Raw genomic sequence first — 115343 nt, 5'->3', positions numbered from 1 at the left:
GCTCGTCGCGGGGCTCCCGGACGAAGGCCGGAGCGCCCTCGTAGGTGGGGAAGTACCGCCCGGCCGGCCCGGGGAGGACCCGCCGGAGCGGTGCGGAGCGGGCGACGGCCTCCGCGGCTGCCGCGGCTGCGGCGACGTGCGGGGCCACGAGCATCTCGGACCACATCTTGGAGACGCGCGGGGTGTGACGAGGCAGGGAATCCCCCCGGATTCGAAGGACGGGAAGGCCCGGCCACACGGCCCGGCGGGGCGACGGCCCGAGGGGGCGGAGGTCGCCCGGTGGCGGGTGGCGGGGCGAAGACGCCCGCGCCGCCGAGATCGGAAGTGGCGGCGGCGTCACTTGGTTTCGGAAGAAGTAGCCGCAGCCGAGCGCATCGGAGGCGCGGTCGCGACGCCACCCTACAAAACCGCCGGGGGCCGCACCATTGAATTACGGCGCGGCCCCACGACGTCCTCCGGCCCTAGCTCCGGTTCGCGGCAGCCGCGACCACCGTCGGGATCAGCCGGGCGTTCTCGGCGGCGCCGGGGCCCCCGCCGAAGGCGAAGCGGCGGCGGGTGTAGCTGTACGCGAGGCCGGTCGCCGGGTCGGCGAAGGCCTGCGAGCCGGGGGCGCCGCTGTGCCCGACGGCGCCCGGGCCGAGGGCCGGGTAGCGGGCGGCCATCGCGACGAAGCCGAGGCCGAAGGTGTTCTCCTCGCCGGTCACCATGTCCTTGCCGGAGGAGTGGATCCGGGCGACCTCGGCCAGGGTGTCCGGCTTCAGGAGCGGGGCGCGCCCGTCGAGCTCGCCGGCGATCGTCGCGTACATCCGGGAGAGGCCGCGCGCGGAGCCGACGCCGCCGCCGGAGAGCGGGGACCGCTCCCGCACCGTACGGGAGTTGGCGTAGCCGACGATGTCGAACGGCGGGTCCGCGTGGAAGTTGAACGCGATGCCCATGAGGCTGTCCGGCGCGATCGGGTTCTCCGCGAGGAGGGCCTGCTCGGCGGGCGTGGGCAGCATCGGCAGGGCCGTACGGAAGCGGGGTTCGAGTTCCTCGGGCAGGCCCAGGTAGTAGTCGAGGGCGTACGGGGCGCGGACCCGCTCCTCGTACAGTTCCTGGACCGTCCGACCGGTGGCCCGCAGGACGACCTCTCCGACGAGGGCGCCGATGACGAGGGCGTGGTAGCCGTGGGCGGTACCGGGCTCCCAGAAGGGCCGCTGGCCGGCGAGACGGGCGGCGGTCACCCGGTCGTCGGCCAGCTCGTCGAGGGTGAGGCCGGCGTCGGCGCCGATCACGCCGGACCGGTGGGCGAGCAGCTGGCGCAGGGTCAGCCGCCCCTTGCCCTCGGCGGCGAACTCGGGCCACCAGGAGGCCACTTCGCGGTCCAGGTCGAGCGCCCCGTCCTGGACGAGGAGGGCGACGACGAGGGCCATGGCGCCCTTGGAGGAGGAGTAGAGGCCGAGGAGCGAGTCCCCGTCGACCCCGTCACCGCCCCAGAGGTCGACGACGAGCCGGCCGCGGTGATGGACGGCGAGCTGGGCGCCGCCGTCACGCGCCTCGTTCGCCACGACGGTGGCGAACTCCTCCCGTACGGACTCGAATCCGGGCTCCACCGTGCCGTGGACGTCGGTCATGACTGCTCTCCCCCTGCTTGTCGCTGTCGCGCGCGGCTGTCGCCGTCACGAACGGTCGTCGATGTCGTGCTCGACTGCCGCTTTCACACTCGTACGGAAGAACGATCAAGGGTGCGATTCCCTTCCCGCGCGGCCGGGTTCGCTTCGGTTCCGGCCCTGGACGAGGTCGCGAAGAGGAGTCCGGCGGTGAGCAGGACCACGGCGCCGGTGGCGGCGTGGATGCCGAGCGCGGCGGCGTACGAGCCGCCGTGGCCGAGGACGGCGAACGCGTCGACGAAGGGGACGATCGCGAGGAGCAGCATCACCCAGGCGAGCGGGCGGCGCATGCCGAGCGCGAGGAGGGTGAAGATGATCGTGCCGTTGGCGAGGTCGCGGCCGGCCTTGACCGTGAAGTATCCGGCGGCGTCACCCTGGGGCCAGGCGGGGATGCCGTAGCCGACGGCCGCCGTCTCGGGAATGAAGAAGAAGTTGAAGGCGAACCAGAGGCAGGCCAGGCCGAGCAGGACGGACAGGACGGTGGCGAGGCGGTGTGTCTTCACGGTTCCCCCGGAACATTGATCTAGCGTTGCTAGGACTGATAGTTACGCTAGACCTTTCATCGCTCTCTTGTCTAGCGGCGCTAGCAGGCAGGTCGGTGCCGACGCCGTTGTCAGTGGTGGTCGTTAGCGTCGGCGGCATGGAATTCCGTATCGACAGCTCCGTGTTGGCCGACGCCGTGGCCTGGGCCGCGCGCGTCCTGCCGGCCCGCTCCCCCATGCCCGTCCTCGGCGGGCTGCTCCTGGACGCGGCGGACGGACGGCTGCGCGTCTCCGGCCTCGACCACGAGGCCTCGGCCCGGATCGAGGTCGAGGCGGACACGGACGTCGAGGGCCGGGCGCTGGTCCTCGGCCGGCGGCTGCTCGACATCTGCAAGGTGCTCCCGCGCGGTCGCACACAGCTCGCCGTGGAGGGCTCCCGCCTCACGGTGACCTCCGGCGACGCCCGCTTCGGGCTCTCCCTGCTGCCGCTCGACGACTACCCCGCCCCGCCCGAACTGCCCGAGATCCGGGGCCTGGTGAACGGGGACGCCTTCGCCACGGCGGTCGGCCAGGTGGCGGTGGCGGCGGGCCGGGACGACTCGCTGCCGGTCCTCACCGGGATACGCCTCGCCCTCGACGGAGCGGTCATGACCCTGGCCGCCACCGACCGCTACCGCTACGCCGTCCGCACCCTGGAGTGGCAGCCGGGGACGGACTCCGGGACCGGCGCCGCCTCACCCGCCGCCGACGTGGTCGTCCCGGCCCGCCGCCTCACCGAGATCGCCCGCTCCCTCGCGGGCACCGGCCCGGCCCGGCTCGCCCTGGACGTCGGCTCGATCGGCTTCGAGAGCGCCGGCCTGCGCACCACCACCCGGCTGCTCGACGGACGGCTCCCCCGCCACGACAAGCTCTTCGCCCTGGGCGAGCACGCCCTCGCGACCACCGAACGGGCGCCGCTGACCGAGGCCGTGAAGCGGGTCGCGGTCGTCGCCGAGGGCGACAGCCCGGTCCAGCTGACCTTCACCCCCACGTCGATCCACCTCCAGGCGGGTTACGAGGACGACGTGGCCTCCCAGCACCTGCCGGCCACCCTCGCCGGCCCGGACACCCTGACGGTCGCCTTCAACCCGAACTACCTCCTGGACGCCCTCACCACCCTGGACGCCCCGGAGATCCACTTCCACCTGCTGGGCCCCGGCCAGCGGGCCCTCCTCACCGACGGCCCGACGGCGACCCACCGCCACCTCCTGATGTCGGTGAAGCCCCTGGTCTGAGGCTAGAACCCGCCGCCGCCGTCGAATCCGCCGCCGCCGCCGAAGTCGCCGCCCCCGAAGCCGCCTCCGTCGCCGCCGCCGAAGTCGCTCGATCCGAAGTCGCCGGAGTTGAAGTCGGCGCCCGAGAAGTCGCCGCCCTGGAAGTCGCCGCCGCCGTACTCGGCGGCGTAGGCGGGGGTGGAGAGCATCGAGCCGAGCATGGTGCCCATGAGCAGGCCGGGGAGCATGCCGCCGCCGAAGTAGCCGCCGGCCCAGGGGCCGTACGCGGGTCCCGCCTCCCAGTAGGGGCGGCGGACGCCGTCCGCGTCGACCGTGCGGGCCACCGGGTCGAGGCCGTCGTCCAGGCGGGCCGCGTCGGCGGCGCAGACCGGGACCTCGCGGGCGGCGCCGCCGGCCGGGGTCCAGGTGCGGTCCTCGGTGGAGGGGCCGTGGCGCGGGTCGAAGAAGCAGGGGGCGCGGCGCTCGGGCAGCGGCCGGGACTCGCGGCGGGCGGCGAGGACGGCGAGGGAGTAGCGGCCGTCGTCCAGGGCCTGGGTGACCGCGCGGACGTCATGGGGGCGGCCGGCGGCGGCCATCAGGGACTTGGCCGAGTCGTAGGAGTCGAGGGCGCGCTCGTAGTCGCCGCGCATGGCGTCGTCGGCGCCGGCCTCGGCGGGGCGGAAGTCGAGCCGTTCGAGTTCCTCGCCGAAGGCGGTGATGTCCTCGTCGACGACGACCCGCAGCTTGTCGAGAGCGGCGCGCTCCTCGGCCTCCTTGCGGAGCCGGTTGCGGCGGACGACCGCGTAGGCGCCCGCGCCGCCGGCGACGACCACGGCGCCGAGGGTGACGAGTCCGGCGACCGGGGCCCCGGAGCCGGTTCCGACGGAGCCCCAGGTGGCGGGGGCGGAGCCGTGCATCGAGGGCAGGGCGAGGTCGACGAAGTTGTTCAGCTCGGTGACCGCGTCGACGCCCGGCTCGCGTACGGAGGTGATGATGTTGCGCACCGCGTCCGGGGACATCACCGAGGCGTCGGCCTGGGCGTTGAACCCGTTGCCGAGCCGGACGGCGTACAGGCCGGTGATGCCGGTCTGGGTCCGCAGCTTCAGCACCAGGTCCTTCGGCGGGAACTGGGCGTTCGCGGGCAGGACCGCCACGAACAGCGGTTTGTCCGCGTTCTTGATCTTCTGGGCGAGGGCGTCCGCGTCGGCCTTCGAGAGCTGGGCGGCGGCGCCGGGGTCGACGTAGACCGGGCCCTGTTTCAGGGCGGTGGCCGCGTCGGACACGCCCGTGGCCCTGGCGCCCGCGGTGGGCGCCAGAGCCAGCAGCAGAAGGAGGATCAGCCCGCCGAGGGCCGACCACACGGACATCGCCCTGGTCCTCATGGTTCGACGCTACCCGAACCGGGCCAAACAGAACATGGAAGGACCTTGCGGGACTATTCGGCGGGGTCGATGCCCGCCCGCAGCAGTCCGTAGGTGAAGGCGTCCTCCAGGGCCTGCCAGGAGGCGGCGATGACGTTCTCGCCGACGCCGACCGTCGACCACTCGCCGTTGCCGTCGCTGGTGGTGACCAGGACCCGGGTCGTGGACTCGGTGCCGTGGCGGCCCTCCAGGATGCGGACCTTGTAGTCGGTCAGCTCGAACTTGGCCAGCTGCGGGTAGATCCGCTCCAGGCCGACCCGGATCGCCCGGTCCAGGGCGTTGACCGGGCCGTTGCCCTCGGCGGTGGCGACGATCCGCTCGCCCTTCGCCCAGAGCTTCACGGTGGCCTCGTTGGCGTGGGTGCCGTCGGGGCGGTCCTCGACGATCGCCCGCCAGGACTCCGTACGGAAGTAGCGGCGGGCCCGGCCCTCGGCCTCCTCGCGGAGCAGCAGCTCGAAGGAGGCGTCGGCGGCCTCGTACGTGTAGCCCTGGAGCTCCCGCTCCTTGACCCGCTCGACGACCCGGCCGACGAGCGCGCGGTCGTCGCCGAGGTCGACGCCCAGCTCCTTGCCCTTGAGCTCGATGGAGGCCCGGCCGGCCATGTCGGAGACCAGCATCCGCATGGTGTTGCCGACCAGCTCGGGGTCGATGTGCTGGTAGAGGTCGGGGTCGACCTTGATCGCGGAGGCGTGCAGGCCGGCCTTGTGCGCGAAGGCGGAGACGCCGACGTACGGCTGGTGGGTGGAGGGGGTCAGGTTGACGACCTCGGCGATGGCGTGCGAGATCCGGGTCATCTCGGCGAGGGCGCCGTCGGGCAGCACCTTCTTGCCGTACTTGAGTTCCAGGGCCGCGACGACGGGGAAGAGGTTGGCGTTGCCGACCCGCTCGCCGTAGCCGTTGGCGGTGCACTGGACGTGGGTGGCGCCGGCGTCGACGGCGGCGAGGGTGTTGGCGACGGCGCAGCCGGTGTCGTCCTGGGCGTGGATGCCGAGGCGGGCGCCGGTGTCGGCGAGGACGGTGGCGACGACGGCCTGGATCTGGGCGGGGAGCATGCCGCCGTTGGTGTCACAGAGGATGACGACGTCGGCGCCGGCCTCGTGCGCGGCGCGGACGACGGCCTTGGCGTAGTCGGGGTTGGCCTTGTAGCCGTCGAAGAAGTGTTCGCAGTCGACGAAGACCCGGCGGCCCTGGGAGGTCAGGAAGGCGACGGTGTCGCGGACCATCTCCAGGTTCTCGTCGAGCGTGGTGCGCAGGGCCAGCTCGACGTGCCGGTCGTGCGACTTGGCGACGAGGGTGACGACCGGGGCGCCGGAGTCGAGGAGGGCCTTGACCTGCGGGTCCTCGGCGGCGTTGCCGCCGGCCCTGCGGGTGGCCCCGAAGGCGACGAGCTGCGCGTTCTTGAACGCGATCTCCTGCGTGGCGCGGGCGAAGAACTCCGTGTCGCGCGGGTTGGCCCCCGGCCAGCCGCCCTCGATGAAGCCCACGCCGAACTCGTCGAGGTGTCGCGCGATGGTCAGCTTGTCCGCGACGGTGAGGTTGATGCCTTCACGCTGCGCCCCGTCGCGCAGCGTCGTGTCGAAGACATGGAAGCTGTCGTCGAGGCGCGAGCTCTCGGCGTTCTCCGTGGTCATGACTGTGATGGCTCCTGTCGGATGTGGCTCCGGAAGGTCTGGATCCACTTGCCCCCATTCTCACGCGTCGTCCGTTTTCGGCGTGGGTGGGGCCGGAAAACGAAAAAACCCCTCGCGGGTGCGAGAGGTCTGCGCGCGGGTCTGGGGCACGGTGTCCGCCTGCGTGGGGATCGTTCCACGCCTCAGCGGTCACTGCGGACCGGCGCGCTGCTGCCGATAATCATCGTGGTAGCAAGCACGCCGGAAGTCTGACACAGGTGGAAGATCGACGGGCCGCGGGTCTCACGATACGGGCAGATGATCTCGTTTCCGCCCCGGCAGCGCGGTGCCGTCCGTGCCCACCCGGCCCAGATCGATGTCCCTGGTCTCCCGCATCGTGAGGTAGACGACCAGCGAGACGGCCGCACAGCCCGCCACGTACCAGAAGAAGCCCGACTCGATCCCGGCGTCCTTGAACCACAGGGCCACGTACTCGGCGGTGCCGCCGAAGAGGGCGTTGGCGATGGCGTACGGCAGGGCGACGCCGAGGGCGCGGATTCCGGTGGGGAACAGCTCGGCCTTCACACAGGCGTTGATGGAGGTGTAGCCGGTGACCACGACGAGCGCGAGGAGGGAGAGCCCGAGGGCCGGCCAGAAGGAGCCCGCGTGCTTGAGCATCGTCATGATCGGCACGGTGAGGAGCGTGGAGCCGACCGCGAAGGTGATGAGCAGCGGGCGGCGGCCGATCCGGTCGGAGAGGCGGCCGGCCAGCGGCTGGAGGCAGGCGAAGACGATGAGGGCGCAGAAGGAGACCAGGGTGGCGGTCTGCTTGGGCAGCCCGGCGGAGTTGGAGAGGTACTTGGTGAGGTAGGTGGTGTACGTGTAGTACGCCACGGTGCCGCCCATGGTGAGCGCGATGACGAGGAAGGCCTCGCGCCTGTGCGCCCAGAGGGCCTTGAGGGTGCCCTTCTGGTCGCTCGCCACCCCGTCGTCGGCGGTCTCCGCGTACACCTCCGTCTCCAGCATCGTGCGGCGCAGATAGAAGACGACCGCCGCGCCGAGGGCTCCCACGATGAAGGGGACGCGCCAGCCCCAGCTGTGCAGGGCCTCGGTGGACAGGGTGTGCTGGAGGACGAGGAGCAGGCCGAGTCCGAGGATCTGGCCGGCGGTCATCGACACGTACTGGAAGCTGGAGGCGAAGCCGCGGCGCTCCGGGGCGGAGGCCTCGGTGAGGTAGGTGGCGCTGGCGGCGTACTCGCCGCCGACCGAGAGCCCCTGGAGGAGGCGGGCGACCAGGAGGACGGCGGCGCCGCCGTATCCGGCGACGGAGTAGGTGGGGGCGACCGCGATCAGGAGCGCGGAGGCCGACATCAGGGTGACGGTGAGGGTGAGGGCGGCCTTGCGGCCCTTGCGGTCGCCGACCCGGCCGAGGAGCCAGCCGCCGACGGGCCGCATGAAGAAGCCGACGGCGAAGATGCCCGCGGTGTTCATGAGCTTCGCGGTGTCGTTGCCCTCGGGGAAGAACGCCCCCGCGAAGTAGGTGGCGAAGCTCGCGTACACGAACCAGTCGAACCACTCGACCATGTTGCCCGCGGAGCCGACCCAGATCTTCTTCCAGTGCTCTCGTCCCATGGGCAGGAACCGTGCCGGAGGGAGCGCGGGCCCAACAAGGGTGCAACGCGCAACGATCGGGAGTACTTACGTGCGTTACGGTCGCGAGATCAGCGTTTCGGCGAGGAACTCCCGTACGTGGGCGAGGACTTGTTCCCGTCCGGTGCCCGGGATGCCGACGGCGACGTGCACGCTGAACCCGTCGAGCAGGGCACGCGTGCGGGTGGCGAAGCGGTCCGGGTCGACCGCCCGGAACTCGCCGCGCGAGACGCCCTCGGCCAGGATCGCGACCAGGTCCCGGTGCCAGGCCCCCTCGATGGCGGCCTGCCGGGCGCGGGCGTCGTCGTCGGCGTTCTGCGACCGGTTCCAGACCTCCAGCCAGAGGGTCCAGTGCGGGTCGCGCGGCCCGTCGGGCACGTACACGTCGACGTACCCGTCGAGCCGGTCGCGCGCCGTCCCGGGCCGGGACAGCAGCGCGCTCCGCCGGGCCCCGAGCCGCCCCTCGCTCCACTCCAGGGTCTGCAGCAGCAGTTCGTCCTTGGTGCGGAAGTAGTAGAGGAGATGCCCGCTGCTCATCCCGACCTGCCGCCCGAGCCCGGCCATGGTGAGCCCGTCGAGCCCGCGCTCCGCGATGGTGTCCATCGCGGCCGCCAGCACGTCCTCGCGGGGCGGGGCGGCCTGGTTGCGCCGGCGGTGCGCCGGAGCGGGGTGGGAGGGGTCCATACGGGTCACTCCTCCGTTCTACCTCATGCCCCGCCGCCTCGGACCTTCGGCTGCTGCTGGGTGACGCAGTGGATCCCGCCCCCGCTCGCGAAGATCGTCCGCGCGTCGACGAGGACGACCTCGCGCTCCGGGAAGAGGCGGCGGAAGATCTCGGCGGCGAGCTCGTCGTGGGGGTCGTCGAAGGCGCAGAGGACCACGCCGCCGTTGCACAGGTAGTGGTTGATGTACGAGTAGTCGACCCAGTCGCCCTCCTCGTCCTTGAGGACGGTGGGGGCCGGGACCTCGATGACCTCCAGGGGGCGGCCCTGGGCGTCGGTCTCGCCGCGCAGGATGTCCACGTACGTCCGGGAGCGCTCGTAGTCCGGGTGGGCCGGGTCCTGCTGGCTGTGGACGAGGACGGTGCCGGGGCGGGCGAAGGCGGCGACGATGTCGACATGGCCCTGGGTGCCGTAGAGGCCGTAGTCGCCGGCGAGGCCGTTCGGCAGCCAGATCGCCTTCGTCGTGCCGAGCTTCGCGTGGATCTCGGCCTCGACCTGCTCGCGGGTCCACCCGGGGTTGCGGCCGGAGCCGAGCTGGACGGTGTCGGTCAGCAGGACCGTGCCCTCGCCGTCGACGTGGATCGCGCCGCCCTCGTTGACGAGCGGGGAGGAGTGCGTGGGGACGCCGGCGAGGTCCGCGACATGGCGGGCGATCTTGGAGTCGTGCTCCCAGCGGGCCCAGTCCTGGCCGCCCCAGCCGTTGAACACCCACTCCACGGCGGCCAGTTCGGTGCCATCGGTGACGAAGGTCGGGCCGATGTCCCGCATCCAGGCGTCGTCGAGGTCCCGCTCGGCCAGCTCGACGTCCTCGCCGACGAGGGCGCGCGCGGACTCGGCGTCGCCGGGGCCGACGACCAGGGTCACCGGCTCGAAGCGGCGCACGGCGCGGGCCACCGACGCCCAGGCCGCGCGGGCCTCGGCGAGTTCTTCCGCGTCGGTGAAGGTGGGGTTGGGGCTCGGCCAGGCCATCCAGGTGCGCTCGTGCGGCATCCACTCGGCGGGCATGCGGTAGGTCATCGGGGAGTCCTAGGAGGGTTCAGAGGAAGTAGAGGCGGTTGAGGGAGACGGACTCGGCCGCCTCGGAGCGGATCGGGGCGCCGTCGAGGGAGACCAGACCGCTGTGGCCGTCGACCTGGACGTCACCGACACGGGAGTTGAGCCGCAGGTCGGCGGGGCCGATGCCGCGCGTGCCGCGCACGGCGACCCGGCGGCGGCGGGTCGGCATCGCGTCGGAGCCGAGGTCGACGGCGGCCCGGGCGACGAACGCGACCGAGAGGTCGGCGGCCGTGGCGCCGTGCGCGCCGAACAGCGGGCCGAGGACGAGGGGTTCGCAGGTGTCGGTGGCGGCGTTGGGATCGCCCGTGACCCCCCAGGCGGGGAAGCCGGACTTGAGCACCAGCTGCGGCTTGGCGCCGAAGAACTGCGGCTTCCACAGCACGATGTCGGCCAGCTTGCCGACCTCGATGGAGCCGATCTCGTGGGCGAGGCCGTGGGCGATCGCCGGGTTGACGGTGAGCTTGGCCAGATAGCGGAGCACGCGCGCGTTGTCGTCGTGCGGTCCGTCGCCCTCCATGGGGCCCAGCTCGGCCTTCATCTTCCCGGCCATGGCGAAGGTCCGGCGCACGGTCTCGCCGGCCCTTCCCATCCCCTGCGCGTCGGAGGAGGTGATCCCGATCGCGCCGAGGTCGTGCAGGACGTCCTCCGCGCCCATGGTCCCGGCCCGGATCCGGTCGCGCGCCATGGCGGCGTCGCCCGGGAGGTCGGTCTTGAGGTCGTGGACGGAGACGATCATCCCGTAGTGCTCGGCGACCGCGTCGCGGCCGAAGGGCAGGGTGGGGTTGGTGGAGGAGCCGATGACGTTCGGCACGCCCGCCATCTTGAGGACGTTGGGTACGTGCCCGCCGCCGCAGCCCTCGATGTGGAAGGCGTGGATCGTACGGCCGTCCAGGACTCCGAGGGTGTCCTCGACCGACAGGCACTCGTTGAGACCGTCGCTGTGCAGGGCGACCTGCACGTCGTGCTCCTCGGCGACCCTGAGCGCCGTGTCCAGGGCGCGGGTGTGGGCGCCCATGTCCTCGTGCACCTTGAAGCCGGAGGCACCGCCCTCGGCGAGGGCCTCCACCAGCGGCGCCGGGTCCGAGGACGAACCCCGGGCCAGGAAGCCGATGTTGACCGGCCAGGCGTCGAAGGCGTTGAAGGCGTGCCGCAGCGCCCAGGGCGAGTTGACGCCGACGCCCCAGACGGGGCCGAACTCCTGGCCGATGACCGTGGTGACACCGCTGGCGAGCGAGGCCTCCATGATCCGGGGCGAGAGCAGATGGACATGGGTGTCGACGGCGCCGGCGGTGGCGATGAGGCCCTCGCCGGAGACGATCGTGGTGCCGGTGCCGACGACGACGTCGACACCGTCGAGGGTGTCGGGGTTCCCGGCCCGGCCGATCGCGTGGATCCGGCCCTCGCGGATGCCGACGGACACCTTCCGGATGCCGAGGACCGCGTCGATGACCAGGACGTTGCTGATGACGACGTCGCAGGTCTCCCGGACGGCGGCGGCCTTCAGATGCAGTCCGTCGCGTGCGGTCTTGCCGAATCCGGCCAGGAACTCGTCGCCCGGCTTCTGGGAGTCCGACTCGACCCGGACGACGAGCCCGGAGTCGCCCAGGACGACACGGTCGCCGGCCCGGGGGCCGTGCACGGATGCGTACTCGTACGGGTCCATCACGTGCCTTCCTCGTCGGACGGGAGGCCGTCGGACCGGTTGTCTCCGCCCGTGACGCCCAGATAGCCGCAGGCCGCCGCGCGCCGCAGGGCCTCCTCCCGCGCGCCGGGCGCGTCGAGCGGCCCGTCGACCAGGCCCGCGAAGCCGATGGCGACGCGGGCGCCGCCGATCGGCACGAGTCCGACCTCGGCGGCGCCGCCCGGGTCGAAGCGGAAGGAGGCGCCGGCCGGGATGGCCAGGCGCATGCCGTAGGCGGCGGCGCGGTCGAAGTCGAGGCGGGGGTTGGCCTCGAAGAAGTGGAAGTGCGAGGTCACGCTCACGGGGACGCTCGCCGTGTTCCGTACCGGGAGGGTGAGCGTCGGCTCGGCCTCGGGGTGTCCGGGGCCGGGCAGCAGCGCGCCGGGCGCCCCGGCGCCCAGACCGCCCCCGCCGATGGGGTCGGAGACGACCGCGAGCCGGGAGCCGTCGTCGAAGACGGCCTCGACATGGACCTCGGTGACCACGTCGGCGACGCCGGGGAGGACGTCGTCGGGGCCGAGGACGGAGCGGGCGGCGTCGATCGCCTCGGCGAGTCGCCTCCCGTCGCGGGCCGCCTCGCAGACGGTGTCCGCGATGAGCGCGGTCGCCTCGGGGACGTTGAGCCGCAGGCCCCGGGCCCGGCGGGCACGGGCGAGCTCGGCGGCGCCGAAGAGCAGCAGCCGGTCGCGTTCCGTGGGGGTCAGTCGCACGCCCCGAACACCTCCTGCAAGGACGACATGTTTGAGCGACACTCTAAATCTTGAGAGGTCAGCTTCCAAGCATTGACGTCACTGACAGACATAGGTCACATTGAGCGCCGCTCTAAAACTGCCCCGTCCGCCCCTGCGGGGAGTCCTCATCGGGTGTCGACGCCGCTCTACGAGGGGCCGCTGCTCGCCCTCACGGGCGGGATCGACTGCGGCTTCGTGTTCTCCGGGATCGTGGGCGGCGCGCTGTACGCCGTCCTGACGCCGAACAGGGCTCCCGGGACCGTGACGGCCCCGGAAGCCCTGGCGACTACCGAGTGACTACTTGCCCAGCTCGTGCATCCAGCCGTGGACGTCCTCGGCCTTGCCGGTCTGGACGGCGAGCAGCGCCTCGCGCAGCTTCATCGTGACCGGGCCGGGCTCGCCGCCCGACTGCTGCCACTCGCCCCGCTCGGACTTGACCGTGCCGACCGGGGTGATCACGGCGGCGGTGCCGCAGGCGAAGACCTCGGTCAGGGTGCCGTTCGCGGAGTCGGCCTGCCACTGGTCGATGGAGACGCGGCCCTCCTCCGGCTCCAGGCCGAGGTCCGCCGCCAGCTTGAGCAGCGAGTCACGGGTGATGCCGGCGAGCAGCGAACCGGTGAGGGTGGGGGTGACCAGCTTGTTCCCGTACACGAAGTACAGGTTCATGCCGCCGAGTTCCTCGACCCACTTGTGCTCCACGGCGTCGAGGTAGGCGACCTGGTCGCAGCCCTGCGCGGTCGCCTCGGCCTGTGCGAGCAGGGAGGCCGCGTAGTTGCCGCCGGTCTTGGCGTCGCCCATGCCGCCGGGGACGGCGCGGACGCGGTTCTCCGAGAGCCAGATGGAGACGGGCTTCACGCCGCCGGCGAAGTACGGGCCGGCCGGGGAGGCGATGACGACGAAGAGGTACTCGTTGGCCGGGCGGACGCCAAGACCGACCTCGGTCGCGATCATGAACGGACGCAGGTAGAGCGAGGCCTCGCCGCCGTGCGCCGGAACCCATGCCTTGTCCTGCTGGACGAGCCGGTCACAGGCCTCGACGAAGGTCTCGACGGGCAGCTCCGGCATGGCCAGCCGGTGGGCGGAGGCCTGGAAGCGGCGCGCGTTGGCGTCGGGGCGGAAGCTGGCGACCGAGCCGTCGGGGCGGCGGTAGGCCTTGAGGCCCTCGAAGATCTCCTGCGCGTAGTGCAGGACGTTCGTCGCCGGGTCCAGGTGCAGCGGGCCGTACGGCACCAGCTGGCCGTCGTGCCAGCCGCGGCCCTCGGTCCACCGGATGGTGACCATGTGGTCGGTGAAGTGGCGGCCGAATCCGGGGTTGGCCAGGATCGCCTCGCGCTCCGCGTCGGACAGCGGGCTGGAGGAGGGCTTGAGCTCGATCGTGGGCGTCGTCATGAGTGCGTGTCCTTCACCGGTTGTGTGTGTAGGACCGCGCTCACGGGTGGCTCACCGGCCCCTGCCGATGGCTGCGTGGACGTCCGAGCATGCCCGTATGCCGCGGCCCCACGTCCGATTATCGCTCGCGGGGGCCGGTGCACGAAACGGGTGAACGCGGTCCAGGGTTCGATGGTGGCACCCCCCGGCCGCACAGGTACAGCCGCCGGGCGCAGGTGCGACCCGGCGGCTGCTGTGGAATGTCAGCTGACGCGGGTCAGCTCGCTACTCGCGCGGCGAGCGCGTCGCCGATCTCGGCCGTCGTACGGACGGCGGTGCCGCGCTCGGTGAGGTCGGCGGCGACCGCCTCCTCGACGCGGGCGGCCTCGGCCTCGTGGCCGAGGTGGCGCAGCAGGAGGGCGACGGAGAGGACGGTGGCCGTGGGGTCGGCCTTGCCCTGGCCCGCGATGTCCGGCGCGGAGCCGTGGACCGGCTCGAACATGGACGGGAACTCGCCGCTCGGGTTGATGTTGCCCGAGGCGGCGACGCCGATGCCGCCGGAGACGGCCGCGGCGAGGTCGGTGATGATGTCGCCGAAGAGGTTGTCGGTGACGATCACGTCGAAGCGGGCCGGGTCGGTGACGAGGAAGATCGTCGCGGCGTCGACGTGCAGGTAGTCGGTGGTGACCTCGGGGAACTCGGCCGCGACCTTGTGGAAGATGTCCGTCCACAGGTGGCCGGCGAAGGTCAGCACGTTGTTCTTGTGGACCAGCGTGAGCTTCTTGCGCGGGCGGGCCTGGGCGCGGGCGAAGGCGTCCCGGACGACGCGCTCGACACCGAAGGCGGTGTTGACCGAGACCTCGGTGGCGACCTCGTGCGGGGTGCCCTTGCGGATGGTGCCGCCGTTCCCGGTGTACGGGCCCTCGGTGCCCTCGCGGACCACGACGAAGTCGATCTCGGGCTGCCCGGCGAGCGGGGTCGCGACGCCGGGGAGCAGCTTCGAGGGACGGAGGTTCACATGGTGGTCGAAGGCGAAGCGGAGCTTCAGCAGGAAGCCGCGCTCCAGGACGCCGGAGGGCACCGAGGGGTCGCCGATGGCGCCCAGCAGGATGGCGTCGTGCTTCTTGAGGGATGCGAGGTCGGCGTCGGTGAGGGTCTCACCGGTGGCGTGGTAGCGCTTGGCGCCGAAGTCGTACTCCTCGGTCTCCAGCTTCACGTCCTGGGGAAGGGCGGCCGCGAGGACCTTGAGGCCCTCGGCCACGACCTCCTGGCCGATGCCGTCGCCGGGAATGACTGCGAGATTGATGCTGTGAGACATGTCGGCACCCTACTCTTCGTCCCATCGACTGACACGTAACGTCCATCATGTGGACGAACAGCCGAGTCGGGACGGGTGTGCCTCAGTGCCCGGTGGAGCCGCCGTTGTCACGGCGGTCGAGGGCGCGCTGGAGGGCGGCGGCGGCGTTCTGGCGGGCCTCGTCGCTGGGACGGTTGGCGGAGTGGCGGACGCGGCGGGCGGTCTGAGTGGCCATGAGGGATCGACTCCTTGAGATCAGTGGTGATCCGGATGTGCGGAGATCAGTGATGATCGAAGGCGCCGGAAGGGGCGGGGAGCGCCGCCGCAGGGGTTGCCTGCACAGGGGCGTCGCGCTCTCGGCCGCCATTCGCTGATGAAGCGAGACGTTCGGCTCCTACAAAGCTAGGACACGCCCCTTCATCTGTCTCCACAATTACTCGGACTTCCTACTATCTGAGACGGCGAACCACCCGGGGCCACCGCCCGGCGGCCCGCAGCCCACGGCCATCCCGAAATTCTAACCCTTAAAGCAACCTTGACAGGTTATACAGACCCTCGGTTGAATCACTTCATAACCAGTGAGCAATACATAAGGGGTTAGACCGATGTCCGTGCTGCCGACCCGCCACCGCACCGTCACCGTCCGGGGCCACGAGATCGCCTACCGCGAGGCCGGTCCGGCCGACGCCCCCGTGCTGCTCCTGCTGCACGGCTTCCCCACCAGCTCGCACATGTTCCGCGACCTGATCCCCCCGCTCGCGCACGCGTACCGGCTGATCGCCCCCGACCACCTCGGCTTCGGACACAGCGCCGCCCCCTCCGCCGCCGACTTCGACTACACCTTCGCCGGACTGGCCGCGCTCACCGCCGAGTTCACCGAGGCCCTGGGCCTGGACCGGTTCGCGCTCTACATCCAGGACTACGGCGCCCCCATCGGCCTGCGCCTCGCCCTCGCCCACCCCGAGCGGATCACCGCGATCATCAGCCAGAACGGCAACGCCTACGAGGAGGGCCTCGGCGCCGAGGCCTGGGCCCCGGTCCTCGCGATGATCGCCGACCGCACACCGGAGACCGAGGAACCGGTGCGCGGCATCCGCTCCCCGGACGGCATCAGGTGGCAGTACGAGACGGGCGTCCCCGCCGAGTACCGGGACCTGCTCAGCCCCGACGCCTGGCACCACGACGCCGCCCTGATGGCCCGTGAGGGCCAGGACGACATCCAGTTGGACCTGATCGCCGACTACGGCTCCAACCTCGCCCTCTACCCGGCCTTCCAGGAGTACTTCCGCACCTCCCGGGTCCCCCTCCTCGCCGTCTGGGGCGAGGGCGACCAGGTCTTCGTCCCGGCGGGCGCCGAGGCCTTCCGCCGCGACCTCCCGGACGCCGAGATCCATCTGCTCCCCACGGGCCACTTCGCCCTGGAGACCCACGCGCCGGCGGTCGCGGAGCTGATCGGCGACTTCCTGAAGCGCCGGGTGCCCGCATGAGCCGGGACATGAGAACCGCCCCCGTCCTCGGTGGGGGCCGAGAAGGGGGGCGGTGATCAGGGGCCGCTCACGCGGCGGGAGGGCGTCAGCCCATGTGGGGGTAGCCGTACTCGGTCGGCGGGACCAGCGTCTCCTTGATGGCGCGGGTCAGCGTCCAGCGCATCAGGTTCTGCGGGGCGCCGGCCTTGTCGTTCGTACCCGAGGCACGGCCGCCGCCGAAGGGCTGCTGGCCGACGACGGCGCCGGTCGACTTGTCGTTGATGTAGAAGTTGCCCGCCGCGAAGCGGAGCTTCTCCATCGTGTACGCCGCCGCGGCGCGGTCGCCGGAGATGACCGAGCCGGTGAGGGCGTAGTCCGAGACCGACTCCATCTGGGTCAGCATCGCGTCGTACTGGTCGTCCTCGTACACGTGGATCGCGAGGATCGGGCCGAAGTACTCCGCCTTGAAGACCTCGTTCTCCGGGTCGGTGCAGGCGATGACGGTCGGGCGGACGAAGTAGCCCACCGAGTCGTCGTACGTGCCACCGGCGATGATCTCGCAGGTCGGGTCGGCCGCCGCACGGTCGATCGCCGCCTTGTTCTTGGCGAACGAGCGCTCGTCGATGACGGCGCCGATGAAGTTCGACAGATCGGTGACGTCACCCATGGTGATGCCGTCGATCTCGGCCGCGAACTCCTCCTTGAACCCGTCGTTCCAGATGGACGCCGGGACGTACGCACGCGAGGACGCGGAGCACTTCTGGCCCTGGAACTCGAAGGAGCCGCGGTTCAGCGCGGTCTTCAGGATCGCGCGGTCGGCGCTCGGGTGGGCGACGACGAAGTCCTTGCCGCCGGTCTCACCGACGATCCGCGGGTACGAACGGTACTTCTCGATGTTGTTGCCGACCGTCTTCCACAGGTGCTGGAAGGTCTTGGTCGAGCCGGTGAAGTGGATGCCGGCCAGGTCGCGGTGGTTCAGGGCCACCTCGGAGACGGCGATGCCGTCGCCGGTCACCAGGTTGATGACGCCCTTCGGCAGGCCGGCCTCCTCCAGGAGCTCCATGAGGAGCACGGCGGAGTGGGTCTGCGTCGGGGACGGCTTCCAGACCACCACGTTGCCCATGAGGGCGGGGGCGGTGGGCAGGTTGCCCGCGATGGCCGTGAAGTTGAACGGCGTGATCGCGTAGACGAAGCCCTCGAGCGGGCGGTGGTCCAGACGGTTCCACACACCCGGGGAGTTCGCCGGCGGCTGCTCGGCGAGGATCTGACGGGCGTACGCCACGTTGAAGCGCCAGAAGTCGACGAGCTCGCACGGGGTGTCGATCTCGGCCTGCTGGGCGGTCTTCGACTGGCCGAGCATGGTGGACGCGGCCAGCGTCTCGCGCCACGGGCCGGCCAGCAGCTCGGCGGCGCGCAGGATGATCGCGGCGCGGTCGTCGAAGGCCATCGCGCGCCAGGCCGGGGCCGCGGCCAGGGCCGCGTCGATGGCGTCCTGGGCGTCCTGCTCGGTGGCGCCGCGGAGGGTGCCGATGACGGCCTTGTGGTTGTGCGGCTGGACGACCTTGAACTCCTCGCCGCCGCCGAGGCGCTTCACGCCGCCGATGGTCATCGGCAGCTCGCGCGGGTTCTCCGCCAGCTCCTTGAGCTTGACCTCGAGGCGGGCGCGCTCCGGGGAGCCGGGGGCGTAGCTGTGCACCGGCTCGTTGACCGGAGCGGGGACCTGGGTGACAGCGTCCATGAGTCGCGTAACTCCTTGTGAGAGGTGGGCTCAGCCCTTGGTGAGGATGGAGCGGACGAAGAAGAGCAGGTTGGCCGGCTTCTCCGCGAGGCGGCGCATGAAGTAGCCGTACCAGTCGGTGCCGTAGGCGGTGTACACGCGCATGCGGTGTCCCTCGGCGGCGAGGCGGTTCTGCTCCTCGCTGCGGATGCCGTACAGCATCTGGAACTCGTACTCGTCCAGCTTGCGGCCGGCGCGGCGGGCCAGCTCCTGGCCGATGGAGATCAGGCGCGGGTCGTGGGAGCCGATCATCGGGTAGCCCTCGCCGTCCATCAGGATCTTCATGATCCGGACGTACGCCTTGTCGATCTCGGGCTTCTCCTGGATCGCGACGGAGGCGGGCTCCTTGTAGGCGCCCTTCACGATCCGGACGCGGGAGCCGTTCGCGGCGAGGCGGCGGGCGTCGTCCTCGGTGCGGAACAGGTAGGCCTGGATGACACAGCCGGTCTGCGGGTGGTCCTTCCGCAGCTCCTCGTGGATGGCGAACATCGAGTCGAGGGTGGTGTGGTCCTCGGCGTCGAGGGTGACCGTGGTGCCGATCTCGGCGGCGGCGGCGACGACCGGGCGGACGTTCGCGAGCGCCAGCTCGTGGCCGTCCTCCAGGGACTGGCCGAACATCGACAGCTTCACGGACATCTCGGCGCGCTCGCCGAGACCCAGCTCCTTGAGGCGGCCGATCAGCTCCAGGTAGGCGTCCCGGGCGGCGTACGACTGCTCGACGGTGGTGATGTCCTCACCGACGACGTCGAGGGTGACCTCCAGGCCGCGGTCGCTCAGCTCCTGGACGATCGGGACGACGTCGTCGACCGACTGACCGGCGATGAAGCGGGCGACGACCTGCTTGGTCCCGGGGGCGGCCGACACGAAACGGCGCATCTTGTCGCTGCGCGACGCGGCGAGGATCACGGGACCCAGCACGGGGCACCTCCAGAAAGGGCATGGTGACGAAGGGTGCCGTACCCGGTCTTTCACAAGAAACCGGGAACAGCACGAAGAACCACCGTGAAACCTATGGATCGCTCCGATCGTCCGCCATCTACAGCTGTCACGCATCCGTGCGCGGCATCTCATACATATGTCTGAGGGGGTGCGAGAATGGCGCTGTGAAGGGCGATTACCAAGAACTGGTGGACGAGATCTCCGCGCTGCTGGGCGCACCGGCGACGCTGGAGAACCGCGATTTCGGTCTGATCGCCTTCGGCGCCCACGACAGCGACGACGACACGGCGATGGACCCGGTCCGGACCCGGTCGATCCTGACCCGGAAGTCGACCCCGGCGGTCCGCGCCTGGTTCGAGGGCTTCGGCATCACCCGGGCGACCGGCCCGGTCCGCATCCCGGCCGCTCCGGACGCCGGGGTGTTCCGGGACCGCCTCTGCCTGCCCGTACGCCATCGGGGTGTCGTCCTCGGGTACGTGTGGCTCCTGGACGCCGAGCCCGGCCCCACGCCCGCCCAGCTGACGGCCGCGATGGAGGTCGCCACCCGGATCGGCGGCCTCCTCGCCGACGAGGAGCGCGCGGACGCCGACCTCTCGCGCGAGTTCGCCGCGGTCCTGACCGCCGGGCGCGGCTGGCAGAGCGACATGGCCGTCGCCGCACTCAGGGTGGCCCTGGGCCCCAGCGCGGACGGTCTGCACACCCTCGTCTGCGTGACCCCCTGGCAGGGCGAGGCCCCATCGATCCGGGCGGTCCCCGGGGCGGCGGCGGTCACCACGCTCCCCGAGGGCGAGTGCCTCGCCGTCCTCGTACGGCTGCGCACGGCCGAGGACCTCTCCCCCGCCCACACGGCCGCCGACCGGCTGCGCGCCGCCGCCCCGGCCGGCATCGCGAACCCCCGCCGGGGCCTCACGGAGCTTCCGGCCGCCTGGCGCGAGGCGAACACGGCGGCCCGCGCCGCCACGGCGCAGCCGAAGCTCGGCCCGGTCGCGGAGTGGGCCGGGATCGGCCCGTACCGTCTGCTCGCGGCGCTCTACCACCCCGAGATCGACCCGGCCGTGGCGCCGCTGATCGCCCCCGCCCACGCCGAACTGGCCCGCACCGCCGAGGTGTTCCTCGACAACGCGGGCCAGGCGGGCCGTACGGCGGCGGCCCTGGGCATCCACCGCCAGACCCTCTACTACCGGCTGTCCCGGGTCGAACAGCTCACGGGCCTGGACCTGGACGACGGCGAGGACCGCCTGCTGCTCCACATGTCGCTGAAATCGGCCCGGCTCTGAGCGACTCCGGAAGCGCGCGCGGCCCGGACCGGTGGCGTCAGGCGCCGACGAGTTCCGCCTTGTTCATGGCGACGGTCCGCGCCGCGGGCGCGTCCGCGGACACCTTGGCCAGCTGGGCGGCGGCCCCGATGAGCAGTGCGCCGGCGAAGAGGCCGGCGAGGATCGTGGTGGTACGGCGGCGCTTGCGCATGGGTGCCTCCCGGCGTGGGCTCGTGCGGTCCCGGCCATCACAGCAGCCCGGTGCCGCCGGAAGCGACAACTCCGGCCGAATCGGCCCCTACTGACCCTCCATCAGGACCTTGAGGCCCTCGGTGAGGTCGTCGGCGCTCGGCGCGGTCTCCGGGTCGACCATCCACTGGATCATGACGCCGGTGGCGAGCGCCTGACAGAGGAGGCCGGCCACCCGCGCCTTCTCCGGCTCGGCCGCCGGGTCGATGCCGAGCATGCCCTCGGCGATGCCCAGCCGGCCCTCCCGCTGCGGCTCCTTGATGGCGTCGCGGAGCTTCTCGTCGTCGTCGAGCCGGGTGACGACCTCGGTCTGGAGCTTCCAGACCGGGCGGCTGGCCTCGGCGGCGGCGATCAGCCGGGCCCAGACGGCGTGGAAGCGCTCGTACGGGTCGGCCGGCAGCTCCGGCGCCCCGCCGTCGCCCTCGGGCGGGGTGACCCGGTCGCCCCACTCCTCGGTGAGGGCCAGGAAGGCCTGCTGGAGCAGGGCGTCCTTGGAGCCGTAGTGGTAGCCGATGGAGGCGAGGTTGGTGCCCGACGCGGCGACGATGTCGCGGGCCGTGGTCCGCCCGTACCCCTTCTCCAGGAGGCAGCGCTTGGCGCCTTCGAGCAGGTCTTCCTTGTGTCCCATGACAGCACTGTACCCGGCCACTAGACGCTTGTGTAATACGAACGTCTAGCTGCCGGGTACGGAAGCGTGCGGGTCCTGCGGGCCGTAACCGCCCCGCGGGGCCGTGCGTCAGATCAGGTTGACCGAGCGGGCCGAGGCGGCACCGATCTCGGCCGCGATCTCCGCGAGCACCGGCGCCGGCAGCGTGTCGTCCACGGTGAGCACGACGAGCGCCTCGCCACCCTCCTCCGCGCGGGAGACCTGCATGCCGGCGATGTTCAGACCGGCCTCGCCGAGGATCCGGCCGACGGTGCCGACGACACCCGGGCGGTCCTCGTAGCGCAGCACCACCATGTGGTCGGCGAGCGCCAGGTCCACGTCGTAGTCGCCGACCGCGACGATCTTCTGGAGGTGCTTGGGGCCGGCCAGCGTGCCGGAGACCGCGACCTCCTCGCCGTTCGCGAGGGTGCCGCGCACGGTGACGACGTTGCGGTGGTCGGGCGACTCGGAGCTGGTCGTCAGGCGCACCTCGACACCGCGCTCCTGCGCGAACAGCGGGGCGTTGACGTACGACACGGTCTCGTCGACCACGTCCTCGAACACGCCCTTGAGCGCGGAGAGTTCGAGCACCTTCACATCGTGCTGGGTGATCTCGCCGTACACCTCGACGTCGAGACGGGCCGCGACCTCGCCCGCGAGCGCGGTGAAGATCCGGCCGAGCTTCTCGGCGAGCGGCAGGCCCGGCTTCACGTCCTCCGCGATGACACCGCCCTGGACGTTGACCGCGTCCGGGACCAGCTCACCGGCGAGCGCCAGGCGCACCGAGCGGGCGACGGCGATGCCGGCCTTCTCCTGGGCCTCGTCCGTGGACGCGCCGAGGTGCGGGGTGCAGACGACCTGGTCGAGCTCGAAGAGCGGGGAGTCCGTGCAGGGCTCCTTCGCGTACACGTCGAGGCCGGCGCCGGCGACCCGGCCCTCCTTGAGCGCCGAGTACAGCGCCTCCTCGTCCACGATCCCGCCGCGCGCGGCGTTGACGATGCGGACGGAGGGCTTGACCTTGTGCAGCGCCTCGTCGCCGATGAGACCGATGGTCTCGGGGGTCTTCGGCAGGTGGACGGTGATGAAGTCCGCGACCTCCAGGAGCTCGTCCAGGGCCAGCAGCTTCACCCCCATCTGGGCGGCGCGGGCGGGCTGCACGTAGGGGTCGTACGCGACGATCTTCATGCCGAAGGCCGACATGCGCTGGGCGACCAGGACGCCGATGCGGCCGAGGCCGACGACACCGAGGGTCTTCTCGCTGAGCTCGACGCCCGTGTACTTGTTGCGCTTCCACTCGCCGTTCTTCAGGGCGGTGTTGGCCTGCGGGATGTTGCGCGCGGTGGCGACCAGCAGACCGCACGCCAGCTCGGCGGCGGTGACGATGTTCGACGTCGGGGCGTTGACGACCATCACGCCGGCCTTGGTGGCGGCGGAGACGTCCACGTTGTCCAGGCCGACACCGGCGCGGGCGACGACCCGCAGCTTGCGGGCGGCGGCGAGAGCCTCGGCGTCGACCTTGGTCGCGGAACGGACCAGGATCGCGTCCACGTCGGCGATCGCGGGGATCAGCTCGGCGCGGTCGGCGCCGTTGCAGTGCCGGATCTCGAAGTCCGGGCCCAGCGCGTCGACGGTGGCGGGCGACAGCTCTTCAGCGATGAGTACGACAGGTTTCGAGCTCACGTGAGTCCTCACAGATCCAGTGCGGACGGCCGTCCCGACGGCCGCAGGCGGTGGAGGGGGCTTGCCGCGTGAAAGCGCACGACGCTGTGGGCCTGAACGCGAATGTTGTTGAGAAGTGTAGTGGTGCCCAGGCGCAGTTCATGCGCCTCGTTGGAAGGATCACCCGTCCGTGGTTGGACGGGGTGTCCAACGAAGTGGGGAGGGGCCGGACACAGTGTCCGGCCCCCGCCCGGAAGGCTTACGCCTCCTCGTCGTTCACCCAGCTCATGAGCTTCCGCAGCTCCTTGCCGGTGGTCTCCAGGAGGTGGTTCTCGTCCTGGGACTTGTACTCGTTGTACTTCTTCAGACCGCCGTGGTACTCGGCCATCCACTCCTTGGCGAAGGTGCCGTCCTGGATCTCCGCGAGGACCTTCTTCATCTCGGCCTTGGTGGCGTCGGTGATGATCCGCGGGCCCGTCACGTAGTCGCCCCACTCGGCGGTCTCGGAGACCGACCAGCGCATCTTCTCCAGGCCGCCCTCGTACATGAGGTCGACGATGAGCTTCAGCTCGTGCAGGCACTCGAAGTACGCGATCTCCGGCTGGTAGCCGGCCTCGGTCAGGGTCTCGAAGCCCGCCTTGACCAGAGCCGCGGTGCCACCGCAGAGGACGGCCTGCTCACCGAACAGGTCGGTCTCGGTCTCCTCGGTGAAGGTCGTCTTGATGACGCCGGCGCGGGTGCCGCCGATGCCCTTGGCGTACGAGAGCGCCAGCGCGAAGGCCTTGCCCGTCGCGTCCTGCTCGACGGCCGCGATGCACGGAACGCCGCGGCCCTCCTCGTACTGACGGCGGACCAGGTGGCCCGGGCCCTTCGGGGCGACCAGGGCGACGTCGATGCCCTCGGGCACCTTGATGAAGCCGTAGCGGACGTTCAGGCCGTGACCGAAGAAGAGCGCGTCGCCCTCCTTCAGGTTGTCCTTGATGGACTCCTCGTAGACCTGGGCCTGGATCGGGTCCGGGGTCAGGATCATGATGAGGTCGGCCTCGGCCGCGGCCTCCGCCACGGAGACGACGCGCAGGCCCTGCTCCTCGGCCTTGGCCTTGGACTTCGAGCCCTCCTGCAGGCCGACGCGGACGTCGACGCCGGAGTCACGGAGGGACAGGGCGTGGGCGTGGCCCTGGCTGCCGTATCCGATCACCGCGACCTTGCGGCCCTGGATGATGGACAGGTCGGCGTCGTCGTCGTAGAACAGCTCGGCCACTGGGTATCTCCTTGAGGTGCTGGTGTTGCGTCCCACCGTACGGCGGGGAGCGGGAGGAAGGTTTTCGGGTCTCGTCAGTCGGACCGGCGGATGGACCGCCGGTCGGCCTCCGACGACTCCGGGGCGATGATTCTCAGGCGCTGCGGTCGAGGGCCCGCAGGGACCGGTCCGTGATGGACCGGGAGCCACGCCCTATGGCGATCGTGCCGGACTGCACGAGCTCCTTGACGCCGAACTGCTCCAGCATCTTGAGCATCGCTTCGAGCTTGTCACTCGAACCGGTGGCCTCGATGGTGACCGCCTCGGGCGAGACGTCCACGGTCTTGGCGCGGAACAGCTGCACGATCTCGACGATCTGGGAGCGGGTCTCGTTGTCGGCGCGGACCTTCACCAGGACGAGCTCGCGCTGGATCGCGGCACTGGGCTCGAGTTCGACGATCTTCAGGACGTTGACCAGCTTGTTGAGCTGCTTGGTCACCTGCTCCAGGGGCAGGTCCTCGACACTGACCACGATGGTGATGCGGGAGATGTCGGGGTGCTCGGTGACGCCGACGGCGAGGGAGTCGATGTTGAAGCCGCGGCGGGAGAACAGGGCGGCGATCCGGGCGAGGATGCCGGGCGTGTTCTCGACGAGAACGGAGAGCGTGTGCTTGGTGGACATGGTCTGGGTCTCTTCCTTTTCGCTCTGCTTCGTTCCGCGCTTCAGTCGTCTTCGCCGTCACCGAAGTCGGGGCGGACGCCCCGGGCGGCCATCACCTCGTCGTTCGAGGTGCCGGCGGCGACCATCGGCCAGACCTGGGCGTCCTCGTGGACGATGAAGTCGACCACGACCGGACGGTCGTTGATGGCGTTGGCCTCGGCGATGACCTTGTCCAGGTCGGCCGGGTCCTCACAGCGCAGGGCGACACAGCCCATGGCCTCGGAGAGCTTGACGAAGTCGGGGACGCGGGTGCCCTTGTTCGCCTGGACGTCGTCCGGGCCGGAGTGCAGGACGGTGTTGGAGTAGCGCTGGTTGTAGAAGAGGGTCTGCCACTGGCGGACCATTCCCAGGGCGCCGTTGTTGATGATGGCGACCTTGATCGGGATGTTGTTCAGGGCGCAGGTGGTGAGCTCCTGATTGGTCATCTGGAAGCAGCCGTCGCCGTCGATCGCCCAGACCGGGCGGTCGGGCATGCCGGCCTTGGCGCCCATCGCGGCGGGGACCGCGTAACCCATCGTCCCGGCGCCGCCGGAGTTCAGCCAGGTGGCCGGGCGCTCGTAGTCGATGAAGTGGGCGGCCCACATCTGGTGCTGGCCGACGCCCGCCGCGAAGATCGTGTCCGCGGGGGCGAGCTGTCCGATGCGCTGGATGACCTGCTGCGGGGAGAGGCTGCCGTCCTCCGGCAGGTCGTAGCCGAGCGGGTAGGTCTCGCGCCAGCGGTTCAGGTCGCTCCACCAGGCGGTGTAGTCGCCCTTGTTGCCCTCGCTGTGCTCGGCCTGGACGGCCTGGACCAGGTCGGCGATGACCTCGCGGGCGTCACCGACGATCGGGACGTCGGCGGCGCGGTTCTTGCCGATCTCGGCCGGGTCGATGTCCGCGTGGACGATCTTGGCGTACGGGGCGAAGCTGTCGAGCTTGCCGGTGACGCGGTCGTCGAAGCGGGCGCCCAGGGCGACGATCAGGTCGGCCTTCTGGAGCGCGGTGACGGCGGTGACCGCACCGTGCATGCCGGGCATGCCCACGTGCAGCGGGTGGCTGTCGGGGAAGGCGCCGAGGGCCATCAGGGTGGTGGTGACCGGGGCTCCGGTCAGCTCGGCGAGGATCTTCAGCTCGGCGGTCGCGCCGGCCTTGATGACACCGCCGCCGACGTACAGCACCGGGCGCTTGGCCGCGCTGATCAGCTTGGCGGCCTCGCGGATCTGCTTGGCGTGCGGCTTGGTGACCGGGCGGTAGCCGGGCAGGTCGGTCTGCGGCGGCCAGCTGAAGGTGGTCTTCGCCTGGAGGGCGTCCTTGGCGATGTCGACCAGGACCGGACCCGGGCGGCCGGTCGAGGCGATGTGGAAGGCCTCGGCGATCGTCCGCGGGATGTCCTCGGCCTTGGTGACGAGGAAGTTGTGCTTGGTGATCGGCATCGTGATGCCGCAGATGTCCGCCTCCTGGAAGGCGTCCGTGCCGATCGCCTTCGAGGCGACCTGGCCGGTGATCGCGACCAGCGGGACGGAGTCCATGTGCGCGTCGGCGATCGGGGTGACGAGGTTGGTGGCGCCCGGTCCCGAGGTCGCCATGCAGACGCCGACCTTGCCGGTCGCCTGGGCGTAGCCGGTGGCCGCGTGCCCCGCGCCCTGCTCGTGGCGGACCAGGATGTGGCGCACCCGCTTCGAGTCCATCATCGGGTCGTACGCGGGAAGGATCGCGCCGCCGGGGATGCCGAAGACCGTGTCGGCACCCACCTCCTCGAGAGAACGGATGAGGGACTGCGCACCCGTGACGTGCTCGACGGTGGTGGCGGGCTGCTGCGCGGCGCTACGGGGCCGCGGCTGCGGATGGTGCCCGGTGGCCTGGTCGGTCATCAGCATCTCTTCTCGAAGCAGAGGGTTTTTGCGAGGTGTTTTGCGGGGTTTTGCTGCGACTTCGGGGTGAGCCGGTGCAACAAAAAACCCCTCGTGCCGGGAGGCAAGCGAGGGGAGCGCGTCGGTGCGTTCTAAGCCGGGCCTACGGTGACCCTGCTTCAGCCGACGCGCTTTCCAAGTACGAGAATTCGGGTGCGCATGGCACTGACCCTCCCTCCCAGCCCTCGCCACTGTCAAGTGGGTGGGACGGGCGTCTCAGTATTTGAGCGGAACGGGGGACGGTTCCCGGCCCGCACCGGGACCGCTCCGGGCAGTGGGTACTCGTCCCGCACCAGGGCCCTGCGCAGCCGGTACTCGTCGAGCGGCCCCGAGAAGGCCATGCCCTGCGCGTGGCCGCATCCCATCGCCCGCAGGGCGACGACCTGCTCCGGTACGTCGACGCCCTCGGCGACGGTCTGCACGCCGAGTTCACCGGCGATACGGAGCACCCCGCGGGTGATCTTGCGGAGCCGGGCCGACTCGACCACGCCCTCGACGAGCCCCCGGTCCAGTTTCAGTATGTCGACGGGAAGCCGCCTGAGTGCGTTGATCGCCATGTGTCCGCTGCCGAATCCGTCCAGCGAGATCCGCACCCCGAGGCGGCGCAGGGCCACCAGCCGCTGTTCCAGCTCGTCCAGGGAGACCCGGGGGTCGCTGTCGGCCAGCTCGACGATCAGCGAGCCGGACGGCAGCCCGTGCCGGGTGAGCAGGGACTCGACGGAGCCGAGCGGCAGCGAGCGGTCCAGGAGGCGCCGGGCCGAGAGGCGGATGCACACGGGCGTCCGGTGGCCGATTCCCGCCCGCTCGGCGGCCTGCTCCACGGCCTCTTCGAGGAGCCAGCGGCCCAGTTCGGCGGTGCGCTCGCCGTCGTCGGCGACCCGGAGGAACTCGGCGGGGGTGAAGAGGATGCCCTGGGCCGAGCGCCAGCGCGCCTGGGCGCTGACGGCGGAGATCCGGCCGGTGGCGAGGTCGACGACGGGCTGGTGGAGCAGGGCGAACTCGCCGTCGTGGAGCGCGGTGCGCAGCCGGGCGGCCAGTTCCGTCCGGCGGACCACCTCGGCCTGCATCTGGGGCGCGTAGAGCTCGACGCGGTCCTTGCCGGCCGCCTTGGCCCGGTACATGGCGAGGTCGGCGTTGCGCAGGAGTTCACCGGCCTCCATGCCGGGCTCGGCGAAGGCGACGCCGATGGAGGCGGCGACCCGCACCTCGGTGCCGCCGTCGACGCGGTAGGGCCGGGAGAGCGTGAGCCGGAGCCGGTCGGCGATCTCCTGGACCTGGCTCTCGCGGGCGGCCCGCTCACGGCCGCCGTCGCCGAGGATGAGGGCGGCGAACTCGTCGCCGCCGAGCCGCGCGGCGGTGTCCCCGGAGCGGACGGACTCGTGGAGGCGGCGGGCGGCCTGGACGAGCAGGTCGTCGCCCGCCTGGTGGCCCAGGCGGTCGTTGACGCCCTTGAAGCCGTCGAGGTCGATGAAGAGCACGGCGGTGCCCTGGTCGGAGGCCCGTCGGCCGCCGAGCGCCTGCCGGACCCGCCGGGTGAACAGCGCGCGGTTGGGCAGGTCGGTGAGCGGGTCGTGCTCGGCGTTGTGCTGCAACTGGGCCTGGAGCCGGACGCGTTCGGTGACGTCCCGGCTGTTGAAGATCAGGCCGCCCTGGTGCCGGTTGACCGTGGACTCGACGTTGAGCCAGTCGCCGCGCCCCGAGCTGAACCGGCACTCGATGCGGGTGGTGGGCTCCTCGGCGGGCGAGAGGGCCAGGAAGCGGCGCACCTCGTGGACGACGGCGCCGAGGTCCTCGGGGTGGATGAGCGAGGACAGCTCGGTGCCGATCAGCTCGTCGGCCTCGCGCCCGTACACCCCGGCGGCGGCCGGGCTGACGTAGCGGAGTGTCCCGGTGGGCGCGGCGATCATGATGACGTCGCTGGAGCCCTGTACGAGCGACCGGAAGTGGTTCTCCTTCTGGGCCAGTTCGTGGGTGAGGGCGATGTTGTCGAGGAGCATGATGCCCTGCCGTACGACGAGGGCGAGGACGACCGCGCAGCCGGTGAGGACGACGAAGCGGTCGATACTGCGTCCCTCGACCACGTTGTAGAGGATGCCGAGGGTGCAGACGGCGGCGGCGAGGTACGGGGTGAGCGCGGCGAGCGATCCGGCGACCGGGCGGCTGTGCAGCAAGGGGCCGCGCCCGGTGGTCGCGGCGTCCGGGAGCCTGCGTACGCCCCAGGGCGCGTACGCGAGCAGCAGGGAGCCCGCGAACCAGCCGGCGTCGAGCAGCTGCCCGGAGGCGTAGTGCTCGCGGAGCAGCGGCGAGGTGAACAGGGCGTCGCACAGCACGGTCAGGGCGAGTGCGGCGATGGCGGTGTTGGTCGCCGAGCGGTTCACCTGCGAGCGCCGGAAGTGCAGGACCAGGACCATGCTGACGAGGACGATGTCGAGCAGGGGGTACGCGAGTGACAGCGCGGCCTGCGCGACCGGTTCGTTCTCGAACCGGGCCGTGCGCGCGAGGGCCAGGCTCCAGGAGAGCGTCAGGAGCGAGCCCCCGATGAGCCAGGCGTCGAGCGCCAGGCAGACCCAGCCGGCCCGGGTGACGGGCTTCTTGGCCAGGACGAGGAGGCCGACGATGGCGGGCGGCGCGAAGAGTAAGAAGAAGAGGTCGGCGACGGAGGAGTCCGGCACCTCCGTGCGGAGCACGACCTCGTACCACCCCCAGACGCCGTTGCCCGCGGAGGCCATGAACGAGGAGAAGGCGAAGAGCAGCCAGGCCGGGCGGTCGCCGCCGCGGTGGGCGCGGGCGTAGAGGAAGCAGGAGACCGCGGCGGTGAGCGCGGCGGCGCTCAGCCCGAAATCACCCATGAACAGGGCGAGTCGCGGGGAGCCCCAGCCGAGCGAGGCCCCGGTGGTGTAGCCGGCGCAGATCAGCCCCAGGGCGATCTGGGCGAGGACCGCGCCGGGGCCGGGGCCGCCGGGGTCCGGGTGGCCGGTGCCGCCCCGCGCGTCGCCCGCGGCGGTGCCGACGGGGGGACGCGTGAGGACCGCGCCGGGGGCGCTCACCGGTCCCTCCGGTGTCGCACCGCCGCACCCGGCCGGGTCGTGCGGGCGCGCCGGGGGCTCGCCGGGGCCCCCGGGGGCGTGGCCGTCGCAGTCGTGGGGGCCGTCGAGGTCCCGTACGGCCGGGGGCTCCGTCGCCGGGGCGGCGGCCCCGCCCGCCTCGTGGGCGTCATGGGGCACGGCGCGACGCTGGACGGGCGGCGTGCTGCCGTCCGGGCGGCCCGGCGGTTCGGCGCCGCGGCCTCCGTCGTCCGTGCCGGGTCCGGTGTGCGGCGCGGCGCTCCCGGTCGTGGTGGCCTGTGGCCCGGCGGGGCGGGGCGCGCGGTGGGGCGCGGCCTGGTCCGGCACGGAACGTGCGAGGTCCGCGGCGACGCGCGGAAGGCTCGGCGACGGCGGCGTCGCCGCGTCGGATCGTCGGTCCTCCGGCCGTGCTTCACCTGTCGCCCCCCTCGGAATCTGATGACCAGTCACTTCGCTCCCCGGCGTCAGCCCGTACTCGACGCAGTCCCCCGATCCGGGACGATACACCAGGACCGTCACTCAGGGACAGGGGTGCAGTACTCTCCGTGACGGTCGGGGGCTCGTACGCGGCGCGTGTCGGGGGCGCGAACCACCCGACCGGCCGTACGCGGCCGGGTCGGCGCCGCCCCACCGGCGCCCGCCGCCACTCCCCCGGCCGCTCCGCCCGCGTCCGCGGGCGCGGTTCAGCCGGTGGTGAGGAGGACGTTGGCCAGATCCTCGCCCGCCGCGAACCGTCGCAGCTGTCCCGCGATCAGCCGCTTCGCCCTCGGCATGAAGGCCGAGGTGGAACCTCCCACATGGGGACTGATCAGGACACCCGGAGCGTGCCACAACGGGTGCCCGGACGGCAGCGGTTCCGGGTCGGTGACATCGAGCGCCGCCGTGATCCGGCCACTCTCCACCTCCTTGAGCAGCGCGGCGGTGTCCACGACCGGCCCCCGGGCGACGTTCACCAGGAGCGCGCCGTCCTTCATCCGCGCCAGGAACCCGGCGTCGACGAGATGCCTGGTCGCGGGTGTGAGCGGGGTGGAGAGGACGACCACGTCCGCCTCCGGGAGCAGCGCGGGCAGCTCGCCCAGGGGGTGGACCTCGCCGCGCGCTGTGGTGCGCGCGGAGCGTGCGACGCGCGCCACCCGCGCGCACTCGAAGGGTGCGAGCCGGTCCTCGATGGCGGCGCCGATCGACCCGTACCCGACGATCAGGACGGACTTGTCGGCGAGAGCCGGGTAGAAGCCGGCCCGCCACTCCTCGGCGTCCTGGCCCCGGACGAAGCCGGGGATGCCGCGCAGCGAGGCCAGGATCAGCGCGAGGGTGAGTTCGGCGGTGCTGGCCTCGTGGACGCCCTTCGCGTTGCAGAGGGCGACGCCCGGCGGCAGCGAGGGAATGCCGGGGGTGACGTGGTCGATGCCCGCGGACAGGGTCTGCACGGCCCGTACGGAGGTCATCGCGGCCAGCGGCCGTACGGCGATCTCGGAGCCCTTCATGTACGGGACGACATAGAACGCGCAGCGCGCCGGATCGGCCGGGAACTCCGGCCCGCCGTCCCAGAAGCGGTAGTTCAGGCCCGATTCGCCCGGTGCGGGGAGTCCCTCGATCTCCTCCGCCCGAATCGGAAGCCACACGTCAGCGGTCCTGTCTTCGCATCTCATGACCGGGAGGCTATGCGAAGAATCCCGGCCGCCATTGGTTACTTTGGGGGACGGCACAGGGAGGGGTACCGGCAGGTGGAGCGCAGGACTATCGGGGCGACGGCGCTCGACGTGGGTGCGATCGGCCTGGGGTGCATGCCGATGAGCTGGGCGTACAGCCGTTCGGAACAGCGGGGGGACCGCTCGCTGCGGACCGTGCACGCGGCGCTCGACGCCGGGGTGAGCCTGCTCGACACCGCCGACATGTACGGACCGTTCACCAACGAGCTTCTGTTGGGGCGGGTGTTGAAGGAGCGGCGGGCGGAGATCTTCGTCTCGACGAAGTGCGGGCTGCTCGTCGGCGACGGCGGGGATCGGCGGCATGTGGTCGCCGACGGCAGGCCGGGGTACGTGCGTCGGGCCTGCGACGCCTCCCTCCGCCGGCTCCGGACCGATGTGATCGACCTCTACCAACTGCACCGCGCCGACCCCGAGGTGCCGGTCGAGGAGACCTGGGGCGCGATGGCCGAGCTGGTCTCGGCGGGCAAGGTGCGGGCGCTCGGGCTGTGCGCCGTCGGCAGCCGGTCGGCCCGCCGGGGTGCCACGGGCGTCAGCCGGGACGGGTACGAGGGAACGATCCGCCAACTGGAGCGGATCCAGCAGGTGTTCCCGGTGGCGGCGGTGGAGGCCGAGCTGTCGGTGTGGTCCCAGGAGGCGCTGGTCCGGCTGCTGCCCTGGTGCGTGGCGCGGGGCGTGGGCTTCCTGGCCGCGATGCCGCTGGGGAACGGTTTCCTCACCGGGACGCTGACGCCGGGCGGCGGCTTCGAACCCGACGATCCACGGGCCCGGCACCCCCGCTTCACCGCCGAGATGATGGCGGCGAACCAGCCGCTCGTGGCGGGGCTGCGGCGGGTGGCCGCACGCCACGGCGAGCAGGTCACCCCGGCTCAGGTGGCGCTCGCGTGGGTGCTGGCCCGGGGGCGGCACGTGGTGCCGGTGCCGGGGGCGAAGCGGGAGCGGTGGGCGGTGGAGAACGCCCGGTCGGCGGAGCTGCGGCTGACGGCGGGGGACCTGGCGGAGATCGCTGCGCTTCCGCCGCCCCGGGGGTCCTGGGACTGACGGACTTCGCACCGCGCGTGCGCGGACGGGAACCCCATCGGGTCGGGCGGTGTATTCAGGAGTGAAGGGATGCCGCTCGACTCGTCGAAGGGGACCGTGCCATGGGCCGTCCTGCTGTTGTGAAGGCCCTGTGGGGCGCCGCCGTGCTCGTGCTGGTCGCGGGCTGCTCCTCGGGGGACACCGGGGACCGGCCGGGTACGGCCCCGCCGGCGTCGGCCTCCGCGCGGCCCTCCGCTCCCCCGTCCAAGGGCTCCACGGCCCCGGGCGGCCGGGTGACGGTGGCGGGGACGCTCACCGAGGGGCTGAAGTCGCCCTGGGGGCTGGCCGAGCTGCCGGACGGTGACCTGCTGGTCTCCTCGCGCGACGAGCGGACGATCACCCGGGTCGACGGCCGGACCGGGGCGAAGACCCCGCTCGGCGAGGTGCCCGGGGTCGTACCGGGCGGTGAGGGCGGACTTCTGGGAATCGCCGTACGGGACGGCTGGGTGTACGCGTATCTCACGGCCGCGTCCGACAACCGCATCGTCCGCATGCGGTACGGGGGCGGGGAAGGCGACCGGCCGGGCGCTCCCGAACCGGTGCTGACCGGCATCCCCAAGGGGATCGTGCACAACGGCGGGCGGATCGCCTTCGGGCCGGACGGCATGCTGTACGCGGGGACCGGCGAGACCGGCCGGACCGGTCTGGCCCAGGACCGCAACTCTCTCGGCGGAAAGATCCTGCGGATGACACCGGAGGGCCGGCCGGCGCCGGGCAATCCCTTCCCCGGGTCGACGGTCTACTCGTACGGTCACCGCAATGTGCAGGGGCTCGCCTGGGATCCGGCGGGGCACCTGTGGGCGTCCGAGTTCGGCCAGAACACCTGGGACGAGCTGAATCTGGTGCTGCCGGGGAGGAACTACGGCTGGCCGGTGGTCGAGGGGCGGGCCGGGCGGAAGGGGTTCGTGGACCCGGTGGCCGAGTGGCCGACCTCGGAGGCCTCGCCCAGCGGGATCGCGTACGCGCGGGGCGCGATCTGGATGGCCGCGCTCAGGGGCGAGCGGCTGTGGCGGATCCCGATCCGCGGCACGGAACGCTCGGGGGACCCCCGAGCGTTCCTCACACAGGAGTACGGGCGCCTGCGGACGGTCCTCGCGGGGGGCGGCGGGCGGCTCTGGCTGGTGACGAGCGAGACCGACACCCGGGGGACCCCCGGGCCGGGCGACGATCGGATCCTCCGGCTGGAGGTGAGCTGAAGGAGGCGGTGACCGTGTTCGGTGGACTGGACGAGTTCTTCGCACCGGGGCGCAGGCACACCGAGGAGGAGCTGCGCAGGCAGGCGCTGACCAGGGAGGACCCGGGGGACGCCGATCCCTCCCGCGGTCCGATAGACCTGCGCTCGGGCCGGGTGACGATACGGGCCGCCCGCCCGGCCCCGGAGGACGGGGTCGCGGACGGGGCAGCGGACGGCGGGCGCGACGGCACCGCCGGGGCGGAGGAAGAGGACGACCCCGGCGGGCAGGACGGGACCGGTGGGTCAGAGGGCGGTGTCGAGGAGGTGGAGGCGGTGGGCCAGGGCGGCGGCCTCGCCCCGGCCGGCGACGCCGAGCTTGGCGAGGATGTTGGAGACGTGGACGCTGGCCGTCTTCGGTGAGATGAACAGCTCCTCGGCGATCTGCCGGTTGGTGCGGCCGGCCGCGACCAGGCGCAGCACGCCCTGCTCGCGGGGGGTCAGACCGAAGCCGTCCTCGCCGGGGTCGGCGGCGACGGCGGACCGCTTCTCGGGGGTGAGCGAGAGCCGGGCGCGGGCGGCGAGGAGTTCCACGTCCTCGCGGAGCGGACGGGCGCCGAGCCGGGAGGCGGTGGCGTGGGCCTCGCGGAGCAGCGCGGCGGCCTCCTCGCGGCGGCCCCCCTCGACGAGCAGGGCGTCGGCGAGGCGGTGGCGGGCCCGGGCCAGCTCGGCGGGGCGTTCGAGGGATTCGTAGGCGGCGACGGTCTCGGCCCGGCGGAGGGCGGACTCACGGCCCTCGGCGCGGGCGAGTTCCTCGGAGACCTGCCGGGCGTGGGCGGCCCAGACGGGGGCCGGGGCGGCGAGGCTCCGGACGCAGCGGCGGATCGCGTCGAGCGCCTCGGCGCGGCCCTCGTCGGCGGCGGGCAGCCCCCGGCTGTCGGCCTCGGCGGTGGCGGCGGAGAGGACGAGCGGCCAGCCGTAGCGGTGGGTGCCGGGCGGGAAGCCGGCCTGTTCGGCGGCGGCGAGCAGGGCCCGGACCTCCGTGACGCGCCCCTCGGCGGCGGCGACGGCGATCTCGATCTGCGCCATGGGCAGGGTGTACTGCGGGATGGGGTCGCGGGTGCCGTAGACGGCGCGGGCGTCGGCGAGATGGCCGCGGGCCGTGTCGAGTTCGCCCCGGGCGGCGGTGAGCTGGGCGAGCCGGAGGAAGGCAGAGCCACGCGGCTTGGTGCTGGTCGCCGAGCGGAGCAGCCGTTCGGAGGCCTCCTGGGCCTCTTCCCAGCGGCCCAGGGAGACCAGGGACTCGGCCCGGTTGGCCTCGACCCAGCCGACGCTGTCGACGAGTCCGTAGGAGCGGGCGAGGCGGATGCCTTCGTCGGACACCTCGACGGCCTCGCGGGAGCGGCCGAGCGCCTCCAGGGAGGAGGCGAGGTTGATGTGGGCGCGGGAGGCCTCGTTGAACTGGCCGAGGGCGATGGTCCGTTCGCGTACCTCGCGCAGCTCGGCGAGCCCGGCCTCGACGTCCCCGGCGGCGGCCATGAGGGTGCCGAGGGTGAGGCGGGCGTTGAGTTCGATGGACTCGGCCTTGACGTGCCGGGCGTACTCGACGGCGCGTTCGGCGGCGCTGAGGGCCTCGGGGCCGGGGTTGCGGAGCATGCCCCAGCCGGCGGCGTCGACGAGGACGACGGCGTGGACGGCGGACGGCGGGAGGCCCTTGACGAGTTCCTGGGCGCGGGCGATCTCCTCCCAGCCGTCGCCCCGGCCGAGGTTGGACTGGAGGCGGGCCTTCTCGGTCCAGAACCAGGCGGCGCGCAGGGGGTCGTTCTCCTCGGCGCCCTCCAGGAGGCGCAGGGCCGTCCTGCCGATCTTCAGGGCCCGTTCGCGGTCGCCGCTGAGCCGGGCGGCGACGGCGGCCTCGGCGAGCAGGTCGAGGTAGCTGAGGGCGGTGGTCTCGGGGTCGCAGCCGCAGGGCGGGTAGGCCTCGGCGTAGTCCATGGGCCGGAGCGCGCGGCGGATCTCCTCGGGGGCCTCGTCCCAGAGTTCCATGGCGCGTTCGAGGAGCCGGAGCTGCTCGGCGTAGGCGTGGCGCTTGCGGGTGGCGACGGAGGCGCCGAGGACGGCGGGCAGGGCCTTGGAGGAGTCGTGCGCGTGGTACCAGTACGTGGCGAGCCGGGTGGCCCGTTCCTCGGCGCGGACCAGCCCGGGGTCGGCCTCCAGGGCTTCGGCGTAGCGCCGGTTGAGGCGGGAGCGCTCGCCGGGCAGCAGGTCGTCGCTGACGGCCTCGCGGACCAGGGAGTGGCGGAAGCGGTAGCCGTCGCCGTCGGGGACGGGGAGCAGGAGGTTGGCGCCGACGGCGGCCCGGAGCGCCTCGATGAGTTCGTCCTCGGTGAGCCGCGAGACGGCGGCGAGCAGTCCGTACTCGACGGTCGAGCCGCCCTCGGCGACGATCCTGGCGACCCGCTGGGCGTCCTCGGGGAGCGTCTCGACCCGGACGAGCAGGAGGTCGCGCAGGGAGTCGCTGAGCTGGCCGGGGGCGCAGCCGGCCTCGTGGGAGACGACGAGTTCCTCGACGAAGAAGGCGTTGCCGTCGGAGCGTTCGAAGACCTCTTCGACGAGTCCGGGGTCGGGTTCGGCGGCGAGGATGCCGGTGAGCTGGCGGTGCACCTCGGTGCGGGTGAAGCGGGAGAGTTCGACGCGGCGGATGGTGCGGAGCCGGTCGAGTTCGGCGAGGAGGGGGCGCAGCGGGTGGCGGCGGTGGATGTCGTCGGCGCGGTAGCTGGCGACGACCACGATCCGGCCGCGGCGGAGGGTGCGCAGGAGGTAGGTGAGGAGGTGCCGGGTGGAGGCGTCGGCCCAGTGCAGGTCCTCGAGGACGAGCACGATCGTACGGTCGGCGGCGAGCCGTTCCAGGAGCCGTACGGTCAGCTCGAAGAGCCGGGCGGTGGAGTCCTCGTCGGAGGTCTCGTGGCTGCCGGGGTCGCCCAGTTCGGGCAGCAGCCGGGCGAGTTCGCCCTGCTGGCCGTCGGCGGCGGCGGTGAGTTCGCCGGGCAGCCTGCGGTGCAGCGAGCGCAGCGCGGTGGAGAAGGGGGCGAACGGCAGGCCGTCGGCGCCGAGTTCGACGCAGCCGCCGAGGCCGATGACGGCGCCCCGGTCGCAGGCCGTGTCGAGGAACTCCTCGATCAGCCGGGTCTTGCCGACGCCCGCCTCGCCGCCGATGAGCAGGGCCTGGGGCTCTCCCGCGGTCGCGCGGGAGAGCGCCTCGGTGAGGGCGGTGAGTTCGCCGGCGCGGCCGACGAAGACGGGGCTGACTGACCTGGTCTCCACGGCGCCGAGCATCGCACAGACATCCGTTCCGTCGCTCATACGGGGGTCACGCGGCCCGTACGAAGCGGCCTCGGCCGCTCTCGCTCACCCGCCCCTCCGTGTCATGGCCTCCGTTGCGGCGGCCGAAGCGGCGCAGCCCCCGGCTGGCGCCGACGGCCGCGGCGGCCTCGTGGCCGAGGCGCTCGGCGGCGGCGCGGCGGATGAGCTCGGCGTGGTTCATACGCTGGATCTCGTACTCGAACATCGGGTGCTCCCCTGGGTTTCTCGGTTTCGGTATCGCTCCTTGCGATGCCTCTACTTTCGTCGCCCAGGGGGTGCCGCCACATCGGGCGTGTGCCGCATGTTCGGGGTACGGGGGGCCTTAGACGGGTCCCGGGGGGCCTTAGGACCCGGCGGTCGGGAGGCTCAGGAACAGGTCGAAGTAGGTACCGGCCGAGAGGAGCAGTCCGAGGCCGCCGAGGACGGCGCCCGCGACGGCGACCGCGCGGACCCAGGCGGGGCGCCCGGGGAGGATGAGCACGAGGACGGCGACGAAGAGGGCGACGAAGGCGAAGACGCCGTTCACCAGGGCGGTGCTGTGCCAGGCGTCGCCGTAGATCTCGGAGATCTGCTGGGCCGGGGTGCCGGAGCCCGAGGTCTTGATCTGTCCGACGAGCGTCTCGCGCTCGGAGACGACCTTGCCGGTCCAGGTGCCGGTGAGGGCGACGACACCGAGGGCGGCGGAGACCACGGCGGCGGCGGCGCCACCGATGCCGGCGGAGGCGGGGGCCGTCTCCGAGGACAGCTCCTCGCCGTCCTCGTCGAACACGTCGTCCCCGGCGGTCCCGCCGACCTCGCCGTCCTTGTCGGCCTTGTCGGCCTTGCCGTCCTTGTCGCCCTTGTCGAGCAGGTCCGGGGTGGTGTCCTCGACGGGCCCTGTCGCGGCGGCCTCGACGGCCTCGGCGGACGTCGCGCTCTCCGCGCTCTCGCCGGTCTTCTTCTCTGTCGTCGTCCTGGTGTCCATGCGGCGCACGCTAGGCGGCCCACATGAGAACCGCCTTAAGACCCCTCGGCCTTCGCCGCGCGCCACTCGGGGGCGAGGACCGCCCAGACCTCCGTGTCGGTACGGACGCCCCGGTACGGGTAGTTCTCCCGCAGGACGCCCTCCTTGGTCATCCCGAGGCGGCGGGCGACGGCGACGCTGGGCTCGTTCTTCGTGGAGGCGTGCCACTCGACGCGGTGGATGCCGCGCTCCTCGATGGCCCAGTCGATGATGACCCGGCAGGCCCGGGTGATCAGACCCTTCCCGGCGGCGGAGGGCTCCAGCCAGCAGCCCGCCTCGGCGGTCCCGTCCGTCGTGTCGAAGGTACGGAAGAGGACGCCGCCGACGAGGGTGCCGTCGGTCCAGATGCCGTAGAGGCGCCCGGTGTCGCTCGCGGCCTTCTCGGCGTACGAGCGGAGGTAGGAGCCGACGGAGTCCAGGTCCGCGACGAAGTCCGGCAGGGCGACGTGCTGCCCGATGAACTCCCGGCCCCGGTCCATGTGGGCGAGGAACTCCTCCGCGTGGAAGGGCTCCAGGGGCCTCAGCTCGGCACCGTCGTCACCCAGCGATATCGCGAACATTCTCGTCCCTCTCCTCCACAGCCTGAACCGTCACACGCTGTGCCGGTATTTTCCCACGCGCGTCGGCCGCCTCGCGGCACTCGGGCGGTTCGATGCTGATCCGGGGCAGCAGACGGTCGAGCCACCGGGGCAGCCACCAGTTCGCCCCGCCGAGCAGATGCATCAGGGCGGGGACGAGCAGGGTCCGCAGGACGAAGGCGTCGAGGGCGACGGCCGCGGCGAGCGCGATGCCGAACATGGCGATCACCCGGTCGCCGGAGAGCACGAAGGCGAGGAAGACCGAGATCATGATCACGGCCGCGGAGTTGATCACCCGGCTGGTCTCCGCCAGGCCGACCCGTACCGCCCGCCGGTTGTCACCGGTCTCCAGCCACTCCTCGTACATCCGGCTGACCAGGAAGACCTGGTAGTCCATGGAGAGTCCGAAGAGGACGGAGACCATGATCACCGGGAGGAAGGGTTCGATCGGTCCCGCGCTGCCGAGCCCGAGGAGTTCGCTCCCCCAGCCCCACTGGAAGATCGCCACGACGACGCCGAAGGCGGCGGCGACGGCCGCGACGTTCATGGCGGCGGCCTTCAGCGGGATGCCGATCGAGCGGAAGGCCAGCAGGAGCAGCAGACAGCCCAGGGCGATGACGACGCCGACGAAGAGCGGCAGCTTGCCGATGATGATCTCGGCGAAGTCGTCGTACGAGGCGGTGACCCCGCCGACGTGGACCTCCAGGGAGGTGCCGTCCTCGGCCTTCGGCAGGACGTCCTGGCGGAGCCGGTCGACGAGCTCGCTGGTGGCCTTGGACTGCGGCGCGGACTCGGGGACGACGGTGAGTACGGCGGTGTCGCCGGAGCTGTTGTAGGTGACCGGGGAGACGGACGCGACCCCGTGGGTGGCGGAGAGCGCGGCCGGCAGCCGGTCGAGGGCGAGCCGGTCGTCGGCGCCGTCGAGCCCGGCGACCAGGGTGAGGGGGCCGTTGACGCCGGGGCCGAAGCCCTCGGCGAGCAGGTCGTACGCCTTCCGCGTGGTCGCGGTGGCCGGGTTGTTGCCCTGGTCGGAGGTGCCGAGGTGGAGCGAGAGCGTCGGCAGCGCGAGGACGCCCATGACGACGGCGGCGACGACGCCGAGAAGCTTGGGGTGCCGCTCGACGAAGGCCGACCAGCGGGCGGCGAAGCCGGTGGGCAGCTCGGGCTGCGGCCCGTGCTCGGCGAGCGCCCGGCGTTCGCGCCGGGACAGTGCCCGCATCCCGATGAGGGAGAGCAGCGACGGCAGGAGGGTGACGGAGGCGGCGACCGTGAGGACCACGGTGAGGGAGGCGGCGATGGCGACGCCGTTGAGGAAGCTGAGCCGCAGGATCAGCATGCCGAGGAGGGCGATGCAGACGGTGGCCCCGGCGAAGACCACCGCGCGGCCGGTGGTGGCGACGGCGGTCTCGGCGGCCTCGGCGACGGAGAGCCCGCGTTTCAGGCCTCTGCGGTGCCGGGTGACGATGAAGAGGGCGTAGTCGATGCCGACGCCCAGGCCCACCAGCATGCCGAGCATGGGGGCGAAGTCGGCGACGGTCATCAGGTGCCCGAGGAGCACGATCCCCGAGTAGGCGATGCCGACGCTGACGAGCGCGGTCGCGATGGGGAGCACGGAGGCGGCGAGGGAGCCGAAGGCGAGGAAGAGGACGGCGGCGGCGACGGCGACGCCGACGACTTCCGCGATGTGCCCGCCGGGGGCCTCGGTGAGGGCGACGGCGCTGCCGCCCAGCTCGACGGAGAGGCCGCCGGCCTCGTCGGCCGCCGCCTTCGCCGTGTCCACCAGTGCGCGGGCCTGCTCGTGCGGGATGTCGTCGGACTGCTCGTCGAAGGTGACGGTGGCGTAGGCGGTGTGCCCGTCCTCGCTGACCTGGCCCCGGGTGTCCCCGTAGGGCGAGGTGACGGCGGCGATGCCGGGCAGGCCGGCGACCTTGTCGAGCATCGTGGTCATCCGCCGCTCGACGGCGTCGGCGCGGACGCTGCCCCGGTCGGTGTGCCAGACGATGGTGTCGCTGTCGCCGCCGAGGCCGTGGAAGCCCTGGTCGAGGAGGGCGGTGGCACGGCCGGACTCGGTGCCGGGGACCTCGTAGTCGTTGGAGTACGCGCTGCCCGCGACGACGGCGGCGGTGCCGACCCCGCCGAGGGCGACGAGCCAGAGCAGTACGGCGACGAGGCGGTGCCTGATGCACCACCGTGCGATGGCGGCCAAAGGACGTGCTCCCTGGGTGGTTCGTGGATCTTTCACGGGAGAACGCCCGAAAAGAACGCAAGACCTACGTGGGGCCACTGTGGCAGCCGAACGTGATCGTTTGTCCCTTTCGTGTCGATGCTCACAGGCGTGGGCGGGGGTTGAGGAACCGGGGGTCCGCTCACCCCCGCACCCGCCGTGGGAGTCATCCGGAGACGCTGGGGCGACCGTTCTCGATGTGGCCCATGAGGCGGCGGCGGAAGCCGCCGGGCGCGGTCACCTCGATGTCGTACCAGCCGTGCGCGTCGGCGGCCGAGTGCACGACGGTACGGGTCCTGCCGGGCTTCACGGTGACGGTCCGGGTCCAGTCGGCCAGGTCGTCCTCGTCGACGTATCCGAGCGGCGCGACGGTGAAGGTCACCGGGGCCCGGCCGGTGTTCCGCACGGTGAGGTGCAGGTCACGGTCATGATGGTCGATACGGGAGGCCAGCTCGGCGCCGCCCGTCGCGGGGCCCTCGAACTCGCGGCGGAAGCCGTTGGGGCCGGTGATCGTGAAGCGGTAATGATCACCCGGGACGGGGACGGTCCACTCCCCCGTACCCCTGACGTCCTGGTGCTGCGGAACGGCGAACTCGCCCGCGTACGGGTAGAGGGCGAAGTGCGCGCTCGCCTTCCCCTTGTTGCCGAGCGCGACGGTCACGGCACCCGCTCCGGTCGTCGCGGAGGCGTCCGGCTGGTACGGCAGCGGGCGCGCGGGGCGGACCCCGGGCTCCTGCTCCGGCATCCGCTGCACGGCCGGGGGCTGCGGTCGCCAGCGGCCGGTGAAGGGCGGGATCGGGCCGGGCCGCTCGACGGGCGGCTGGCGGCGGGTCCGGTGGAAGTCGAAGGCGGAGGTGAGGTCTCCGGTGACGGCCCGGCGCCAGGGGGTGATGTTGGGCTCGTCGATGCCGGTCAGCTTCTCCAGGAAGCGGATCACGGAGGTGTGGTCGAAGGTCTCGGAGCAGACGTAGCCGCCGACCGACCAGGGGGAGACGACGAGCAGCGGGACCCGGATGCCGAGGCCGGTGGGCTGGCCCTTCCAGCGCTCGTCCGTGTTGTCGGCCGGCGGCACCGGCGGCGGCACGTGGTCGAAGAAGCCGTCGTTCTCGTCGTAGTTGATCAGGACGACGGTGTGGCGCCAGACGTCCGGGTGCGCGCCGAGGGCGTCGAGCACCTTGTAGACGAGGCTCGCGGAGGCGATCGGCGAGGAGGAGCCGGGGTGCTCGGAGTCGATCGCGGAGGGCACCAGGTAGGAGACCTCGGGGAGGGTGCCGGCGGCGACGTCGGCGCGGAAGGCGTCGGCGAGGGTGCCGCTCTCGACGCGGCGCAGACCGCGCTCGAAGAGGGAGCGCTCGGCGGCGGTGAGTCCGGCGACGCCCTCCTCCAGGAGACCGAGGAGGCGTGCGCGCTCCGTGAGGTCCTCGGTGTCGCGGACGGCGGCGTAGAAGGACTCCATGAAGGTGTGCCCGCCGGTGGCGGCGAGGGCCTTGCGGGCGATCTTCTTGAAGCTGGTGAAGAACTCGATGTTGTTGTCGGTGAAGTTCTCCCACTCGGTGTACGTCTTCCAGCTGCGCCCGGCGGCTTCGAGCCGCTCGGCGTAGGTGGACCAGCCGTAGCCGGGGTGGGTGTCCTCGTCGTAGGCGGCGTTGGTGACGGCGCGGCTGCCGTCGGCCTCGAAGCCGGTCCAGCCGGACCAGAGGTGGTTGCGGTTGGGGCTCGTCGAGGTGTGGACGGACGAGTGGTAGGCGTCGCAGACGGTGAAGGTGTCGGCGAGCTCGTAGTGCAGGGGGATGTCCCGGCGGTCGTAGTACGCCATGGTCGCGGCGGTCTTGGCCGAGACCCAGCCGTCCATCCAGCCGCCGTGCCAGGCCTTCCCGCCGCCGCTCCAGGAGTGGTCGAGGGCCCCGATGTACTGGAGGTCCTTCTGCTGGGTCTCGGCGGCGCCGCGGATCGGGAAGGGCAGCACGGTCCGGCCGAGCGCGGCGGGCTGCTCGAACACCGGCTTGCCGGAGGGCAGCTCGATGGCATTGCGGTCGCCGAATCCGCGGACGCCGCGGAGGGTGCCGAAGTAGTGGTCGAAGGAACGGTTCTCCTGCATCAGGATCACCACGTGCCGGACCGCCGACATCCCTCCGGCCGGGGGCTCCGCGGCCATCGCGGCCTGCAACGACGGCGGCAGCAACGAGCCGGCGGCGGCGACGCCGAGGGCGCCTCCGCCCAGAGCGAAGAGCCTTCTGCGGGACATCTCGGAAGACAAGACCGACCTCCAGTCGACGGCCAATGGTTCGCCTTCGAGCCATTGGTTGGTACGCCGGGGACGGTAGTGAGACGGGATGACACGGAGAAGACCCGGCGGAGGCGCGGTGGTGAACGTCCAAGAGAACGCGCCGGAAATCCAACCGCTTTCCGGCCACGCACGCCACCGCGTCACCGCACCCGCGGTGGAGCGTCAGGTCCCGCTGGGGATCACGCAGTGGCCGGGGCCGCTCGGGAGGATCCGCTTCTCGTCGTACAGGTCGGCCTGGGCGACGCGGGCCCCCTCGGCCGCCTGGCCCGCCTTCCACCGGCCCTCGGCGAAGAGGGGGTGGAGGTAGCCGTCCTTCGGCGCCGAGCAGTCGTGGTTGGCGACCTCGCTCGCGTAGCCGCCCAGGACGAGCTTCCCGCCCTTCGACGTGACCGTGAACTGCCGCCGTACGGCGATCCGCGCCACCTCGGGGACGCCGGGGACCACGTCATGGCCTTCCTCGGCCCGCACCAGCGGGTAGACGAAGGCGTAGTCGACATGCACCGCCGGCTCCCCCGCCGCCGAGACCTGGTAGGTCATCGTGCCCCGTACCCGGATGCCGCTCCCGGCCGGGTACGCCTCCTCGGGGTCGAAGCGGGTGACCAGGTCCTTCCGTACGGGGTCGTCGGCTCCGCGCGGATCGAGCAGGGCGAGCGCCGCCGTGGGCTCGGCGCCGGCCAGGGTGTCCGCCGAGAGGTTCGTCTCGACGAGCAGGGTCTTCACGTCCTCCAGCACGGCGGCGATGTCCTTCGCGGGCAGCCCGCCGGACGCCATGGGCACGGGGACGTAGATCGCGTCGGCCCCCTCCGCCCAGCCGGAAGCGGGCGAGTTCCGGAACGGCATGTCTTCCGTGTACGGCCATTCCAGAGGCCAGATCTCCTCGCGGAGGGTCTCCGCGCTGTACGGCTCGTACGCCGGCCGCTCCCCCGTCACATCGCTCAGCCAGAACCCGAACCCGCCGAGCAGCAGCACCCCGGCACCGGCCGCGAGCGCGATCTTCCGGCGCCGTGCCGTCCGGTCGCGCCGCAGCGCCTCCTCCAGTCCCTGATCGCTCGCCTGCGCGCGCAGCCCTGCGACGTAATCCGTGGGTTCCACCGACATGCCCTGTTCCCTCCCCCGCTCCGACAAGGCCGACGGAGCGGAGTGGAGCCTCTCACAAGGCGGTGCGGGCGAACTCGCACCATACGATCTTGCCCGGGTTCCGCTCCCCCACCCCCCAGCGGTCGGCCAGCGCCTCGACGAGGAGCAGCCCACGGCCGGACTCGTCGGCCGGTCCGCGCCGCACGGCCGGGGTGCCGTCGCCGCTGTCGTGGACCTCGACACGGAGGGGGCCGGGGCGCTCCAGGTAGAGGTGGAGGCGGTACCCCCGGCCGGGCGGGACGCCGTGCAGGAGGGCGTTGGTCGCGAGTTCGCTCACGCACACCAGCACGTCGTCCGTACGCGCGTCCAGTCCCCAGTCGGCGAGCGCCTTGCGGGCGAAGTCGCGGGCGAGGGGGACGGACCGGCGTTCGCGGCGGTAGAAGGCCTCGCGGTACAGGGGGAGTTGGTCGCTCATGGTGATCACGGTGGCGTCTCGCGCCCCACGCGCCCCAGGGCATCGAGCCGTACAAATTCTTTGTACGGGTCCGGAACGCGTCGAGTACGTACGGAGCGGGGAAGGCACCGCTCATGCAACGCGGTACGAACTCCAGGAAGAAGGTCCCGTCATGGGAAGTGGTCGGCGCCCTGGTGGCGCTCTACCGGAAGCACGCGGGGCTGACCCAGCCGCAGTTGGCCACGCAGGCGTGCGTGGCGCTGGAGACGCTGGGTTCGATCGAGCAGGGGCGCCGGGCGCTTCGGCTGGGGCTCGCGGGTGAGCTGGACGGCATCCTGAACACCGGCGGCGCGCTGGGGGTGGCGGTCGGGAAGGCGCCGAAGAAGGAGCGGTACCCGGCGTTCGTCCAGGAGTTCATCGAGCTGGAGGCACAGGCGCTCAGTCTCTGCTCGTACCAGAACGGGGTGGTCCCGGGTCTGCTCCAGACCGCGGAATACGCCCGCGCGGTCTTCGACTGCCTGTATCCGCCGATCACCGCGCAGGAAGCGGAGGACCGGATGCTCGACCGGCTCGACCGTCAGGGGATCTTCGAGCAGACGCCGTGGCCGCCGATGATGTCCTTCCTCCTGAACGAATCGATCCTGGAGCAGCCCATCGGCGGACGTGAAGTGCTTCGGGGGCAGATCCTCCATCTGCGCGAGATGGCAGAACTCCCCTTCCTCGCCCTCCAGATCATCCCGAAGTCGCGAACGAAGCACGCGGGACTCGCCGGGCCCATGGTGCTCGTGGAAACACCCGACCACGAGCACGTCGCCTACATCGAGGGGCAGCGGGTGAGCTTCCTCATCGACGACCCCGACGAGGTCGGCATCCTCCAGGCCAAGTATGGAATGCTGCGGTCACAGGCCCTGACGCCCGAGGACACCATGGGCCTGCTGGAACGTCTGGCAGGAGTGACATGAGCGCAGCAGCACTTTCGTGGTTCAAGTCCAGCTACAGCAGCGACGAGGGCGGCGACTGCCTCGAAGTCGCCTACGACTGGCGCAAGTCGAGCTACAGCGGCAGCGAGGGCGGCGACTGCGTCGAGGTGGCCGCCCACCCCGCCGCCGTCCACGTCCGGGACTCCAAGCTCGCCGACGGAAGCCCCGTGTTCACCGTCTCCCCCGCCGCCTGGAGCGAGTTCACATGCTGGAAGAGTCGCTGACCGCACTGGCCGCCGCCGGTGGCGGGGCCGTCGTCGCCGCCATGGCCACCGATGCCTGGCAGGCCACCCGGGACGGGGTCGTCCGGCTGTTCCGGGGGCGGGCGGAGGTCGAGGGGCGGCTTGAGGAGGACGCCGCGCTCGTCGCCGGGGCCGAGGACGCCGACGGGGCGCGGCAGGCGCTCGTGCCCGCCTGGGCGCTGCGGCTGAGCGCCCTTCTCGCCGAGCACCCGGAGTACGCCGACGAGCTGCGCGCCCTGATACGGGACGCCCCGCGCGGGCAGCACTCCGTGCAGCACAACACCGCCCACGACAACGGCCGCGTCATCGGCGTCCAGCACGGGAACGTCTTCTTCCACCAGGGTTCCGAGCCCCGTCCGGACGCGTGACCCGTGAGCGTCGAGCAGCACGTCACGGCGCACTCCGGGTACGCGTACGGCGTCATCGGCGCCGACATCCACGTCTACGGCGACGACTCGCCCGTCTATCTGCTGCAGAACTGGCGCCGGGCGCCCGCCACCGATCCGGAGTGGCTGCGGGAGTTACCGAGCCGGATGCTCAACTCCCGTTTCGAGGTCGTGCCGTTCACGGGCCGGGACGCCGAGCTGGCCGGGCTGCGCGCCTGGCGGGACGAGGGGCCCCGGCTCGCCGTCCGCTGGATGCACGCGCCCGGCGGGCAGGGCAAGACGCGCCTCGCCGCCCGGTTCGCCGACTCGACCCAGGACGAGGGCCGCTCGGCCGAGGCCCTGGCCGCAGCCGAGGAAGCCGTCTCGCTCCGCGAGCGGCTGTACGCCGAACACCCGGACCCGCACCGCGAGGATCTGGCCCAGACGCTCTCGAACCTGGGCATATGCCTGGAAGCGGCCGGCCGACGCTCCGAGGGCCGCGCCGCGACCCGGCGCGCCGTGGAGCTGTACCGCGCCGCGTGCGAAGCGAACCCCGCCGCGTACACCTTGGACCTGGCCCGGGTCCTCAACAACCTCGGCCGCTTCCTCGCGCTCGACGGGCGCTGGGAGGAGGCACTCGCGCGGGTCGTCGAGGGGATCGCCCTGGCGGAACGGTCCGCCGCCGACAACCCGCCCGCGTACGGGACGCTCCTCGGGCACCTGCGCCGCACCAGGGACGGCTGTCTGCGCATGCTGGACCGTCCGGCGGCGCGTTGACCCGGGCCGCTCCGGACGGGCAAGCTGAATGACCGTCACTCTTTGGCGCCTGGGGGGAACTTGAGCAACACGGAACATCACATCGGCCCCGACTCCACGCCCGACCGGTACCGGCTCCTGCGGTCCATCGGGCGGGGTGGCGAGGCCGTGCTCTATCTCGCGGAGATCGAGCTGGCCGGCGGCACCGAGCCGGTCGTCGTCAAGGTCCTCGACTCCAAGACGACGATCACGCCCGAGGTCTTCGAGCGGATCAGCCAGAAGTGGAACGAGCAGGCCGAGCTGCTGCGCTTCGTCCACCGGCCCGGTGTCGTCGGCGTGCGCGAGCACTTCCAGGGGCCGCCGATCCACCGGCCCGGCGAGTCCGGGACGATCACCGGCCGGGCCCTGGTGCTCGTCATGAACCACGTCGACGGACTCGACCTGCGCGACTGGCGGGCCGAACGCACCCTGACCACGCCCGGCGAGCGGCGCGAGGTCATGCGGACCCTGGCACAGCTCGCCGACGTCCTCGACTGGCTGCACTCCGGAAAGGCCACCCCGTCCGGGCGCATGGTCGTCCACGGCGACCTGTCGCCGGGCAACGTCATGGTCGACGAACACGGCCAGGCCACGCTCGTCGACTTCGGCCTGAGCAAGCTGACGGCGGACCACGAGACCGCCGAGGTGTGGTTCACCCCCGGCTACGCGGCCCCGGAGATCTTCGAGGGCAAGCGCACCCCGGGCACCGACCGCTACGCCTTCGGCGCCATCGCGTACTTCCTGCTCAGCGGCCAGTCCCCGCCCCCCGCCCCCGAACAGCTGGTGGGCGCGCTCGGCGCGCTGCCGCAGATCGCGGGGCTGCCGGAGGAGCAGCGGGAACGGGTGCTGAGCATCGCCGCGGCCGACGCGGACCGGCGCCCGCTCTCCCTGTCGGCCTGGGTGAAGGACGTACGGCACGGGGTGGTGTCCACGACGACCTCCCGGCCGGCGACGGTCGCGGACGCGGTACCGGCCGCGCCGCCGGTCGCGCCAGTGGTCGCACCGTCGGCCGCCCCGCCCGTCCCGCCGTCGGCCGCGCCGGAGAAGCCCGCGACGCCGCCACCGCCCGCGACACCACCGCCGGCCGCCGCGACCCCGCCGGTGGCCCAGCCGGTGACCCCGCCGGCGCCCTCTCCCGTGGCCCCGCAGCACATCGCGAGCGCGCGGCCCGCAGAAGCGCGGCCGACCGCCGAGCCGCCCACCGTCGCCACACCCGGCTTCGGACCGCCGGCGCCTCCCTCGGCGTCCTCCGGGGCCGCGACCACGGCTCCCCCGGCACCCGAGCCGCGCCGCCGCGGCAAGGCCCCGCTCATCGGGGCCGTGGCAGGGGTCCTGGTGGTCGCCGTCCTCGCGGTGATCGGCGTCCAGCTGCTCGGCGACAAGGACGACAAGGGCGGCAAGGGCGACGAGGGCAAGGGCGGCACGCCCTCCGCCACCGTCACCACGGAGCCCTCGGCCGAGCCCACCACCGAGGAGCCGACGACCGACGCGCCTTCCGACACGGCGACCGCCGACCCTGAGGAGTCGGCGAGCCCGACCGACGACCCCGGGACCGTGCCGGACGCGCCCACCGCCGACCTGACCACGCTCGCCTCCGTCAGCGAACCCGACAGGTTCAGCGTCGGCACCGCGAAGATCGACACCAAGGAGTACGGAGCCGCCCTCATCGGCGACTGCTACAACGGCGCCTACGTCGAGTACGACCTCAACCGCGAGTGGTCGTGGTTCGACTTCACCGCCGGCATCGACGACGGATCGAACATCGAGTCCGCCCGCGTCATCGTCTCCGTGGACGACCAGCCCGCCCTCTTCAACGAGACCGTCGACCTGGGCAAGCCGATCAAGAAGACGCTGAAGATCGAAGGGGCGCTGCGGCTGCGCCTCAAGGTCGAGGAGACCTGCACCGACGAGGGCAGCGGGGTCATCGCGGCCCCGGTCCTGCGCCGCTGACCGCCCGGCCGCAGAAGAGCGGCCCCGCACCGGAACTCCGGTGCGGGGCCGCTCTTCCGAGCCGTACGAGATCGGGATCAGCCCTCGCTGACGCCCAGCTTCTCCAGGATCAGGTCCTTGACCTTCGCCGCGTCGGCCTGACCGCGGGTGGCCTTCATGACCGCGCCGACCAGGGCGCCGACCGCCGCGACCTTGCCGCCGCGGATCTTGTCGGCGATCGCCGCGTTGCCCGCGATGGCCTCGTCGACGGCCGTGCCGAGCGCGCCGTCGTCGGAGACGACCTTCAGACCGCGCTTCTCGACGACCTCGTCCGGGGTGCCCTCGCCGGCGAGGACGCCCTCGATGACCTGACGGGCCAGCTTGTCGTTCAGGTCGCCGGCGGCGACCAGGGCGGAGACCCGGGCCACGTCCGCCGGCGTGATCGCCAGCTCCTCGAGGGAGACGCCCTGCTCGTTGGCGTTGCGGGCCAGCTCGCCCATCCACCACTTGCGGGCCGAGGTCGCGTCCGCGCCCGCCCCGATCGTGGCGACGATCGCGTCGACCGCGCCCGCGTTGAGGATGGACTGCATGTCCAGCTCGGACACACCCCACTCCTCGCGCAGCCGGTTGCGCCGCACCCGCGGCAGCTCGGGCAGCGTGCCGCGCAGCTCCTCGACCCAGGCACGGGCCGGGGCGACGGGGACCAGGTCGGGCTCCGGGAAGTACCGGTAGTCCTCGGCGTTGTCCTTGATGCGGCCGGAGGTGGTGGAGCCGTCGTCCTCGTGGAAGTGACGGGTCTCCTGCACGATCGTGCCGCCGGAGGACAGCACCGCGGCGTGCCGCTGGATCTCGAAACGCGCCGCCCGCTCCACCGAACGGAGCGAGTTGACGTTCTTCGTCTCCGAGCGGGTGCCGAACTTCTCGGTGCCGTGCGGGCGCAGCGACAGGTTCACGTCGCAGCGCATCTGGCCCTTGTCCATGCGCGCGTCGGAGACGTCGAGCGCGCGGATCAGCTCGCGCAGCTCGGCGACGTACGCCTTGGCGACCTCGGGGGCCCGCTCGCCCGCGCCCTCGATCGGCTTGGTGACGATCTCGATGAGCGGAATGCCGGCCCGGTTGTAGTCCAGCAGCGAGTGGGACGCGCCGTGGATACGGCCGGTGGCGCCGCCGACGTGCAGCGACTTGCCGGTGTCCTCCTCCATGTGGGCGCGCTCGATCTCCACGCGGAAGATCTCGCCGTCCTCCAGCTGGACGTCCAGGTAGCCGTTGAAGGCGATCGGCTCGTCGTACTGGGAGGTCTGGAAGTTCTTCGGCATGTCCGGATAGAAGTAGTTCTTCCGGGCGAAGCGGCACCACTCGGCGATCTCGCAGTGCAGCGCGAGGCCGATCTTGATGGCGGACTCGACGCCGATCGCGTTGACCACGGGCAGCGAGCCGGGCAGGCCGAGGCAGGTCGGGCACGTCTGCGAGTTCGGCTCCGCGCCCAGCTCGGTCGAGCAGCCGCAGAACATCTTCGTCTTGGTGCCGAGCTCGACATGGACCTCAAGGCCCATGACGGGGTCGTACTCGGCGAGCGCCGCTTCGTACGACAGCAGTTCAGTGACAGTCACGAGAATTCCCTCTGATGCCTTCGGCCTCAGCCGAACAGGACGTCGTCGTCACCGATGCGCTTCAGCTCGCGCACGAGGAGAGCGACGCCGGTGGCGATGGCGGCGGCGGAGACTACGGCGTCGAGCAGCTTGAGCGTGTCGTGCTCGCTGCGGGCCGAACGGGCTCGCTTGACGACGCCCAGCAGGCCGAACGCGGTGGTGCCGATGGACAGGTACGTGCCGGTCTTGGACTTCTTGAAGCCCTTGGCCTTCTGCAGTGCACTGGTACTCACAGCGACGGAGCCTCCTCGAGCAGCGGGTGCCCCCACCTTTCCACGAACGCGGCCTCGACGGCGGCGCCGACCTTGTACAGCCGGTCGTCCTTCATGGCGGGAGCGATGATCTGCAGACCGACCGGCAGACCGTCCTCGGGCGCCAGGCCGCAGGGCAGCGACATGGCGGCGTTGCCGGCCAGGTTGGTCGGGATGGTGCACAGGTCCGCGAGGTACATCGCCATCGGGTCGTCGGCGCGCTCGCCGATCGGGAAGGCGGTGGTGGGCGTCGTCGGGGAGACGATCACGTCCACCTCCTCGAAGGCCTTCTCGAACTCGCGGGTGATGAGGGTGCGGACCTTCTGCGCCGAGCCGTAGTACGCGTCGTAGTAGCCGGAGCTGAGCGCGTACGTACCGAGGATGACACGGCGCTTGACCTCGTCGCCGAAGCCGGCCTCACGGGTGAGGGCGGTGACGTCCTCGGCCGAACGGGTGCCGTCGTCGCCGACCCGCAGGCCGTAGCGCATGGCGTCGAAGCGGGCCAGGTTCGAGGAGCACTCGGACGGCGCGATCAGGTAGTACGCCGAGAGGGCCAGGTCGAAGGTCGGGCAGTCCAGCTCGACGATCTCGGCGCCCAGCGACTTGAGCAGCTCGACGGACTCGTCGAAGCGCTGCACGACACCGGCCTGGTAGCCCTCGCCGCGGAACTGCTTGACGACGCCGACGCGCATACCGGCCACCGAGCCGTTGCGGGCGGCCTCGACGACCGGCGGGACCGGGGCGTCGATGGAGGTCGAGTCGAGCGGGTCGTGCCCGGCGATCGCCTCGTGCAGGAGGGCCGCGTCCAGGACCGTACGGGCGCAGGGGCCGCCCTGGTCGAGCGAGGACGAGAAGGCCACCATGCCGTAGCGGGAGACGCCGCCGTAGGTCGGCTTGACGCCGACGGTGCCGGTGACGGCGGCGGGCTGGCGGATCGAGCCGCCGGTGTCCGTGCCGATGGCGAGGGGCGCCTCGTACGCGGCGAGGGCGGCGGACGAGCCACCGCCGGAGCCGCCGGGGATCCGGGTCAGGTCCCAGGGGTTGCCGGTCGGGCCGTACGCGCTGTTCTCCGTGGAGGAGCCCATCGCGAACTCGTCCATGTTGGTCTTGCCGAGGATGACGACGTCGGCGGCCTTGAGGTTCTTGACCAGCGTCGCGTCGTACGGCGGGATCCAGCCCTCGAGGATCTTCGAGCCCACGGTCGTCGGCATGCCGGCGGTGGTGAAGATGTCCTTGAGCGCGAGCGGCACACCGGCGAGCGGGCCGAGCTTCTCGCCCCGGGCGCGCTTCTCGTCGACGGCACGGGCCTGGGCGAGCGCGCCCTCACGGTCGACGTGCAGGAAGGCGTGCACCTTCTCGTCGACGGCCTCGATGCGGGCGAGGTGGGCCTCGGTGACCTCGACGGCGGTCAGTTCGCCGGCGGCGATCTTCCCGGCGATCTCGGCCGCGGTGAGCTTGATGATGTTGTCCGTCATGGCTGTTAGTCCTCCCCCAGGATCTGCGGCACCTTGAAACGCTGCTGCTCCTGGGCCGGGGCGCCGGAGAGCGCCTGCTCGGGGGTGAGCGACGGACGGACCTCGTCCGCGCGCATGACATTGGTCAGCGGCAGCGGGTGGGAGGTCGGCGGTACGTCTTGGTCGGCGACCTCGGAGACGCGGGCGACCGCGCCGATGATGTCGTCGAGCTGGCCGGCGAAGTGTTCGAGTTCTTCGCCCTTCAGCTCCAGACGCGCCAGCCGTGCGAGGTGGGCGACCTCCTCGCGCGTGATGCCAGGCATGCGGATCCTCACGGGGTGAGCTTGATGGTGTGGGCCCATCCTATGGGGCCGGTGACGCTGCCCGTGAAACGGTTTGCCCGGGGTCGGCGTCCCGGACCGGAACGCCCTACTGAACGACCTGGCCGGAGGGGTGGTCCAGCTCCATCTGGGCGGCGATGTCGGCGGGTCGGCGCCAGCCGTGCTCGCCCCGGGCGAGGAGCCACGCGGTGGCCTCGCCGGGCGGCATCGCGGCGGCGACCAGCCAGCCCTGGACGGCGTCGCAGCCCAGGTCGCGCAGGCGCTCCCAGGTCTCGTCGTCCTCGACGCCCTCGGCGACGACGAGCAGCCCGAGGGAGTGGGCGAGGTCGACGGTGCAGCGGACGATCTCGGCGTCCTCGGTGTCGACGGCGAGCCGGGCGACGAAGGAGCGGTCGATCTTGAGTTCGCTGACGGGCAGCCGGCGCAGATGGACGAGGGAGGAGTAGCCGGTGCCGAAGTCGTCGAGGGACATCTTGACGCCGTGGCCGGTGAGGCCGTTGAGCGTGTCGGCGGCCCGCTGGGGGTCCTCCAGGAGCACGTGTTCCGTTATCTCCAGCTGGAGCGCGCCGGCCGGGACGCCGTGGCGGGCGAGCCTCGCGGCGACGGCGCCGGCGAAGCCGGGGGTGTGGACGTCGCGCGGTGAGACGTTGACGGCGACCGGGACGTCGAGGCCCTGGGCGCGCCAGCGGGCGACCTGGGCGAGGGCGGTCTCCAGGACGTATTCGGTGAGGTGGGGCATCAGGCCGGAGGACTCGGCGATGGCGATGAACTCGTCCGGCGGGACCTTGCCGCGCTCGGGGTGGACCCAGCGCACCAGTGCTTCGAGGCCGGCGACCTGGCCGTCGAAGCGGACCTTGGGCTGGTAGTGGAGTTCGACATCGCCGGCGTCGAGGGCGCGGCGGAGGTCGCCGAGGAGGCCGAGCCGGTCGGGGGTGTTGGAGTCGCGCTTGGACTCGTAGACCTCGACGCCGGTGCGGTCCCGCTTGGCCTGGTACATGGCGACGTCGGCGCGGCGCAGCAGGCCTTCGGCGTCGAGGGCGTGGTCGGGGAAGACGGCGACGCCGGCGCTGGCCTCCAGGACGAGGGTGAGTCCGTCCAGGTCGAGCGGGGAGGACAGTTCGGCGACGAGGTGGCGGGCGACCCGCTGGGCGCTGGTGGTGGAGTCGGCGGTGGGCAGCAGGACGGCGAACTCGTCGCCGCCGAGCCGGGCGGCCTCGGCGCCGCGGGGCAGCGCGAGGCGGAGCCGGTCGGCGATCTGGAGGAGCAGCCGGTCGCCCGCGAGGTGGCCGAGGGTGTCGTTGACGGACCGGAAGCGGTCGAGGTCGATCAGGACGAGGGCGGCGCGGGCGCCCTCGCCCTCGGCCTCCTCCAGGGCGGTCCAGGCCCGCTCCAGGAGCCACTGGCGGTTGGGGAGCCCGGTCAGCGGGTCGCGCAGCTGTTCCTCGGCGCGGGCGCGGGCGATCCAGAGGGTGGAGTCGAGGGCGATGAGGGGGACGGCGAAGAGCGGCAGCAGGACCGGCCGGGTGGCGGCGACCACGCAGAGCAGCGGGGCGATGCCGAGCAGGGCGACGGCGACGAGGCCCTGCCGGAGGAGGGCGGTGCGGGCGACGGTGGGCAGCCCGCGGCCCTGGGGGGCCAGCGTGTACCACAGGAGGAGCCGGGTGACCACGAGGTAGGCGCCGGCGGCGAGGACGATTTCCGGGAGGTCCCCGATCGTCCAGTCGAGGGGGTGCCAGGGCTGTTCGACGCTGGGTACGTCGCCGAAGAGGGCGAGCAGGAGGGCGGCGGCGGCGACCCCGAGGACGTCGGCGGCGGCGTGCAGCAGGCCCTGGCGCCAGCGGTGCCGGCGGGCGGCGCCGACGAGGCTGACGACGGTCAGCGAGACCAGCCCGGCGGGCACCCAGCCGTACAGCAGGAGGACGGCGAGGGTGAGGGCGGCGCCGGAGCCGGTGCCGCCCCACCAGCGGTCGCGGCCGAGCGCGACCAGGTGTCCGACGATGAGTCCGGTGAGGACGGCGAAGGACCAGCCGGTGACCCCGCCGGGGAAGAGTCCGTGGCCGGTGCTCAGGGCTCGCTGAAGCCCGGCGACGAGCACGACGGCGGCGATGCCCACCACGGCTGCGGACAGCCGGGAGGTGAAGCCCAGGGGTGCCACGAGGCCCTGCGGCCGTGGCACTCGGGCGGCGCTCTCGGTCGGTTCCATTCCCGTCCCTCTCACAGGCGGCGGTGCCGTCGGTGTGCGATGGGCCGCGGCGAGGCGGCCGTCCGTCGTCCGGCCGTCCGTCGGCGGAGCAGAGCCCTCGCGCGGTCGTGCAGGACCAGACGCACAGTCACCACACTAGGCCGCCGAGGGCTCCGACGGGCAGCGCTCCCCCTCTCTTGCCCGAATGAGACCTGGCCACCCGTAACGATCTGGTATGCGCCGAACGGGTGACCCTCGTGGGGGTCCGGGCGGGGGTGCCGCGCGCTACTCGGCGACGGGTACCGCGGCCTCCCGAGCGGCCTCGGGCCCTTGTTCGAGCAGGATCGTGAAGCCGTCCTCGTTCAGAACCGGAACCTTCAACTGCATCGCCTTGTCGTACTTCGAACCGGGGTTTTCACCGACGACCACGAAGGCGGTCTTCTTCGAAACGGAACCGGTCACCTTCGCTCCGAGGCTCTGGAGGGACTCTTTTGCGCCATCCCTGGTGAACTTCTCCAGAGTGCCGGTCACCACGACCGTGAGCCCCTCCAGCGGACGGGGTCCCACGTCCTCCCCGGCGCCCTCGTCCTCCAGGGTGACCCCGGCCGCGCGCCACTTGCGCACGATCTCTCGGTGCCACTCCTCGGCGAACCACTGCTTCACCGCCGCCGCGATGATCCCGCCGACGCCGTCGACGGCCGCCAGCTCCTCCTCGCTCGCCTGCTCGATCCGCTCCAGGGAGCGGAACTCACGGGCCAGCGCCTCGGCCGCGACCGGCCCCACGTGCCGGATGGAGAGCCCGTTGATGAAGCGGGCCAGCGGGCGGGTCCTCGCCGCCGCGATGTTCTCCAGCATGGACAGCGCGTTCTTCTTCGGCTCGCCCTTCTGGTTGGCGAAGACCGTGACGATCTTCTCCTCGCCGGTCTTCGCGTCCCGCTTGGGCAGCCCGCTGTCCGGGTCGAGGACGTACGCCTTGATCGGCAGCAGCTGCTCGATGGTCAGGTCGAAGAGGTCGCCCTCGTCCACGAGCGGCGGCACGGCCGGCTCCAGCGGGCGGGTCAGCGCCGCGGCGGCGACCGCGCCGAAGTTCTCGATGTCCAGGCACTGGCGGCCGGCCAGGAAGAAGAGCCGCTCCCGCAGCTGCGCCGGGCAGGTCCGGGCGTTCGGGCAGCGGAGGTCGATGTCGCCCTCCTTCATCGCCTTCAGCGGCGTCCCGCACTCCGGGCACTCGGCGGGCATCACGAACTCCCGCTCGGTGCCGTCCCGCAGGTCCGCGACCGGCCCTAGGATCTCGGGGATCACATCGCCGGCCTTGCGCAGCACGACCGTGTCGCCGATCAGCACGCCCTTGGCCTTGACCACCTCCTGGTTGTGGAGGGTGGCGAACTCGACCTCGGAGCCGGCGACCGTGACCGGCTCCACCTGCGCGTACGGGGTGACGCGCCCGGTGCGGCCGACGCCGACCTTGATGTCGATCAGCCTGGTGTTGACCTCCTCCGGCGCGTACTTCCAGGCGATGGCCCAGCGCGGGGCGCGCGCGGTGGAGCCCAGCCGGCCCTGGAGGGGGATCTCGTCGAGCTTGACGACGACTCCGTCGATCTCGTGCTCGACGGAGTGGCGGTTCTCCCCGAAGTACGCGATGAACTCCCGTACGCCGTCGAGCGAGTCGACCACCCGGTTGTGCCGGGCGGTGGGGAGGCCCCACTCGTGCAGCAGCTCGTAGGCGTGGGAGAGACAGTCGATGTCGAAGCCCTCGCGGGCGCCGATGCCGTGGACGACCATGTGGAGCGGGCGGGAGGCGGTGACCTTGGGGTCCTTCTGGCGGAGCGAACCCGCCGCCGCGTTCCGCGGATTGGCGAAGGGCTTGTCACCGGCCTCCACCAGGCGGGCGTTGAGCCCCTCGAAGGCCTCCATCGGGAAGTAGACCTCGCCCCGGATCTCCACCAGGTCCGGGATCCGGTCCCCGTGGAGCCGCTCCGGGATGTCGGTGATCGTCCGGACGTTGGGCGTGATGTCCTCGCCGGTGCGGCCGTCGCCCCGGGTGGCGGCCCGGGTCAGCCGCCCGTGCTCGTACGTGAGGTTGACGGCGAGGCCGTCGACCTTGAGCTCGCACAGGTAGTGGAAGTCGGGCGTGCCGACGTCCCGCGCGACCCGCTCGGCCCAGACGGCCAGTTCCTCGTCGTCGAAGGCGTTGTCGAGGGAGAGCATCCGCTCGCGGTGCTCGACGGAGGTGAACTCGGTCTCGTACTGCCCCGCGACCTTCTGCGTCGGCGAGTCCGGTGTGCGCAGCTCCGGGTACTCCTCCTCCAGCGCTTCCAGCGCGCGCAGGAGCTTGTCGAAGTCGCCGTCGCTGATGACCGGCTGGTCCTTCACGTAGTACCGGAAGCGGTGCTCCTCGACCCGCTCGGCCAGGTCGGCGTGCTTCTCCCGTGCCTCGGCGGGCAGAGCCCCCTGTTCGACTGCCACCTTCGTCCGTCCTCCCGTGCCTCGAAACCCGGTCACTCTGGGTTGTCCGCGAGCGATCTCGCCGCCCGGACACAGTGGGCGAGCGCCGCGCGGGCGTAGGCGGGCGAAGCGCCCGCCAGTCCGCACGTGGGCGTGACGACCACGGACTCCGCGAGAGTCCCCGGATTCAGCCCCAGCCTGCGCCACAGCGTCCTGACACCCATGACGCTACCGCCCGGGTCGGACAATGCCGTGTCGGTGGAGGGCACCACACCGGCGAACAGCCTGGTGCCGGCCTCCACCGCCTCGCCGATCGACTCCTCGTCACGTTCGGTGAGCAGCCCGAAGTCGAACGAGACCCCGGCGACTCCGGCCCGCCGGAGCAGCGCGAAGGGCACGTCGGGGGCGCAGGAGTGGACGACCACGGGTCCGTCGTGGACCGCGATCACCTCGCGCAGGGCGCTCTCCACGACCTGCCGGTCCACGGCCCGGTAGGTGCGGTAGCCGCTGGCGGTACGGACGTGGCCGCGCAGCACGGCGGTGAGCGAGGGCTCGTCGAGCTGGAGCACGGGGCTCGCGCCCGGGATGCGCTTGCGCAGCTCGGCGAGGTGGGTGTGCAGCCCCTCGGCCAGCGAGCCGACCAGGTCGCGGCAGGCGCCGGCGTCCCCGAGGGCCGCCTCGCCGCCGCGCAGCTCCAGGGCGGCGGCGAGCGTCCAGGGGCCCACCGCCTGCACCTTGAGCGGGCCCTGGTAGCCCTGGGTGAACTCCTCCAGGGCGTCCAGGTCCTCGCCCATCCAGGAACGGGCCCGCCTGGTGTCGCGGCCGGGCCGGTCGCTGATCCGCCAGCCGCTCGGCTCCACGTGCGCGTAGAAGTCGACGAGCATGCCGATGGTGCGGCCGATCATGTCGGCGCCGGGGCCGCGGGCGGGCAGTTCGGCCAGGAACGGGAAGTCCTCGAAGGACCCGGTGACGGTCCTCGCGGCCTCGCGGGCGTCTCCGCCGGGCAGGGACCCGACGCCGGTGGCGGGGCCGAACGCCACGCGGTCGTCTTCAGCCTTCGTCTCGCTCATGTCTACCGCCCCGGACGGACGGTGAGGTCGTTGATCTCCGCGTCGCGCGGGAGGTCGATCGCGGTGAGGATCGCGGTGGCGACCGACTCGGGGTCGATCCACTTCGACGCGTCGTACTCCTTGCCCTCCTGCTGGTGCACCTTCGCCTGCATGGGGCTCGCGGTGCGGCCCGGGTAGACCGAGGTCACCCGTACGCCGTTCGCGTGCTCCTCGTGGCGCAGGGCGTCCGCGAGGGCCTTGAGGCCGTGCTTGGAGGCGGCGTACGCGCCCCACTCGGCGTGCGCGCTGAGCCCGGCGCCGGAGTTCACGAAGAGGACGTGCCCCTGGGAGACCCGCAGCTGGGGCAGCAGGTGCCGGGTGAGTTCGGCGGGGGCGATCAGGTTGACGTTGAGCTGGTGGTGCCAGGTCTTGGGGGTGAGGTCGCCGATCGGGCCGAGGTCGACGACGCCCGCGATGTGCAGCAGGCTGTCCACCCGCTCGGGCATGCCCTGGTGCGAGAACGCCCAGGAGAGCCGGTCGGGGTCGGCGAGGTCCCCGACGAGCGTCCGGGACCCGGGGAACCGTCCGGCGAGCTCCTTGGCGCGGCCCGCGTCGCGCGCGTGCAGCACGAGCTCGTCCCCGCGCGCGTGGAGGCGGCGAGCGACGGCCGCGCCGATGCCGGAACCGGCTCCGGTGATCACATGTGTAGCCATGGTCACCATGCTCGCATCAGCGGGAGGCGATGCTCGCCTCCAGGTACGCGAGGGCCGTCGGGGCGTCGTCGACGAAGGTCGCCAGGTCGGCGAGGGGGAGCGGGAGGAAGCCCTCCTCCTCCATGCGGTGGAACTGGGTCATCAGGCCGTCGTAGAAGCCCGCGGTGTTGAGCAGGACCACCGGCTTGGTGTGCTTGCCGTGCTTCTTCAGCTCCAGGATCTCGGTGGCCTCGTCGAGGGTGCCGGTTCCGCCGACCATGACCACGATCGCGTCGGACTTGGCGAGGAGGAGGGCCTTGCGCTCGGCCAGGTCCTTGGCGACGACCATCTGGTCGGCGTGCGGGCGGGCCTTGTGGGCGAGGAAGTCGACGGAGACGCCGACGAGCCGGCCGCCGGCCTCTTCGACGCCGTCCGCGACGACCTTCATCAGGCCGGTGTCGGAGCCGCCCCAGACCAGGGTGTGACCGGCCTTTCCGAGGAGGCGGGCGAACTCGCGGGCGGGGGCCGTGTAGCGCTCGTCGAGGTCGGCCGCGGAGAGGAAGACGCAGATGTTCATGACCCCACCGTAGGCCCTGACCAGCGGCTTCCGCCCGATCCGAAGTTTTCTCGGGAAATCCCGGCCCGGGGCGATGAGTTCCGGTGACGGCTCCGGTCTCACCTGCCATGGATGAGGTGAGCGGCACGCCGAGCGGGTTCCGGGGACGGGTCACGTCACGCGACGGGACGTCGATCGCGTACGAGAGGTACGGGGAGGGGCCGCCGGTCGTCCTGGTGAGCGGCGCCCTGGGCACGGCCGCGGGCGAGCGGGCGCTCGCCGGGCTGCTGGCCCGGCGGTTCTCGGTGGTGGCCTACGACCGGAGGGGGCGCGGCGGGAGCGGCGACACCGGGCCGTACGCGGTGGAGCGGGAGATCGAGGACCTGGCCGCGGTGGTCGGGGAGAGCGGTTCCGGTACGGCCCTGCACGGGACGGGCACGGGCGGCACGCTCGCGTTGGCCGCTGTCGCCGCCGGCCTTTCGGCGGGACCCGTCTCGGTCTACGAACCGTCCTGTCCGGCGGAGGCCGCGGCGCGGTGGCGGCGGGTGGCCGCGCTGCTCGCCCGGGGGCGGCGGGCGGCGGCGCTCGATCTCTTCCTGGCGGATTCGGCGGTACCGGCGGAACTGCGGCCGGGGGTCGCGGACCTGGCGCACACCCTCGCGTACGACTTCGCGGTCCTCGGCGAAGGGACGGCGGCGGAGCGGCACCTCGACCGGGTTCACGCGCGCGTGCTGGTGATCGACGGGGGCGCGAGCCCGGCGGGGACCCGCGCCGCGGCCCGCGCGCTGACGGCGGCCCTCCCCCGGGCCCGGCACCGCACCCTGACGGGCCAGACGCACGAGGTGGCCCCGCATGTGCTGGCCCCGGTCCTGGAGGAGTTCCTGACGGAGGACCGGGAGCCGGTGGGAGTGGGGGTGGGGTAGTCCTCCCCCGCTGCCGCGAGCACCCGGGGGGGTTACGCCGGCGCCGCAGCCGGCGTCTCTTCCGTCTCCGCCGACGCCGTACGCCGTACCGTCGTCGCGATCGTGGCCGAGCCCACCACGCGCGTGCCGTCGTACAGCACGATCGCCTGGCCGGGGGCCACACCGCGGACCGGCTCGTCGAAGGTGACCGTGAGCGCGCCGTCCGCCAGGAGGGCCGTCACCTCGGTCTCGCCGCCGTGGGCGCGGAGCTGGGCCGTGTAGCGGCCCTCGCCCGCCGGGGCGGTGCCGCACCAGCGGGGCTTGATCGCGGTCAGGCCCGTGACGTCCAGGGCCTCGACGGGGCCGACCGTCACCGTGTTGTTCACCGGCGAGATGTCGAGGACGTAGCGCGGCTTGCCGTCCGCCGCCGGGTGGCCGATCCGCAGACCCTTGCGCTGGCCGATCGTGAAGCCGTACGCACCCTCGTGGGTGCCGACCTTCGCGCCCGCCTCGTCGACGATGTCGCCCTCCGCCCTGCCCAGGCGCGAGGCGAGGAAGCCCTGGGTGTCGCCGTCGGCGATGAAGCAGATGTCGTGGCTGTCGGGCTTCTTCGCGACCGCGAGCCCGCGCCGCTCGGCCTCCGCCCGGATCTCGTCCTTGGTGGTGAGCGTGTCGCCCAGCGGGAACATCGCGTGCGCGAGCTGCTTCTCGTCGAGCACGCCGAGCACGTACGACTGGTCCTTGGCCATGTCGGAGGCCCGGTGCAGCTCGCGGGTGCCGTCCTCGTTCAGGACGACCGTGGCGTAGTGGCCGGTGCAGACCGCGTCGAAGCCGAGGGCGAGCGCCTTGTCGAGCAGCGCCGCGAACTTGATCTTCTCGTTGCAGCGCAGGCACGGGTTGGGCGTACGGCCGGCCTCGTACTCCGCGACGAAGTCGTCGACGACGTCCTCGCGGAACCGCTCGGCGAGGTCCCACACGTAGAACGGGATGCCGATCACATCGGCCGCCCGGCGCGCGTCGCGCGAGTCCTCGATCGTGCAGCAGCCACGCGCGCCCGTACGGAAGGACTGCGGGTTCGCGGAGAGGGCGAGGTGCACACCGGTGACGTCGTGGCCGGCTTCGGCGGCACGGGCGGCGGCGACGGCCGAGTCCACTCCGCCTGACATGGCGGCAAGTACCCGGAGGGGGCGGGTGAGGGGGCGCGGGGGCGGAGTCTGAGTCATAGCCCTACCAGGGTACGGGGCCGCGGGAACCGCGGTCGCGGTAGTAAGCGTTCTCGGTGGCATGGGGAGCAAGGGGAACGGTGGGGACAGGCGGGTGGGGCGGCGTGCGGTGCTGCTCGGCGGCGGGGTCGCCGTGCTGGGCACGGCCGCGCTGGCCAGGGAGGAGCTGGCGCGCGCGTGGTGGCGGCTGCCCGGCATGGAGAAGAAGCGGGCCGAGGGCGAGCTCGACCACAAGGGCGCCGAGTGGACCTCGGCGGCGCGGGCGAACTGGCGGCGGGCCGACCGGCCGGACGACTACCGGATCGACCGGGTCGTGATCCATGTCGTCCAGGGCAGCTACGCGAGCGCGCTGAGGGTCTTCAAGGACCCCGGGCACGGGGCCGCGGCGCACTACGTCGTCCGGAAGGACGGGCACGTGGCGCAGATGATCAGGGAGCTCGACGTCGCCTTCCACGCCGGGAACCGCGACATGAACGAGCGGAGCGTCGGCATCGAGCACGAGGGCTTCGTCGACCGGCCGCAGGACTTCACGGCGGCGATGTACGCGGGGTCGGCGCGGCTGACGGCCGACATATGCGCGCGGCACGGGATACCCGTCGACCGGGAGCACATCATCGGCCATGTGGAGGTCGAGGGGACGGACCACACCGACCCGGGGCCGCACTGGGACTGGGACCGCTATCTGGGGCTGGTGCGGGGGGCGTCGAAGACGCGGGCGTGAGGGGCGGGACCGGGGCCGGGCTCTGGTTCAGGGCCGGGGTCCGGGTCCGGTCGGGGGTCCGGGTCCGGTCGGGGGTCCGGGTCCGGTCGGGGGTCCGGGTCCGGGTCCGCACGTGAGGGTCTGCCGGGCCCGCTCGAACTCAGGTCCCGCGGGCCTCGTCCCTCGCGCAGGTCCGCAGGCCTCGTCCCTCGCGTCAGCTCAGGCCCGCGGTCCTCGCCCGTTCCACGGCCGGGCCGATCGCCTCGGCCACCGCCGCCACGTCCTCCTTCGTCGAGGTGTGGCCGAGCGAGAAGCGCAGGGTGCCCCGGGCCAGGTCCGGATCCGTGCCCGTCGCCAGCAGGACATGGCTGGGCTGGGCGATGCCGGCGGTGCAGGCGGAGCCGGTGGAGCAGGCGATGCCGGCCGCGTCGAGCAGCAGGAGCAGGGAGTCGCCCTCGCAGCCGGGGAAGGTGAAGTGGGCGTTGGCCGGGAGCCGGCCGGCCGGGTCGCCGCCGAGGATCGCGTCGGGGACGAGCGTACGGACGGCGGTCACCAGCTCGTCGCGCAGTGCGCCGACCTCGCGGGCGAACTCCTCGCGCCGTTCGGCGGCGAGCCGGGCTGCGACGGCGAAGGCGGCGACGGCCGGTACGTCCAGGGTGCCGGAGCGCACATGCCGCTCCTGGCCGCCGCCGTGCAGCACGGGTACGGGGGTGTGCTCGCGGCCCAGGATCAGGGCGCCGATGCCGTAGGGGCCGCCGATCTTGTGGCCGGACACGGTCATCGCGGCGAGGCCGGAGGCCGCGAAGTCGACCTCCACCTGACCGACGGCCTGGACGGCGTCGGCGTGCAGCGGGACGCCGAACTCCGCGGCGACGTCGGCGAGCCCGCGGACCGGCATGATCGTGCCGATCTCGTTGTTCGCCCACATGACGGTGGCGAGCGCGACGGACTCCGGGTCCCGGGCGATGGCCTCGCGCAGGGCCTCGGGGTGGACCCGGCCGTGCCGGTCCACCGGCAGGTACTCGACCTCGGCGCCCTCGTGGGTGGCGAGCCAGTCGACGGCGTCGAGCACGGCGTGGTGCTCGACCGGGCTGGCCAGGACGCGGGTGCGGCGGGGGTCGGCGTCGCGGCGGGCCCAGTAGAGGCCCTTCACGGCGAGGTTGTCGGCCTCGGTGCCGCCGGAGGTGAAGACGACCTCGCTCGGCCGCGCGCCGAGGGCGGCGGCGAGGGTCTCGCGCCCCTCCTCGACGGTCCGCCGGGCCCGCCGTCCGGCGGCGTGCAGGGAGGAGGCGTTGCCCGTGACGGCGAGGTGGGCGGTCATCGCCTCGATCGCCTCGGGCAGCATCGGCGTGGTCGCGGCGTGGTCGAGGTAAGCCATGGTGGATCGATTCTACGAGTCCGCGCCGCCGGCCCCGGAGGGTGGCCGGATCGGACCGTGCCCCGCCCGGTGCGAAGGGGCGGGGCGGACCCTCGGTCCGTCAGCCGCGCGGTGCGCGCGCCAGCTGGCGGGACTGGGCCACCAGGCGGTTCGCGCTGTCCCAGACCTCCGCGTCCTCCTCCAGGAAGCCGCCGGCCAGGTTGCGGGTCGTGATCGAGACCCGCAGCGGGCCGGGGGCCGGGCGGCAGCGGACGTGGGTCGTGAGCTCGACCGTCGGCGTCCAGCCCTTGAGGCCCAGTTCGAACGAGGTCGGGGGCAGTGCGTCGACGGTCAGGAGCAGCGAGAGCGCGTCCGGCTCCCGGCCGTCCGCGAGGCCGAACCACGCCCGCATCTCGCCCTTGCCCGACGGCGCGCCGACCGCCCAGCCGACGCAGGAGGGGTCCAGCCGGATGTCGAGCCGCTCCGTGATCGCCGAGGAGCCGGGGATCTGCGGCGTCGGGCCGTCCGAGGCGCCGAAGCAGTTCTCGATGGCGGCCATCGCCGGCGGGGTCGCGGTGGTGCGGACGTCGTCGGGGAGCGCGTCCAGGTCGCCGTACGAGGCGAGCACCCGGATCCGCTCGACCTCGGTGCCGTCCTCGGCGTACTGGAAGAGGGAGGCCTGTCCCGTGGACAGGGTCCGGCCGGTGCGGACGGTCTCCGTCCTGATCACGGCCGGGCCGGGCACGGACGGCGTCAGGTAGTGCGCCGAGATCGTGAACGGGTCCGGGTGCGGGAGGTGGTCGCCGAGCGCGCGGCCGAGGAGAGCGAGGAGGTAGCCGCCGTTGACCGCGGCGATGATCGTCCAGCCGGCGGAGAGGTCCGCGTCGTAGAGGCCGGGTTCGCGGCGGGTGACGGCGGTGTCGCGGTCGAACTCGCTCGTCGCGGCGGCCGGCGCGTCCGTCGCCGCGTTCGTCCCCGTGGGGCTCGTCTCGGTGCTCGTGCTCATGGTTTCGACGGTACCCCAGAGGGCTACTGAGCGGTAGCTTTTTCTGGCTGCTCGCGCGCGGTGGAGCGCCGGTTCCAGGCGCGGGGCGCCCGCCAGTGGTAGCGCAGCGCGAGCAGCCGCAGCACGAAGGCGGTGACGACGGCGGCGCCGCTGGTGAACGCGTTCAGGGCGTCGAACCGGATGCAGAGGACGACCATCGAGGCTCCGACGATGGCCGGGACGGCGTACAGGTCGCGGTCCCAGCGCAGCAGCGACGGCACCTCGTTGGCGAGCACGTCCCGCAGGACACCGCCCCCGACGGCCGTCGCGAGGCCGAGTGCGGCGGAGGACGTCAGGCCGAGCCCGTAGTCGTACGCCTTCGTCGTACCGGTGACGCAGAACAGGCCCAGACCGGCCGCGTCGAAGACGTTGACGGCGGTCTGGGTGCGCTCGACCTCCGGGTGCAGGAAGAAGACGAGCACCGCCGCGATCAGGGGCATGAGGAAGTAGCCCAGGTCCGTGAAGGCGGCGGGGGGTACGGCGCCGATGACCAGGTCGCGGAAGAGACCGCCGCCGAGGGCCGTGACCTCGGCGAGGACGGCGATGCCGAAGACGTCGAAGTTCTTCCGGACGGCGAGGAGGGCGCCGGAGATGGCGAAGACGAAGATGCCGACGAGATCGAGGGCGTGTTGGACGGAGGGGGTGAACAGGTCGTGGAGCACCGCCCAATTGTGCCGGTTGTTCCCGCGGGGGCTCCCCCGGGTCGGGGGCTCCGCCCCCGTGGCCCCCGGGTGGGTGGCGTGCGCGGGGCCGGCGGACGGGGCCGGGTGGCGGGTGGCGGGGCCGGGTGGAGTCCCCCACCCCGCCCCTTCCCGAGACCCTGACGGGACCGGGGGCGCCGCCCCCGAACCCCCGGGCGCGCGAAGGCCCCTGGTGCCTCGCGGCACCAGGGGCCTTCCCTGCGTCACGCCTTCGGCGCGTCGGCCTCGGGCTCCGGCGTCTCCGCCTCGGGCTCCGGTTCCTCGGGCTCCGGCGTCTCCGCCTCGGCCTCCGACTCCTCCGGCTCCCGCGTCTCCGCCTCGGCCACCGACTCCTCGGCCTCCGGCGTCTCCGCCTCGGGCTCCGGTTCCGGCTTCGGTTCCGGGGACTTCGTGATCTCCACCGACTGCCTCGCCCCCGGGATCGTCAGGGACTCCGCGTTCTCCGGGTGGTGGCATGCCACTCGCTGGCCCGGGCGGAGTTCCACCAGCGGGGGTTCCTGGGTCCGGCAGACCTCCGTCGCCTTCCAGCAGCGGGTGTGGAAGCGGCAGCCCGGCGGCGGGGCGATCGGGGACGGGACGTCGCCGGTGAGGAGGATGCGGTCGCTCTTCGCTCCCCGGCGGCGCGGGTCCGGGATCGGGACCGCGGACATCAGGGCCCGGGTGTACGGGTGCATCGGGTTCTCGTAGAGCGACTTGCGGTCCGCGAGTTCCACGACCTTGCCGAGGTACATCACCGCGATGCGGTCTGAGACGTGCCGGATGACCGACAGGTCGTGCGCGATGATCACGTACGTCAGGCCCAGCTCCTGCTGGAGGTCGTCCAGGAGGTTCACCACCTGCGCCTGGATGGAGACGTCCAGGGCCGACACCGGCTCGTCCGCCACGACCAGCTTCGGCTTCAGGGCCAGCGCGCGGGCGATGCCGATGCGCTGGCGCTGGCCGCCGGAGAACTCGTGCGGGTAGCGGTTGTAGTGCTCCGGGTTCAGGCCGACCAGGCCCAGCAGGCGCTGGACCTCCTTCTTCACGCCGCCCTCGGGCTCGACGCCCTGGAGCTTGAAGGGCGCCGAGACGATCGTGCCGACCGTGTGGCGCGGGTTCAGCGAGCCGTACGGGTCCTGGAAGATCATCTGGATGTCCCGGCGGAACGGGCGCATGCCCGAGATGCCGAGGTGGGAGATGTCCTTGCCCTGGAACTCGACCGTGCCGTCGGTCGGTTCGAGCAGCCGGGTGATGAGCCGGCCCATCGTGGACTTGCCGCAGCCGGACTCGCCGACGACGCCGAGGGTCTCACCGGGGAAGACCTCGAAGTCGATCCCGTCGACCGCCTTGACCGCGCCGGTCTGGCGCTGGAGAAGCCCCTTCTTGATGGGGAAGTGCTTCTTCAGGCCGGTGACCTTGAGCAGAGGTTCCATGTTGTCGCTCACAGTTTCGGCGCAATCTCTTCGGTCCAGATGCGGGTCCGCTCCTCCTGCGGCATGTGGCACGCCGAGAAGTGGCGGTCCCCGGCCGGCTCCAGCTCCGGCCGCACGGTGCGCGTGACGCCGCCCTTGGGGACGTCCGCGTACGGACAGCGGGGGTTGAAGGCGCAGCCGCTCGGGATGTTGATGAGGCTGGGCGGGTTGCCCTTGACCGGGATGAGCCGCTCGGTCTGGTCGCGGTCGATCCTCGGCATCGAGCCGAGCAGGCCCCAGGTGTAGGGGTGCTGGGGCTCGTAGAAGACGGATTCGGCCGGTCCGCGCTCGACGCAGCGCCCGCCGTACATCACGAGGATGTCGTCGGCGAGCTCGGCGACGACGCCGAGGTCGTGGGTGATGATGACGACCGCGGAGCCGAACTCCTTCTGGAGGTCCCGCATCAGGTCGAGGATCTGGGCCTGCACCGTCACGTCGAGCGCGGTGGTCGGCTCGTCGGCGATGAGCAGCGCGGGGTTGTTGACGAGCGCCATGGCGATCATCGCGCGCTGGCGCATGCCGCCGGAGAACTCGTGCGGGTAGTTGTCGAACCGCTTGGCGGGCTCGGGGATGCCGACCCGGTCGAGGAGTTCGACGGCCCGCCTGCGCGCCGTCTTCTTGTCCACGGTGTGGTGGACGCGGTACGCCTCCACGATCTGGTGGCCGACCGTGTAGTACGGGTGCATCGCGGACAGCGGGTCCTGGAAGATCATGGCCATGTCGCGGCCGCGCATCCTGCGGACCTCTTCGGGGTCCGCCGTGAGCAGCTCGCGCCCGTTCAGCCAGATCTCGCCGGAGATCCTCGCCTTCTGCCGGCCGTACTGGCCGACGGTGTGCAGGCCCATGATGCCGAGCGAGGTGACCGACTTGCCGGAGCCGGACTCGCCCACGATGCCGAGGGTCTTGCCCTTCTCCAGCTGGAAGCTGAGGCCGTCGACCGACTTGACCAGACCGTCGTCGGTCGGGAAGTGGATCTTGAGGTCGCGTACGTCGAGGAAGGCTTCGGAGGGCGCGGACCCGGTGGCGACGGGTTCTCCGACCGCCGCACCGGTCTTCGTCAGCTTGTCCGTCATGCGAGCCTCACTCGGGGGTCGATCACCGCGTACAGAAGGTCCACGACGAGGTTGGCGACGACGACGCAGGCCGCGGTGATGAGGGTGACGGCCAGGATCAGCGGCAGGTCGCGCTCGCTCACGCCCTTGATGGCGAGGCCGCCGAGGCCGTGGAGGCTGAACGCGGTCTCGGTCAGGATCGCGCCGCCGATGAGGGCGCCGAGGTCCATGCCGAAGATGGTCAGGATGGGGGTCATGGTGGAGCGCATGGCGTGCTTGCCGAGCACGACCGACTCCGGGAGGCCCTTGGCCCGTGCGGTGCGGATGTAGTCCTCGCCGAGGACTTCCAGCATGGTGGCGCGGGTGAGTCGCGCGTACATCGCCGCGTACAGGAAGGCGAGGGTCACCCAGGGAAGCAGCAGCCCGCCGAACCAGCCGCCGAAGGACTCGGTGATCGGTACGTACGAGGCGTTGAGCCAGCCCAGCTGGGTACGGAAGACCAGCATCGCCAGCATGGCGGTGAAGAAGATGGGCAGCGAGACACCGGCGAGTGCGGTGATCATGGCCGCGCGGTCGATGATCGTGCCCCGCTTGAGCGCGGAGACGACACCCGTGGAGACGCCCAGGACGAGCCACAGCGCCGCGGCGCCGATGACCATCGAGAGGGTGACCGGGAAGGCGTCGACCAGCATCGACGACACGTCCTGCTCGGTGCGGAACGAGTAGCCGAAGCAGGGCGCCGCGCAGTGGATCGTGTCACCGCCGCCGGTGTAGTCACGACCGACGAAGATGCCGGAGACGAAGTGCCAGAACTGCACCAGGATCGGCTCGTCCAGACCCAGCTTCTGCCGGATGGCCTCGATGGAAGCCGGATCCGCCTGCTTGCCGACGAACATCGCGGCAGGGTCGCTGCCGGTCATCTTGGGGATGAGGAAGAAGATGCTGAGCGTCACCAGGGTGACGACGAGCAGCATCACGACGACTGCGAAGAGCCGTCGGACTATGTATGCAAGCATGCGGTCGGCCGGCCGGCGGCCGGGGGACCCGATCGGATCCCCCGGCCGCCGCCAACGGCCATCACCTGCCCTTCGGACCTGGCGGCGGGTGGTGCGCCGGTGAAGCGGGTCGGATTACTTGACGACGCCGAGCGACGCGTAGTCGTAGCGGCCGTTGTAGGCGTCGGCCGTGTAGACGTTGGTCAGCCGGGAGCTGCGCCAGATGATGTTCTTCTCGTGGGTGAAGGGCAGGTAGACCGCGGCCTCCGAGACCTTCGTGTTGATCTGCTTGTAGAGCTCGCCGGCCTTGGCCGGGTCGGTCTCCTTCAGCGCCTGGTCGAACAGGCCGTTGACGGCCTTGTCGTTCAGCTCCGAGAAGTTGTTGTTGCCGCTCTGCAGGATGAAGCGACCGTCGACCAGCGGCTGGAGGAAGCCCTGACCGGTCGGGAAGTCGGCGCCCCAGCCCATGATGATGATGCCGTAGCCCTTCTCCTTGACGACCTTCGGCGAACCGATGATGCCGGAGGTCTGGGCGCCGTCGAACTGGTCGATCTGGGCGTCGATGCCGACGGCCTTCAGCGACTGCTGGAGGGACTCGGCGGTCGCGATCTCGATCTTCTTGTTGTTACGGACCGCGATGGTGGTCTTGAAGCCCTTCGGCTTGCCGCACTTCGCGAGCGCTTCCTTCGCCTTGACGAGGTCCGGGGCGCCCGTGAGCTTGCCGTACGGGTCGGCCTTCGGGTCGGCACCCTTGATCGCCGGCGGGAGCATGTTGGAGGCGATGTCGCCACCGGCCTGCGGGCCGCCGCGGGCGGTCTGCAGGGACTTCGAGTCGGCCGCGTAGATGATGGCCTTGCGGCACTCGATGTTGGGGATGACCGTCTGCGGGAAGACCGCGTAACGGATGAAGCCCGTCTGCGGGTTGTCGACGTTGCCCTTGTGCTGCTGGAGCACCTTCTGGCGGGCGGAGGCGCCGACGCCCGTCGCGTTGATGTCGAGGTCGTACTCGCCCTCGACCAGACGGTTGTCCATGTCGTCGGCGTTCGTGGTGAACGTGACGCTGATCTTGTCCGGCAGGGCCTTGCGGACGGTGTCCGTCTTGGCGTCCCACTTGTCGTTGCGGACGAGCTTCATGGACTTGTTGGGGGTGTACGACTCCCACTTGTACGGGCCGGAGGAGAACACGTTCAGGCCGTACTTGGCCTTGGTGTCCTTGTCCTGGCGGACCGGGGAGGCGGCCGGCATGGCCAGCATCTGCAGGAAGTCACCGTTGGCGACCGGCAGCTTGAAGACGATGGTCTTGTCGTCCGGGGTCTCGATCGCCTTGAGGCCGAGCTTGTCCGCGGAGGTGTCCTTGTACGGACCCTTGTAGTCGCCCTTGGGGTCGAGGACCTGCTGCAGGTAGATCGGGCCGCCGGAGATGACGTCCTGGGCCCAGATGCGCTCGATGCCGTACTTGATGTCCTTGGAGGTGATCGGCTTGCCGTCCTCCCAGGTCACCCCGTCCTTCAGCGTGAAGGTGTAGGTGAGGCCGTCGGGCGAGACCTTGCCGGCGTCGGTGGCGAGGTCCGGGACGAGCTCGGTGGAGGCGGCGCCCGGCTCGGACTTGAAGGTGACCAGCTGGCGCGTGTAGTAGCGCTGGAAGTCCCAGACGAAGCCGTAGTAGCCGCGCTGCGGGTCCCAGGAGTCGGCCTCCTGCGAGCCGATGAACTTCAGCTCGCCGCCCTTCTTGTCAGAGGCGTTGGCGACCTTGTTCACACCGGCGTCGAAGCCGGGCGCACCGCCCTTGCCCTTGTCGCCGCCGCCGGTGTCTCCGCCGCCGCAGGCGGTGGTGACGACCATCGTGGCCGCCACGAGCAGCACGCCTGCGGCGATTCTGCGCCTCTGAGAGCTCACATGAGTCATGGGTCTCGCAACCTCCGGGTAGTGGCGGCCGGTGCGGCGCGCCGATTGGGGGAAGGGCCTCCTGTCGCCAGCGGCAGGGGCGGGTCTAGCGGGTCGTCGGCGAGCGGTCAGCGGGAGCCCTTCGGGTCGAGCGCGTCACGCACGCCGTCGCCGAAGAGGTTGAACGCCAGGACGGTGATGAAGATCGCGAGGCCGGGGATCACCATGAACAGGGGGTCCGACTCGTAGGTGGTGATGGCGGTCGACAGCATCTGCCCCCAGGAGGCCGTCGGGGGCTTCACACCCGCGCCGAGGAAGCTGAGCGCCGCTTCGGTGAGGATGTTGGTGGGGATCATGAGCGTCGCGTAGACGGTGATCGGGGCGATCAGGTTGGGCAGCAGCTCGCGGCGGAGGATGTAGAGGCGGCCGGCGCCGAGGCTCTGGGCGGCCTCCACGTACTCGCGGTTGCGCAGCGAGAGGGTCTGGCCGCGGACGATGCGGCCCACGTAGGGCCAGCCGAAGAAGCCGATGACCAGGACCAGGGCGGCGATGCGGACGCCCGAGCCGTCGAGGCCGAGGAGTTCGTTCGGCAGGACGGAGACGAGGGCGATCGTGAAGAGCAGCTGCGGGAAGGCGAGCATCACGTCCATGACGCGGCTGAGGGCCGCGTCGATCCAGCCGCCGAAGTAGCCCGCGATGATGCCGAGGACCGTGCCGAGGACGACGGCGAAGACCGCCGCGAGGAAGGCGACGAGCAGCGAGATCCGGGCGCCGTAGACGATGCGGCTGAAGACGTCGCGGCCGTTGACGGGCTCGACTCCGAAGAGGAAGTCGGAGCTGACGCCGCCCCAGGAGCCGATCGGGGTGCCGAAGAGCGGGTCGATCTGGTCCTCGTGGAACTCGTCCGGCGGGTGGCCGAGGAGTCCGACGATGAGCGGGGCGAAGAGCGCGACCAGGACGAGGAAGAGGACGACGAAGGCGCCCGCGAGGGCGAGTTTGTCGCGCTTGAGCCGGGTCCAGGCGATCATCCAGGGCGAGCGGCCCTCGATCGCCTTGACGGTGGTGCCGGCGGCGCCGGATCCGTCCGGCGTGCCGGGTGCGTCGGGCGCGGCGTCGACGGAGGTCGGCTCGCCCGCACTCGTCTCGTGCAGTGGTGCCGTCATCGTGGTGAGGACCCCTCTCGGCCGCCGGTAGCCGGCCCTTGCCCGCCGCGGGTAGCGGCTCGGTGGAACAACCTGCTGGGCATGTGCTCGAGAAGGAGCTGAACGCCCGGTGTTCCGGGGAGTCTTCAATGCGCTTGCGATCACCCGCCAGCCCTGACGAGGAATGTTTGCTCAAACGTGATGCGGTGCTGCGACTTCCGTTATCCGGACGTCGTGATCACGTGAGCGGACCATCTCGGTCGCTCTTCCCCTCAATCGGACATGTCGCTCAACTGGGCGTTCCGAGGTCGTAATTGGGGCGAAGGAAAGCCTCCGGAGCGAACTCCGGAGGCCGGTGGGGCGGAACGCCGGACGAGGTGCGTCTCAGTATCCGGACGGCGCCGGTGGCGGGTAGCCGTATCCGGGGACGGGCGCGGAGCCGCGTCCGGCGTGTGCCTCGCGGTCGTAGAAGGGGCGTCCGTTCGCCCGCAGCCAGAGGGCCACCGGGTCGTAGGCGTCGGAGAGGGCGACCGTGGAGACGGGCAGGCCCTCGGGTACGGCACCGATCGACTGGCGCATCATCGCGCGGACCGTGTCGACGGCGGCCGTGGAGGTGTCGTACAGGTCGAGACCGATGACGAGGTACGGGGAGCCGAGCGCGGGCTGCACCCAGCCTCGGCGCAGGGCCCGGACGGCCGGGGTGCGGTGCGCGTTCTGTGTGAGCAGGGCGTAGAACTGCGGCATCTCCAGGGTGGGATCGGTGACCCGCAGGGGGCCCGCGGGCATCCGGTCGAGACCGGTGGCGATCCGCCGCAGGTCGGCCCAGGGGATGCCGAGGCCGCCGCCGGGGGCGTGCGGGTTGAGCCAGACGCCCCAGCGGTCGGGGTAGAGGGCGCGGGCGATCTCGCGGCCGGTGACCAACTCGTGGGCGCGGTTCCAGCCGGAGGCGGCGAGTTCCCGGTCGGAGGTGACGCAGGGCGCGTAGCCGAAGCCGTCGACCTCCATGTTCCCGTACTGGGCGTCGGCCGTGCCGGGCGAGCCGTGCCAGAGCAGCATCCGGAGTTCGCCGTCCGCGAGGGCGTGCAGCAACTGCTCGTACGCGTCGTAGCGTCCGGGTGCCACCTGGCGCAGCGTGTGCTCGACCTGATCGGTCGCAGCGGTGCCTGACGCGCTCACCCTGGGTCCCGCCCCTCTTTCGTCCACCACGTCTGTCCAGCTACCGGTTCAGTTCAGCTTAAGCAGGGGGCCGCTCACCCGGCGGCGCGCTGGTAGAAGGGGCGTACCCGCTCCAGCATCCAGTCGCCGACCGGGTCCTGCGCCATGTCGAGCAGGATGAGGTTGACCGGCCAGGCCACCTCGACCCGGCCGAGGGCGCGGCCGAGGGCGTCCAGGGGGGCGTTGCGGTCGATGCCGTCCCAGGCGGAGAGCTGGACGCCGACGAAGAGGGCGGGTTCGGTGCCCTCGACGCTGGCGAGGGCGCGGCGGGCGGTGACGACGACGCCGGTGGCCTCGAACTCGGCGGCGGCGGCGGAGAGGAAGTCGACGGGGTCGTCCTGCCAGTCGGGCTCGAAGAGGCGGACCCGGCCGCCGCTCGCGGGGCCGTCGAGCGGGGTGCGTCCGGCGCGGCAGAGTTCGACGACGGCGGGCGGGGGCAGCGGAACCCCGACGGTGCCGCCGGGGTTCACCGCGATGCCGAGCTGCGGGGGCAGGCCGCGGGCGAAGTCGCGGGCGGGGGCGACGGTGAAGGACATGTGGCCGCCGACGCAGGCGAGGAACTGTTGTTCGGAGCTGAACACGGGGACGTACGCCGCGCCGTCGATCTCCATGGTGGGGAGGTCGAGGTCGGCACTCTCGGCGCTGCCGCCGTTGGGCAGGGGCACCCAGACGGAGCTGCGGCCCAGTACTTCGACCAGCCGGCCGCCGGCCTCCGGGTTGCCGAGTGAGGCGGCAAGGACCTCTTCGAGCTCATTGCCCGGCCACGTCACGTCCACGGTCCCGTTTCCCCTTCTCGCACGGCCTGCCGCACCGGCCGCCCGGCAGCACCCTAACGCCGCCCCGGTGGCGGCGTGGCCCAAAGGGTACGGAACGCGGCGGCCCGGGGCCCGGGGGCGGCCGTCAGGCGGCCTCCCGGAAGCCGATCCTCCGCAGGGCGTCCGCCGCGTCCCGGTCGAGCAGGGTGGCGGAGGCGCAGCCGTGCGGCAGGCTGCCGGACTCGGCGGCCCGGACGAGCCGCGCGACGGCCCGCCGGTGCCGGGCCATGGCGTAGGCCGAGACGCCCCGGCCGCGGGCGCGCTGGCCGGCGCGGGCGGCGTCCGGAGTGACGTCGAGGAGCAGGAGGTGCAGGGCCCGGCCGCGGCGGCGGGCCTCGCGGGCGAGCCAGCCCCGCACCCAGGACTGGGTGCCGCAGTCGTGGACGATCACCCCGGCGCCGGAGCGCAGGGCGCGGCGGAGTCCGGCGTAGTGGGCGAGCCGGACGAGAGGGCGGTAGAGGGCGTACGGCAGGAGGCGGGGCATGCGGGCCTGCCAGCGCTCACGGGCGTCCTGGGAGTCGATGCCGGTGCCCTCGGCGACGCGCTTCATGAGGGTGGACTTGCCGCTGCCGGGCAGGCCCGAGACGACGACGAGGTCGCCGGCGGCGAAGGTGAGGGCACGGGGACCGCGGCCGCCGCGCTCGCGCAGGTCCCGCAGGAGCCGGCCCCGGCGGCGGGTTCTGGCACGGGCCCGCTGGGACGGTATGCCCGTACTCGGAGCGTATGCGCCGGTGTGCTGGAACCTCATCGCTTCTCCCCCCTGCCGGGCCTCAGGAGACCCTTGCCCAAGAAGTGTAAAGAAACAGTAATGAGACACAAGCGATTTGCCCCGCCGGGCCCTCGTGCAATGATGTGCGCGCCAGGCGCGCACAGTCGCCACACAATCGCATACCGGCCGCTCGAATCCGCGCGGGAGAGTTCCGGACCGCAGAGCGCGTCCGGGCGCCGAAGGAGCAAGACCCTCCCTTGAATCTCTCAGGCCCCGTACCGCGCGGATGAGGCAGATCTGAAAAGCGGGACACCCTGCCGTGTCCCCACCCAAGGTGCAAGCCGATCTCTCGGTGACGAGATGCTCTCGGTGAACCTCTCAGGTTCCATGACAGATGGGGAGGACGTCCTCGCCGTCATGTGTTCGTCACCGATCACGCCCTTGGGATCCGGGAGCCACCCATGAGCACTGCCCCCCGTCTGACCGCCCTCGATGCCCTGCATCGTTCCCTGGGCGCGACCATGACCGACTTCGCGGGCTGGGACATGCCGCTCCGGTACGGCAGCGAGCGCGACGAGCACGTCGCCGTCCGCACCAAGGCCGGTCTCTTCGACCTCTCGCACATGGGCGAGATCACCGTCGCCGGGCCGCAGGCCGTCGCGCTCCTCGACCACGCCCTGGTCGGCAACATCTCGACGGTGGGCGTCGGCCGCGCCCGCTACACGATGATCTGCCGGGAGGACGGCGGCATCCTCGACGACCTGATCGTCTACCGCCTCGGCGAGACCGAGTACATGGTCGTCGCCAACGCCTCCAACGCCCAGATCGTCCTGGACGCGCTCGTCGCCCGCTCCGGCGGCTTCGACGCCGAGGTCCGCGACGACCGCGACGCGTACGCCCTGATCGCCGTCCAGGGCCCGGAGTCCCCCGGCATCCTCAAGTCGCTCACCGACGCCGACCTGGACGGTCTCAAGTACTACGCCGGCCTGCCGGGCACCGTCGCGGGCGTGCCCGCGCTGATCGCCCGTACCGGCTACACCGGCGAGGACGGCTTCGAGCTGTTCCTCAAGCCCGAGCACGCCGAGGGCGTCTGGAAGGCGCTGACCGAGGCGGGCGCCCCGGTCGGTCTGATCCCCTGTGGTCTGTCCTGCCGTGACACGCTCCGCCTGGAGGCGGGCATGCCGCTGTACGGCCACGAGCTGACCACCGGCCTCACCCCCTTCGACGCGGGCCTCGGCCGGGTCGTGAAGTTCGAGAAGACGACGAACGAGGGCCGCTTCGTCGGCCGCGAGGCGCTGGAGAAGGCCGCCGAGCGCGCCGAGACCGCCCCGCCCCGCAAGCTCGTCGGCCTGATCGCCGAGGGCCGCCGCGTCCCGCGCGCCGGCTTCTCCGTCGTCAAGGACGGCGTGGTGATCGGCGAGGTGACCTCCGGCGCCCCGTCCCCGACGCTCGGCAAGCCGATCGCCATCGCGTACGTGGACGCGGCGCACGCCACGCCCGGCACCGAGGGTGTAGGTGTGGACATCCGTGGCACCCACGAGCCCTACGAGGTCGTGGCGCTGCCGTTCTACAAGCGCCAGAAGTGACGCGTCCGCGCCGGAAGTGACGTATCCGTCTCACTTCGCGTCTCACCCCGTAAGACCCACGTTCATCAGTACTCCCCCGATCCAGGAGAATCAGGCCATGAGCAACCCCCAGCAGCTGCGCTACACCAAGGAGCACGAGTGGCTGTCGGACGCCGAGGACGGCGTCTCGACCGTCGGCATCACGGAGTTCGCCGCCAACGCGCTCGGTGACGTCGTCTACGCCCAGCTCCCCGAGGTCGGTGACACCGTCACCGCGGGCGAGACCTGCGGCGAGCTGGAGTCGACGAAGTCCGTGAGCGACCTGTACTCCCCCGTCTCGGGTGAGGTCGTCGCCGCCAACCAGGACGTGGTGGACGACCCGTCGCTGGTGAACACGGCTCCGTTCGAGGGTGGCTGGCTGTTCAAGGTACGTGTCGCGGGCGAGCCGGACGAGCTGCTCTCCGCCGACGAGTACACCGCGTTCTCCGCCGGCTGAGACCAGGCCCGAGACCCCCTAGGGATCGATTCATGTCGCTTCTGAACACTCCCCTCCACGAGCTGGACCCCGACGTCGCCGCCGCGGTCGACGCCGAGCTCCGCCGTCAGCAGTCCACCCTCGAGATGATCGCCTCGGAGAACTTCGCTCCGGTCGCGGTCATGGAGGCGCAGGGCTCCGTCCTCACCAACAAGTACGCCGAGGGCTACCCGGGCCGCCGCTACTACGGCGGCTGCGAGCACGTCGACGTGGCCGAGCAGATCGCGATCGACCGGATCAAGGACCTGTTCGGCGCCGAGTACGCCAACGTCCAGCCGCACTCGGGCGCCTCCGCGAACCAGGCCGCCCTGTTCGCGATCGCCCAGCCGGGCGACACGATCCTGGGTCTGGACCTGGCGCACGGCGGTCACCTCACCCACGGCATGCGCCTGAACTTCTCGGGCAAGCAGTTCAACGTGGTCGCGTACCACGTCGACGAGGCCGGTCTGGTCGACATGGCCGAGGTCGAGCGCCTCGCCAAGGAGCACCGCCCGAAGGTGATCATCGCGGGCTGGTCCGCCTACCCGCGCCAGCTGGACTTCGCCGAGTTCCGCCGGATCGCCGACGAGGTCGAGGCCTACCTGTGGGTCGACATGGCCCACTTCGCGGGCCTGGTCGCCGCCGGTCTGCACCCGAACCCGGTCCCGTACGCGGACGTGGTGACCTCCACCACCCACAAGACGCTCGGCGGCCCCCGCGGCGGCATCATCCTCGCGAAGAAGGAATTCGCGAAGAAGCTGAACTCCTCGGTCTTCCCCGGTTTCCAGGGCGGCCCGCTGGAGCACGTGATCGCGGCCAAGGCCGTCTCCTTCAAGGTCGCGGCCTCGGAGGAGTTCAAGGAGCGCCAGCAGCGCACCCTGGACGGCGCCCGTCTGCTGGCCGAGCGCCTGGTCCAGGACGACGTCACCGAGCACGGTGTCTCCGTCCTGTCCGGCGGCACGGACGTGCACCTGGTCCTGGTGGACCTGCGGAACTCCGAGCTGGACGGCCAGCAGGCCGAGGACCGTCTCCACGAGGTCGGCATCACGGTCAACCGGAACGCCGTTCCGAACGACCCGCGCCCGCCGATGGTCACCTCGGGTCTGCGCATCGGCACGCCGGCGCTCGCGACCCGCGGCTTCGGCACCGAGGACTTCACCGAGGTCGCCGACATCATCGCGGAGACCCTGAAGCCCGGCTTCGACGCCGAGAAGGCCGAGTCCCTCAAGGCCCGGGTGACCGCGCTGGCGGACAAGCACCCGCTGTACCCCGGCCTGTAGTAATTTCGTACGCTTTTGTTCCGGGGTTCGTTCGCACGGAACATCGGGGCACCACGCACACTGGACGGTGAGCGCGGTGCCCCACCCCATGTCTTCACGCTCTTCTCCACGCTTTTCTGCTCCACCCCGGCAGACAACGGCGTCTAGCCCCCACAAGGAGTCCTCCGTGGCCATCTCGGTCTTCGACCTGTTCTCGATCGGCATCGGCCCTTCGAGCTCCCACACGGTGGGACCGATGCGCGCGGCCCGGATGTTCGCCCGCCGCCTCAAGAACGAGGGCCTGCTCGCGCACACCGCGAAGGTACGGGCGGAGCTGTACGGCTCCCTCGGCGCGACCGGCCACGGCCACGGCACCCCCAAGGCCGTCCTGCTCGGCCTGGAGGGCAGCTCGCCCCGCACGGTGAACGTCGAGACCGCCGACGACGAGGTCGAGCGCATCAAGTCGAGCGGCCTGATCAACCTGCTCGGCGCGCACGAGATCCCCTTCGACTTCGACGCCGATCTGATCCTGCACCGGCGCAAGGCCCTCCCGTACCACGCCAACGGGATGACGATCTTCGCGTACGACGCCGAGGGCGGCCTCGTCCTGGAGAAGACGTACTACTCGGTCGGCGGCGGCTTCGTCGTCGACGAGGACGCCGTCGCGGGCGAGAACCCGATCGTCCCCGAGGACACCGTCCTCAAGTACCCCTTCCGCACCGGCGACGAACTGCTCCGGCTCGCCAAGGAGACCGGCCTGTCGATCTCCGCGCTGATGCTGGAGAACGAGAAGGCCTGGCGCACCGAGGACGAGATCCGGGCCGGCCTGCTGGAGATCTGGCGGGTCATGCAGGCCTGCGTCTCGCGCGGCATGTCCCGCGAGGGCATCCTGCCGGGCGGCCTCAAGGTCCGCAGGCGCGCCGCGAACTCCGCCCGCAAGCTGCGCTCCGAGGGCGACCCGGCGGCGCACTCCATGGAGTGGATCACCCTCTACGCGATGGCCGTGAACGAGGAGAACGCGGCGGGCGGCCGGGTGGTCACCGCCCCGACGAACGGCGCGGCCGGCATCATCCCCGCCGTCCTGCACTACTACATGAACTTCGTGCCCGGCGCGGACGAGGAGGGCATCGTCCGCTTCATGCTGGCGGCCGGAGCGGTCGGCATGCTCTTCAAGGAGAACGCCTCCATCTCGGGCGCCGAGGTCGGCTGCCAGGGCGAGGTCGGCTCGGCCTGCTCGATGGCGGCGGGCGCGCTCGCCGAGGTCCTCGGCGGCACCCCGGAGCAGGTGGAGAACGCGGCCGAGATCGGCATGGAGCACAACCTGGGCCTGACCTGCGACCCGGTCGGCGGTCTGGTCCAGATCCCCTGCATCGAGCGCAACGGCATGGCGGCGGTCAAGGCCGTCACGGCGGCGAAGATGTCGATGCGCGGCGACGGCAGCCACCTGGTCTCCCTCGACAAGGTCATCAAGACCATGAAGGAGACGGGCGCGGACATGAGCGTCAAGTACAAGGAGACCGCGCGCGGCGGGCTCGCGGTGAACATCATCGAGTGCTAGGTAAGATGGTATTGACCTGCGGTTTTGTTCCTTTCAGAGCTGTCACGGGCTTCCCTGCTTGCACGGCGAAAAGTCGCTGAAAAGTCCCTGCGAATCCCTGGTCCGCGCAGCCTTGACCAGGGAATTCAGGCCTAGTAACGGCGCTGGGGCACAGCCGATACGTGGGTGACGGCCTCGGCGGCGGACACGTATGTCAGCGTTGCCATGTGGACTTCTTCTTCCGCTGCTCGGCCGATGAGCGTCCTTCGCGATCTGCTCAAGGTCCTCCTCGCTGAACATCCGGCGCCTGCCGATCAGCCGGTACGGGGCTCGACCAGCGGAGGACTCGGAACGCAACCACGACGCAACCACTCCAAGACGCTCCGCCGCCTTGGCGATGGAGTAGAGCAGCGGGCCTTTCTTCGCCGGCGGCGTGTTGGCCTGCTTGGGCACAGAACTATTCGAAGGCGGGCCGAGAGTGGCGGCGTCGGCCGCAGCAGGCAAGACGCCCAGTCCACGGAGACGGGCGGCATGGCCGATGCCGTCGTTCGGCCCAGGAAGACCCAGGGCACGGCGGCCCTGCGTCGCAGGGTCCGGCGAGGGCAAGATCAGTACGACGAGACGGTAATCCTCCTCGGTGAGCGAGGCGCCGGCCTCTAGCTCACGGGACAGTCGAAGCCCTCGCTCTGCAGTGCTCGCTTGTCCAGGTTCCAGAAACGCTCGCGTAACTGCTCCCAACTGGCGTGTCCCTGGATTGCCGCGAGCGCATGAGTCGCGACATCGGAGCCGCGGTTCGCATTGACTCGCTGGTGCAGGTAGCAGACCTGCAAGTCTACCTCGACAGGGACCTTGCAGGGAAGCCGTAGAACAGGGCCACCGGTTCCGGGCAGCGCGGCCGGTCCCGGGCGAGCGAGCGGTCAGTACCGGCTCGGATCTGCTTGATCTGCTCGGCGGCGTTGGTCAGGCCTTCCCTCGGAAACCCCCCATGCCTTCGCCGCTTCACGGGGACTGAGATGGTCAAGTGCCTTCAATCGCTCGATCGGTGTGCCTGTGGTCTCCACAGGATGCTCCCTCCGCAGTCTCCTTCGGCCATCCTGGCCGTAGGCAGAGGCAGATGACTCATCTGATCAATATCCGCCCACGAATGCCCGGAATCGCGGCTATCAGTCCGTAAGACGACCGCAGCGGCGTAGCCCTTACCGACCGCACTCCTGGCAGGAATGGCTGCACAGTTGTGCTCGCAGACTGGCACCGAGTCGACAAGCGCAGGCGACTACTCTCGGGCAGACACCTCATGCTCGGCACAGTTCGAGGAAGGGGAGAGCCGCTTGCCGCAGGGGGTCTCTATGATCGTCACGTGTCCAATACCCCCATGCCAGAGCACTACGCGTGTGCTGCGCTGCGCCACTACGACGATGCGGTGTACCTACTCGACGACGGCCGGATGCCAAACGCGGACTACCACTTCGGGTTCACCGTGGAGTGTGCGTTGAAAAGCCTGCTGCTGCGGTACGTGGGGGCAACGATGGACCCGACGAAACCAGGCAAACTTCCAACGAAGAAGCCCTGGGTGCAGGACGACGACGGCAAGCCTCAGTTCTTCAGCCATCTACCAGAGCTGTGGTCCGACGTGGCACTGCTTCTCGCCGGCCGTTCTGGCGGCAGACTGGCCGCAGTACTTCAGAGTTCGGCGCCGTTCGACAACTGGTCGGTGGACCACCGCTATCGCGATGGAGCCGACATCATCGAAGCCGACGTACACAACCGTCGTACCGCTGCCGAGCTTCTCCTCCGCCTGCACGACCAGGCCCTCACCGACGGAGCCCTCACGTGAGCCTCTTTCCGGACCCGGTCCGCTTTGACACAGCCCGACCGCTCGCCCTGGAGGTCGCCCGTGACGTCGCCGCGACCGGCGTAGATGTCCTGGTAGTGCGGGATCTCCTCGGCCAAGTCTCCCTGCTTCTAGATGATAGGGACCAGCGGCCCGACGAAGCGAAGCTCAGTGAGTGGCGGAGTCGCCTTACCACCTCCCTCGAGCGGTACGCCTCAAATCGGCCAGTGGTGCTCGGCTCCGCGCTCTTCCAGCCGGCCGCTCTCTTCGACTCTCCCCGCGTCGTAGATGAGTCCAGCTACCTTGCCGCTCCTGGGCAAGGGTGCATCAGGTGGCTCGAGAGCACAGTCGTCGGTGAGGACTGGTCCCGGGTACGCCAGACTCCCGAGGCAACTGGGGCACGTACTCCGCGAGTCACGCTCTACGGATTCAAGGGGGGTGTCGGCCGCTCCACTGCGACCGCCATGCTCGCGAAGCACCTAGCCGACCGCGGCAATCGTGTCCTCGTAGTCGATCTCGACCTGGAGTCGCCTGGCTCCGGCCCGCTACTTCTCTCTGAGGAGGCAACTCCCCGGTTCGGCCTTATCGACCAGCTCGTGGAGTCAGCGGTCAGCAACACGGCAGATCTGGATCTTGTTGCCCAAGCATCCAGCTACGACGCCAAGGTCGGCGAGATCTGGGTTTCCCCAGCTCGGGGAAAAGGAGCGCCAGGAGTTTCCTACTCATACGTCGAGAAGCTGAACAGGATCTACGCCGACGTTCCCACCAAAAACGGAGCTGGATTCGCAGATCGTTTGGAAGAGGCCATTGCGGCGTGCGAGGAGGAGGTTACACGTATGAGCGGTCCGCCTGACGTCATCTTGCTCGACAGTCGAGCAGGCATCCATGACATCGCCGCAGTCGCGATCTCTCGACTCTGTGACATCGCCCTGCTCTTCGGAACGGACAATACTCACACCTGGAACGGATATCGCGATCTTTTCACAGCCTGGCGCGACGCCGGGCAGGCGCGAGCCGTGAGGGACAGGCTACGCATGGTCGCATCCATGGTGCCAGACTCCGCCGAACGACCGATGGACGCTTACCTGGATTCGTTTCGGGAACACGCATGGTCCTGCTTCTCCGTTCTCTACGACGATGTCCCGTCCGGGGAGAACCTTGACGACTACCCTTCGGCCTACAACCCAAGCCCCGAGGACGATTCAGCTCCGCACTCGCCCCTCCCAATCCTCTTCACCCTAGAACTCGTCGGACTTGATGCGATCAGCACCCCCGGCTGGTCCGATCGTTCCTTTGTGAGAGCCGCGTACGATTCCTTCCTGGACACTGCCACTCACCTGATCTTTCCCGAAAGGCCCTGATGACGACCGCGCTCGGAGTCGACGAGTACCGCGACCTGCTGAGTTCGGCGCTGCCGCCTGCACAGGACGCGGACACGGTTACGCCCTCTCTCTCGACCTTGTTCACACCCGACGGCCACCGAGCAGCGCTGCATGTAGACACCACGGTGGTACGTGGCGGTCGTGGCGTGGGAAAGACATTCTGGTACCGCTCGCTGCTCGACGAGAAGCTGCGCGCCGTCGCCGCTGAGGAGTACCGCAATGACAGGCTGCGCCACCTAACAGTGGCGACAGGCTATGGCGCCCAGATCCAGCCCGAGCTGTACCCAGGCCCCGGAGAGCTACGCAGCCTCGTGGAGGAGGCCGTACGCCCGTATGACCTCTGGAACACTGTGCTCCTTGTGGCCCTTCGCCACCCGACGCTCTTGGGGCTGCAAGGTTGGCGCGAACGGGTCGAGTGGGTGCGCGCCCACCCCAGCGAGCGGGACCAGACCATCGCACAGGCTGACCAGCTAGCCCATGCCGAGGGAACCACGCAGCTGATTCTCTTCGATGCCCTGGAGCACCTGCACTGGGATCGTGCACAGGCGGACCGCTTGGTTGCCGGCATCCTCCAACTGGCCTTGGAGATGAGGCTTGGCACAAGGAATATCCGGTTCAAGGTTTTCATCCGTCCGGACATGTTCGACGGGGCGCTACTCAACTTCCCCGATGCATCCAAGTTGACCTCAAACGCCGCCAGCCTCCAATGGTCCCGAGCCAATCTCTACGGCCTCTTCTTCCACTACCTCGGCAACCACGACGGCGAGGAGTCCATCCGCTTTCGCGCCATTACCGGTGGCTGGACTGAGCACACAGCGGGTCGGCACCAGCTGCCCTCGGCCCTCCGTGGCGACGAGAAGGTCCAGGCGGATGCGTTCAGTGTGATCGCGGGACCCTACATGGGAGCGAACTTCCGCAAGGGCATCACATATACCTGGCTGCCCAATCACCTGATGGACGGAGTTGAGCAGGTCAGCCCACGCAGCTTTCTGAACGCACTAGTCAAGGCCGTCGAAGAAACGCGGGACAGCTACGCCGGTCACGAGTTTCCGTTGCACCACGAGGGCATCCGGCGCGGCGTCCAGTCTGCCTCGCAGACCAGGGTCACCGAGGTGCAGGAGGACATGCCTTGGGTGCACACCGCCATCACGCCACTCGTGGGTCAGCAGGTGCCCATCGATCCGGAGCTTGTGATCAGCCTGTGGACGCAGGCCGGCCTTACCGAGCGGCTGCAACGCGAGGCCGAGCGCGTGGCCACATCGACGAGGAGTAGCGACGAGGTCCGCACCGGGCCACGCTACGCGGACGACTATCGACAGCTGATCGAGGAGCTCATGGCACTCGGCGTTATGCGCCGCCGCAAGGATGGCAGGATCGATTTGCCCGACGTCTACCGCATCGCGTTCTCTATCGGACGTAAGGGCGGCGTGCCTATGATCCAGTCGTAGCCGCGCAGACTCATTGATGCGCAAGGCCCCCTGACATCATCACAGAACAGGGCACCGGCGCTCAGCTGCATGTCAGCGCCATGATCAAATGGTGCCGACCTGCATGTCACGCACAAGGAGACCGCGCGCGGCGGGCTCGCGGTGAACATCATCGAGTGCTGAGGTTCTAGGCCCTGACCAGCGCGTATGTGCCTTTCGGCGCTGGTCGGGGCCCGTTGCGGTGTCCGGCTCCGCCGTGCTCAGCCGGTGGGTGCGCCCAGCGTCCACAGCTCCTGCTCGGCCCAGGCCCCGACGATGGCCACGTCGGGGTTCTGCTGCCGTACGTCGGCGAAGCGGGCGGCCAGCAGTTGCAGGCGTACGGTCATGGGCAGCTGGGCCAGGACGGGCGGGAGACCGCCCTCGGGGGCCCGCAGTGTGCTCACGGCGATGCCCTCCTGCTCGGCGGCCGCACCGAGCGCGGCGACCAGTCCGTCGGGGTCCGCGGCGGGTTCCAGCAGCAGGAGCCCGTCCGCCGTGCCGAAGGGGACGGCCGAGCCGTGGAGGTAGTGCTCCGCCTCGAAGCCCTCGGCGAGGGTGCGGGACGCCTCCCGGATCTTCAACGCGCCCTCGCGAGCGGTGACGGCCCAGGGACCGGCGCCGATGACGGCCAGCACACGGGCGGGCAGCGCGATCCGGTGGACGGCCGTCTCCTCGTACGCCGCGCGGACGGCCGCCGCGGTGCGCCGGAGCTCCTGGGGTCCGTACTGCGCGGCGCCCAGCCGGTGGGCAAGGCCGGCGAGGACCGCGAGGGCGGCCGTGTAGCTGACGGTGTACGTCTCGGACTGCTCACGTTCCACGGTCTCGATCGCGTCGGGCCAGCCGCTGCCGATGCCGGTCAGGGAGACCAGGCGCGCTCCGGCGGCCAGCACCTGCTCGCGGCAGCGCAGCGCGAACGCCGTCTCGGCGGTGTGGGTGATGACGACCACGGCGTCATCCGGGCTCAGCCGCGTGCCCCAGCGGGCGAACTGGGCCGCGGAGGCCCAGCGAGCGTCCACGCCCGCGTCGGCCAGCATCATCACGCCCAGCTCGGCCGCGTGCCGGCTGGTGCCGGTACCGACGAGAAAGACGCGGCGGGCTCCCGCCAGCTTCTCGGCGGGGGCGGTCAGGTCGATCTCGGCCATCCGCTCCACCGCGTCGGCCTGGGCGTGGATCATGCGGTGCAGTGCGGGCTGTGCTGCGATGTCGGACATGTGCGGTCAGTTCTCCCGAGGAGTGGTGGTGGCGGTGAGGATGAGGTGCGGTGAGTGCACATGGAACGGGGCGAGGTCGTAGTCGCCGTGGAGACCGAGGATCTCGAAGCCCGCGCGGGTCAGCAGGGCGGCGAGCTCATGCGCGCTGTAGACGCGGTAGTCGGCGGTCACGGTCCGTTCCCGGCCGTTGTTCGCCGGGGCGTTCTCGACGGAGCGGATGTGCCACCGGACTCTGCTGGTCAGCGGGGCGAACCGCTCCTCGTAGAGGTAGGTGGTACCGGAGCTGGAGTCGAAGTTGCGGACGACGAAATCGTGCGGCTCCACTCCGAACGACTCCCCGCTCTGGCTCAGGAACCAGTCACGGTTCATCACGTCGATGAGCAGCTTTCCGCCCGGGGCGAGGACCTGGCGGATCTGGGCGAGGACGGCGAGGTTCTCCTCGTCGGTGTCGAAGAAGCCGAAACTGGTGTGCAGGCTGACGACCGCGTCGAAGGAGCCCGACGGGAGGGCTTCGAGGTTCCTCATGTCGGCCTGTACGAAGTCGACCTGCTGCCCCGCGCGGCGGGCGCGGGCGCGGGCCTCGTCGAGGTAGTCCGGCATCAGGTCGACGCCGGTGACGCGGTACCCCGCCGCGGCGAGCGGGACGCTGTGCCGCCCGGTGCCGCAGGCCAGATCCATGAGGGCCGCGCCGGGAGCCGGGCCGAGCGCGGCTGAGACACAGCGGACCATGGCCTCAGTGGTCGCGGCGTCGCGCAGTTCGAGGTCGGAGTCCGTGTAGACGCTGGTGAAGAAGGTGTCCAGCCAACTGGCCGGGCTGTCATCAGGCATGGTGCTCGTCCGTTCTGTCGCCCGGTGCGGGCAGATCCGTTCCGATGCCGAGCAGTCCGGGGGCGCCGGGGACGAACCGCTCCAGGGAGGCGCGTACGCCGGGGCCGGCGAAGTCGATGTAGTCGAGCCGTCCGCGGCCGGGGGTGAGGCCGCCGAGACCGTCGCCTCGGCCCTCTCCGTCCGCCCCGAATTCCCCTGCGGCTTCGAAGTCGCCCTCGCCACGCTCCGTCTCGACGAGGGGAACGCCGTGCAGCACGGGCCGGAGAGGATCGAATCCCGCCGCGTCCGCCGTGGTGCGCGTCCATCGGGAGAGCCGTACGCCGCCGTCGGCCAGCTCCTCGACCGCCAGCCACAACGACGGGGTGCCTGCTTCGAGCAGGTACTCGGCCCAGCGCTGGGTGGCGCCGCGGATCTGGATCGCGCCCCTCACAGTGCGGGGTGCTCCGTCGACGGACACGGTGGATCCCGGTACCAGGCGCAGCAGTTCGTGCTCCCGACCGGTCGTGTTCGCGGTCGCGGTCGCCTTCGCGGACCGTGGCGCGCCGGACATCAGAACTCGCGGCGGTCGCCGGGCCGGGAATCCGGCTTCCACGGCGCGTCGCCGGCCTGTCCGGGCGTTATCGGCAGCCCCCTCATCAGTGCGGGGTTGTGATACCCGGGCGTCTCTTCGGCCGTGAAGTAGTCGAGCATCATCGTCCATTCCTCGGGTTCGGCGGGCGGTACGGGTGGGGGGCAGGGGCCGGGGTCGGCGTACTGGGAGCTGACGGTCACGTCGATGTGGTACTGCGACCCGTAGCGTTCGGGGTCCGCGTCGGGCGGTACGTAGCCGGGCCGCCGCGGACCGCTCTGCCCCTGGCCGCCGGGCTGCCCCTTCCTGAGGTGCCAGGTGCTGCTGCGGCCGTCCGGATGGCCGATGCCGCCGTTGCCGACGGAACGGAGTGCCGTCTGGTGTGAACGCTCGACGGCCGCGGCCGGGCAGTCGAACTGCCCCGCGTCGTACGCCGCTTGGGTGTGGTGGCCCACCGCGTTGACGTTCAGGAGCACGCCTCCCGGGACCCGGTGGTCGTGCGCCCGAGTCAGATGGGCTCCGGTGAAGAACGTGGTCATGCTGGCGGCGTAGAGCTCGAGTCGGCCGCCGGGCCGCCGCAGGGGGATGCCGTCGAGGCATATCGTGTCGGCTTCCACGGGCGCCCACTCCGGCAGGTAGAGACCGGTCAGCATCAGGAGGACCTCGACCAGTTCGGGTCCCGGCTCGGCGTACGCGAGGACCTCGCTGTTGAACATGACCTGCAGACTGCTGGTGAGACCGGCGGCCGCCCGCCGCTTCCATGCGGTCCTGGCCCGCTGGAGCCGCTCCCGGACGTGGTGGGCACCGCGCTCCAGGTCGGCTTCGTCGATCCAGCACACGTCGAGTGCCGGATGCGCCGCCGCGCGTGCCGTGACCTTGGCGAAGACACAGGGCTGCGAGCGCCCGAACCAGCGCAGCAGCTCCGCTTCCTTCCGCTCCCGCGAGGCCGTGGACAGGAGCACCTCGTGCGCCGCGTCGATGTCCGCGCCGAAGCTCCGGCGCCGGTCGCCGGGCACGAGCCGCCCCAGCGCGGCCTGCAGCGGGTCGTCGCCGCCGGGCGGGGCCGCGCCTAACGCAGCCGCCATCTGGAGTGCACCGTTGTCGTCCCGTCCATCACGTCGCATACGTACTTCCCCCACGTCGGAGCGTTTTTGAACCCATGGCCCGAGTCCCCGCCGACCAGCCACACGTGCTCGTGGGCCGGATGCCGTCCCACGAGGAATTCCTCGTCCTCCATCGCCGCGTAGGCACAGGTCTCGGCCGTCGCCACCGGCGCGGCGGCGAGGGCGGGGAACCGCCCGCGCAGGTACGACCGGGCCGTGGCGGGCAGTTCGGGGCGGGCGGCCGGTGCGGGCGCGCCGACGGGCGTTTCCACGTCCGGGACGACCTTGACCCCCCGGGGACTCAGCGCCCCCACCCCGTAGAGGCCGCGGCGGCGATCGATCCACGCCGGACCTCCCGGGGCGCACGGCATCGCCGTGGAGTCCAGGTAGTAGCTGACCTGGTGCGCCGCACGGGCCGAGGTCAGCCCGGGGAAGAGGTCGGGCAGCGCGGCCCCGACCGTCCAGACGACCACATCCGCGGTGTACGTCTCGGCGTCGTCGATCCGCACCCCGGCACCGTCGGGACGGGCGGCGCCCCGCAGCATCCGGCACCCGTACCGCTGCGCCGACTCGGCCAGGGCCCCCACGGCCTCCCTGGCCCGGAGCACGCCCGACTCGGGTTCGTACACCGCGAAGTCCAGGTCCACGTCCGCCACGCCCGGAAAGCGGCGCGCCACGGACTGCGGCGTCAACTTCTCGACAGGGATGCCGAGTTCGCTCAGGGCGGCGAGCGAGGCCAGCTCCCCGTCGGCGTCCGCCGGTTCCGAGGGCGCGCGGGACGCGAAGCCGATGACACCGCAGGGGACCAGGAGTTCCCGGCCGGCCTCCTTCTCGAGGTCACGCCATTGCTGTGCGGAGGCGTGGGCCATCGCGGAGTACCACTGCCGCGTTCCGTACGAACAGCGCAGGATGCGGGATTCCGCGGTCGACGGGCCGGCGGGGACGGCGTGTCCGGGCGACTGGCGATCGACGAGGGTCACCCGTCGGCCGCGGCGGGCGAGTTCCCGTGCGATCGACAGCCCGAAGACCCCGCCCCCGACGACGAGGGCGCTCTGTGAACGGGTCATCCGCGCGCGGCGGGTGCCGAGGCCCGCGGGTGCCGACGGGTCACGCGCCCATCACCTTGACCTCGAGGTCCGCGTCCAGCGGGGTGAAGAAGGTGCCGCCGCCCTTGACCGCCTGCCCGGCGGGAAGGAGTGCCGCTTCCGTGCGGACCGGCTCTCCCGCGCAGCCGAGCGCCTGCCACAGCCGCTCGGCGAACTGCGGCATGACGGGCTGGGCGAGCTGGGCGAGGACATGGGCGGTCGCGGCCTCGGCCGCGAGCGCCGCCGCGGCTTCGGCGGACCCGGGCCGGGAGGCGTACAGACGGCTCTGGGCCGCCGCGAACCCCTCGGCGCCGCGCACGAGTTCGCACAGGACGCGGGTCGCGAGCCGGGGCGAGAAGCCCTCGGCCCGGTACGCGCGGTGGCCGCGCTCGGCGAGCCGGTCCAGGTCGGCGAGGTAGCGAAGGTGGGAGCGGGTGGCGCCCGCGGCGTCCGGGACGCGTCCGGAGCCCGTCGCCTCCATGCGGGTGAAGAGGGCGTCGAGCCAGGGCTGCCAGGTGCCGACGAGTTCGCCGTCCGCCAGTGCGCGGAAGCGGTCCCAGGTGAAGTTCGTGCGCCGGTCCTCGGGACGGTCGTACGCGAGGACGAACCGGACGGTGTCCGAGGGAACATGGGCCAGCAGGTCGGACGCCCAGATCGCGTGGCGCCTGCTGGTGGAGAACTTGGCCGCTTCGAGCTCGTAGAACTCGTTCGACAGCAGCGCGGCCGGCAGCCGCAGCGTCTCGTCGTACGCCATGAGGAGGGCCGGGAACAGCACCGCGTGGAAGTAGCCGTTGTCGAAGCCGAAGAACTGCACCACTTCGGTCCCGGGGTCGTCCCAGACCTGCCGCCAGTCCGCGGCCGCGCCACTGCCGTCGGCACTGCCCAGCGCTTCGGCGAACGAGGCGAGGTAGCCGGGCACCATCTCGGCCCAGACGTAGACGCGCTGGTCCTCGAAGCCCTCCACCGGCACGGGTATGCCCCAGTCGGTGGGGTGGCTGATCGGGATGTCCGGCAGGCCGTGCTCCGTCAGCGTCGCGCACAGGGTTTCGACCTGGGGGCTCAGTACGGTCCTGTCGTGGAACGCGGCGAGCCGTTCGGCATACCGGCTCAGCGGGAAGACGAGCCGTTCGTAGGAACGGAGCGTCGGGGTGTCGCCGCAGGCGTTGCACCGCGGGTCCACCAGGTCGGTGCACACATTGGGCCAGGCGCAGTTCTCGCAGGAGTTCCCGTCGCTGGCCGCCGCACACCGGGGGCACGCTCCGGTGACATGCGCTTCGAAGAGGTAGCGCCGGCAGCGCTCGCAGTACAGGCAGTCCTCGGTGCGCCGCTCCAGGCGGCCTCCGTCGTGGAGCGCGCGGATGAAGTCGCGGACGGTCTCACGGTGAAGCGGCGAGTGCTGGGGGCGTACGTAGGAGTCGGTGGCTAAGTCGGCCGAGGAGAAGATCGCGGCGATCTCGTCCGCGAACCCCTGAGCCATGTCGAGCGGTTCGAGGTCCAGGGTGCGGGCCTTGGCCGGCACATAGCTCTGGTGCACGTCCGAGCCGGTGGCGTACACGCTCCGCTCGCCCCGCAGCCGGCAGGCGCGGGCGAAGATGTCGGCCCCCGAGTAGGGGCCCGCGAGATGCCCGAGGTGGAGATCTCCGTTGGGCGTGGGTGGAGCCGCGGTGACGATGCTGAACTTGGCCATGGTGTGCCGCTCTCCTCAGAGGTCGATGCGCCCGTGCGCCGTGGGCCAGTAGATCGACAGGAAGGTCAGTCGCTCGCTGTCGCCGGTGTTCCTGATGAAGTGGGGGTTCCCGGCCGGAATGAACACGGCCGTGTCCGGGCCTATGGGCCGGCGTTCCTCGCCGATCGTCATCTCGCCCGCGCCCTCCAGGATCAGGAAGACCTCGTTCTCGTCATGTGCGTGCGGGTCGGTCACACCGCCGGGCTCGACGACCGCGCGGCCGAATCCCCAGGGCGCGAGGTCCTCGCCGCCACCGGGATAGAGCTGCTGGTAGCGGATGCCGTACGCCTCGACGAGGTCGGCGTCGGCCATCGGACGAATCAGCATGCGAGATAACTCCAGCCATCGACGACTCACGGATTCGGCTGCAACTGGCGTACGTAGCAACGAAATCCGTTGCTTCTGTGCGTCAACTCACTTGATTTCGTTTGAATCATGAAGCGCACCTCATCCGCTGTCAAGGGAACGGCGAACCGCCCGGTGCGCGTGCGGGTCGCCCGGCCCCCACGGCGCCGCCCGCGGCGGAGCCGTGTCACACGACGGTCAGGGCGCGAAGCCGTGCGGGGCGGGGACGACCGTGAGCAGCGCCGAGACGAGGACGATCCCCGCGAGGACGGACACCTCCACGCGCGCGGGTGCCTGGGCGTTCCCGCCGGACATCAGCCGTCCCCGGGCGGCCAGCGCCAGCAGACTCACCCCGCCGAACAGCACCAGCTTCACCAGCAGCAGCCGTCCGTAGGCGGTGCTCAGGACGGCGTCCAGCGGCAGCTTGCGCAGGGTCGACAGGGTGCCGGTGACGGCGAGGGCCGCGTACGCCCAGGCGGCCATCCGGGCGTACCGGAGCAGCACGTCCCGCCCGCCGCCCCTGAGCCGCATGGTGCGGAGCACGTACAGGAGCGTGCCGGTCCACAGCGAGGCGGCGGTGAGGTGGACGACGGTGAGGCCGCTCCCCAGGAGCGGCTGGTTCGTCTCGGGGTGGGCGCGCAGCGCCTCGGCCCCGACGGCGAGGGCGAGCGGGAGCACGGCGAGCCCGGGGCGCCGGGAGGCGGCGCAGAGGGCGGCCAGCACGAAGGCGTTGGCGGCGACGAGCAGGAGGCGGCCCTCGCGGAGTCCGTACACCACGCGCGTGCTCAGTCCGCTGACGACGGTGAAGAGCAGCAGGAGTCCGGCCGAGGCGGTCGCGGCGAGGAGGGCGGCGGGGGCGGACCAGGCGCGGGGCCGTGGTCCTTCGCCGGCGAGCCGGCGTCCGGCGAGTTCGCCGACGTGCACGGCCAGACCGGTGAGCACGAGGAGCCGCAGCACCGTGGTGGTGCCCGCGGCGGGTATCCGCAGTTCGCCCGTACCCGTCTGGGCGAGACCGGCGCCCAGCAGGGCGACGCCGAGGACGGCCGCTGCGGCGAGGACCACCGCTGTCAGACGGCTCGGGGTACCGAAGGATCCGGGAAGGGTCACCGGACGATCGTCACCGAGCCCCGGACGGGCGGCAACTCAGCGTTGCCCCGCCCGTCCGGGCCGGCGGCTCAGGCCTTGCTGTAGTGCGCCCAGAACTCGTCCCAGGAGAGCACGCCGTCGCCGTTGTCGTCGCGCTGCTTGATGAGCACCTCGGCGACCGACTCGGTGACGTTGAAGTCGCCGTGCTTCGCCATGAGGCTCTTGTACTCCGCGGCGGTGATGAAACCGTCCCCGTCGGCGTCGAACTTGTTGAATGCCGTGCGTGCCGACTCGATGTCCGCCACTGCTTTCACCCCTTCTCGGTGCTTCTCTGACGGGGGTCAGATTAGCTGGCCCGGCGTTCCCGGATGATGGGGGTATGAGCGAGGAGCTGGCAGTGATCATGGCGGCGGCGGCACGCGGGGAGTTTCCCGCTCCGGACGGGTCGACGACGGTGGTGCCGCAGCCGGGCCCCAGGGACGCCGGGGTGCTGGCCTTCACCGCCCACTCGGTCGTCTTCACGGACGCCGACCCGGCGTGGGTACGGGCCGAGCTGGCGGCCACGTCGAGCGACCCGCTGGCGGCGAGCATGAACCCGGGCTTCCTGCTCGCGCTCATGGCCCGTACCGGCCGCCGTATGAACACGATCGACCTGCTCACCGTCGCGGACACGCTGCCCGGCCCTCCCCCGCTGGAGCTGCGGGAGCTCGACGCCCCGGTCCAGGATCGGCACCCCCGGGTGGCGCGGGCGCTGAGGTTCCGCGACGAGGTCCGGGTGTGGGCGGCGGACGGCGGGGTGCTGGTCCTGGGCCGGGGCGTCGCGGGCCGCTGGGAGGCGGCGATCGAGGTGGACGAGGAGGTGCGCCACCGGGGTCTGGGCCGGACCCTGGCGACGGCGGCCCGCCACCTCGCTCCGGGCGAGGTGGTCTGGGCCCAGCAGTCCCCGGGCAACGCCCGCAGCGTCCGGGTCTTCCAGGCGGCGGGCTACCGCCCGGTGGCCTCGGAGGCGCTCCTCGTCGCCGGCTGACCCGCTACCGGAAGATCCCGGTGTGCCCGAGGGAGTAGCGGCCCGGCTGCGGGTAGACGGCGAGGCCGTGGGGGCCGCTGCCGACCGGGATGCGGGCCAGCTGGCGGCCGGTCGTGGTGTCGATCGCGTAGACCTCGGCGTCGTAGCGGCCGGAGAGCCACAGGACCTTGCCGTCGGCGGAGACGCCTCCCATGTCGGGGGAGCCGCCGTCGGGCAGGTGCCACTTCTTGGTCAGCTTGTTCTTCTCGAAGTCGAAGACGGAGACCGTGCCCTCGCCGCGGTTGGAGACGTACATCTCGCGCGAGTCCCGGCCGACGTAGAGGCCGTGGCAGCCCTTGCCGGTGGGGAGCAGGGTCGGGGTGGTGAACTTCTCGCCGTCCAGGACCCACATGCCGTGGGCCATCATGTCGGCGACGTAGAAGGTCTTGCCGTCCGGGGAGATCTTCACGTCCTGCGGCATGGCGCCCTCGAAGGGCAGCTTCTGCTGGCCGATCACCTCCATCTTCTCGGTGTCGACCTTGAGCAGTTCGCCGGAGAACTCGCAGGAGACGACGAAGTAGCGCCCGTCGGCGGAGAAGTCGGCGTGGTTGACGCCGTAGCAGCTGACCGGGACGGTCTTCTTCCGTTCCATCGTGTGGGGGTCGCGGAAGACGAGCTCGCGGTCGAGCGAGGCCATCACGACGGCGTACTTGCCGTTGGGCGTGAAGTAGAGGTTGTACGGGTCGTGGACCTCGACCGGTTTCCCGGCGACGCCGGTGGCGGGGTCGATCGGGGTGAGCGTGTGGCCCCGGTTGTTGTTGACCCAGAGGGTCTTCATGTCCCAGGAGGGCACGACGTGCTGGGGCTGGTTGCCGACGGGGATGGTCTCGACGACCTGGTAGGTGGCGGGGTCGATGACGGAGACCGTGTTGGAGGCGGTGTTGGGGACGTAGACCCGGGAGGGGAAGTTCTTGACGACCGGTGAGAGCCGGTCGGGCCGGTCCGCGGCGTAGACGTCCTTCGGGTCGAGCAGCGGCGGCATCCCGGGGAGCCCGGCGGGGGCCGTCGCCGGTTTGGGTACGGCGGGGGCGGCGGCCTTCTTCACGGTGGTGGCGCCCTCTCCCGGGTCGCCGCCGCCGCAGCCGGCGAGGCCGACGAGGAGGGCGGCGGCGAGGAGGGCCCGCGGCGCGAGGCGCCCGGTGGTGCGGTGGTTCCGTGCGCGGTGGCTCTGCGTGGGGTGTGCCATCAGGTCAGCAGCTCCGTGGTGGTGACCGCGCTCAGTCCGCGGCGGTCGAGGTCGGCGAGGAGGAGGGGCAGCGCGGCGGCGGTGTCCGGGTAGCCGAAGTGCAGGCTGACGACGGAGCCGGCGCGGACCGTGCCGGTGACGTTGCGGACGACGGCGGGGGCGCCGGGCGAGGTGAAGTCGAGGGAGTCGACGTCGTACGAGAGGACGTGCGGGTATCCGGCCCGCCGGGCGGCGCGCAGGACGGCGGGGGCGGCGTGCTGGGTGCGGGAGGGCCGGAACCAGGTGCCGATGGAGCCGGTGAGCCGGCGCAGCCGGTCGGCGCAGGCGGCGATCTCGGCGTGTGCCCGGTCCTCGGTCATGGCGTTGATGTCGATGTGGCGCTGGGTGTGGTTGCCCAGGTCGTGGCCGCCGTCGAGGACACGGCGGGCCAGGTCGGGGTGGGCGTCGAGCCAGCTGCCGACGGCGAGGACGGTGACGCGGGCACCGGCCTTCTCGGCCTGGCCGAGGAGGGTCCGGGCGAGGGCGGGGTCGCCCTGGCCGTGGAAGGTGAGGGCGACGCGGGGCCGGTCGCGGGGGCCGTGGGCGATCTCGGCGGGCTGTCCGGGCAGGCGCCGGGGCGCGGGCGCGGCGTGGGGTGCGGGGGCGGGGCCCCGGGGCACGGGGGCGGCGGCGGGGCGGGGCTCCGTGCCGCAGGCGGTGGCGAGGGCTCCCGCGAGGGCGGCGGCCGCGCCCGCCCGGAGGATTCCTCGGCGGTCGGTCGGCTTCACGCGACCATTCAAGGACAGAGATGCCTGATTTATTACGATTAGGCCAATTCAGGACGTTTATTGGCTTCGAAGGGGCGTCCAGCATGCGGACGAGCCGGGGAAACAACCCATGAACCGCATAGTCATTCATTGTTTGCAAGGCGAGTGCCGCACGTCACCAATGATTCACTATGAAACTGTCCGGGTTTGACCTGGATTGCCCCAGTAGGGACTTTTGGCGGCAAGGCCACCTGTCTGCCATAGTCGGAGACACGACCCCCATTGACCCGGGCCAGGTCGACATAGCGGCCGTGGATACACACCCCCCCGTCCACGGCGCTCCACACGGAAGCCCCCACGCACCCCACCACGGCGCACGGGGGCTTCCGTGCGTGCGGGGCCGGCCGGGGCCACGCCCTCAGGGGCGGTCCGCGACCCGCATCTCGAACCAGGTCGTCTTGCCGCGCGGAGCCAGGTCCACGCCCCAGCGGTCGGAGAGCTTGTCCACCAGGAAGAGCCCCCGGCCGCTGGTGTCCAGCTCGTGCACCGGCATCAGACAGGGCAGTCCGCGCGAGGGATCGCGCACCTCCACCCGGATCCAGCCGCGCCGCCGCTGGAGACGTAACGCGAAGGAGCGGGCACCCGTGTGCCGCACCGCGTTCCCGACCAGCTCCGAGACCAGCAGCACCGCGTACTCCGCGATCTGCGGGCCGAGCGCCCACTGCCGCAGCACGACGTGCTGGGTGAGCCTGCGGGCCAGCCACGCGGACTCCGGCAGGGACGGCAGCCGCACGTCCTCATCGGCCGGGTTGCCGTACAACTCCACTGCTTCGGCGGCCTGTTCGTCATCCGCGGCCGGTGACCACCGCGCTGCGGCCGCGCTCGCGCGCTGCCACGGTTGTTCCCTACCCTCCAGGCCCGCCATGCCCCCATCATGGCCGCACCGGAGGGTTCGCGGGGGCCGTTCCGACGGAATCGACCCCCCCGAACCGCCCGTCAGGCGAACTTCGCCTTGCCCGGGCCCTCCTCGACGAAGCTGCGCATCCCGGTCTCGCGGTCCTCGGTCGCGAACAGGGCGGCGAACCAGGTGCGCTCGATGGCGAGACCGGTGTCGATGTCCGTCTCCAGACCCTGGTCGACCGCCTCCTTCGCGGCCCGCAGCGCGACCGCCGGGCCCTGCGCGAGCCGGGCCGCCCAGGCGTGCGCCTGCTCGTACACCTCGGCGGCCGGCACGACCCGGTCGACCAGGCCCAGCGTCAGGGCCTCGTCCGCCTTGACCATCCGGCCGGTGAAGATGAGGTCCTTGGCCCTGGACGGGCCGACCAGGCGGGAGAGGCGCTGGGTGCCGCCCGCGCCCGGGATCAGGCCGAGCAGGATCTCCGGCTGGCCCAGCTTCGCGTTGTCGGCGGCGATCCGGTAGTCCGCGCAGAGCGCCAGCTCGCAGCCGCCGCCCAGGGCGTAGCCGGTGATCGCGGCGACGACCGGCTTGGGGATGCGGGCGACGGCGGTGAAGGCGTCCTGGAGGGCGCGGGAGCGCTTGACCATGGCCACGTGGTCCATGACCTGCATCTCCTTGATGTCCGCGCCGGCCGCGAACACCTTCTCGCCGCCGTAGATCACCACGGCGCGCACGTCGTCGCGGTCGGTCGCCTCCTGGGCCAGCTCGCGCAGCCGGTCCTGGGTCGCGATGTCCAGGGCGTTCATCGGGGGGCGGTCGAGGCGGATGGTGCCGACGCCTTCGGCGACTTCGAGGTTCACAGTCATACGGAGAGGTTAGTGTCCGTTAACGCGGAGGGGCCCGGTGCTGTTGCTCACAGCACCGGGCCCGCTCTCAGTCGCGTACGGCTACGCGATCCACTCCGACCACTTCATGTTCCAGCCGTTGAGGCCGTTGTCGGGCTTGATCTGCTTGTCGTTCGAGTTCTTCACGACGACCACGTCACCGATGATCGAGCGGTCGTAGAACCAGGCGGCCGGCATGGAGCTGTCGCCCGCGCCCCGCGCGTCCTGGAGGCCGACGCAGCCGTGGCTGACGTTGGAGGAGCCGAACGTCCCCGCCGAGGCCCAGTAGTTGCCGTGCACGAAGGTGCCGGAGGTGGACAGGCGCATCGCGTGCGGCACGTCCTTGATGTCGTACTCGCCGCCGAAGCCGACGGTGGCCCCGTTCATCCGGGTCACCTTGAACTTCTCGCTGATGACCATCTGACCGTTGTACGTGGTCGTCGACGGGGCGCCCGCGGTGATCGGGATCGTCTTGATGACCTTGCCGTCGCGCTCGACCTTCATCGTCTTGGCGCTCGCGTCGACGGTGGTGACCTGACGGCGGCCGATGGTGAAGGTGATCGTCTTCTTCTGCTTGCCGTAGACGCCGGGGCGGCCCTCGACGCCGTCCAGGTTGAGGTGCACGGTCACCTTGGTGCCGGCGGCCCAGTAGTCCTCCGGGCGGAAGTCCAGGCGGTCGTTGCCGAACCAGTGGCCCTCGATCGGCACCGACGGCACGGCCGTCACCTTGATGGCCTTCTCGACGGCCTCCGGGTCCGTGATGCCCCGGGTGAAGTTGATGGACACCGGCATGCCGACGCCGACGGTCGAACCGTCCTCCGGCGTGTAGTGGCCGATGAAGGTGTTCTTCGGGACCAGCGTGGTGAAGGAGGTGTCCTTCGCCGACTCACGGCCCGCCGAGTCCTTCGCGATGGCGTGCACCTTGTACTGGGTGCCGCCCGACAGGTGCGAGGTCGGCGACCAGCTGGCGCCGTCCGCCGCGATCTTCCCGTCGATCGCGGTGCCCTTGGAGTCGGCGACCGTGACCGTGGTCAGCTTGCCCTGCTCCGCGGTGACCTTGAGGACCCCGCTGGTGGCGACCGAGTCGGCGCCGTCCTTCGGAAGGATCGTCACGACCGCCTGGGAGGCCGCGTTGTTGTCCTGCGTACCGCCGCCGCCCTGGGCCGCCGGCCCCTGTCCCCCCGTACCGCCGCCGGCGGTCGCTCCCCCGCCGCAGGCGGTGAGCACCAGGAGCATCGCCCCCGCCGCCAGGGCCCGCAGTCCGACGCCCCCGCGTCGGCCCCGCCGCCCCTCGGCCCCTACCGATGCCCCCGATATCGGCTGCCCGTTCACTGTGGTCGTCTCCCCTCGCACGGCCTGGCACTGCCACGGCCCCACCCCCGTGCGCATCCACTCGCGCACACGGCGATAGACAATCACACCGCAGGACACGAAAGATCCTCGTGAATGTCACCGTTCCGTCCCGATCGACCTGCTACGGGAGCAGGCGTGCCGGGTGGTACGAGGGGGACGTGGGATCAGTGCAGAGCCGAGCCCGCCTTCCAGAGGTTCCACTCCATGTTCCAGCCGCCGAGGCCGTTGTCGGGAGCGACCTTCCGGTCACGGGAGTTGACCACCTCCACCACGTCGCCGATGATCGTCCGCTCGAAGAACCAGCCCGCCGGCGCGTCCGCGCTGCCGCCCTTCTCGTCCCGCAGCCCCACACAGCCGTGGCTGACGTTCGCGGAGCCGAAGGTGTCGGACGAGGCCCAGTAGTTGCCGTGCAGGAAGGTCCCCGAGTCGGTCAGCCGGATCGCGTGCGGCACGTCCTTGATGTCGTACTCGCCGCCGAAGCCGACCGTGCGCCCGTCCATCCGCGTCACGTCGTACAGCTCGGTGACGACCATCTTCCCGTTGTACGTGGTGGTCTTCGGCGCCCCCGCCGTGATCGGCAGGGTGGCGAGGACCTCGCCGTCCCGCCGTACCTCCATGGTGTGCGCGGCGGCGTCGACCAGGGAGACCTGGGAGCGGCCGACGGTGAAGCCGACCGTCTTGCGCTGGATGCCGTACACCCCGGGGGCGCCCTCGACGTCCCGCAGGCCCAGCTCGACGGTGACCCTCGTGCCGGGCGCCCAGTACGCGGCGGGCCGGAAGTCGAGCCGCTCCTTGCCGAACCAGTGGCCGACCACCTCCACCGGCGGGTCGGAGGTGACCCGGACGGCCCGCTCGACCTCGGCCCGGTTCTCGATCGGCATGTTGAAGCCGAAGGAGACGATCATGCCGGTGCCGACCGTGGAACGGTTCTCCGGTTTGAAGTAGCCGATGAAGCGGCTCTCCGGCACCACCGTCGTGAAGGTGGTGTGCCGGGCGGAGCGGCGCCCGTGCGCGTCGAGCGCGACCGCGTCCACGCTGTACTTCGCGGCCAGCGCGAGCCGGGTGTCCGGCCGGGGTCGCCAGCGCAGCCCGTCCGCCGAGATCTCCCCGGCGACCGCCGTCCGGCGGCCGTCGTCGACCTGGGCGACCGTCACCCGTTCGAGCCGCCCGGCGTCCACCCTCACCTCCACCGGACCCTCGGCCTGCACCCCGCGCCCGCCGTCCTCCGGGCTCACCCGGATGACATCACCGGGGGCCCGCGCCTTCCCCGGCAGGCCGATGTCGATCCCGCCTCCGCCGTCCGCCGCCGTGCAGCCCACGAGGCCCGCCATCAGTCCCGCCACCGCGAGGGCGTACCTCGCCCGCTTCCATACAACTGTCACGCTCGGCCCAACGACGGCCACCCTCCAGGGGAAACGTGCGTGCGGGTCATGTTGGGAGGACGGCCGCGCGGGCAGAACAGGAGGAGGACCACCCGAGGGGGCGGCGGCCGGGACGCCGCCGCTCCCCCGGGTGCGGGCCCGACGAGCCGCGGGAGGCCGGGACGGTGGCGAGCGCAGCCGAGCAGGAGGCGGTGTCCGAGCATGCCCGGGAGCGGGCGGGGCCACCGGTGTGGCCGGGCGCGCCCACACCCCTGGGCGCCCGCTGCCGGGTCGGCCCGGCGGGGGTCGCGGGCACCAACTTCGCCCTGTGGGCGGGCGGGGCGGAGGCGGTGGAGCTGTGCCTGTTCACCGCGGACGGCACGGAGCGGCGGCTGCCGCTGACCGAGCTGACCCATGAGATCTGGCACGGCTTCGTGCCCGGGATCGGGGCGGGGCAGCGGTACGGCTTCCGGGTGCACGGCCGCTGGGACCCGTGGACGGGCGCCCGCTGGAACCCGGCGAAGCTGCTCCTCGACCCGTACGCGCGGGCCGTCGACGGCGACTACGGCCGGCACGGGCTGCCGCCGGAGGTGTACGGGCACGTCCGGGACTGGCCGCAGCAGCACGTGGCCGACACCGTGCGCGACGAGCGGGACTCGGCGCCGTACGTCCCGAAGGGGGTCGTCGTCCAGGACGAAGACGACTGGTCCGACGACCACAGGCCCAAGACACCCTGGCAGGACTCGGTCATCTACGAGCTGCACGTCAAGGGCTTCACCCGGCTCCACCCGGGCGTCCCCGAGCGGCTGCGGGGCACCTACGCGGGCCTGGCGCACCCCGCGGCGGTCGAGCACCTCGTACGGCTCGGGGTGACGGCGGTGGAGCTGCTGCCGGTGCACCAGTTCGCCCACGAGGACCATCTGCTGCGGCGGGGCCTGCGCAACCACTGGGGCTACAACTCGATCGGCTACTTCGCCCCGCACGCCGGCTACTCCTCCTCGGGGACGGCCGGCCAGCAGGTCGGCGAGTTCAAGCGGATGGTGCGGGCGCTGCACGCGGCCGGGATCGAGGTCATCCTCGACGTCGTCTACAACCACACGGCGGAGGCCGGGGAACTGGGCCCCACCCTGTCCCTGAAGGGCATCGACAACCGGGGCTACTACCGGCTCCAGTCCGACGCCCGCCGGTACGCCGACTACACGGGCTGCGGCAACACCCTGCACGTCGTGCAGCCGCAGGTGCTGCGGCTCATCACCGACTCGCTGCGGTACTGGGTGACGGAGATGGGCGTCGACGGCTTCCGCTTCGACCTGGCGGCGGCGCTCGCCCGCTCGATGCACGACGTCGACATGCTCTCCCCCTTCCTCGCGGTCATCGCCCAGGACCCGGTGCTCCGCCGGGTCAAACTGATCGCCGAACCCTGGGACGTGGGCAACGGCGGCTACCAGGTCGGCGCCTTCCCCCCGCTGTGGACCGAGTGGAACGACCGCTACCGGGACGCCGTACGGGACTTCTGGCGCGGCGCCCTGCCCGACGTGCGCGACCTCGGCTACCGGCTGTCCGGCTCCAGCGACCTGTACGCCTGGGGCGGGCGCCGCCCGTACGCCTCCGTCAACTTCGTCACCGCCCACGACGGCTTCACCCTGCGGGACCTCGTCACCTACGAGCGCAAGCACAACGAGGCCAACGGCGAGGGCAACCGCGACGGCACCCACGACAACCGGTCCTGGAACTGCGGGGTGGAGGGCGAGACCGAGGACCCCGGGATCAACGCCCTGCGGCTGCGGCAGCAGCGCAATCTCCTCACCACCCTGCTGCTCTCCACCGGCGTCCCGATGCTCGTCGCCGGCGACGAGATGGGCCGCACCCAGGGCGGCAACAACAACGCCTACTGCCAGGACAACGAGACCGGCTGGGTCGACTGGACCCTCCCGGACTCCCCCGGCCGGGACCAGCTCCTCGCCCTCACCCGCCGCCTCCTCGCCCTGCGCCACCGCCACCCGGTGCTGCGCCGCCGCGCCTTCTTCTCCGGCCGCCCGCAGGGCGCGGACGGGCTGCGGGACCTGGCCTGGTTCACGGCGGAGGGCGCCGAAATGACGGAGCCCGACTGGTACGCGCCGACGGCCACGCTCGGCCTCTATCTGTCGGGCCGCGACATACCGGGCCGGGACGAGCGCGGTAGGCGGATCACCGACGACAGCTTCCTCGCGGTCCTGCACGCGGGCGCCCGCCCGCTGGACTTCCGCCTCCCCGGCCCGCCCTGGGCCCAGACGTACGAACTGGTCGTCGACACGGCGCGCGAGGACCAGTCGGCGGCCCCCGGGACGGTCCACCGGGGCGGCGGGACGCTCACCGTCGGAGCGCGCTCGACGGTGCTGCTGCGGGTCAGGGAGTGAGGGCCGCCCGGCCACCGCGGCGCGACGGCGGTGGCCGGGCGGGCGGGTGCTCCCCCGGCGGGCCGGGGGACGGCCCGCACGGACACCCGCGCCGCGGGCCGCCGGAACGTGCCCCCGTCCGGCCACCCGCGTGTGGGACCAGTCTCGGCCGGAGGCCCTGCGGTGTCGTTGATCCCCGGCGCACGGATCGTTGACTCTGTGCGCACTCCCGGCTCAGGAACGGCCCAGAATGCCCCGGTCGTACCCGGTGGCGACGGCTGCCGCCCGGTCCTTCACGCCCAACTTGCCGTAGATGTGGGTGAGATGGGTCTTGACGGTGGCCTCGCTGATGAACAGCTCGGCGGCGATGGCCCGGTTGGCCGTGCCCTTCGCGACCAGGGCGAGGATCTCGCTCTCGCGCGCGGAGAGGGCCCCGCCGTCGGCTCCGGCGGCGGGGGCGCGGACGGCGGTGACAAGACGGGAGGCGACCGCCGGGGAGAGCACGGTCCGGCCCTCGGCCGCGGCCCGCACGGCCCCGAACAGCTCCTCGCGCGGCGCGTCCTTGAGCAGGTAGCCGGTGGCGCCCGCCTCGATCGCCGGGAGCGTGTCGGTGTCCGTGTCGTAGGTGGTGAGGACCAGGACCCGGGAGCGGGCGCCGCGGCGGGCCAGCTCGGCGATGGCGTCGACGCCGTTCCCGCCGGGCATCCGCAGGTCCATCAGGACGACGTCCGGGTCCAGACGGTGGGCGAGGGCGACGGCCTCGACGCCGTCGGAGGCCTCGCCGAGGACCCGGAAGCCGGAACCGGCCGCGGCGAACATGCCGCGCAGGCCGTCCCGTACGACGGGGTGGTCGTCGACGATCAGCAGGGTGATGTCAGTCATGGCGCGCCCAACGGTACGCGAGCGGAGATCGCCGTACCCTCGCCCGGCGCGGTCTCGACGGTGACGGACCCGGTGAGGCGCTCGGCGCGGGCCCGCATGCCGTCGAGCCCGAACCCGCCCTCGGCGCGGCTCCGTTCGGGGCGGGACAGCGGGTCGAAACCGCGCCCGTCGTCCCGTACGTCGAGGGTGATCTCGTCGCCCATGTAGGAGAGGGTGACGCCGGCCCGGCCGGCCCCCGAGTGCCGGGCGGCGTTGGACAGGGCCTCCTGGGCGATCCGCAGCAGGGTGGCGGCCACCTCGTCGTGGAGCGGCCGTTCGGCTCCGGTGACGGTGAAGCGGGTGTCGACGCCGGTGCGTTCGGCCCAGTCGGCGACGGTCTTGCGCAGGGCCTCGGGGAGCGGGTCGTGCTCCAGGGCGACCGGGCTCAGGTTCCGCACCGAGCGGCGGGCCTCGCCGAGGCTGTGCCGGGCGAGGTCGGCGGCCCGCCGGAGGTGGACCTCGGCGGCCTCCCGGTCCGGGACGGCGTGGGCGGCCTGGAGCTGGGTGACGACCCCGGTGAGGCCCTGGGCGATGGTGTCGTGGATCTCGGCGGCGAGCCGGCGCCGCTCGTCGGCGATCCCGGCCTCGCGGGCCTGGAGGAGCAGCTGCGCCTGGAGGGCCGCGTTCTCGGCGAGGGCCTGTTCGAGGCGCTGGTTGGCGCGGGCGAGTTCGGCGATGGTCGCGGCCCGCTCGACGGCCTTCTCGGCCTCCATGGCGCCGAGGTGCGAGAAGAGCACGGCGAGACCGGCGTTCAGGCCGAACAGTCCGGCGAAGGCCACCCACTGGACGAGCGAGGAGGGCGGCAGTCCGCCGGACTGGGCACCGGCCATGATGACGGCGACGGCGAGGAGTCCGGCCCGGAAGAGGCGCCGGGGCAGCAGGTGGACGGCGTCGAAGAAGCCGACGGAGGCGTAGATCGAGAAGAAGGGGTTGAACAGGGTGAGCGTGAAGGCGAGGCCGGTACGGAGGAGGAAGTAGGCGACGGAGACGGGCCCGGCGGCCCCGGGCACCAGCCGGAACCCGGGCCCGGCGACGTGCGGGACGCCGTCCTCCGCGGTCCCGGTGGTCTCCGCCTCCGTCCGGCGGTTGTAGCGGTCCCACCCCAGCTGGAGCAGCAGCCCGGCGGCCACCAGGGTGCCCGCCGCGGTGAACCGCGTACCCTCCGTCAGCGGGTCCGCCGCGACGGCGATGCAGGTGGCGACGGCGAGCAGGGCGTACGGCCCCCAGCGGTAGAAGAGGCGCCAGGGTTCCTCGACGGTGATCGGCACGGTGTCCCTGCCGTCCTCTCCCGGCCGCGGTCGGCCGCGCTCACTGCCAGCGGAACCAGCGCACCGACGCACCGGTCAGCAGCACCGTCCACACCGCCATCACGGCGAGCGCGGCCCCGGCGGGCCAGCCCCCGGAGGCGGCGGCGTCCAGGGCCCGGGAAGCAGCGCCGTACGGGGTGAACTGGACAATCCGCTGCAGCGTATCCGGCATGGCCTGGACCGGCACCCACACACCGGCCGTGAACATGGTGGGGAAGAAGACGACCGAGCCGAGCGCCGTGGCGATCTTCTGCGTACGGGAGACCGCGCACACCGCTCCGCCGAGGGCCAGGCCTCCCGCCACGGCGAGGACCAGGGCGAGTCCGTAGCCCACGAGGTTCTCCGGCAGGGCGACGCCGAAGGCGACCCTGCCCACCCCGATCACCAGGCACGAGGAGACCAGCGCGGCGACGGCGTGCAGGACGAGCTGGGCGGTGAGCAGCGCTCCGGGGCGTACGGGTGTGGTGGACATCCTGCGCAGGATGCCGCGCTCCCGGTAGCCGGCGAGGACCGGGGGCATGGCGTTGAGCCCGGACATGATGAGGGCGAAGAGCACGGCGACGGGGACGTAGACGTCGATGGTCCGGCGCCCGCCGAGCTCCGGGACGGCCTCCCGGAAAGAGGGGATCAGGCCGAGGATCGTGAGCAGCACGGTCGGCGCGATCATCACCCAGAACAGGGCGCCGGGCTCACGGGTGAAGAGCCGGGCCTCGGTGCGCAGGACGGCGGCGGTGGCGGAACGCGGGGCGCGGGGTACGGCGGTGGTCGTGCTCATCGGTGATCGGTCCCTGTCAGGTCGAGGTAGGCGTCGTCGAGGGTGGCGTCGGTGACCCGGAGCTGTCCGGCGGTGACGCCCCGGCGGGCGAGGAGGGAGACGAAGGCGGTGACGGTCTCGTCCGTGCCGCTGAGGACCGTCCGGCCGTCCGCCGTCTCCACGGAGACGGCTCCGGGCAGGGACCGCAGCTCGGCCGGGCCGATCGCGGTGTCGGCCGCGAAGGAGATCGTCTTGGCGGCGGTGGCCCGCCCGATCAGCCCGTCGGGGGTGTCGAGCGCGGCGATCCTGCCCTGGTCGAGGACGGCGATCCGGTCGCAGAGGCGCTGGGCCTCCTCCATGAAGTGGGTGACGAGCAGCACGGTCACGCCGCCGTCCCTGATGGACTCGACGAGTTCCCAGACCTCCCGGCGGGCGCGCGGGTCGAGGCCGGTGGTGAGTTCGTCGAGGACGACGACCCGGGGGTCCCCGATCAGGGCGAGGGCGATGAAGAGCCGCTGCTTCTGGCCGCCGGACAGCTCCCCGAAGCGGGTCCCCAGATGCGGCTGGAGGCCGAGCCGCTCGGCGAGCGCGTGCCGGTCGGCGGGCCGCTCGTAGAAGGAGGCGTAGAGGTCGAGCGCCTCGCGGACGGTCAGCTTCGCCTGGAGTTCGCTCTCCTGGAGCTGGACGCCGAGGAGCCGGGTGATCTCTGCCCGCTGGGTGGCCGGGTCGTACCCGCAGACCCGGACCAGGCCCTCGTCGGGGGTCCGCAGCCCCTCCACGCACTCCACGATGGTGGTCTTGCCGGCGCCGTTGGGACCGAGGATCCCGAAGACCTCGCCCTCACCGACCTCGAAGGAAACCCCCTCCACGACCTTCCGGCCGCCGTACGCCTTGTGCAGTCCCCGTACCTCGATCGCTGTCATGTCCCCAGACTGTCGGCGCGGCCGGCGCCGGGACATCGGCCATCGCGCTCGACGTGGCATCAGCCGATCGGCTGATGGCGGGTACGACTTCGGGGCGGGGCGGGGGTTGGGGCCGGCGGTTCAGTGGCGGGCCGCGAGCTCCGCTTCGAGGCGGGTCAGGTGGCGGGCCTCGGCCTCCTTGCGCACGGAGGAGAAACGGCGGTCGACGAGGAGGACCGGGAGCAGCCAGAGGTAGCCCCAGAAGCTGAAGGAGTCGACGGCGCCGGTCTGCCGGAGCAGTGTGTTGGTGAGGAGGGCCAGGCCCATGGAGACGGCCCAGGCCGCCGGGCGGTGGCGCCCCAGCAGGCGCACCGGCGCGTTCCACGGGCCCGCGAGCGCCTCGACGGTCGCGGCGAGGACGGCGGCGTCGCGGTCGGTGGGGGCGGCGGACTCGGCGGCGCGGGCCGCGTCGCCGCCGCCCGCGGCGAGGGCGTCGGTGAGCGCGCGGGCCTGGTCCTGCGTCTGCCGGGAGGCGACGGCCCCCTGGGCGGCGGCCGTCCGCAGTTCGTCCCAGTAGCTTCGGCGGGCCCAGCGTTCGGCGGAGGCCAGGCGGTCGGCCTCGGCGGACTCGGGGGCGAGCTCCTTCAGGCGGCGGGAGAGGACGCGGGCGCGGGAGGCGCGGCCCGGGTGGTCGAACGCGTCGGCGCGCAGGCACAGCTCGGCGTAGCCGGCGAGCAGCCCGAGGTGGTCGCCGTCGAGGGCCAGCCCGGCACGGAAGGCCTCCTCGGCGAGGTCGTCGTGGTCGTCCTCGTCCTCGGCGGCGTGCCCCAGAGCGAGCCAGCAGTAGAGATCGGCCTGCGGGCCGAGGGAGTCGAGTCCCTCCTGCGCGGCCCGGCGCGCGGCGGCGTTGCCGCCGGCGAGGAACAGCTGCTCGCAGCGGGTCTCGTAGGTGTCGAGCGTGGTCATGTGTTTCTCCCCTGTGCCTCCCCCGTGCGGGGCTGGGCAAGTCTGCGACGTGCGGGTTTGCCTGGTCAAGACCAATCCGGGAGCCGGTCGGGGAAGGGCGGCCGGAAAACCGGATGAGGCGTGTCAGTGGTGAACCGTATGGTCGGACCTGATGCCCGAGAAACCTGTCGCCCCAGAGTCCCCCGGTCCCGAGGCCGGACCCGCCGCCACCGGTACCGCCGCTGATACCGACGACGGCGCCGGCCGGTCCACGGTCCGTGTCCTGCTCCGTCTCTGGCCGTACGTACGGCCCGTACGGGCGCGGCTGTTGGCCGCCGCGTTCGTCGCGATCGTCGCCTCCTGTCTGTCGCTCGTCATCCCGCTGGTCCTGAAGTGGCTGGTCGACGGGCCGGTCGCGGAACGCGACCCGGGCGGGGTGTGGCTGGGGGCGCTGTACCTGCTGCTGCTCGGCATCACCGAGGCGGTGCTCTTCGGCTTCCGGCGCTGGCTGGTGGCCCGTCCGCTGTCCTGGGTCGAGGCGCGGATGCGGTCCGAGCTGTACGGCAGGCTCCAGCGGCTGCCGATCGCCTTCCACGACCGCTGGGCCTCGGGGCAGCTGCTGTCGCGCGGCACGACCGATCTGATGCTGGTCCGGATGTTCCTGGCCTTCCCGCTGACGTTCCTCCTGGTCAATGGCGTGACGATCCTCGCGGGTTGTGTCCTGCTGCTCGCCCAGGACTGGTCGCTCGGCCTGGTGCTGCTGACTCCGGTCGTCCCGCTCGTGATCGTCTGCTCGGTCTTCGAGGGGCGGTACGGGGTGGTCGCGCGGCGCGCCCAGGACCAGGTGGGCGACCTGACGACGGTCGTCGAGGAGAGCGTCCTCGGCATCCGGATCGTCAAGGGCTTCGGCCGGCACCGCAGCCAGGCCACCGCCTTCCGCGAGCTGTCCGGCCGGCTGCGCGGTACGGAACTGGCCAAGGCCCGGCTGCTCGCGATGATCTGGGCGGTCATCACCTTCGTACCGGAACTGGCCATCGGGGCGGCGCTCGTCCTCGGCACGGTGCAGGTCGCGGACGGGGACCTGTCGGCGGGCACGCTCGTCGCGTTCCTGTCGACGGCGCTGGCGCTGCGCTGGCCGGTGGAGTCGATCGGCTTCCTGCTGGCGATGAGCCAGGAGGCGGCGACCGCGACGGAACGCTACTTCGAGGTGATGGACGCCGAGGAGGAACCGGACGCGGTTCCGGGCCCGGACCCGAAGGCGGCCACGGACCCGGCGGACCCGAAGGCGGCCACGGACCCGGCGCCCGACCTCGTACCCGGTGGCGTGCGGTTCGAAGGCGTGTCGTTCCGCTACCCGGACGCCCCGGAGGGCTCCCCGCCCGTCCTGGACGGCGTCGACCTCCACATCCGCCCCGGCGAGACCCTCGCCCTGGTCGGCGGCACCGGCTCCGGCAAGACCACGCTCACCGCCCTCGTCACGAGGCTGCACGAGGCCTCCGACGGCCGCATCCTGCTGGACGGCGAGGACATCGCCCTGATGGGCCGGGAGCGGCTGCGGTCCCTGGTGTCGATGGCCTTCGAGGAACCCACCCTGTTCTCCGCGAGCGTCGGGGAGAACGTCCTGATGGGCGCCGGCGGTTCGGCGGGCGAGCCGGAACTGCGGCGCGCCCTCGGGGTCGCGCAGGCGGACGGCTTCGTCGACCGGCTGCCCGAGGGCACCGCGACCCAGGTCGGCGAGCAGGGGCTGAGCCTGTCCGGCGGCCAGCGGCAGCGGCTCGCGCTGGCGCGGGCGGTCGTCGGCCGCCCCCGCTTCCTCGTCCTGGACGACCCGCTCTCCGCGCTCGACGTCCACACCGAGGCGCGGGTCGAGGCGGCCCTGCGCGACGTCCTGCGGGAGACGACCGCGCTGGTCGTGGCGCACCGCCCGTCCACCGTGATGCTGGCGGACCGGGTCGCGCTGCTGTCCCGGGGCCGGATCGCGGCCGTGGGCACCCATCAGGAACTGCTGCGGACCAGCGAGGAGTACGCCTGGCTGATGTCCGGCGAGGGCAAGGCCGGGGAGAACGGGAACCGATGACCGACGGCACACTCACCGAGATCACGGACACCGCGTCCGCCGAGCCGCAGGCCGCCCCGGCCGCGCCTCCGGCGGCCGGCGACCCCTTCGACCGCGACGACCTGCCGTCCCCGCCCGGGGCGACGGGCGCGCTGCTCCGCTCCCTCCTGGCCACGCACCGCGTCCGGGTCGCGCTCGCCGCCCTCGTCCTGCTCGTCAAGGAGGCGGCCGTACAGGCGGGTCCGCTCCTCGTGGCGTACGCCATCGACAGGGGCGTCCCGGCGTTCCGGGCGGGCGACCACGGGCCGGTCGTCGCGGTGGCGCTCGGCTATCTGCTCTGCGCGGTCCTGTCCGGCCTCCTCCAGTACGTCTTCGTCCGCGGGGCCGCCCGCGTCAACCAGGACGTCCTGCTCGACCTGCGCGGCCGGATCTTCCGCCACGCCCAGATCCTGAGCGTCGACTTCCACGAGCGCTACACCTCGGGGCGGCTGATCTCCCGCTCGACCACGGACGTCGAGTCGCTGCGCGAACTGCTCTCGGAGGGCCTCCAGGAGCTGATCGGTGTCGTCCTGTCCTTCGTGTCGATCTCCCTGGTGCTGCTCTGGCTGGACCTGGGGATCGGGGCGGTGGCCGTGGCGTCCTTCCTGCCGCTGTACTTCCTGGTGAGCCTGTACCGGCGGCGCGCGAGCCGGGTGTTCGCCGAGCGTTCCACGGCCATCGCGGGCGTGATCGTGAAGTTCGCGGAGACCATGAACGGCATCCGCCCGGTCCGCGCGTTCCGCCGCGAGCCGGTCAACGACGCCGAGTTCGCGGTGCTCAACCACCGGCACGAGCGCAGCAACGGCGACTCGAGCCTGGAGATGGCCCGTTACGTCACCGGCTCGCGGCTCGTCGCGAACACGGCGGTCGCCGGGATGTGTCTGTGGGGCGCCTACCGGGTCGCCTCGGGCTCCCTGGAGCTGGGCGTCCTCGCGGCGGCGGTCCTGTACATGCGGCGGCTGTACGACCCGATCGACCGGCTCGGCATGTTCCTCAACTCCTACGAGTCGGCCGCCGCGTCCCTCGCGAAGATCGCGGGGCTGCTGGCGCAGGAGCCGGGGGTGCCGGAGACGGCGGCGCCCCGGGAGCTCCCCGCCCGCCCGGGCTCCCCGGGCCGCGAGGTCGTCTTCGACGGCGTGCGGTTCGCCTACCGCACGGGCGGCGAGGTCCTGCCCCGCTTCGACCTGACGGTCCCGGCGGGCCAGACGGTCGCCGTGGTGGGGGCGACGGGCGCGGGCAAGTCGACGCTCGCGAAGCTCCTGGCCCGCTTCTACGACCCCACGGAGGGCGCGGTGCGGCTGGACGGGGTGGACCTGCGCGACCTCGCCACCCCGGAACTGCGCCGGGGTGTCGTCATGGTGACGCAGGAGGCGTTCCTCTTCTCGGGGACGGTCGCCGAGAACATCGCGATCGGCCGGCCGGACGCGAGCCGGGCGCAGATCGAGGAGGCGGCGCGGGCGATCGGGGCGCACGAGTTCATCGCGGGCCTACCGGACGGCTACGACACGGACGTACGCAAGCGGGGCGGCCGGATCTCGGCGGGCCAGCGCCAGTTGGTCGCCTTCGCGCGGGCCCTGCTCGCGGACCCGGCGGTGCTGATCCTGGACGAGGCGACCAGCTCCCTGGACGTGCCGGGCGAGCGGGCGGTGCAGCGGGCGATGGACACGGTCCTGGCGGGCCGTACGGCCGTGGTGATCGCCCACCGGCTGTCCACGGTCGAGGTGGCGGACCGGGTCCTGGTGATGGAGTCGGGCCGCATCATCGAGGACGGCCCGCCTTCGGAACTGGTCACCGGGGAGGGGCACTACGCGGGGCTGCACCGGGCTTGGCGGGAGAGCCTGGCCGGCTGAGCGTCCCAGGGGCGCTCAGACCCGTGGGGGTGCCGTGGGGGCTGTTCCGGGGGTCGTGTTCGGGACTGCATGATTTGCGGCGCATGGGACGTCCTGCCGTCGTGGGCGTTTCTCATGCGCCACAAATCACGCTTCACGTCCCGAACACGACCCCCACTGCCGCCGTCGGTTCCGTGGCCCGTGGAGCGGGGTCACCGGGCCTCGTGGCCGGGCCGGGTCCGCAACAGAACCAGCGAAAGCACCGCCGCCGTCGCCATCAGGGCCGCCGCCCCCACCGCCGCCCCGCTCATCGCCGACACGAACGCCTCCCGCGCCGCGTCGAGCACCGCTCCCGAGGAGTCCAGCGCACCGCCCAGCGTCTCCCTGGCCGCCGCCGGGGCCGAGGCCGGCATCGCGGAGGTGTAGACGGCCGCGCCGACCGCGCCGAGGACGGCCATGCCGAGCGCCCCGCCGAGTTCCTGGCCCGATTCGAGGACGGCGGCGGCCGCTCCGGCGCGCTCGGGCGGGGCGGCGCCGAGGGCGAGTTCGTTGGCGAGGGTCATCGCGGAGACCAGGCCGCCCGCGTAGACGGCGCTGCCGACGAGCACCACCCAGAGCGGGGTGGCCCGGTCGACGGCGCCGAGCCAGGCGAAGCCGGCGGCCGAGAGGAGGAACCCGCCGGCCATGACGTACGCGCGGTCGATCTTGCCGGCGAGCCCGGCGGCGGCCGGCGCGGCGACGAGGACGCCTCCGGTGGGCACGAGGCTCCACAGCGCCGCCTCGAACGGGCTCTGGCCGAGGACGGACTGCAGGTACTGGGTGAGGAAGACGGCGAAGCCGACCGTCGCCGCCATGGCGAGCAGGTTGACGAGCACGGAGCCGCCGTAGGCCCGGTTCCGCAGGAGGCCGAGGTCGATCATGGGGTGGGCGAGCCGGGTCTGCCGGCGCAGGAAGACGCCGGCGAGGAGGAGGCCGAGGAGCACGGCGAGCGCGGGCAGGGGGGCCCAGCCGTTCTTGGCGAGTTCCTTGATGCCGCCGACGAGCGTCAGCAGGCTCGCGAGCGAGAGGGCCGCGCTGAGCAGGTCGAACCGGCCGGTGGCGGCGGCGCCCTTGGACTCGGGGAGCAGCAGGGGTCCGAGGACCAGGAGCAGGGCCATGGCGGGCAGGTTGATCAGGAAGACGGACCCCCACCAGAAGTGCTCGACGAGCGCGCCGCTGACGACGGGGCCGAGGGAGATGCCGCTCGCCATGACGGAGGTCCACAGGGTGACGGCCTTGGCGCGCTGCGCGGGGTCCGGGAACAGCACCCGGATGAGGGCGAGGGTGGCGGGCATGAGGCAGGCTCCGGCGACGCCGAGCAGGGCGCGGGCGCCGATGAGCGCGCCGGGGGTGTGGGCGTAGGCGGCGGCGACGGAGGCGACGCCGAACAGCGCGGCCCCGCCGAGCAGCATCCTGCGGCGTCCGACGCGGTCGCCGAGGGCGCCCATGGTGACGAGGAGGCCGGCGAGGACGAAGCCGTAGGTGTCGAGGATCCAGAGCTGCTGGGTGGCTCCGGGCCGTAGGTCGGCGCTGATGGAGGGGATGGCGAAGTAGAGGATGGAGACGTCCATGGAGACGAGCAGCAGCGGCAGCATGAGGACGCCGAGGGCGGTCCATTCGCGGCGGCCCGCGAGGGCGGGGCGGGGCTCGGAATCGGGGGGTGCGAGGAGTGTCATGCGAGGAGAGAAGCAGCGCGGTGTGTACGACGCCACTCCTGCCCTAGTGCACCGTGCTCGCCCGCCGGGAAGCCGCAGCTCAGAGCCGCGTACAGCAGCCTTGGTGCACTAGTACACTCCCCGCCATGACGACCGAGCCGCCCTATCTGGAGATCGCCGCCGAACTCCGCCGTCGCGTCCACACGGGGGAGCTGTCGCCCGGGGACCGGGTGCCGTCCACGCGGGCGATCACCCGTGAGTGGGGGGTGGCGATGGCCACGGCGACGAAGGCGCTCGCGGTGCTGCGCCAGGAGGGTCTTGTCCGCCCGGAGCCGGGGGTGGGCACGGTGGTGACGGCCTCGGGGGCGAAGGCGGGGGCGGCGCCGGAGGCGGCTCCGCTGTCGCGGGAGCGGGTGGTCGCGGCGGCGCTCCTGCTGGCGGACACGGAGGGCCTGCACGCGCTGACGATGCGCCGGGTGGCGACCGTGCTCGGGGTGTCCACGATGAGTCTGTACCGCCATGTGCCGGGCAAGCCGGAGCTGGTGCGGCTGATGACGGACGCGGCGTGCGGCGAGGTGCCGTTGGGTCCGGTGCCGGCGGACTGGCGGACCGGTCTGGAGCAGGGGGCGCGCTGGCTGCGCGGGGTGTACGCGCGGCATCCGTGGCTGGCGCACGCGATGGCCTCGTTCACGCGGCCGGTGGCGACGCCGAATGCGATGGCGTACACGGAGTGGGTGCTGCGGGCGCTGCGGGGCACTCCGCTGACGGCGACGCAGAAGCTGCACACCCATCTGGTGATCTTCGCCTATGTGCAGGGGCTGTCGATGGCGGACGACCTGGAGGAGCAGGCGCGTCAGGATTCGGGCATCTCCGACGGCGAGTGGATGGAACAGAACGAGCCACGGTTCGACGCGATCCAATCGGCGCGCTCGTACCCCGAGTTGGCCTCCGTCACCCGTGACGGCGGGTTCGGTCTCGATCTGCGGACTCTCTTCGAATTCGGGCTCGGGCGAACGCTGGACGGCATCGCGGCCATGATCGACGAAACGTCCGGTTAACGAACACGGCCCGTCGGGCACCGGACGATTTCCGGCCAACTTGTTGACGCGGTCCTGACAGGTCCCCGTCATTCCTGTCAGTCTCTCCCCGGTCCTTCGCACCACCGTTCACCGCTTCACCCGAACGAGTAACGCGTCACAAGTACTTGCTCCACAGCTCTCCTTGCTCCGCCCGGACGGGCTCACCCAAGTCCGCCGGTACCCCCCTCGCATAAGGAGTCTGCGTGAGATCCACGCCCAGCCGTCGTGCCACCGCGACCGGCGCCCTGATCGCTGCCGCCGCCATGCTCACCATCGGTGTGCAGGCCGGTACCGCCTCGGCCGACCCCTTCGCGGCGGCCCCGTCGGCGCTGTCCGCGGGCAAGCCCAACCCCGGCAAGCTGCCGGCCGACCTCTCCCCCAACGAGCGCGCCGCGCTCATCAAGGCGGCGGACGCGGACAAGGCCGCCACGGCCAAGTCCCTCGGCCTCGGCGCCCAGGAGAAGCTGGTCGTCCGCGACGTCGTCCAGGACCGCGACGGCACCACCCACACGCGCTACGAGCGCACCTACGCCGGACTCCCCGTCCTCGGCGGTGACCTGATCGTCGCCGAGACCAAGGCCGGTGCCCCCGCCGGGGTCATCAAGTCCAACCGCGCCACGCTCGCGGGCGTCGACCTCGCCGCCACCCTCGCCCCGGCCGCCGCCGAGAAGCAGGCCGTCGGCCTCGCCGCCGCGGAGGGCTCGAAGAAGGCCGCCGCCGACCGCGCCCCGCGCAAGGTCGTGTGGATGGCCCAGGGCGCGCCCGTCCTCGCGTACGAGACCGTCGTCGGCGGCCTCCAGCACGACGGCACCCCGAACGAGCTGCACGTCGTGACGGACGCGAAGTCCGGCGCGAAGCTCTACGAGTGGCAGGCCATCGAGACCGGCGTCGGCAACACGCAGTACAGCGGCCAGGTGACCCTCGGCACCGCGCCCTCCTACTCGCTGACCGACACCACCCGCGGCAACCACAAGACGTACGACCTCAACGGCGGTACGTCGGGCACCGGGACGCTGTTCACCAACACCACGGACACGTGGGGCAACGGCACCACGTCCAACCGGGCCACCGCGGGCGCCGACGCGCACTACGGCGCCGCGCTCACGTGGGACTACTACAAGAACGTGCACGGCCGCACCGGCATCAAGGGTGACGGCGTCGGCGCGTACTCCCGCGTCCACTACGGCAACGCCTACGTGAACGCGTTCTGGTCCGACTCCTGCTTCTGCATGACCTACGGCGACGGCACGAACAACGCCAAGCCGCTCACGTCCATCGACGTGGCCGCGCACGAGATGACGCACGGCGTCACCTCCAACACGGCCGGCCTGGTCTACAGCGGCGAGTCCGGCGGCCTCAACGAGGCCACCTCGGACATCTTCGCGGCGGCGGTCGAGTTCTACGCCAACAACGCCAGCGACCCGGGCGACTACCTCGTCGGCGAGAAGATCGACATCCGCGGCAACGGCACCCCGCTGCGCTACATGGACAAGCCGAGCAAGGACGGCTCGTCCAAGGACGCCTGGTACTCGGGCATCGGTTCGATCGACG

General features: G+C 71.7%; 98 protein-coding genes, 2 pseudogenes and 2 riboswitches (2 of these 102 cut by a window edge). Of the genes and pseudogenes, 27 read left to right on the top strand and 73 right to left on the bottom strand.

Translation table 11 applies throughout. The annotated features are described in order from the left end of the window. From V4Y03_RS24585 to V4Y03_RS24575, 3 genes and pseudogenes are all read right to left on the bottom strand, one after another. Window positions 1-154: pseudogene (locus tag V4Y03_RS24585) on the bottom strand (TROVE domain-containing protein); it reaches 1465 nt to the left of the window's first position. A gap of 307 nt (window positions 155-461) precedes the next feature. Continuing rightward, window positions 462-1613 carry a serine hydrolase domain-containing protein gene (locus V4Y03_RS24580; protein ID WP_332436312.1) on the bottom strand — a complete coding sequence of 384 codons (1152 nt, stop codon included), beginning with the start codon at window positions 1611-1613 and terminating at the stop codon, window positions 462-464. 83 nt (window positions 1614-1696) lie between these two features. After that, a complete protein-coding gene (locus tag V4Y03_RS24575) occupies window positions 1697-2152 on the bottom strand; it encodes a DUF4267 domain-containing protein (protein WP_332436311.1) in 456 nt (151 codons plus the stop codon). 137 nt (window positions 2153-2289) lie between these two features. Here V4Y03_RS24575 and dnaN point away from each other — a divergent pair, with 137 nt between their 5' ends. After that, window positions 2290-3405 carry a DNA polymerase III subunit beta gene (dnaN, locus tag V4Y03_RS24570; RefSeq protein WP_332436310.1) on the top strand — a complete coding sequence of 372 codons (1116 nt, stop codon included), beginning with the start codon at window positions 2290-2292 and terminating at the stop codon, window positions 3403-3405. Window positions 3406-3407: 2 nt separating this feature from the next. On the opposite strand, the gene V4Y03_RS24565 is transcribed toward dnaN, so the two are convergent. The 7 genes from V4Y03_RS24565 to ureA all read right to left on the bottom strand — a co-directional run bounded on the left by V4Y03_RS24565 (window position 3408) and on the right by ureA (window position 12234). Then, complete coding sequence (locus tag V4Y03_RS24565; RefSeq protein ID WP_332436309.1) at window positions 3408-4766, bottom strand: hypothetical protein; 1359 nt, start codon at window positions 4764-4766, stop codon at window positions 3408-3410. Between the two features lie 53 nt (window positions 4767-4819). Then, window positions 4820-6436 carry a citramalate synthase gene (gene cimA / locus V4Y03_RS24560; RefSeq protein WP_332436308.1) on the bottom strand — a complete coding sequence of 539 codons (1617 nt, stop codon included), beginning with the start codon at window positions 6434-6436 and terminating at the stop codon, window positions 4820-4822. A 282-nt stretch (window positions 6437-6718) separates the two neighbouring features. Continuing rightward, window positions 6719-8047 (bottom strand): MFS transporter, encoded by a 1329-nt coding sequence (locus V4Y03_RS24555; RefSeq protein WP_332436307.1) that lies wholly within the window; start codon window positions 8045-8047, stop codon window positions 6719-6721. A gap of 75 nt (window positions 8048-8122) precedes the next feature. Beyond that, window positions 8123-8668, bottom strand: a complete 546-nt coding sequence (locus tag V4Y03_RS24550; RefSeq protein WP_317875754.1) for a TetR/AcrR family transcriptional regulator — start codon at window positions 8666-8668, stop codon at window positions 8123-8125. A gap of 104 nt (window positions 8669-8772) precedes the next feature. Further along, window positions 8773-9804, bottom strand: a complete 1032-nt coding sequence (locus V4Y03_RS24545) for an agmatine deiminase family protein (protein WP_332436306.1) — start codon at window positions 9802-9804, stop codon at window positions 8773-8775. Window positions 9805-9823: 19 nt separating this feature from the next. Continuing rightward, window positions 9824-11506 carry an urease subunit alpha gene (locus tag V4Y03_RS24540; protein WP_317875748.1) on the bottom strand — a complete coding sequence of 561 codons (1683 nt, stop codon included), beginning with the start codon at window positions 11504-11506 and terminating at the stop codon, window positions 9824-9826. Next, the gene (ureA, locus tag V4Y03_RS24535) at window positions 11506-12234 is read right to left on the bottom strand and encodes an urease subunit gamma (protein ID WP_332436305.1); all 729 of its coding nucleotides are present in this window, start codon (window positions 12232-12234) and stop codon (window positions 11506-11508) included. Before ureA ends, V4Y03_RS24540 begins: the two co-directional genes overlap by 1 nt. Before the next feature lie 153 nt (window positions 12235-12387). On the opposite strand from ureA, the pseudogene V4Y03_RS24530 reads away from it, so the two are divergent. Next, window positions 12388-12552, top strand: a pseudogene (locus V4Y03_RS24530) (cytosine permease); the annotation flags it as partial. Here V4Y03_RS24530 and V4Y03_RS24525 read toward each other — a convergent pair. From V4Y03_RS24525 to V4Y03_RS24515, 3 genes are all read right to left on the bottom strand, one after another. Next, window positions 12553-13644, bottom strand: coding sequence for a branched-chain amino acid aminotransferase (locus V4Y03_RS24525; protein WP_317875750.1), 1092 nt, complete (start codon window positions 13642-13644; stop codon window positions 12553-12555). Between the two features lie 256 nt (window positions 13645-13900). Further along, window positions 13901-14941: a 3-isopropylmalate dehydrogenase gene (locus V4Y03_RS24520; protein WP_317875751.1), complete on the bottom strand. Its 1041-nt coding sequence runs from the start codon at window positions 14939-14941 to the stop codon at window positions 13901-13903. Window positions 14942-15023: 82 nt separating this feature from the next. Further along, complete coding sequence (locus V4Y03_RS24515) at window positions 15024-15155, bottom strand: hypothetical protein (protein ID WP_260461862.1); 132 nt, start codon at window positions 15153-15155, stop codon at window positions 15024-15026. A gap of 370 nt (window positions 15156-15525) precedes the next feature. Here V4Y03_RS24515 and V4Y03_RS24510 point away from each other — a divergent pair, with 370 nt between their 5' ends. Then, a complete protein-coding gene (locus V4Y03_RS24510; RefSeq protein ID WP_332436304.1) occupies window positions 15526-16407 on the top strand; it encodes an alpha/beta fold hydrolase in 882 nt (293 codons plus the stop codon). A gap of 85 nt (window positions 16408-16492) precedes the next feature. Here the strand turns inward: V4Y03_RS24510 and pruA are convergent, their stop codons facing one another. After that, window positions 16493-18124 (bottom strand): L-glutamate gamma-semialdehyde dehydrogenase, encoded by a 1632-nt coding sequence (pruA, locus tag V4Y03_RS24505; protein WP_317875752.1) that lies wholly within the window; start codon window positions 18122-18124, stop codon window positions 16493-16495. Between the two features lie 30 nt (window positions 18125-18154). Continuing rightward, window positions 18155-19081 (bottom strand): proline dehydrogenase family protein, encoded by a 927-nt coding sequence (locus tag V4Y03_RS24500; protein WP_317875753.1) that lies wholly within the window; start codon window positions 19079-19081, stop codon window positions 18155-18157. A 185-nt stretch (window positions 19082-19266) separates the two neighbouring features. Here V4Y03_RS24500 and V4Y03_RS24495 point away from each other — a divergent pair, with 185 nt between their 5' ends. Beyond that, window positions 19267-20379 (top strand): PucR family transcriptional regulator, encoded by a 1113-nt coding sequence (locus V4Y03_RS24495; protein WP_332436303.1) that lies wholly within the window; start codon window positions 19267-19269, stop codon window positions 20377-20379. A gap of 37 nt (window positions 20380-20416) precedes the next feature. On the opposite strand, the gene V4Y03_RS24490 is transcribed toward V4Y03_RS24495, so the two are convergent. The 8 genes from V4Y03_RS24490 to V4Y03_RS24455 form a co-directional block, all read right to left on the bottom strand. After that, complete coding sequence (locus tag V4Y03_RS24490) at window positions 20417-20569, bottom strand: hypothetical protein (RefSeq protein ID WP_317875141.1); 153 nt, start codon at window positions 20567-20569, stop codon at window positions 20417-20419. A gap of 87 nt (window positions 20570-20656) precedes the next feature. Next, on the bottom strand, window positions 20657-21235 hold the full coding sequence (locus tag V4Y03_RS24485) for a TetR/AcrR family transcriptional regulator (RefSeq protein WP_317875140.1): 579 nt from the start codon (window positions 21233-21235) through the stop codon (window positions 20657-20659). A 108-nt stretch (window positions 21236-21343) separates the two neighbouring features. Further along, complete coding sequence (gene serA / locus V4Y03_RS24480; RefSeq protein ID WP_317875139.1) at window positions 21344-22933, bottom strand: phosphoglycerate dehydrogenase; 1590 nt, start codon at window positions 22931-22933, stop codon at window positions 21344-21346. 238 nt (window positions 22934-23171) lie between these two features. After that, entirely contained in the window at window positions 23172-24173 is a 1002-nt protein-coding gene (gene ilvC / locus V4Y03_RS24475) for a ketol-acid reductoisomerase (protein ID WP_317875138.1), read from the bottom strand. A gap of 133 nt (window positions 24174-24306) precedes the next feature. After that, entirely contained in the window at window positions 24307-24834 is a 528-nt protein-coding gene (gene ilvN / locus V4Y03_RS24470) for an acetolactate synthase small subunit (protein WP_317875137.1), read from the bottom strand. 41 nt (window positions 24835-24875) lie between these two features. Beyond that, window positions 24876-26729, bottom strand: coding sequence for an acetolactate synthase large subunit (locus tag V4Y03_RS24465; protein WP_317875136.1), 1854 nt, complete (start codon window positions 26727-26729; stop codon window positions 24876-24878). 227 nt (window positions 26730-26956) lie between these two features. Beyond that, on the bottom strand, window positions 26957-29809 hold the full coding sequence (locus tag V4Y03_RS24460) for a putative bifunctional diguanylate cyclase/phosphodiesterase (protein WP_443079887.1): 2853 nt from the start codon (window positions 29807-29809) through the stop codon (window positions 26957-26959). A gap of 701 nt (window positions 29810-30510) precedes the next feature. Then, window positions 30511-31476, bottom strand: a complete 966-nt coding sequence (locus V4Y03_RS24455; RefSeq protein WP_317878477.1) for a 2-hydroxyacid dehydrogenase — start codon at window positions 31474-31476, stop codon at window positions 30511-30513. A gap of 75 nt (window positions 31477-31551) precedes the next feature. On the opposite strand from V4Y03_RS24455, the gene V4Y03_RS24450 reads away from it, so the two are divergent. From V4Y03_RS24450 to V4Y03_RS24440, 3 genes are all read left to right on the top strand, one after another. Continuing rightward, a complete protein-coding gene (locus V4Y03_RS24450) occupies window positions 31552-32574 on the top strand; it encodes an aldo/keto reductase (protein WP_317878476.1) in 1023 nt (340 codons plus the stop codon). A gap of 101 nt (window positions 32575-32675) precedes the next feature. Next, complete coding sequence (locus V4Y03_RS24445) at window positions 32676-33809, top strand: PQQ-dependent sugar dehydrogenase (RefSeq protein WP_317878475.1); 1134 nt, start codon at window positions 32676-32678, stop codon at window positions 33807-33809. A gap of 8 nt (window positions 33810-33817) precedes the next feature. Further along, a complete protein-coding gene (locus V4Y03_RS24440) occupies window positions 33818-34207 on the top strand; it encodes a DUF6191 domain-containing protein (RefSeq protein WP_332436302.1) in 390 nt (129 codons plus the stop codon). Here the strand turns inward: V4Y03_RS24440 and V4Y03_RS24435 are convergent. The 8 genes from V4Y03_RS24435 to V4Y03_RS24400 all read right to left on the bottom strand — a co-directional run bounded on the left by V4Y03_RS24435 (window position 34091) and on the right by V4Y03_RS24400 (window position 44791). Beyond that, window positions 34091-37147: a helix-turn-helix transcriptional regulator gene (locus V4Y03_RS24435; protein WP_332436301.1), complete on the bottom strand. Its 3057-nt coding sequence runs from the start codon at window positions 37145-37147 to the stop codon at window positions 34091-34093. The genes V4Y03_RS24440 and V4Y03_RS24435 overlap by 117 nt on opposite strands. A 7-nt stretch (window positions 37148-37154) precedes the next feature. Continuing rightward, window positions 37155-37352, bottom strand: coding sequence for a hypothetical protein (locus V4Y03_RS24430; protein WP_332436300.1), 198 nt, complete (start codon window positions 37350-37352; stop codon window positions 37155-37157). Window positions 37353-37490: 138 nt separating this feature from the next. Then, window positions 37491-38111 (bottom strand): hypothetical protein, encoded by a 621-nt coding sequence (locus V4Y03_RS24425; protein WP_332436299.1) that lies wholly within the window; start codon window positions 38109-38111, stop codon window positions 37491-37493. 35 nt (window positions 38112-38146) lie between these two features. Continuing rightward, window positions 38147-38710 (bottom strand): GNAT family N-acetyltransferase, encoded by a 564-nt coding sequence (locus V4Y03_RS24420; protein WP_332436298.1) that lies wholly within the window; start codon window positions 38708-38710, stop codon window positions 38147-38149. Then, complete coding sequence (locus V4Y03_RS24415; RefSeq protein WP_317875216.1) at window positions 38688-40934, bottom strand: MMPL family transporter; 2247 nt, start codon at window positions 40932-40934, stop codon at window positions 38688-38690. The genes V4Y03_RS24420 and V4Y03_RS24415 overlap by 23 nt, the downstream gene beginning before the upstream one ends. Before the next feature lie 184 nt (window positions 40935-41118). Continuing rightward, window positions 41119-43209, bottom strand: a complete 2091-nt coding sequence (locus V4Y03_RS24410; RefSeq protein ID WP_317875217.1) for a phosphocholine-specific phospholipase C — start codon at window positions 43207-43209, stop codon at window positions 41119-41121. Window positions 43210-43401: 192 nt separating this feature from the next. Next, on the bottom strand, window positions 43402-44337 hold the full coding sequence (locus tag V4Y03_RS24405) for a hypothetical protein (protein ID WP_332436297.1): 936 nt from the start codon (window positions 44335-44337) through the stop codon (window positions 43402-43404). Window positions 44338-44389: 52 nt separating this feature from the next. After that, entirely contained in the window at window positions 44390-44791 is a 402-nt protein-coding gene (locus V4Y03_RS24400) for an ATP-binding protein (protein WP_443079821.1), read from the bottom strand. 113 nt (window positions 44792-44904) lie between these two features. On the opposite strand from V4Y03_RS24400, the gene V4Y03_RS24395 reads away from it, so the two are divergent. The 5 genes from V4Y03_RS24395 to V4Y03_RS24375 are packed head-to-tail and all read left to right on the top strand — an operon-like array spanning window position 44905 to window position 49102. Then, window positions 44905-45732, top strand: a complete 828-nt coding sequence (locus tag V4Y03_RS24395) for a helix-turn-helix domain-containing protein (RefSeq protein ID WP_332436296.1) — start codon at window positions 44905-44907, stop codon at window positions 45730-45732. Continuing rightward, window positions 45729-45974: a DUF397 domain-containing protein gene (locus V4Y03_RS24390; protein ID WP_332436295.1), complete on the top strand. Its 246-nt coding sequence runs from the start codon at window positions 45729-45731 to the stop codon at window positions 45972-45974. Before V4Y03_RS24395 ends, V4Y03_RS24390 begins: the two co-directional genes overlap by 4 nt. Beyond that, window positions 45956-46360: a hypothetical protein gene (locus tag V4Y03_RS24385; RefSeq protein WP_332436294.1), complete on the top strand. Its 405-nt coding sequence runs from the start codon at window positions 45956-45958 to the stop codon at window positions 46358-46360. The genes V4Y03_RS24390 and V4Y03_RS24385 overlap by 19 nt, the downstream gene beginning before the upstream one ends. 3 nt (window positions 46361-46363) lie before the next feature. Further along, window positions 46364-47134, top strand: coding sequence for a tetratricopeptide repeat protein (locus V4Y03_RS24380; protein WP_332436293.1), 771 nt, complete (start codon window positions 46364-46366; stop codon window positions 47132-47134). Window positions 47135-47194: 60 nt separating this feature from the next. Continuing rightward, complete coding sequence (locus V4Y03_RS24375) at window positions 47195-49102, top strand: protein kinase domain-containing protein (RefSeq protein WP_332436292.1); 1908 nt, start codon at window positions 47195-47197, stop codon at window positions 49100-49102. A 77-nt stretch (window positions 49103-49179) separates the two neighbouring features. Here the strand turns inward: V4Y03_RS24375 and gatB are convergent, their stop codons facing one another. The 9 genes from gatB to V4Y03_RS24330 all read right to left on the bottom strand — a co-directional run bounded on the left by gatB (window position 49180) and on the right by V4Y03_RS24330 (window position 59721). Beyond that, a complete protein-coding gene (gene gatB / locus V4Y03_RS24370; protein WP_317874552.1) occupies window positions 49180-50691 on the bottom strand; it encodes an Asp-tRNA(Asn)/Glu-tRNA(Gln) amidotransferase subunit GatB in 1512 nt (503 codons plus the stop codon). A gap of 26 nt (window positions 50692-50717) precedes the next feature. Next, window positions 50718-50963, bottom strand: a complete 246-nt coding sequence (locus V4Y03_RS24365) for a hypothetical protein (protein ID WP_317874551.1) — start codon at window positions 50961-50963, stop codon at window positions 50718-50720. After that, a complete protein-coding gene (gene gatA, locus V4Y03_RS24360; RefSeq protein ID WP_317874550.1) occupies window positions 50960-52456 on the bottom strand; it encodes an Asp-tRNA(Asn)/Glu-tRNA(Gln) amidotransferase subunit GatA in 1497 nt (498 codons plus the stop codon). Before gatA ends, V4Y03_RS24365 begins: the two co-directional genes overlap by 4 nt. Before the next feature lie 5 nt (window positions 52457-52461). After that, the gene (gatC, locus tag V4Y03_RS24355; protein ID WP_014153935.1) at window positions 52462-52758 is read right to left on the bottom strand and encodes an Asp-tRNA(Asn)/Glu-tRNA(Gln) amidotransferase subunit GatC; all 297 of its coding nucleotides are present in this window, start codon (window positions 52756-52758) and stop codon (window positions 52462-52464) included. A gap of 106 nt (window positions 52759-52864) precedes the next feature. Continuing rightward, window positions 52865-54979, bottom strand: a complete 2115-nt coding sequence (locus tag V4Y03_RS24350; RefSeq protein WP_332436291.1) for a putative bifunctional diguanylate cyclase/phosphodiesterase — start codon at window positions 54977-54979, stop codon at window positions 52865-52867. Window positions 54980-55243: 264 nt separating this feature from the next. After that, window positions 55244-57424: an NAD-dependent DNA ligase LigA gene (gene ligA, locus V4Y03_RS24345; RefSeq protein ID WP_332436290.1), complete on the bottom strand. Its 2181-nt coding sequence runs from the start codon at window positions 57422-57424 to the stop codon at window positions 55244-55246. Window positions 57425-57456: 32 nt separating this feature from the next. Next, window positions 57457-58473 (bottom strand): methionine synthase, encoded by a 1017-nt coding sequence (locus tag V4Y03_RS24340; protein WP_317874547.1) that lies wholly within the window; start codon window positions 58471-58473, stop codon window positions 57457-57459. 2 nt (window positions 58474-58475) lie between these two features. After that, window positions 58476-59174, bottom strand: a complete 699-nt coding sequence (locus tag V4Y03_RS24335) for an SDR family oxidoreductase (protein ID WP_317874546.1) — start codon at window positions 59172-59174, stop codon at window positions 58476-58478. 7 nt (window positions 59175-59181) lie between these two features. Continuing rightward, entirely contained in the window at window positions 59182-59721 is a 540-nt protein-coding gene (locus tag V4Y03_RS24330) for a TIGR00730 family Rossman fold protein (protein WP_332436289.1), read from the bottom strand. Window positions 59722-59828: 107 nt separating this feature from the next. Here V4Y03_RS24330 and V4Y03_RS24325 point away from each other — a divergent pair, with 107 nt between their 5' ends. Beyond that, window positions 59829-60623, top strand: coding sequence for an alpha/beta fold hydrolase (locus tag V4Y03_RS24325; RefSeq protein ID WP_332436288.1), 795 nt, complete (start codon window positions 59829-59831; stop codon window positions 60621-60623). A 32-nt stretch (window positions 60624-60655) separates the two neighbouring features. Here the strand turns inward: V4Y03_RS24325 and mnmA are convergent, their stop codons facing one another. After that, complete coding sequence (gene mnmA, locus V4Y03_RS24320; RefSeq protein ID WP_332436287.1) at window positions 60656-61825, bottom strand: tRNA 2-thiouridine(34) synthase MnmA; 1170 nt, start codon at window positions 61823-61825, stop codon at window positions 60656-60658. A 61-nt stretch (window positions 61826-61886) separates the two neighbouring features. On the opposite strand from mnmA, the gene V4Y03_RS24315 reads away from it, so the two are divergent. Further along, complete coding sequence (locus V4Y03_RS24315; RefSeq protein WP_317878189.1) at window positions 61887-62546, top strand: N-acetylmuramoyl-L-alanine amidase; 660 nt, start codon at window positions 61887-61889, stop codon at window positions 62544-62546. Window positions 62547-62739: 193 nt separating this feature from the next. Here V4Y03_RS24315 and V4Y03_RS24310 read toward each other — a convergent pair whose 3' ends face one another. From V4Y03_RS24310 to V4Y03_RS24260, 11 genes are all read right to left on the bottom strand, one after another. After that, the gene (locus V4Y03_RS24310) at window positions 62740-63903 is read right to left on the bottom strand and encodes a cysteine desulfurase family protein (RefSeq protein WP_332436286.1); all 1164 of its coding nucleotides are present in this window, start codon (window positions 63901-63903) and stop codon (window positions 62740-62742) included. A 100-nt stretch (window positions 63904-64003) separates the two neighbouring features. Beyond that, entirely contained in the window at window positions 64004-64888 is an 885-nt protein-coding gene (locus tag V4Y03_RS24305) for a thioesterase family protein (protein WP_317878191.1), read from the bottom strand. Between the two features lie 23 nt (window positions 64889-64911). Further along, the gene (locus V4Y03_RS24300; RefSeq protein WP_317878192.1) at window positions 64912-65589 is read right to left on the bottom strand and encodes a trimeric intracellular cation channel family protein; all 678 of its coding nucleotides are present in this window, start codon (window positions 65587-65589) and stop codon (window positions 64912-64914) included. Between the two features lie 242 nt (window positions 65590-65831). Then, window positions 65832-67040: an ABC transporter ATP-binding protein gene (locus V4Y03_RS24295; RefSeq protein WP_332436285.1), complete on the bottom strand. Its 1209-nt coding sequence runs from the start codon at window positions 67038-67040 to the stop codon at window positions 65832-65834. A gap of 8 nt (window positions 67041-67048) precedes the next feature. Beyond that, window positions 67049-68152 (bottom strand): ABC transporter ATP-binding protein, encoded by a 1104-nt coding sequence (locus V4Y03_RS24290; RefSeq protein WP_317877357.1) that lies wholly within the window; start codon window positions 68150-68152, stop codon window positions 67049-67051. Then, window positions 68149-69147 (bottom strand): ABC transporter permease, encoded by a 999-nt coding sequence (locus V4Y03_RS24285; RefSeq protein WP_317877356.1) that lies wholly within the window; start codon window positions 69145-69147, stop codon window positions 68149-68151. Before V4Y03_RS24285 ends, V4Y03_RS24290 begins: the two co-directional genes overlap by 4 nt. A gap of 114 nt (window positions 69148-69261) precedes the next feature. Continuing rightward, window positions 69262-71031 (bottom strand): ABC transporter substrate-binding protein, encoded by a 1770-nt coding sequence (locus V4Y03_RS24280; RefSeq protein ID WP_317877355.1) that lies wholly within the window; start codon window positions 71029-71031, stop codon window positions 69262-69264. 107 nt (window positions 71032-71138) lie between these two features. Beyond that, a complete protein-coding gene (locus V4Y03_RS24275) occupies window positions 71139-72173 on the bottom strand; it encodes an ABC transporter permease (RefSeq protein WP_317877354.1) in 1035 nt (344 codons plus the stop codon). A 363-nt stretch (window positions 72174-72536) separates the two neighbouring features. Next, on the bottom strand, window positions 72537-73328 hold the full coding sequence (locus tag V4Y03_RS24270) for an enhanced serine sensitivity protein SseB C-terminal domain-containing protein (protein ID WP_317877353.1): 792 nt from the start codon (window positions 73326-73328) through the stop codon (window positions 72537-72539). Window positions 73329-73402: 74 nt separating this feature from the next. After that, a complete protein-coding gene (locus tag V4Y03_RS24265) occupies window positions 73403-74143 on the bottom strand; it encodes an enhanced serine sensitivity protein SseB (RefSeq protein WP_317877352.1) in 741 nt (246 codons plus the stop codon). A 124-nt stretch (window positions 74144-74267) separates the two neighbouring features. Next, the gene (locus V4Y03_RS24260) at window positions 74268-74930 is read right to left on the bottom strand and encodes an AAA family ATPase (RefSeq protein WP_332436284.1); all 663 of its coding nucleotides are present in this window, start codon (window positions 74928-74930) and stop codon (window positions 74268-74270) included. 152 nt (window positions 74931-75082) lie between these two features. Further along, a riboswitch (glycine riboswitch) is annotated at window positions 75083-75182 on the top strand. Between the two features lies 1 nt (window position 75183). Further along, window positions 75184-75295, top strand: a riboswitch (glycine riboswitch). 57 nt (window positions 75296-75352) lie between these two features. Here V4Y03_RS24260 and gcvT point away from each other — a divergent pair. From gcvT to V4Y03_RS24225, 7 genes are all read left to right on the top strand, one after another. Next, window positions 75353-76477 (top strand): glycine cleavage system aminomethyltransferase GcvT, encoded by a 1125-nt coding sequence (gene gcvT, locus V4Y03_RS24255; RefSeq protein WP_332436283.1) that lies wholly within the window; start codon window positions 75353-75355, stop codon window positions 76475-76477. A gap of 97 nt (window positions 76478-76574) precedes the next feature. Beyond that, window positions 76575-76952 (top strand): glycine cleavage system protein GcvH, encoded by a 378-nt coding sequence (gcvH, locus tag V4Y03_RS24250; RefSeq protein ID WP_317875555.1) that lies wholly within the window; start codon window positions 76575-76577, stop codon window positions 76950-76952. A 32-nt stretch (window positions 76953-76984) separates the two neighbouring features. Further along, window positions 76985-78250 (top strand): serine hydroxymethyltransferase, encoded by a 1266-nt coding sequence (glyA, locus tag V4Y03_RS24245; RefSeq protein WP_332436282.1) that lies wholly within the window; start codon window positions 76985-76987, stop codon window positions 78248-78250. 166 nt (window positions 78251-78416) lie between these two features. Next, window positions 78417-79787, top strand: coding sequence for an L-serine ammonia-lyase (locus tag V4Y03_RS24240; RefSeq protein ID WP_317875557.1), 1371 nt, complete (start codon window positions 78417-78419; stop codon window positions 79785-79787). 1336 nt (window positions 79788-81123) lie between these two features. Next, window positions 81124-81600, top strand: a complete 477-nt coding sequence (locus tag V4Y03_RS24235; RefSeq protein WP_332436281.1) for a hypothetical protein — start codon at window positions 81124-81126, stop codon at window positions 81598-81600. After that, a complete protein-coding gene (locus V4Y03_RS24230; protein ID WP_332436280.1) occupies window positions 81597-82958 on the top strand; it encodes a KGGVGR-motif variant AAA ATPase in 1362 nt (453 codons plus the stop codon). The genes V4Y03_RS24235 and V4Y03_RS24230 overlap by 4 nt, the downstream gene beginning before the upstream one ends. Continuing rightward, on the top strand, window positions 82958-84427 hold the full coding sequence (locus tag V4Y03_RS24225; protein WP_332436279.1) for a hypothetical protein: 1470 nt from the start codon (window positions 82958-82960) through the stop codon (window positions 84425-84427). The genes V4Y03_RS24230 and V4Y03_RS24225 overlap by 1 nt, the downstream gene beginning before the upstream one ends. 239 nt (window positions 84428-84666) lie before the next feature. Here V4Y03_RS24225 and V4Y03_RS24220 read toward each other — a convergent pair whose 3' ends face one another. The 9 genes from V4Y03_RS24220 to V4Y03_RS24180 form a co-directional block, all read right to left on the bottom strand. After that, complete coding sequence (locus tag V4Y03_RS24220) at window positions 84667-85656, bottom strand: SIS domain-containing protein (RefSeq protein WP_317875558.1); 990 nt, start codon at window positions 85654-85656, stop codon at window positions 84667-84669. 6 nt (window positions 85657-85662) lie between these two features. After that, entirely contained in the window at window positions 85663-86484 is an 822-nt protein-coding gene (locus tag V4Y03_RS24215) for a class I SAM-dependent methyltransferase (RefSeq protein WP_332436278.1), read from the bottom strand. Continuing rightward, the gene (locus V4Y03_RS24210) at window positions 86477-87034 is read right to left on the bottom strand and encodes a DUF4178 domain-containing protein (protein WP_317875560.1); all 558 of its coding nucleotides are present in this window, start codon (window positions 87032-87034) and stop codon (window positions 86477-86479) included. The genes V4Y03_RS24215 and V4Y03_RS24210 overlap by 8 nt, the downstream gene beginning before the upstream one ends. Further along, window positions 87034-88137: a hypothetical protein gene (locus V4Y03_RS24205; protein ID WP_332436277.1), complete on the bottom strand. Its 1104-nt coding sequence runs from the start codon at window positions 88135-88137 to the stop codon at window positions 87034-87036. The genes V4Y03_RS24210 and V4Y03_RS24205 overlap by 1 nt, the downstream gene beginning before the upstream one ends. Next, on the bottom strand, window positions 88122-89222 hold the full coding sequence (locus V4Y03_RS24200; protein ID WP_332436276.1) for an FAD-dependent oxidoreductase: 1101 nt from the start codon (window positions 89220-89222) through the stop codon (window positions 88122-88124). The genes V4Y03_RS24205 and V4Y03_RS24200 overlap by 16 nt, the downstream gene beginning before the upstream one ends. A 40-nt stretch (window positions 89223-89262) precedes the next feature. After that, on the bottom strand, window positions 89263-90927 hold the full coding sequence (locus V4Y03_RS24195; protein ID WP_332436275.1) for a methionine--tRNA ligase: 1665 nt from the start codon (window positions 90925-90927) through the stop codon (window positions 89263-89265). Between the two features lie 15 nt (window positions 90928-90942). Continuing rightward, the gene (locus tag V4Y03_RS24190) at window positions 90943-91293 is read right to left on the bottom strand and encodes a cupin domain-containing protein (protein WP_332436274.1); all 351 of its coding nucleotides are present in this window, start codon (window positions 91291-91293) and stop codon (window positions 90943-90945) included. 216 nt (window positions 91294-91509) lie between these two features. Further along, entirely contained in the window at window positions 91510-92418 is a 909-nt protein-coding gene (locus tag V4Y03_RS24185) for a CopD family protein (protein WP_317875565.1), read from the bottom strand. A gap of 68 nt (window positions 92419-92486) precedes the next feature. Further along, window positions 92487-92702, bottom strand: a complete 216-nt coding sequence (locus V4Y03_RS24180) for an EF-hand domain-containing protein (protein WP_317875566.1) — start codon at window positions 92700-92702, stop codon at window positions 92487-92489. A gap of 74 nt (window positions 92703-92776) precedes the next feature. Here V4Y03_RS24180 and V4Y03_RS24175 point away from each other — a divergent pair, with 74 nt between their 5' ends. Beyond that, window positions 92777-93424, top strand: a complete 648-nt coding sequence (locus tag V4Y03_RS24175) for a GNAT family N-acetyltransferase (protein ID WP_332436273.1) — start codon at window positions 92777-92779, stop codon at window positions 93422-93424. Between the two features lie 4 nt (window positions 93425-93428). Here V4Y03_RS24175 and V4Y03_RS24170 read toward each other — a convergent pair whose 3' ends face one another. The 6 genes from V4Y03_RS24170 to V4Y03_RS24145 form a co-directional block, all read right to left on the bottom strand. Next, window positions 93429-94649, bottom strand: coding sequence for a YncE family protein (locus V4Y03_RS24170; protein ID WP_332436272.1), 1221 nt, complete (start codon window positions 94647-94649; stop codon window positions 93429-93431). After that, window positions 94649-95416, bottom strand: a complete 768-nt coding sequence (locus V4Y03_RS24165; protein ID WP_332436271.1) for a polysaccharide deacetylase family protein — start codon at window positions 95414-95416, stop codon at window positions 94649-94651. The genes V4Y03_RS24170 and V4Y03_RS24165 overlap by 1 nt, the downstream gene beginning before the upstream one ends. Before the next feature lie 397 nt (window positions 95417-95813). After that, the gene (locus tag V4Y03_RS24160; protein ID WP_317878333.1) at window positions 95814-96320 is read right to left on the bottom strand and encodes an ATP-binding protein; all 507 of its coding nucleotides are present in this window, start codon (window positions 96318-96320) and stop codon (window positions 95814-95816) included. A 71-nt stretch (window positions 96321-96391) separates the two neighbouring features. After that, window positions 96392-97159, bottom strand: coding sequence for an enoyl-CoA hydratase/isomerase family protein (locus V4Y03_RS24155; RefSeq protein ID WP_332436270.1), 768 nt, complete (start codon window positions 97157-97159; stop codon window positions 96392-96394). Window positions 97160-97240: 81 nt separating this feature from the next. After that, complete coding sequence (locus tag V4Y03_RS24150) at window positions 97241-98509, bottom strand: L,D-transpeptidase (protein ID WP_317878335.1); 1269 nt, start codon at window positions 98507-98509, stop codon at window positions 97241-97243. A 185-nt stretch (window positions 98510-98694) separates the two neighbouring features. Continuing rightward, window positions 98695-99933, bottom strand: a complete 1239-nt coding sequence (locus tag V4Y03_RS24145) for a L,D-transpeptidase (protein ID WP_332436269.1) — start codon at window positions 99931-99933, stop codon at window positions 98695-98697. A 143-nt stretch (window positions 99934-100076) separates the two neighbouring features. Between V4Y03_RS24145 and glgX the strand changes: the two genes are divergently transcribed. Beyond that, window positions 100077-102287 carry a glycogen debranching protein GlgX gene (gene glgX, locus V4Y03_RS24140; RefSeq protein WP_332436268.1) on the top strand — a complete coding sequence of 737 codons (2211 nt, stop codon included), beginning with the start codon at window positions 100077-100079 and terminating at the stop codon, window positions 102285-102287. 213 nt (window positions 102288-102500) lie between these two features. Here the strand turns inward: glgX and V4Y03_RS24135 are convergent, their stop codons facing one another. The 5 genes from V4Y03_RS24135 to V4Y03_RS24115 all read right to left on the bottom strand — a co-directional run bounded on the left by V4Y03_RS24135 (window position 102501) and on the right by V4Y03_RS24115 (window position 107116). Further along, complete coding sequence (locus V4Y03_RS24135) at window positions 102501-103148, bottom strand: response regulator transcription factor (RefSeq protein WP_317878486.1); 648 nt, start codon at window positions 103146-103148, stop codon at window positions 102501-102503. Further along, window positions 103145-104455, bottom strand: a complete 1311-nt coding sequence (locus V4Y03_RS24130; RefSeq protein WP_332436267.1) for a sensor histidine kinase — start codon at window positions 104453-104455, stop codon at window positions 103145-103147. Before V4Y03_RS24130 ends, V4Y03_RS24135 begins: the two co-directional genes overlap by 4 nt. A gap of 40 nt (window positions 104456-104495) precedes the next feature. Further along, the gene (locus V4Y03_RS24125) at window positions 104496-105269 is read right to left on the bottom strand and encodes an ABC transporter permease (RefSeq protein WP_317878488.1); all 774 of its coding nucleotides are present in this window, start codon (window positions 105267-105269) and stop codon (window positions 104496-104498) included. After that, a complete protein-coding gene (locus tag V4Y03_RS24120) occupies window positions 105266-106171 on the bottom strand; it encodes an ABC transporter ATP-binding protein (RefSeq protein WP_317878489.1) in 906 nt (301 codons plus the stop codon). Before V4Y03_RS24120 ends, V4Y03_RS24125 begins: the two co-directional genes overlap by 4 nt. A 120-nt stretch (window positions 106172-106291) precedes the next feature. Continuing rightward, a complete protein-coding gene (locus V4Y03_RS24115; protein ID WP_332436266.1) occupies window positions 106292-107116 on the bottom strand; it encodes a hypothetical protein in 825 nt (274 codons plus the stop codon). A 151-nt stretch (window positions 107117-107267) separates the two neighbouring features. On the opposite strand from V4Y03_RS24115, the gene V4Y03_RS24110 reads away from it, so the two are divergent. Then, window positions 107268-109172, top strand: a complete 1905-nt coding sequence (locus tag V4Y03_RS24110) for an ABC transporter ATP-binding protein (protein WP_332436265.1) — start codon at window positions 107268-107270, stop codon at window positions 109170-109172. Beyond that, complete coding sequence (locus tag V4Y03_RS24105) at window positions 109169-111040, top strand: ABC transporter ATP-binding protein (RefSeq protein WP_332436264.1); 1872 nt, start codon at window positions 109169-109171, stop codon at window positions 111038-111040. Before V4Y03_RS24110 ends, V4Y03_RS24105 begins: the two co-directional genes overlap by 4 nt. Window positions 111041-111231: 191 nt before the next feature. On the opposite strand, the gene V4Y03_RS24100 is transcribed toward V4Y03_RS24105, so the two are convergent. Then, window positions 111232-112734, bottom strand: coding sequence for an MFS transporter (locus tag V4Y03_RS24100; RefSeq protein WP_332436263.1), 1503 nt, complete (start codon window positions 112732-112734; stop codon window positions 111232-111234). A gap of 125 nt (window positions 112735-112859) precedes the next feature. On the opposite strand from V4Y03_RS24100, the gene V4Y03_RS24095 reads away from it, so the two are divergent. Both V4Y03_RS24095 and V4Y03_RS24090 read left to right on the top strand, forming a co-directional pair. Continuing rightward, complete coding sequence (locus V4Y03_RS24095; protein ID WP_332436262.1) at window positions 112860-113771, top strand: TetR/AcrR family transcriptional regulator C-terminal domain-containing protein; 912 nt, start codon at window positions 112860-112862, stop codon at window positions 113769-113771. Window positions 113772-113995: 224 nt separating this feature from the next. Beyond that, window positions 113996-115343, top strand: the 5' portion of a protein-coding gene (locus V4Y03_RS24090; protein ID WP_317876802.1) for a M4 family metallopeptidase. Its footprint extends 677 nt past the window's final position; the window shows 1348 of its 2025 coding nt (coding positions 1-1348); it begins with the start codon at window positions 113996-113998; the stop codon falls past the right edge of the window.

The organism is Streptomyces sp. P9-A4, assembly GCF_036634195.1.
In the GTDB taxonomy this organism is placed as follows: Bacteria; Actinomycetota; Actinomycetes; order Streptomycetales; family Streptomycetaceae; genus Streptomyces.
Note: the sequence above shows the minus strand (reverse complement) of the source record. Positions and strands in the feature narration are given on the sequence as shown.

Coding starts and splice junctions, on each gene's coding strand:
- V4Y03_RS24580 (WP_332436312.1), bottom strand. CDS start 1,613: ATGACCGACGTCCACGGCACGGTGGAGCCCGGATTCGAGTCCGTACGG.
- dnaN (WP_332436310.1), top strand. CDS start 2,290: ATGGAATTCCGTATCGACAGCTCCGTGTTGGCCGACGCCGTGGCCTGG.
- V4Y03_RS24565 (WP_332436309.1), bottom strand. CDS start 4,766: ATGAGGACCAGGGCGATGTCCGTGTGGTCGGCCCTCGGCGGGCTGATC.
- cimA (WP_332436308.1), bottom strand. CDS start 6,436: ATGACCACGGAGAACGCCGAGAGCTCGCGCCTCGACGACAGCTTCCAT.
- V4Y03_RS24555 (WP_332436307.1), bottom strand. CDS start 8,047: ATGGGACGAGAGCACTGGAAGAAGATCTGGGTCGGCTCCGCGGGCAAC.
- V4Y03_RS24550 (WP_317875754.1), bottom strand. CDS start 8,668: ATGGACACCATCGCGGAGCGCGGGCTCGACGGGCTCACCATGGCCGGG.
- V4Y03_RS24545 (WP_332436306.1), bottom strand. CDS start 9,804: ATGACCTACCGCATGCCCGCCGAGTGGATGCCGCACGAGCGCACCTGG.
- V4Y03_RS24540 (WP_317875748.1), bottom strand. CDS start 11,506: ATGGACCCGTACGAGTACGCATCCGTGCACGGCCCCCGGGCCGGCGAC.
- V4Y03_RS24525 (WP_317875750.1), bottom strand. CDS start 13,644: ATGACGACGCCCACGATCGAGCTCAAGCCCTCCTCCAGCCCGCTGTCC.
- V4Y03_RS24520 (WP_317875751.1), bottom strand. CDS start 14,941: ATGTCTCACAGCATCAATCTCGCAGTCATTCCCGGCGACGGCATCGGC.
- V4Y03_RS24515 (WP_260461862.1), bottom strand. CDS start 15,155: ATGGCCACTCAGACCGCCCGCCGCGTCCGCCACTCCGCCAACCGTCCC.
- V4Y03_RS24510 (WP_332436304.1), top strand. CDS start 15,526: ATGTCCGTGCTGCCGACCCGCCACCGCACCGTCACCGTCCGGGGCCAC.
- pruA (WP_317875752.1), bottom strand. CDS start 18,124: ATGGACGCTGTCACCCAGGTCCCCGCTCCGGTCAACGAGCCGGTGCAC.
- V4Y03_RS24490 (WP_317875141.1), bottom strand. CDS start 20,569: ATGCGCAAGCGCCGCCGTACCACCACGATCCTCGCCGGCCTCTTCGCC.
- V4Y03_RS24485 (WP_317875140.1), bottom strand. CDS start 21,235: ATGGGACACAAGGAAGACCTGCTCGAAGGCGCCAAGCGCTGCCTCCTG.
- ilvN (WP_317875137.1), bottom strand. CDS start 24,834: ATGTCCACCAAGCACACGCTCTCCGTTCTCGTCGAGAACACGCCCGGC.
- V4Y03_RS24465 (WP_317875136.1), bottom strand. CDS start 26,729: ATGCTGATGACCGACCAGGCCACCGGGCACCATCCGCAGCCGCGGCCC.
- V4Y03_RS24455 (WP_317878477.1), bottom strand. CDS start 31,476: ATGAGATGCGAAGACAGGACCGCTGACGTGTGGCTTCCGATTCGGGCG.
- V4Y03_RS24445 (WP_317878475.1), top strand. CDS start 32,676: ATGGGCCGTCCTGCTGTTGTGAAGGCCCTGTGGGGCGCCGCCGTGCTC.
- V4Y03_RS24435 (WP_332436301.1), bottom strand. CDS start 37,147: ATGAGCGACGGAACGGATGTCTGTGCGATGCTCGGCGCCGTGGAGACC.
- V4Y03_RS24430 (WP_332436300.1), bottom strand. CDS start 37,352: ATGTTCGAGTACGAGATCCAGCGTATGAACCACGCCGAGCTCATCCGC.
- V4Y03_RS24425 (WP_332436299.1), bottom strand. CDS start 38,111: ATGGACACCAGGACGACGACAGAGAAGAAGACCGGCGAGAGCGCGGAG.
- V4Y03_RS24420 (WP_332436298.1), bottom strand. CDS start 38,710: ATGTTCGCGATATCGCTGGGTGACGACGGTGCCGAGCTGAGGCCCCTG.
- V4Y03_RS24405 (WP_332436297.1), bottom strand. CDS start 44,337: ATGTCGGTGGAACCCACGGATTACGTCGCAGGGCTGCGCGCGCAGGCG.
- V4Y03_RS24400 (WP_443079821.1), bottom strand. CDS start 44,791: ATGAGCGACCAACTCCCCCTGTACCGCGAGGCCTTCTACCGCCGCGAA.
- V4Y03_RS24395 (WP_332436296.1), top strand. CDS start 44,905: ATGCAACGCGGTACGAACTCCAGGAAGAAGGTCCCGTCATGGGAAGTG.
- V4Y03_RS24390 (WP_332436295.1), top strand. CDS start 45,729: ATGAGCGCAGCAGCACTTTCGTGGTTCAAGTCCAGCTACAGCAGCGAC.
- V4Y03_RS24385 (WP_332436294.1), top strand. CDS start 45,956: ATGCTGGAAGAGTCGCTGACCGCACTGGCCGCCGCCGGTGGCGGGGCC.
- gatA (WP_317874550.1), bottom strand. CDS start 52,456: ATGACGGACAACATCATCAAGCTCACCGCGGCCGAGATCGCCGGGAAG.
- gatC (WP_014153935.1), bottom strand. CDS start 52,758: ATGCCTGGCATCACGCGCGAGGAGGTCGCCCACCTCGCACGGCTGGCG.
- V4Y03_RS24350 (WP_332436291.1), bottom strand. CDS start 54,979: ATGGAACCGACCGAGAGCGCCGCCCGAGTGCCACGGCCGCAGGGCCTC.
- V4Y03_RS24340 (WP_317874547.1), bottom strand. CDS start 58,473: ATGAGCGAGACGAAGGCTGAAGACGACCGCGTGGCGTTCGGCCCCGCC.
- V4Y03_RS24335 (WP_317874546.1), bottom strand. CDS start 59,174: ATGGTGACCATGGCTACACATGTGATCACCGGAGCCGGTTCCGGCATC.
- V4Y03_RS24330 (WP_332436289.1), bottom strand. CDS start 59,721: ATGAACATCTGCGTCTTCCTCTCCGCGGCCGACCTCGACGAGCGCTAC.
- V4Y03_RS24325 (WP_332436288.1), top strand. CDS start 59,829: ATGGATGAGGTGAGCGGCACGCCGAGCGGGTTCCGGGGACGGGTCACG.
- mnmA (WP_332436287.1), bottom strand. CDS start 61,825: ATGACTCAGACTCCGCCCCCGCGCCCCCTCACCCGCCCCCTCCGGGTA.
- V4Y03_RS24315 (WP_317878189.1), top strand. CDS start 61,887: ATGGGGAGCAAGGGGAACGGTGGGGACAGGCGGGTGGGGCGGCGTGCG.
- V4Y03_RS24310 (WP_332436286.1), bottom strand. CDS start 63,903: ATGGCTTACCTCGACCACGCCGCGACCACGCCGATGCTGCCCGAGGCG.
- V4Y03_RS24305 (WP_317878191.1), bottom strand. CDS start 64,888: ATGAGCACGAGCACCGAGACGAGCCCCACGGGGACGAACGCGGCGACG.
- V4Y03_RS24295 (WP_332436285.1), bottom strand. CDS start 67,040: ATGGAACCTCTGCTCAAGGTCACCGGCCTGAAGAAGCACTTCCCCATC.
- V4Y03_RS24290 (WP_317877357.1), bottom strand. CDS start 68,152: ATGACGGACAAGCTGACGAAGACCGGTGCGGCGGTCGGAGAACCCGTC.
- V4Y03_RS24285 (WP_317877356.1), bottom strand. CDS start 69,147: ATGCTTGCATACATAGTCCGACGGCTCTTCGCAGTCGTCGTGATGCTG.
- V4Y03_RS24280 (WP_317877355.1), bottom strand. CDS start 71,031: ATGACTCATGTGAGCTCTCAGAGGCGCAGAATCGCCGCAGGCGTGCTG.
- V4Y03_RS24275 (WP_317877354.1), bottom strand. CDS start 72,173: ATGACGGCACCACTGCACGAGACGAGTGCGGGCGAGCCGACCTCCGTC.
- V4Y03_RS24260 (WP_332436284.1), bottom strand. CDS start 74,930: ATGAGGTTCCAGCACACCGGCGCATACGCTCCGAGTACGGGCATACCG.
- gcvT (WP_332436283.1), top strand. CDS start 75,353: ATGAGCACTGCCCCCCGTCTGACCGCCCTCGATGCCCTGCATCGTTCC.
- gcvH (WP_317875555.1), top strand. CDS start 76,575: ATGAGCAACCCCCAGCAGCTGCGCTACACCAAGGAGCACGAGTGGCTG.
- glyA (WP_332436282.1), top strand. CDS start 76,985: ATGTCGCTTCTGAACACTCCCCTCCACGAGCTGGACCCCGACGTCGCC.
- V4Y03_RS24225 (WP_332436279.1), top strand. CDS start 82,958: ATGACGACCGCGCTCGGAGTCGACGAGTACCGCGACCTGCTGAGTTCG.
- V4Y03_RS24220 (WP_317875558.1), bottom strand. CDS start 85,656: ATGTCCGACATCGCAGCACAGCCCGCACTGCACCGCATGATCCACGCC.
- V4Y03_RS24215 (WP_332436278.1), bottom strand. CDS start 86,484: ATGCCTGATGACAGCCCGGCCAGTTGGCTGGACACCTTCTTCACCAGC.
- V4Y03_RS24210 (WP_317875560.1), bottom strand. CDS start 87,034: ATGTCCGGCGCGCCACGGTCCGCGAAGGCGACCGCGACCGCGAACACG.
- V4Y03_RS24205 (WP_332436277.1), bottom strand. CDS start 88,137: ATGGCGGCTGCGTTAGGCGCGGCCCCGCCCGGCGGCGACGACCCGCTG.
- V4Y03_RS24200 (WP_332436276.1), bottom strand. CDS start 89,222: ATGACCCGTTCACAGAGCGCCCTCGTCGTCGGGGGCGGGGTCTTCGGG.
- V4Y03_RS24195 (WP_332436275.1), bottom strand. CDS start 90,927: ATGGCCAAGTTCAGCATCGTCACCGCGGCTCCACCCACGCCCAACGGA.
- V4Y03_RS24190 (WP_332436274.1), bottom strand. CDS start 91,293: ATGCTGATTCGTCCGATGGCCGACGCCGACCTCGTCGAGGCGTACGGC.
- V4Y03_RS24175 (WP_332436273.1), top strand. CDS start 92,777: ATGAGCGAGGAGCTGGCAGTGATCATGGCGGCGGCGGCACGCGGGGAG.
- V4Y03_RS24170 (WP_332436272.1), bottom strand. CDS start 94,649: ATGGCACACCCCACGCAGAGCCACCGCGCACGGAACCACCGCACCACC.
- V4Y03_RS24160 (WP_317878333.1), bottom strand. CDS start 96,320: ATGGCGGGCCTGGAGGGTAGGGAACAACCGTGGCAGCGCGCGAGCGCG.
- V4Y03_RS24155 (WP_332436270.1), bottom strand. CDS start 97,159: ATGACTGTGAACCTCGAAGTCGCCGAAGGCGTCGGCACCATCCGCCTC.
- V4Y03_RS24135 (WP_317878486.1), bottom strand. CDS start 103,148: ATGACTGACATCACCCTGCTGATCGTCGACGACCACCCCGTCGTACGG.
- V4Y03_RS24125 (WP_317878488.1), bottom strand. CDS start 105,269: ATGAGCACGACCACCGCCGTACCCCGCGCCCCGCGTTCCGCCACCGCC.
- V4Y03_RS24120 (WP_317878489.1), bottom strand. CDS start 106,171: ATGACAGCGATCGAGGTACGGGGACTGCACAAGGCGTACGGCGGCCGG.
- V4Y03_RS24115 (WP_332436266.1), bottom strand. CDS start 107,116: ATGACCACGCTCGACACCTACGAGACCCGCTGCGAGCAGCTGTTCCTC.
- V4Y03_RS24110 (WP_332436265.1), top strand. CDS start 107,268: ATGCCCGAGAAACCTGTCGCCCCAGAGTCCCCCGGTCCCGAGGCCGGA.
- V4Y03_RS24105 (WP_332436264.1), top strand. CDS start 109,169: ATGACCGACGGCACACTCACCGAGATCACGGACACCGCGTCCGCCGAG.
- V4Y03_RS24100 (WP_332436263.1), bottom strand. CDS start 112,734: ATGACACTCCTCGCACCCCCCGATTCCGAGCCCCGCCCCGCCCTCGCG.
- V4Y03_RS24095 (WP_332436262.1), top strand. CDS start 112,860: ATGACGACCGAGCCGCCCTATCTGGAGATCGCCGCCGAACTCCGCCGT.